General features: G+C 70.9%; 80 protein-coding genes and 4 pseudogenes. 42 read left to right on the top strand and 42 right to left on the bottom strand.

The annotated features are described in order from the left end of the window. Positions 1 to 126: 126 nt before the first annotated feature. Positions 127 to 2,568 (bottom strand): SpoIIE family protein phosphatase, encoded by a 2,442-nt coding sequence (locus tag ACZ45T_RS31255; RefSeq protein WP_468447226.1) that lies wholly within the window; start codon positions 2,566 to 2,568, stop codon positions 127 to 129. Between the two features lie 150 nt (positions 2,569 to 2,718). Between ACZ45T_RS31255 and ACZ45T_RS31260 the strand changes: the two genes are divergently transcribed. The 3 genes from ACZ45T_RS31260 (at position 2,719) to ACZ45T_RS31270 (ending at position 5,374) form a co-directional block, all read left to right on the top strand. Further along, positions 2,719 to 3,558: a class II glutamine amidotransferase gene (locus tag ACZ45T_RS31260; RefSeq protein ID WP_468447228.1), complete on the top strand. Its 840-nt coding sequence runs from the start codon at positions 2,719 to 2,721 to the stop codon at positions 3,556 to 3,558. A gap of 136 nt (positions 3,559 to 3,694) precedes the next feature. Beyond that, positions 3,695 to 4,885, top strand: a complete 1,191-nt coding sequence (locus tag ACZ45T_RS31265; protein WP_468447230.1) for a carboxylate-amine ligase — start codon at positions 3,695 to 3,697, stop codon at positions 4,883 to 4,885. Positions 4,886 to 5,194: 309 nt separating this feature from the next. Further along, complete coding sequence (locus tag ACZ45T_RS31270; RefSeq protein WP_468447232.1) at positions 5,195 to 5,374, top strand: CsbD family protein; 180 nt, start codon at positions 5,195 to 5,197, stop codon at positions 5,372 to 5,374. Positions 5,375 to 5,460: 86 nt separating this feature from the next. Here ACZ45T_RS31270 and ACZ45T_RS31275 read toward each other — a convergent pair whose 3' ends face one another. From ACZ45T_RS31275 to ACZ45T_RS31290, 4 genes are all read right to left on the bottom strand, one after another. Beyond that, on the bottom strand, positions 5,461 to 5,949 hold the full coding sequence (locus tag ACZ45T_RS31275; RefSeq protein WP_468447234.1) for a flavin reductase family protein: 489 nt from the start codon (positions 5,947 to 5,949) through the stop codon (positions 5,461 to 5,463). A 101-nt stretch (positions 5,950 to 6,050) separates the two neighbouring features. Next, positions 6,051 to 6,860: a ribonuclease BN gene (locus ACZ45T_RS31280; RefSeq protein WP_468447236.1), complete on the bottom strand. Its 810-nt coding sequence runs from the start codon at positions 6,858 to 6,860 to the stop codon at positions 6,051 to 6,053. 93 nt (positions 6,861 to 6,953) lie between these two features. Further along, complete coding sequence (locus tag ACZ45T_RS31285; protein ID WP_468447238.1) at positions 6,954 to 7,406, bottom strand: SRPBCC family protein; 453 nt, start codon at positions 7,404 to 7,406, stop codon at positions 6,954 to 6,956. Positions 7,407 to 7,531: 125 nt separating this feature from the next. Then, complete coding sequence (locus tag ACZ45T_RS31290) at positions 7,532 to 8,278, bottom strand: VOC family protein (RefSeq protein WP_468447377.1); 747 nt, start codon at positions 8,276 to 8,278, stop codon at positions 7,532 to 7,534. Positions 8,279 to 8,534: 256 nt separating this feature from the next. On the opposite strand from ACZ45T_RS31290, the gene ACZ45T_RS31295 reads away from it, so the two are divergent. The 8 genes from ACZ45T_RS31295 to ACZ45T_RS31330 all read left to right on the top strand — a co-directional run bounded on the left by ACZ45T_RS31295 (position 8,535) and on the right by ACZ45T_RS31330 (position 13,244). Continuing rightward, on the top strand, positions 8,535 to 9,224 hold the full coding sequence (locus tag ACZ45T_RS31295; RefSeq protein ID WP_468447240.1) for a HemK2/MTQ2 family protein methyltransferase: 690 nt from the start codon (positions 8,535 to 8,537) through the stop codon (positions 9,222 to 9,224). A 43-nt stretch (positions 9,225 to 9,267) separates the two neighbouring features. Continuing rightward, positions 9,268 to 9,465, top strand: coding sequence for a CDGSH iron-sulfur domain-containing protein (locus ACZ45T_RS31300; protein ID WP_468447379.1), 198 nt, complete (start codon positions 9,268 to 9,270; stop codon positions 9,463 to 9,465). Further along, the gene (locus ACZ45T_RS31305) at positions 9,465 to 10,511 is read left to right on the top strand and encodes an iron-containing redox enzyme family protein (RefSeq protein ID WP_468447242.1); all 1,047 of its coding nucleotides are present in this window, start codon (positions 9,465 to 9,467) and stop codon (positions 10,509 to 10,511) included. Before ACZ45T_RS31300 ends, ACZ45T_RS31305 begins: the two co-directional genes overlap by 1 nt. Positions 10,512 to 10,589: 78 nt before the next feature. Then, positions 10,590 to 11,132, top strand: a complete 543-nt coding sequence (locus tag ACZ45T_RS31310; protein WP_468447244.1) for a hypothetical protein — start codon at positions 10,590 to 10,592, stop codon at positions 11,130 to 11,132. A 1-nt stretch (position 11,133) separates the two neighbouring features. Next, positions 11,134 to 11,685 carry a hypothetical protein gene (locus ACZ45T_RS31315; RefSeq protein ID WP_468447246.1) on the top strand — a complete coding sequence of 184 codons (552 nt, stop codon included), beginning with the start codon at positions 11,134 to 11,136 and terminating at the stop codon, positions 11,683 to 11,685. Between the two features lie 52 nt (positions 11,686 to 11,737). Further along, positions 11,738 to 12,121 carry a PRC-barrel domain-containing protein gene (locus ACZ45T_RS31320; RefSeq protein WP_468447248.1) on the top strand — a complete coding sequence of 128 codons (384 nt, stop codon included), beginning with the start codon at positions 11,738 to 11,740 and terminating at the stop codon, positions 12,119 to 12,121. Positions 12,122 to 12,289: 168 nt separating this feature from the next. Then, positions 12,290 to 12,445 (top strand): DUF6131 family protein, encoded by a 156-nt coding sequence (locus ACZ45T_RS31325; RefSeq protein ID WP_468447250.1) that lies wholly within the window; start codon positions 12,290 to 12,292, stop codon positions 12,443 to 12,445. Positions 12,446 to 12,761: 316 nt separating this feature from the next. After that, complete coding sequence (locus tag ACZ45T_RS31330; protein ID WP_468447252.1) at positions 12,762 to 13,244, top strand: ATP-binding protein; 483 nt, start codon at positions 12,762 to 12,764, stop codon at positions 13,242 to 13,244. Between the two features lie 156 nt (positions 13,245 to 13,400). Here ACZ45T_RS31330 and ACZ45T_RS31335 read toward each other — a convergent pair whose 3' ends face one another. Together ACZ45T_RS31335 and ACZ45T_RS31340 are read right to left on the bottom strand one after the other, a co-directional pair. Then, entirely contained in the window at positions 13,401 to 14,219 is an 819-nt protein-coding gene (locus tag ACZ45T_RS31335; RefSeq protein ID WP_468447254.1) for a DUF1206 domain-containing protein, read from the bottom strand. A 5-nt stretch (positions 14,220 to 14,224) separates the two neighbouring features. After that, positions 14,225 to 14,674: an SRPBCC family protein gene (locus ACZ45T_RS31340; protein ID WP_468447256.1), complete on the bottom strand. Its 450-nt coding sequence runs from the start codon at positions 14,672 to 14,674 to the stop codon at positions 14,225 to 14,227. Between the two features lie 197 nt (positions 14,675 to 14,871). On the opposite strand from ACZ45T_RS31340, the gene ACZ45T_RS31345 reads away from it, so the two are divergent. Next, the gene (locus ACZ45T_RS31345) at positions 14,872 to 16,017 is read left to right on the top strand and encodes a mechanosensitive ion channel family protein (RefSeq protein WP_468447258.1); all 1,146 of its coding nucleotides are present in this window, start codon (positions 14,872 to 14,874) and stop codon (positions 16,015 to 16,017) included. A 72-nt stretch (positions 16,018 to 16,089) separates the two neighbouring features. Here the strand turns inward: ACZ45T_RS31345 and ACZ45T_RS31350 are convergent, their stop codons facing one another. The 4 genes from ACZ45T_RS31350 to ACZ45T_RS31365 form a co-directional block, all read right to left on the bottom strand. Then, positions 16,090 to 16,545, bottom strand: a complete 456-nt coding sequence (locus ACZ45T_RS31350) for an ATP-binding protein (RefSeq protein WP_468447260.1) — start codon at positions 16,543 to 16,545, stop codon at positions 16,090 to 16,092. Positions 16,546 to 16,626: 81 nt separating this feature from the next. Continuing rightward, the gene (locus tag ACZ45T_RS31355) at positions 16,627 to 17,583 is read right to left on the bottom strand and encodes an anti-sigma factor RsbA family regulatory protein (protein WP_468447262.1); all 957 of its coding nucleotides are present in this window, start codon (positions 17,581 to 17,583) and stop codon (positions 16,627 to 16,629) included. Further along, positions 17,580 to 18,062 carry an STAS domain-containing protein gene (locus ACZ45T_RS31360; RefSeq protein WP_468447264.1) on the bottom strand — a complete coding sequence of 161 codons (483 nt, stop codon included), beginning with the start codon at positions 18,060 to 18,062 and terminating at the stop codon, positions 17,580 to 17,582. The genes ACZ45T_RS31355 and ACZ45T_RS31360 overlap by 4 nt, the downstream gene beginning before the upstream one ends. Before the next feature lie 9 nt (positions 18,063 to 18,071). Continuing rightward, positions 18,072 to 18,998: a SigB/SigF/SigG family RNA polymerase sigma factor gene (locus ACZ45T_RS31365; RefSeq protein ID WP_468447266.1), complete on the bottom strand. Its 927-nt coding sequence runs from the start codon at positions 18,996 to 18,998 to the stop codon at positions 18,072 to 18,074. Between the two features lie 213 nt (positions 18,999 to 19,211). Here ACZ45T_RS31365 and ACZ45T_RS31370 point away from each other — a divergent pair, with 213 nt between their 5' ends. The 4 genes from ACZ45T_RS31370 (at position 19,212) to budA (ending at position 27,052) form a co-directional block, all read left to right on the top strand. Then, a complete protein-coding gene (locus ACZ45T_RS31370; protein ID WP_468447268.1) occupies positions 19,212 to 19,556 on the top strand; it encodes an STAS domain-containing protein in 345 nt (114 codons plus the stop codon). 42 nt (positions 19,557 to 19,598) lie between these two features. After that, positions 19,599 to 23,618, top strand: a complete 4,020-nt coding sequence (locus ACZ45T_RS31375; protein ID WP_468447270.1) for a HAMP domain-containing protein — start codon at positions 19,599 to 19,601, stop codon at positions 23,616 to 23,618. Continuing rightward, positions 23,615 to 26,038, top strand: coding sequence for a GAF domain-containing SpoIIE family protein phosphatase (locus ACZ45T_RS31380; RefSeq protein WP_468447272.1), 2,424 nt, complete (start codon positions 23,615 to 23,617; stop codon positions 26,036 to 26,038). Before ACZ45T_RS31375 ends, ACZ45T_RS31380 begins: the two co-directional genes overlap by 4 nt. 231 nt (positions 26,039 to 26,269) lie before the next feature. Next, positions 26,270 to 27,052 carry an acetolactate decarboxylase gene (gene budA, locus ACZ45T_RS31385; RefSeq protein ID WP_468447274.1) on the top strand — a complete coding sequence of 261 codons (783 nt, stop codon included), beginning with the start codon at positions 26,270 to 26,272 and terminating at the stop codon, positions 27,050 to 27,052. 34 nt (positions 27,053 to 27,086) lie between these two features. On the opposite strand, the gene ACZ45T_RS31390 is transcribed toward budA, so the two are convergent. After that, the gene (locus ACZ45T_RS31390) at positions 27,087 to 27,695 is read right to left on the bottom strand and encodes a CGNR zinc finger domain-containing protein (RefSeq protein ID WP_468447277.1); all 609 of its coding nucleotides are present in this window, start codon (positions 27,693 to 27,695) and stop codon (positions 27,087 to 27,089) included. Positions 27,696 to 27,784: 89 nt separating this feature from the next. Between ACZ45T_RS31390 and ACZ45T_RS31395 the strand changes: the two genes are divergently transcribed. The 4 genes from ACZ45T_RS31395 to ACZ45T_RS31410 all read left to right on the top strand — a co-directional run bounded on the left by ACZ45T_RS31395 (position 27,785) and on the right by ACZ45T_RS31410 (position 31,860). Next, on the top strand, positions 27,785 to 28,576 hold the full coding sequence (locus ACZ45T_RS31395; protein ID WP_468447279.1) for an MBL fold metallo-hydrolase: 792 nt from the start codon (positions 27,785 to 27,787) through the stop codon (positions 28,574 to 28,576). Between the two features lie 180 nt (positions 28,577 to 28,756). Beyond that, complete coding sequence (locus ACZ45T_RS31400; protein WP_468447281.1) at positions 28,757 to 29,215, top strand: GNAT family N-acetyltransferase; 459 nt, start codon at positions 28,757 to 28,759, stop codon at positions 29,213 to 29,215. 843 nt (positions 29,216 to 30,058) lie between these two features. Next, complete coding sequence (locus tag ACZ45T_RS31405; protein ID WP_468447283.1) at positions 30,059 to 30,910, top strand: papain-like cysteine protease family protein; 852 nt, start codon at positions 30,059 to 30,061, stop codon at positions 30,908 to 30,910. A gap of 14 nt (positions 30,911 to 30,924) precedes the next feature. Next, positions 30,925 to 31,860: a hypothetical protein gene (locus ACZ45T_RS31410; protein WP_468447285.1), complete on the top strand. Its 936-nt coding sequence runs from the start codon at positions 30,925 to 30,927 to the stop codon at positions 31,858 to 31,860. Positions 31,861 to 32,080: 220 nt separating this feature from the next. Here ACZ45T_RS31410 and ACZ45T_RS31415 read toward each other — a convergent pair whose 3' ends face one another. Then, entirely contained in the window at positions 32,081 to 33,241 is a 1,161-nt protein-coding gene (locus tag ACZ45T_RS31415) for an alpha/beta hydrolase (protein ID WP_468447287.1), read from the bottom strand. A gap of 60 nt (positions 33,242 to 33,301) precedes the next feature. Between ACZ45T_RS31415 and ACZ45T_RS31420 the strand changes: the two genes are divergently transcribed. Further along, positions 33,302 to 33,874 carry a TetR/AcrR family transcriptional regulator gene (locus ACZ45T_RS31420; protein ID WP_468447288.1) on the top strand — a complete coding sequence of 191 codons (573 nt, stop codon included), beginning with the start codon at positions 33,302 to 33,304 and terminating at the stop codon, positions 33,872 to 33,874. 48 nt (positions 33,875 to 33,922) lie between these two features. Here ACZ45T_RS31420 and ACZ45T_RS31425 read toward each other — a convergent pair whose 3' ends face one another. Next, the gene (locus ACZ45T_RS31425; RefSeq protein ID WP_468447290.1) at positions 33,923 to 34,405 is read right to left on the bottom strand and encodes a hypothetical protein; all 483 of its coding nucleotides are present in this window, start codon (positions 34,403 to 34,405) and stop codon (positions 33,923 to 33,925) included. Positions 34,406 to 34,815: 410 nt separating this feature from the next. On the opposite strand from ACZ45T_RS31425, the gene ACZ45T_RS31430 reads away from it, so the two are divergent. Next, positions 34,816 to 35,553: an SAM-dependent methyltransferase gene (locus ACZ45T_RS31430; RefSeq protein WP_468447292.1), complete on the top strand. Its 738-nt coding sequence runs from the start codon at positions 34,816 to 34,818 to the stop codon at positions 35,551 to 35,553. 236 nt (positions 35,554 to 35,789) lie between these two features. Here ACZ45T_RS31430 and ACZ45T_RS31435 read toward each other — a convergent pair whose 3' ends face one another. Beyond that, positions 35,790 to 36,242 carry a hypothetical protein gene (locus ACZ45T_RS31435; RefSeq protein WP_468447294.1) on the bottom strand — a complete coding sequence of 151 codons (453 nt, stop codon included), beginning with the start codon at positions 36,240 to 36,242 and terminating at the stop codon, positions 35,790 to 35,792. Between the two features lie 72 nt (positions 36,243 to 36,314). On the opposite strand from ACZ45T_RS31435, the gene ACZ45T_RS31440 reads away from it, so the two are divergent. Next, positions 36,315 to 36,824, top strand: a complete 510-nt coding sequence (locus ACZ45T_RS31440; RefSeq protein ID WP_468447296.1) for a hypothetical protein — start codon at positions 36,315 to 36,317, stop codon at positions 36,822 to 36,824. A gap of 243 nt (positions 36,825 to 37,067) precedes the next feature. On the opposite strand, the gene ACZ45T_RS31445 is transcribed toward ACZ45T_RS31440, so the two are convergent. Then, entirely contained in the window at positions 37,068 to 38,012 is a 945-nt protein-coding gene (locus tag ACZ45T_RS31445) for a YwqG family protein (RefSeq protein ID WP_468447297.1), read from the bottom strand. 399 nt (positions 38,013 to 38,411) lie between these two features. Between ACZ45T_RS31445 and ACZ45T_RS31450 the strand changes: the two are divergent. Continuing rightward, positions 38,412 to 38,513: pseudogene (locus tag ACZ45T_RS31450) on the top strand (hypothetical protein); the annotation flags it as partial. 107 nt (positions 38,514 to 38,620) lie between these two features. Here ACZ45T_RS31450 and ACZ45T_RS31455 read toward each other — a convergent pair. After that, positions 38,621 to 39,472, bottom strand: a complete 852-nt coding sequence (locus ACZ45T_RS31455; protein WP_468447299.1) for an alpha/beta fold hydrolase — start codon at positions 39,470 to 39,472, stop codon at positions 38,621 to 38,623. After that, positions 39,469 to 39,945, bottom strand: a complete 477-nt coding sequence (locus ACZ45T_RS31460) for a MarR family winged helix-turn-helix transcriptional regulator (protein ID WP_468447301.1) — start codon at positions 39,943 to 39,945, stop codon at positions 39,469 to 39,471. Before ACZ45T_RS31460 ends, ACZ45T_RS31455 begins: the two co-directional genes overlap by 4 nt. A gap of 196 nt (positions 39,946 to 40,141) precedes the next feature. Here ACZ45T_RS31460 and ACZ45T_RS31465 point away from each other — a divergent pair. Together ACZ45T_RS31465 and ACZ45T_RS31470 are read left to right on the top strand one after the other, a co-directional pair. After that, a pseudogene (locus ACZ45T_RS31465) lies at positions 40,142 to 40,483 on the top strand (transposase); the annotation flags it as partial. Between the two features lie 65 nt (positions 40,484 to 40,548). Next, positions 40,549 to 41,265, top strand: a complete 717-nt coding sequence (locus ACZ45T_RS31470; RefSeq protein WP_468447303.1) for a leucine-rich repeat domain-containing protein — start codon at positions 40,549 to 40,551, stop codon at positions 41,263 to 41,265. A 95-nt stretch (positions 41,266 to 41,360) separates the two neighbouring features. On the opposite strand, the gene ACZ45T_RS31475 is transcribed toward ACZ45T_RS31470, so the two are convergent. The 3 genes from ACZ45T_RS31475 to ACZ45T_RS31485 form a co-directional block, all read right to left on the bottom strand. Next, positions 41,361 to 42,029 (bottom strand): class I SAM-dependent methyltransferase, encoded by a 669-nt coding sequence (locus ACZ45T_RS31475; protein WP_468447305.1) that lies wholly within the window; start codon positions 42,027 to 42,029, stop codon positions 41,361 to 41,363. Positions 42,030 to 42,171: 142 nt separating this feature from the next. Next, positions 42,172 to 44,310, bottom strand: a complete 2,139-nt coding sequence (locus tag ACZ45T_RS31480; protein ID WP_468447307.1) for an NB-ARC domain-containing protein — start codon at positions 44,308 to 44,310, stop codon at positions 42,172 to 42,174. A 146-nt stretch (positions 44,311 to 44,456) separates the two neighbouring features. Beyond that, positions 44,457 to 44,930: a hypothetical protein gene (locus ACZ45T_RS31485; protein ID WP_468447309.1), complete on the bottom strand. Its 474-nt coding sequence runs from the start codon at positions 44,928 to 44,930 to the stop codon at positions 44,457 to 44,459. A 185-nt stretch (positions 44,931 to 45,115) separates the two neighbouring features. Here ACZ45T_RS31485 and ACZ45T_RS31490 point away from each other — a divergent pair. Further along, a pseudogene (locus ACZ45T_RS31490) lies at positions 45,116 to 45,618 on the top strand (transposase); the annotation flags it as partial. 8 nt (positions 45,619 to 45,626) lie between these two features. Here ACZ45T_RS31490 and ACZ45T_RS31495 read toward each other — a convergent pair. Both ACZ45T_RS31495 and ACZ45T_RS31500 read right to left on the bottom strand, forming a co-directional pair. Beyond that, entirely contained in the window at positions 45,627 to 46,397 is a 771-nt protein-coding gene (locus ACZ45T_RS31495) for an MBL fold metallo-hydrolase (RefSeq protein WP_468447381.1), read from the bottom strand. A 514-nt stretch (positions 46,398 to 46,911) separates the two neighbouring features. Then, on the bottom strand, positions 46,912 to 47,421 hold the full coding sequence (locus tag ACZ45T_RS31500; RefSeq protein ID WP_468447311.1) for a GNAT family N-acetyltransferase: 510 nt from the start codon (positions 47,419 to 47,421) through the stop codon (positions 46,912 to 46,914). Positions 47,422 to 48,119: 698 nt separating this feature from the next. Here ACZ45T_RS31500 and ACZ45T_RS31505 point away from each other — a divergent pair. Then, positions 48,120 to 50,600 (top strand): SpoIIE family protein phosphatase, encoded by a 2,481-nt coding sequence (locus tag ACZ45T_RS31505; RefSeq protein ID WP_468447313.1) that lies wholly within the window; start codon positions 48,120 to 48,122, stop codon positions 50,598 to 50,600. A gap of 45 nt (positions 50,601 to 50,645) precedes the next feature. On the opposite strand, the gene ACZ45T_RS31510 is transcribed toward ACZ45T_RS31505, so the two are convergent. The 5 genes from ACZ45T_RS31510 to ACZ45T_RS31530 form a co-directional block, all read right to left on the bottom strand. Continuing rightward, positions 50,646 to 52,154, bottom strand: coding sequence for an SDR family NAD(P)-dependent oxidoreductase (locus ACZ45T_RS31510; protein WP_468447315.1), 1,509 nt, complete (start codon positions 52,152 to 52,154; stop codon positions 50,646 to 50,648). Between the two features lie 259 nt (positions 52,155 to 52,413). Then, entirely contained in the window at positions 52,414 to 53,121 is a 708-nt protein-coding gene (locus ACZ45T_RS31515; protein WP_468447317.1) for a hypothetical protein, read from the bottom strand. A 248-nt stretch (positions 53,122 to 53,369) separates the two neighbouring features. Continuing rightward, entirely contained in the window at positions 53,370 to 53,978 is a 609-nt protein-coding gene (locus ACZ45T_RS31520) for a hypothetical protein (protein ID WP_468447319.1), read from the bottom strand. A gap of 204 nt (positions 53,979 to 54,182) precedes the next feature. After that, positions 54,183 to 55,793 carry an alpha/beta hydrolase gene (locus ACZ45T_RS31525; protein ID WP_468447321.1) on the bottom strand — a complete coding sequence of 537 codons (1,611 nt, stop codon included), beginning with the start codon at positions 55,791 to 55,793 and terminating at the stop codon, positions 54,183 to 54,185. Between the two features lie 662 nt (positions 55,794 to 56,455). Beyond that, on the bottom strand, positions 56,456 to 57,076 hold the full coding sequence (locus ACZ45T_RS31530) for a hypothetical protein (protein WP_468447323.1): 621 nt from the start codon (positions 57,074 to 57,076) through the stop codon (positions 56,456 to 56,458). A 286-nt stretch (positions 57,077 to 57,362) separates the two neighbouring features. Between ACZ45T_RS31530 and ACZ45T_RS31535 the strand changes: the two genes are divergently transcribed. Together ACZ45T_RS31535 and ACZ45T_RS31540 are read left to right on the top strand one after the other, a co-directional pair. Continuing rightward, positions 57,363 to 57,506, top strand: coding sequence for a hypothetical protein (locus ACZ45T_RS31535; protein ID WP_468447325.1), 144 nt, complete (start codon positions 57,363 to 57,365; stop codon positions 57,504 to 57,506). A 202-nt stretch (positions 57,507 to 57,708) separates the two neighbouring features. Beyond that, positions 57,709 to 57,861, top strand: coding sequence for a hypothetical protein (locus ACZ45T_RS31540; protein ID WP_468447327.1), 153 nt, complete (start codon positions 57,709 to 57,711; stop codon positions 57,859 to 57,861). A gap of 218 nt (positions 57,862 to 58,079) precedes the next feature. Here the strand turns inward: ACZ45T_RS31540 and ACZ45T_RS31545 are convergent, their stop codons facing one another. Continuing rightward, the gene (locus ACZ45T_RS31545; protein WP_468447329.1) at positions 58,080 to 58,763 is read right to left on the bottom strand and encodes a TetR/AcrR family transcriptional regulator C-terminal domain-containing protein; all 684 of its coding nucleotides are present in this window, start codon (positions 58,761 to 58,763) and stop codon (positions 58,080 to 58,082) included. A gap of 119 nt (positions 58,764 to 58,882) precedes the next feature. Between ACZ45T_RS31545 and ACZ45T_RS31550 the strand changes: the two genes are divergently transcribed. Then, positions 58,883 to 59,587 (top strand): DUF4386 domain-containing protein, encoded by a 705-nt coding sequence (locus ACZ45T_RS31550; RefSeq protein WP_468447331.1) that lies wholly within the window; start codon positions 58,883 to 58,885, stop codon positions 59,585 to 59,587. A gap of 328 nt (positions 59,588 to 59,915) precedes the next feature. On the opposite strand, the gene ACZ45T_RS31555 is transcribed toward ACZ45T_RS31550, so the two are convergent. Continuing rightward, on the bottom strand, positions 59,916 to 61,058 hold the full coding sequence (locus ACZ45T_RS31555) for an FAD-dependent monooxygenase (RefSeq protein WP_468447333.1): 1,143 nt from the start codon (positions 61,056 to 61,058) through the stop codon (positions 59,916 to 59,918). Positions 61,059 to 61,093: 35 nt separating this feature from the next. Between ACZ45T_RS31555 and ACZ45T_RS31560 the strand changes: the two are divergent. Next, positions 61,094 to 61,434, top strand: a pseudogene (locus tag ACZ45T_RS31560) (TetR family transcriptional regulator C-terminal domain-containing protein). A gap of 39 nt (positions 61,435 to 61,473) precedes the next feature. On the opposite strand, the gene ACZ45T_RS31565 reads toward ACZ45T_RS31560, so the two are convergent. Continuing rightward, positions 61,474 to 62,430: a helix-turn-helix domain-containing protein gene (locus ACZ45T_RS31565; protein ID WP_468447335.1), complete on the bottom strand. Its 957-nt coding sequence runs from the start codon at positions 62,428 to 62,430 to the stop codon at positions 61,474 to 61,476. A 466-nt stretch (positions 62,431 to 62,896) separates the two neighbouring features. On the opposite strand from ACZ45T_RS31565, the gene ACZ45T_RS31570 reads away from it, so the two are divergent. The 3 genes from ACZ45T_RS31570 (at position 62,897) to ACZ45T_RS31580 (ending at position 67,069) form a co-directional block, all read left to right on the top strand. Next, positions 62,897 to 64,288 carry an MFS transporter gene (locus tag ACZ45T_RS31570; protein WP_468447337.1) on the top strand — a complete coding sequence of 464 codons (1,392 nt, stop codon included), beginning with the start codon at positions 62,897 to 62,899 and terminating at the stop codon, positions 64,286 to 64,288. A gap of 83 nt (positions 64,289 to 64,371) precedes the next feature. Continuing rightward, positions 64,372 to 66,288: a helix-turn-helix domain-containing protein gene (locus ACZ45T_RS31575; RefSeq protein ID WP_468447339.1), complete on the top strand. Its 1,917-nt coding sequence runs from the start codon at positions 64,372 to 64,374 to the stop codon at positions 66,286 to 66,288. A gap of 37 nt (positions 66,289 to 66,325) precedes the next feature. Continuing rightward, entirely contained in the window at positions 66,326 to 67,069 is a 744-nt protein-coding gene (locus ACZ45T_RS31580; RefSeq protein ID WP_468447341.1) for an SOS response-associated peptidase, read from the top strand. A gap of 9 nt (positions 67,070 to 67,078) precedes the next feature. On the opposite strand, the gene ACZ45T_RS31585 is transcribed toward ACZ45T_RS31580, so the two are convergent. After that, positions 67,079 to 67,987 (bottom strand): oxidoreductase, encoded by a 909-nt coding sequence (locus ACZ45T_RS31585; protein ID WP_468447343.1) that lies wholly within the window; start codon positions 67,985 to 67,987, stop codon positions 67,079 to 67,081. A 112-nt stretch (positions 67,988 to 68,099) separates the two neighbouring features. Between ACZ45T_RS31585 and ACZ45T_RS31590 the strand changes: the two genes are divergently transcribed. From ACZ45T_RS31590 to ACZ45T_RS31605, 4 genes are all read left to right on the top strand, one after another. Next, positions 68,100 to 69,041 (top strand): ArsR/SmtB family transcription factor, encoded by a 942-nt coding sequence (locus tag ACZ45T_RS31590; protein ID WP_468447383.1) that lies wholly within the window; start codon positions 68,100 to 68,102, stop codon positions 69,039 to 69,041. A 162-nt stretch (positions 69,042 to 69,203) separates the two neighbouring features. Further along, positions 69,204 to 69,632 (top strand): hypothetical protein, encoded by a 429-nt coding sequence (locus tag ACZ45T_RS31595; RefSeq protein WP_468447345.1) that lies wholly within the window; start codon positions 69,204 to 69,206, stop codon positions 69,630 to 69,632. Continuing rightward, positions 69,626 to 69,859 carry a helix-turn-helix transcriptional regulator gene (locus tag ACZ45T_RS31600; RefSeq protein ID WP_468447347.1) on the top strand — a complete coding sequence of 78 codons (234 nt, stop codon included), beginning with the start codon at positions 69,626 to 69,628 and terminating at the stop codon, positions 69,857 to 69,859. The genes ACZ45T_RS31595 and ACZ45T_RS31600 overlap by 7 nt, the downstream gene beginning before the upstream one ends. Next, positions 69,856 to 70,845: an NAD(P)-dependent alcohol dehydrogenase gene (locus ACZ45T_RS31605; protein WP_468447349.1), complete on the top strand. Its 990-nt coding sequence runs from the start codon at positions 69,856 to 69,858 to the stop codon at positions 70,843 to 70,845. Before ACZ45T_RS31600 ends, ACZ45T_RS31605 begins: the two co-directional genes overlap by 4 nt. On the opposite strand, the gene ACZ45T_RS31610 is transcribed toward ACZ45T_RS31605, so the two are convergent. From ACZ45T_RS31610 to ACZ45T_RS31625, 4 genes are all read right to left on the bottom strand, one after another. Then, positions 70,842 to 71,861 (bottom strand): endonuclease/exonuclease/phosphatase family protein, encoded by a 1,020-nt coding sequence (locus ACZ45T_RS31610; protein ID WP_468447351.1) that lies wholly within the window; start codon positions 71,859 to 71,861, stop codon positions 70,842 to 70,844. The two genes, ACZ45T_RS31605 and ACZ45T_RS31610, sit on opposite strands and share 4 nt — an antisense overlap. A gap of 74 nt (positions 71,862 to 71,935) precedes the next feature. Beyond that, positions 71,936 to 72,544 (bottom strand): hypothetical protein, encoded by a 609-nt coding sequence (locus ACZ45T_RS31615; RefSeq protein WP_468447353.1) that lies wholly within the window; start codon positions 72,542 to 72,544, stop codon positions 71,936 to 71,938. A gap of 147 nt (positions 72,545 to 72,691) precedes the next feature. After that, on the bottom strand, positions 72,692 to 74,746 hold the full coding sequence (locus ACZ45T_RS31620; protein WP_468447355.1) for an RICIN domain-containing protein: 2,055 nt from the start codon (positions 74,744 to 74,746) through the stop codon (positions 72,692 to 72,694). A gap of 309 nt (positions 74,747 to 75,055) precedes the next feature. Continuing rightward, positions 75,056 to 75,991, bottom strand: coding sequence for an aldo/keto reductase (locus ACZ45T_RS31625; RefSeq protein WP_468447357.1), 936 nt, complete (start codon positions 75,989 to 75,991; stop codon positions 75,056 to 75,058). An 88-nt stretch (positions 75,992 to 76,079) separates the two neighbouring features. On the opposite strand from ACZ45T_RS31625, the gene ACZ45T_RS31630 reads away from it, so the two are divergent. Next, a complete protein-coding gene (locus ACZ45T_RS31630; protein ID WP_468447359.1) occupies positions 76,080 to 76,514 on the top strand; it encodes a MerR family transcriptional regulator in 435 nt (144 codons plus the stop codon). 84 nt (positions 76,515 to 76,598) lie between these two features. Here ACZ45T_RS31630 and ACZ45T_RS31635 read toward each other — a convergent pair whose 3' ends face one another. The 5 genes from ACZ45T_RS31635 to ACZ45T_RS31655 all read right to left on the bottom strand — a co-directional run bounded on the left by ACZ45T_RS31635 (position 76,599) and on the right by ACZ45T_RS31655 (position 81,552). Next, a complete protein-coding gene (locus ACZ45T_RS31635) occupies positions 76,599 to 77,492 on the bottom strand; it encodes a sigma-70 family RNA polymerase sigma factor (protein ID WP_468447361.1) in 894 nt (297 codons plus the stop codon). Between the two features lie 228 nt (positions 77,493 to 77,720). Further along, complete coding sequence (locus ACZ45T_RS31640; protein ID WP_468447363.1) at positions 77,721 to 78,425, bottom strand: DsbA family protein; 705 nt, start codon at positions 78,423 to 78,425, stop codon at positions 77,721 to 77,723. A gap of 82 nt (positions 78,426 to 78,507) precedes the next feature. Next, positions 78,508 to 79,275 (bottom strand): polysaccharide deacetylase family protein, encoded by a 768-nt coding sequence (locus tag ACZ45T_RS31645; protein ID WP_468447365.1) that lies wholly within the window; start codon positions 79,273 to 79,275, stop codon positions 78,508 to 78,510. 154 nt (positions 79,276 to 79,429) lie between these two features. Further along, complete coding sequence (locus ACZ45T_RS31650) at positions 79,430 to 80,830, bottom strand: sensor histidine kinase (RefSeq protein ID WP_468447367.1); 1,401 nt, start codon at positions 80,828 to 80,830, stop codon at positions 79,430 to 79,432. Between the two features lie 5 nt (positions 80,831 to 80,835). Further along, positions 80,836 to 81,552: a response regulator transcription factor gene (locus tag ACZ45T_RS31655; protein ID WP_468447369.1), complete on the bottom strand. Its 717-nt coding sequence runs from the start codon at positions 81,550 to 81,552 to the stop codon at positions 80,836 to 80,838. A gap of 314 nt (positions 81,553 to 81,866) precedes the next feature. Between ACZ45T_RS31655 and ACZ45T_RS31660 the strand changes: the two genes are divergently transcribed. Continuing rightward, positions 81,867 to 82,022 (top strand): hypothetical protein, encoded by a 156-nt coding sequence (locus tag ACZ45T_RS31660; protein ID WP_468447371.1) that lies wholly within the window; start codon positions 81,867 to 81,869, stop codon positions 82,020 to 82,022. A 2-nt stretch (positions 82,023 to 82,024) separates the two neighbouring features. Continuing rightward, a complete protein-coding gene (locus ACZ45T_RS31665) occupies positions 82,025 to 82,516 on the top strand; it encodes an SRPBCC family protein (protein WP_468447373.1) in 492 nt (163 codons plus the stop codon). Here ACZ45T_RS31665 and ACZ45T_RS31670 read toward each other — a convergent pair. Next, positions 82,485 to 83,027, bottom strand: a complete 543-nt coding sequence (locus ACZ45T_RS31670) for a heme-binding beta-barrel domain-containing protein (RefSeq protein ID WP_468447375.1) — start codon at positions 83,025 to 83,027, stop codon at positions 82,485 to 82,487. The genes ACZ45T_RS31665 and ACZ45T_RS31670 overlap by 32 nt on opposite strands. Positions 83,028 to 83,352: the final 325 nt, after the last annotated feature.

Here is an 83,352-nt window from a genome sequence, read left to right on the forward strand (position 1 = left end):
GGGGGGGTTTTTGGGTGTGGATGGCCCCCCCCCTTCCTTGTTTCTTCAGATCGGGCGGGGGGGGATGGGGACAACCACCCCCTCCCCCCCCCCCCCTCCCCCCCCTCCCCCCCCCCCCGCGCCGGATCACGGGTCGACCGGGACGTGGATGTCCAGAACGCAGATGTCGTCGCGGTTGCCCGGACACATCGCGGCGAGCTTCCGGGCGAGGGCGTCGCCGTGGCCCTCCCGGAGGAGTCGCAGGGTGGCCGCGGCGAGGCGGTCGAGTCCGACGTCGAGGTCCTCGCCCGGTTCCTCCACGAGTCCGTCGGTGTAGAGCAGCAGGCGGTCGCCGGGCAGCAGGTCGATGACGGCCTGCCCGTAGGAGGCGTCGAAGCTGGCGCCGAGGAGGGCGCCCGGCGGCTGCTCGAGGAAGCTCGCCCGGTCGCCCCGGACCAGCAAGGGGGGCAGGTGCCCTGCCCGTACCCAGATCAGGCGCCGGTCCCAGGGCTGGTAGCGGCCCATGACCATGGTGGCGGTGGCGCCGCCGGACGGGTCCGAAGCGGTATGGAGCAGCAGGGTGTTGAGCCGGCGCAGGACGTCGGGCAGGGGCGAGCCGGTGATCGTCATGCCCTTCGTGGTGAACCGCAGCTGGGCCATGGTGCCGACGGCGGCCAGACCGTGGCCCGCCACGTCCCCGACGACGAACAGGGCGCTGGCATCCGGGAGTTCGATGGCGCTGTACCAGTCGCCTCCGACGTTGACCCCCCGGTCGGCGGGGAAGTAGGCGACGTCGATGCACAGGCCGGCCAGTTCCAGGGACTGCTCGGGGATCGGCAGCAGGGTGTCCTGGAGGCGTGCGGCGAGCGCCCGTTCGGCCTGGAGCATGCCGCGCTGGAGGAGGACGGCGCGCTCGCTCTCACGCAGTGCGAGCTCGACGCCGCGCTGCGCGCTGAGGTCCTGGAAGAAGCCGTGCACCTCGACGGGGGTGCCCTCCACGTCCGTCTGGGCCTCGGCGACGATCCGCAGGTGCCGCACGCCGTCGGCGGTGGTGATCCGGAACGGCTGGTCGATGTCCTCCCCGTTGCTCAGCAGCCGCCGGACGGCCGCGCTCAGCTTCGGCAGGTCGTCGGGGAGGATGTGCCGCGGCAGTTCCTCGAGCGTCATCGGCCCCTTTCGGGGGTCCCGGTCGAAGATGGCGTAGACCTGATCGGACCAGGTGATGGTGTCCGTCGCCAGGTTCCAGCCCGCCCAGCCGAGGTTGCCCAGCCGTTGCATGTCGGCCAGTCGCCGTGCCTCCCGCTCGCTGGTGTCGTGGCGGATCCAGGTCACGACCAGGCGGTCTCCCAGCCTGGAGGCCCGTGCCGAGTAGACGGACCGCCGCGGGACGCCTGCGACCACCTCTTCGTAGGTGAAGGGCTCGCCCTCGTACCCGGTGCCCGTGGTGAGCGTATCCAGGTACCCGTCCCACAGCGGGGTGCCCGCCACGGTCGGGTACGTTTCCAGGATCCGGCGGCCGATGAGCTCCTTGCCGCGCCGCCCGGCGACGTCCACCGACTCGGGCGCCGCCGCGTCGATGCGGTAGTCCTCCACCTCGCCGGTCTCCGAGCGCAGGGGGGTGAGCAGGGTCGCGGGTCCGGCCAGCGCGTCCAGGATCCGCTGGACGGCCGCCACGTCGACGTCCGCTCCCTCGCCGTCGCCGTCGCGGGGCCGCTCCGGCATCCCCAGCGGCCCCGCACACAATCGGGCCGCCCGGCGCAGCAGCGCCCTGGTGTCGGCCGCGAAGGGGCCCGGCTGCGTCCGCAGGAAACCGATGGCCGCCTTCGGGGGCCCGTCGTGGGGTACGGGGAGCCAGGCGCGCGAGGGCCACCGGTCCGGCGGGTCCCCGATGAGCAGGTAGCGGCGGGCGTCCTGCACCGGGTCCTCCAGCCACAGGGCCCGCCGCCCGGCGATCGCCTCGTGGGCGGCGATGCCGGTGAGCGGGGGGACGTGGCGCCATTGCTCGGCCAGCGCCTCGTCGACGCCGGCGCGGCCGGTCAGCTCCAGGCTTCCGGCGGACATCAGGGAGTAGATCATCACCGCGTCCACGCCGGCGGCCCCGCCGAGCACGGTCCGCAGCAGCTCCGCGATGTCGTCACCGCAGTGGGCCGCCGCCAGGCCGTCGGCGAGCCGGGCCAGGGCCGGGCGCGGTGCGGACCCACCGGCGCGAGGGCCCGCGGGACGGCGCCCTGCGCCGAAGGCCGAGGCGGCCGGTTTCCTCCCCGCGGGGGCGGCTGTGGGCGCGGCGGGCGGGGCCGGGGGCGAGGTTCCGGGCGGCGGGTGCGGGCGGATCTGCCCCAGCGTGATCCAGCACTCCTCCAGGAGGGTGCCGCCCCGCTCGCGAGCCCGGTCGAGGAGCATCTCGTAGGCCGTGTCGGCGGATACTCCTGCCCGGGCCATCAGGACGCCCCTGGCCCGCTCCACGACGGCCTCGGTCGCGGCGACGCCTTCCAGGTCCGCGACTTTCGATCGCAGCCTGGCCACCACCTTGGCGAGCGCCAGTACCTCGGGTCCGGCGCCCTCACCCGTAGGCGCGGCATCGCCCTTCACCCCTTGAGCATGGCACGGCCGTCCTCAGGGCGCGCCCAGGTGTGGGGGCCCGGCCCGGGCGGCCCGGCGCGCGCGCCCTGAAGCAGCGGAGGTGCGGGGTTACGCTCGGAGCAGGCCGCGAAGGGAGCGGTGCGGAAGGGGATGGTGTGCATGTGCCGCTGGCTCGCCTACTCGGGCTCGCCCATGCTCCTCGACGCCGTGCTCTACCGCCCCGAGCACTCGCTGATCAACCAGAGCCTCCACGCCCGGATGGGGGTGGAGTCGACCAATGGGGACGGCTTCGGCCTCGGCTGGTACAGCGCGGACGGCGATGGCACGCCCGCGGTCTTCCGCGACATCGGACCGGCCTGGAACAACCGCAACCTGCGCGAGCTCGCGGCGCACGTCCGCTCCACCCTGTTCTTCGCGCACGTGCGTGCCTCGACGGGCTCGGCCGTGCAGCAGACCAACTGCCACCCCTTCCGCCACGGCCGCTGGCTGTGGATGCACAACGGAGCCATCGCGGATTTCCCCCGGTTGCAGCGTGACCTCTGCATGGCCGTCGACCCGGCGCTCTTCCCGTCCATCGAAGGGTCCACCGACTCCGAGGTCATGTTCTACCTGGCGGTCACCCTCGGCCTCGACCAGGACGTCCCGGGCGCGGTGGCCCGTATGGCGGGCCTGGTGGAGTATCTCGGCAAGCAACACGGCGTGCCGGATCCGCTCCAGATGACGGTGGCGGTCAGCGACGGCGAGCGGGTCTGGGCCTTCCGCTACTCCAGCCAGGGGCACTCCCGGTCGCTCTTCTACAGCAGCCGCGCAGAGACCGTCCGCCACCTCCACCCGGAGGTGCAGTACCTCCAGGAGATCTCCGATGAATCCCGCATCGTGGTCTCCGAACCGCTGGGGGACCTGCCCGGTGTGTGGAACGAGCTTCCCGAGGCCAGCTACGCGGTGATCCCGTCCGGCCGGGACACGGACTACCTCCCCTTTGTCCTGGAGCCGCCCTGAAGGCAGACCGCTGCCGACCCCGCGTGAGCGCCGGTCTGAGGGGTATGCGCTGCTTGAGCCGAATGCGTGATCGATTACCCGGCCCATGATGTGCCCGGCCCGGGCCATCGGCCTCGATCGACGGAGGCGCCTTGCGATGACACTGACCGTACCCACCCCGGCTGCCGCCGGCCGCGAAGGAGCGACCGGCGCGTCCACCGTGCCGCAGGAGCACCTCCCCGGCGGGGCCGCGACCCTGACCATGGGAGTCGAAGAGGAGTTCCTGCTCGTCGACCGCAGCACCCGTGCACCGGTGGGCCGAGGACCACGCGTCATCGAAGCCGCCTCGCGCACGCTCGGCCCCCTGGTGCAGCCGGAGTTCTTCACCGCCCAGGTGGAGGTGTGCACCAGCCCCACGGCGAGCCCCGCCGAGCTCAGGGCCCAGCTGGCCTGGCTGCGGGGCGAGGTGGTCCGCGCCGCGGCCGCCGAGGATTGCCTGGTGCTGGCTACCGGTACGACCGTCACCGCCCCGGAGCATCCCCTGACCGTCACCTGCGACGAGCGCTATCGAAGGATGGCTTCGCGCTTCGCCCCGGTCCTCGGGAACTACGACTGGGCGGTGTGCGGATGTCACGTCCACATCGGGGTGAACGGCAGGGCGGAGGCCCTCGACCTCGCCAACCGGATGCGCCCGTGGCTGCCCTCGCTCCAGGCGCTCGCCGCCAACTCCCCCTTCGACCGGGGCCGGGACACCGGATACGCCAGTTGGCGGGCGGTGGAGCACGCCCAGTGGCCCACCGTGGGGCCCGCCCCGGTCCTCGACGAGGCGTCGTACGAAAGGGTCGCCGACGCGCTCGTACGGAGCGGTACGGTGATGGACCGGCGGATGATCTACTGGTACGCCCGCCCCTCCGAGCACGTCCCGACCCTCGAGATCCGTGTCGCCGACGTGAACGCCCGCATAGACACCGTCGTACTCCTGGCGGTCCTCGTACGGGGACTCGCCGCCACCCTGCTCACGGAGGCGGCCGAGGGCGTTCCCGTCCCGGCCCTGGAGCCCGCGAGGCTGCGCGAAGCCCACCGGCGCGCGGCCGCGCACGGCCTGGACGGCTACGGCCTCGATCCGGTCAGCGGGGCCTTGATACCGACCTGGGCCCTGCTCGCCCGGCTGCGCGAGCGGGCCGCGCCGGGTCTCGCCGACGCCGGCGACCTGCCCCTGGTGGACGCCCTCCTCGACCGCGTACGGGTCGAAGGCAACGGTTCGGCTCAGCAGCGGGTCGCCCACCGCCGGCGCGGACGGCTGAGCGATGTGGTGGACAGCCTGGCCGAAGCCGTGGCCGCCGCCTGACGTAGGAGCCGTTTGCCGCGGAACGGTCCGGGCAGACGCCGGAACATGCCGGAACGCAGAGAGCCGAAGCAAAGGAGCTCCGTGAACCCCATGGAGTCGACCACCACGCCGGAACCCGAAGGCCCCGGGCCCACTCCGGGGAGGCCGGATCCGGTACCCCGCGAACCGGTACCACCGAGTCCCGGTCCCAAGCCCCGTGACCCCCGTCCGGCCCCTGACCGGCCCCCGCCCGGCGATCCGCCCGCAGTACCGGAACCGCCCGACTGAACGAGCGAACCCCCCGGCACCCTTCCAGGAAGGAACCCCGTCATGAGCAAGGCAAAGGCAAAGGCCAAGCAGGTCAAGGGCAAGATCAAGGAGAGCACGGGCGACGCCATCGACGACAAGCGCATGCAGGCGGAGGGCGGCGCCGAGCAGATGAGCGGCAAGGCCGAGGAGATGGCGTCGAAGACGTCGGACAAGATCAAGAAGTCCACCCGCAGGTCCTGACCGCGTCCCGACCCGACCCACGAAGTGCCCCGCCGGGCAGTGACCCGGCGGGGCACTTGCGTACAGGCGGGCGGCCGCGCCGGGGCTCAGGCCGGGTGCCCCGGTGTGAGGTCCTGGACGTCGCTGAGGAGCAGCAGGGGCGGCCGCAGAGGGCCGGGAGGGCCGTGCTCGACGGGCGAGAGCAGGAATCCGACGTGGTCTCCGCCGTCGACCTGCCCTTCGATCCGGCCGAGGAACCAGGCGCACGCGTCATCCAGGACCGGCGCGGCCCCGTGGGACGGCCGCCGCCAGGCGATGTGCTCGAATTTGTCGATCTCGTCGCCGGTCCGGCTCCCGAAGAGCTCCGCCGTCCGCTTCTGATCGTTCCGTAGGGCGTGCACCGCGAGGTGGGACGCGTTGCGAGCGATCCGGTATGTGCGGTTGGCGACGGAGAGCCACACCATGAAGCGCGGCGGATCGATCGAGCACTGGGAGGCGAAGCCCACCAGGCAACCGGCTCGCTCGTCCCCGGCCGCCGCCGTGACCACGTACATCGGATAGTCGAGTACGCCGGTGAACGCATCCAGCTTTCCCACGATCAGGCTCCTGCCTCCACACCGCTCCGGTGCACCGCCACGGCGTCAGGCCAACGCTATCCCGCGTGCGCGCGTGACCAGGGAGCGACGCGAAAGACCTGTCACCGGCCGAGGTCCGCCGGGGGCGTCCGGCGCAGCAGCTCGTCGTGGAGCAGCCGGCCGACGAGGGCGCCCCCGAACACGACGACGCCGACACCGACGAGCCAGGTCTGGATGACGAGGACGGTGCCGAAGGGGCCGTATGTGACGGCATTGGACGCGATCAGCGGTGAGAAGACGAGCCGGGAGAAGATCCGCAGCCCGAGCAGTCCGAGCATGGTGGCCACCGCCCCGGGTAGGAGGGCGGTCCACGAGACCCGGTCGCCGAGCAGCAGCCGCTGGGACCACCAGAAGAAGAGGGTTCCGATCGCCACCGTGACGTAGCCGCGGGCCGGCGACTCGCGCCACGGCGGCGTGATCACCGAGAGGTAGAGGACGCCGACCAGCACGCCCAGCCACACCACGTGACGCCATCTGGCCCACCAGCGGGCCGGGGGCAGGTCCCAGACCCTCTCGTAGCCACTCTGCATCACCGTGCCGAAGGACAAGCCGAATACGGCGAGCAGCGCGAGCCCGAACGCCGTCGTGGTCCGCCAGGCCTGGCCGGGCAGGGCGAAGAGCCGCTCGATCTCCGCCTTGGCGGCCGGCGAAACACCGAGCCCGTCTCCCAGCCATTCTGCGAACCCCTGCCCGCTGCGCGTATCCGCCGCGGACACGACGATCAGGAGGGGTACCAGCGTCAGAAACCCGAGTGCGGCGAAGCCCAGGGCACGTTGCCACAGCTCCAGGTCCCGGACGCGGGCCCAGCGGCGTCCGGCCCGCGCACGGCGGATCGTGCTCGGTATCCGCCCGAAGGGTGACGTGACGCGCATGGCCGCTCCCGCTGCTTTTCCCACGGTAGGACCCCCGGATCCGGGAATCCACCGCGGCCGGGGTGGGCGGCCGCAGCGGCGAGGACCACCGCGTCAGGTACGGCGGGCCCCCGTGCGGTTCTGCTCCACGACCCGGGCCAGGCGGGCCAGCATGCCGCGGTGCCGGAGCTGGAGCAGCACTTCGATCGCGGGGTTGTGGAGGGCACCGCCGATGCCGCGCAGGGGGTGCTCGTCGCAGACGACGAGGGTCTCCTCGCCCCACGGCCGGAGCTGTAGGAAGATCCTCGCGGTGCCCAGCGCATGGAACGAGGCCTCCAGCTCCAGCTCCCTGCCGGGCACCCCGTGGCGCACGGTCGTCACCCCCTCGGCCGACCAAGGACCCAGCCGCACGGTGTAGCGCAGCCGCGAGCCGACCTCGGGCCAGGCCTGGTCGAGCGGCGTGGACTCGGACGGGCCCACCACCCACTCCCCGTACATGGTCGGATCGGCCAGCACCGCCCACACCGCCTGCGTGGGACGGCGGATCAACCGATGACGGACGGCCATGAGTGGAGTCCTCCTGCCGGGCGGACCGAGTTCGCTTCGCCGACGGTGGTGTCAAGGTCATGGTGCGCGCACCCGAACCACCGTGCATCTCGTGTCCGCCGGGATGGAGGGGACGTCCGGCCGGGTCAGGGCGGCGGGTCCTGGGGTGCGACCACGGTGAAGAGGGCCCCCTCGGGATCGGCGAGAACGACCCACCGGCTGGAGCTGGACGTCTGTACGGGTGAGGCGGTCCTGCCCCCCAGCCGGACAGCGGCTCCGACCGCCGTCTCCAGGTCGGGCACGCGGAAGTGGACGTGCCAGCGGGGGCGGACCTCGGGGTCCGGGGCCGCTTCGAGCGCGCCGCCGCTGATGCGGGAGACGGTGTCGTGGCCGTGGCGCAGGACGACGTGGTCGTGCTCGTAGGAGATGGTGCAGCAGCCGAGACGCTCGCCGCCCCAGTCGAGGACCTCACCGTAGAAGATGGCTGCGGCGAACGCGTCGCGGGTTCGCAGTTCCAGCCAGGCCGGGGCGCTCCCGTGGCCCACCGACCAGTCGGGGACGACCTCGCCCTGCCAGAAACCGAAGACGGCCCCGGCGGGGTCCGCCGCCAGGGCGGCCCTCCCGGCGCCGAACGCCAGGGGGCCCACCGCCATGGTGGCGCCGCGTTCACGGATCCGTGCGGCGGTCACGTCGGCGTCCTCGACGGCGAAGTACGGCGTCCACACCACCGGTACGCCGGCACTTCCCGCGAGTGCGCCGATGCCCGCGACGGGGGCCCCGTCGCGGAAGGCGACCATATTGCCGTCGCCGGGATCGCCGGGATCGGCGGGACGGAAGTCCCAGCCGAGGACCGCACCGTAGAACCGCTGGGCGGCATCAAGATCCCGGGCCAGCAGGCTGACCCAGCACGGGGCACCGAAGATCTCGTGGCTCGATGTCGACACAGCTGCCAGCCTCATCTGCCGCTCGCGGGGGAGGGAACGCTTCCACCGTAGACCGGGCGACGGCGCCGGGCCGTGAGGCGATTCCGTCTGTTCCTCTGAAGATCGGCGGAATTCCGGCTGAGGTGCTTCGGTCGGGGCAGCCGCACGGTGTCGTCAATTTCCGCGGCCCGTCCCAGAGGGCCGCATTCGATCCCGGAGGTACGCGGTGTCCAGTACAGCGGTTTCGACCTCGGGCACGCTGCCTGCCGACCTGATCGCGCTGCCGGGTGTCTATCGGCCCCAGGCCGATACCCGCTTCCTCGCCGAGGCGCTCGCCCATGAGGACGTCGGCCTGCGGACTCACGCGCTGGAGATCGGCACGGGCACCGGGGCACTGGCCCTGCAGGCCGCCGGCAGAGGAGCCCGCGTCACCGCGGTCGACGTCTCCTGGCCCGCCGTGGCCACGGCGCGCCTGAACGCACTGCGTCAGCGACTGCCCCTGCGCGTCCTGCACGGCGACTTCGCCACACGCACCGCCGGGCGCCGCTTCGACCTCGTCGTCGCCAATCCGCCGTACGTCCCGGCCCCGGGGGCCCGGCTCCCGTCGCACGGGCCGGAGCAGGCCTGGGACGCCGGTCCCGACGGGCGCTGGGTCATCGACCGGATCTGTACGAGTGCCCGGGCACTGCTGCGTTCCGGCGGGGTCCTGCTCATGGTGCATTCGGGCATGTGCGGGCCCGAGGAGACCGTGGCCCGGCTGACCGGGGTGGGGCTGGCCGCGGGGGTCACGGCGAGGACTTCCGTGCCGTGGGGCCCGGTCCTGCGTTCGCGACGGGCCTGGCTGGAGCGTCAGGGCCTGGCGGGCGAAGGCGACGAGTGGGAAGAGCTGGTGATCATCCGTGCCCAGTGCCTCTGACAGTGCCCCGTCGCGGGCCTCCGTACGGGCGGACGCCCGCCGGATGTCCGTGGATCCGCAGGGCCCGGTCCTGATCGAGGGACCGGTCGAGATCGTCCTGGACGACGGAACGGTCGCCCGGTCCGACCGCTTCATGGTCGCGGTGTGCACCTGCCGCCGCAGCCGTACCTACCCCTGGTGCGACACCAGCCACCGCCGTCGTGAGCGAGCCGACGCGCCGCCCGAGGAGAGGAACCCGTGATGACCGCTCCGAGCGCGAGCCCGAGCACGAGCCCGAGCACGACGGCGACCGTCACCGGCCCCCGCCTCGTCGAGGAGCGGGGCGAGCTGTCCGGAGCCGTGACCCAGGCCCTGCGCTCGGGCGGCCCGCCGGTGTACGCCCCCGGATCCGTACTGAAGGCCGACCCGTGGGGGGAAGACCTCCAGCTCGCGCTGTACCTGCTGTACGAGTTGCACTACCGCGGCTTCCACGGCGTGGACGACGAGCGGGAATGGGACCCGGACCTGCTGGGGCTGCGCCAGTCGTTGGAAACCCGCTTCCTGCACGCCCTGCGCGCCGAGCTGACCGGCGCCTCCCGCTCGGTCGAGGAGGCCTTCGCCCCGCTGCTCGTCGAGCCCGTGGACCTCTCCGGCAGCCTCAGCCACCACCTCGAAACCGAGGGCGCGCTCTGGCAGTTGCGGGAGTACGCGGCCCTGCGCTCCCTCTACCACCTCAAGGAGGCGGACCCGCACGCCTGGGTCATCCCCCGGCTCACCGGCCGCGCCAAGGCCGCCATGGTGGCCATCGAGTACGACGAGTTCGGCGCCGGCCGCGCCGACCGCATCCACGCACGGCTCTTCGCGGACCTCATGGCCGACCTGGAGCTTGATACCGCGTACGGCCGGTACCTGGACCACGCCCCGGCGCCGCTGCTCGCGACCGTGAACCTGATGTCCCTCTTCGGGCTCCACCGCGCCATGCGCGGCGCTCTCGTCGGCCACTTCGCGTGCGTCGAGGTCACCTCGTCGCCCGGGTCCAGGCGCCTGGCCAAGGCGATGCGGCGCTGCGGGGCCGGACCTGCCGCCGAGCACTTCTACGCCGAGCACGTCGAGGCCGACGCCGTCCACGAACAGGTCGTACGCCACGAGGTGATCGGAGGCCTGCTGGCCGACGAACCGGACCTGGAGGCCGACATCGCCTTCGGGTGCGCGGCGACGGTCCTGCTGGAGGACCGTCTCGCGCACCACATCCGAGAGGCCTGGGACCAGGGGCGCAGCGCGTTGCGTTCGCCCCTGCCCGAGGCGTGACGGCAGATGGGTTTGGCCGGCGGCGGGGTGGGCAGCCGCGCCAATGCATACGGAAAGGCCCCAGAACGGAGGCCGCACATGTCAACAACCACGCTGATAGTCATCATCGTCGGCGCTGCACTCGTGGTGATCGCGCTCACCGTGGTGCTGGCCATGCTGGCGCGACGACGACGCCTGCGCAGCCGGTTCGGACCCGAGTACGAGCGCGCGGTCGAGGAAGAGGGCGGCAAGCTGGCCGCCGAGCGCGACCTGCGTGCCCGCGAGGAACGGCACGACAAGCTCGACATCAAGGAGCTGCCCCCCGAGCGGCGACGCCAGTACGCCGAGGAGTGGAGCGGGGTCCAGGAGCACTTCGTGGACCGGCCCGAAGGCTCGGTGTCCGAGGCCGACGCGCTGGTGTCGCGGCTGATGACGGAGCGCGGCTACCCCACTGAGGGGTACAGCGGTGCCGTCCGCGACCTGTCGGTCGAGCACGGACGCACGCTGGAGCACTACCGGGCCGCGCACGGCGTCAAGGAACGCAGCGGAAGCGGGCAGGCGACGACGGAAGAGCTTCGCGGGGCCATGGTCCATTACCGGGCTCTGTTCGAGGAACTGCTCGCCGACCAGAGGAGCGGGTGACATGCAGATCTACGGTGACAAGGAGGGGCGGGCCACCGAGCCCGGCCTGACCACGGAGGACCTCGCACATCCGGGTGCGGGAGGCGGACGCGAGGCACCGGCCTATCCGGGTGAGGCAACTCGCGGCGACGACGAGGAGTTCCGGGACGAGGAAACCCGGGACGAGGAAACCCGGGACGAGGAGATCCGGGATGAGGAGACCGGGGCCGATGAGACCCCAGTAGAGGAGAGCCCGGCCGAGGAGACCGGGGCCGAGCAGGGGGTCGAACCGGCCGCCGGTGAGACCGGGCCGCTTCTCGGCACCGACGAGGCGGAGGAGTACCGCAGGGCATGGAGCGAGATCCAGGGCCGGTTCGTCGACGACCCGCAGGCCGCGGTCAGGTCGGCGGACACCTTGGTGGCCGAGGTCATGCAGACCCTGGCCGGCACGTTCTCCGCGCACAAGCAGGGGCTGGAGGGTCAGTGGGACCGTGGCGAGCAGGTGGCGACGGAGGACCTGCGGCTGGCTCTGCAGCACTACCGCTCGTTCTTCAACCGCCTCCTCAATACCTGAGGGCGGCGGTGCGACCACCCTGCCACAGTCCTACCGGAGGAGATGTTTTCGCGTGACTGAGCATGTGTGGAGCTACCCGCAGTCATCGGGCCACCTGGCGGGGGCCGACCTCACCGGGTACAAGGTCGAGGCGACCGACGGCGAAATCGGCAAGGTGGACAAGCACTCCTACGAGGTCGGTGACGCCTACCTGGTCGTCGACACCGGTGTGTGGATCTTCGGCAAGGAGGTCCTCCTCCCGGCGAGCACGGTGTCCCAGATCGACTTGCAGGAGGAGAAGGTCTACGTGAACCGCACGAAGGACCAGATCAAGGGCGCCCCCGAGTTCCACCGGGACAAGCACCTGGGTGACGCCGCCTACCGGCAGGAACTGGGCACCTACTACGGCATCGGAGGCCTGCCCGGTGACGGCCCGGTCGGCAGTCACCGCGCGTGAGGCGGGCTCCTGCGGTGCCGAGGTCTGAGCGGTGCGTTTCTTGCCGCTCAGCAGAGGATGAGGTGACACAGCACTGATAAGGGCGGAATTCGAGGGTAAGCGCCATGTGAGGTGCCACGGCGGATCCAACTGTTCCGCCGAATTCCCAACGTGAGAACGAGGGGCATCATGATTCTCGTCGGAGTTGTTCTTCTGATCGTCGGTTTCCTGACCGGAATTTCCATCCTGTGGACCATCGGCATCATCCTGCTCGTGGTGGGTGCTGTGCTGTGGATCCTGGGCTCGGTCGGGCACGCGGTCGGCGGCCGGCGCCATTACTGGTAGCCGGTGGGCCCACGCCGGACACGGGAGGCCCCCGGCGACGCGGCGCGGGACGACCGGCCGTACTCGCAGGAGCCGGCAGGCTGGGGCGGGACCGCTGATACAGCGGTCCCGCCCCAGCCTGTCGGCTCCTGTCTGTTGTACAGGTGAGTTCGGTGGCCCCGTACTCCGTTGGCGGTGTTCACGTGTCCGGGCGACGAGGGCGGGCATACGCGACATCGGGGACGACGGACGCAGGTCGGCCGGTCTGGGCGGCTCGCAGACGGAGCCCCCTCCCTCCATCCAACACAGCAGCGTCAACGGTCGGGGTGAGACCACAGTGGACACGACAGGAACAGCCGCCGGCGATCCTCGGCGTGCGGGAGTGCCGGTCGCGGGCCAGTCCCGCCGACTCGCCCTGCGCAGTGTCCGGGGCGCGGTCGCCAAGGGACGTGCCTTCACCCGCCAGACCTTGCGGGACTGGGGATGGGACCGTCACGAGAGCGCCGAGGACGCCGTGCTCGTCGTCTCCGAGCTGGTGACCAATGCGGCTTTGCACGCGAGTGGCTGCCACGAGCTCGTACTGACCGCCGGTGAGGCTCTGCGCATCGATGTGCTCGACGGCGCGAGGGTGCTGCCACGGCCGCGGGCCGTGCCCCGGCCGGGCGTCCCAGGCGGCCACGGCCTGCACATCGTGCAGCGGCTGTCCGACCGGTGGGGCTCCTACGCCCACGCCACCGGCAAGGTCGTCTGGGCGGAGATCGAGGCCTCCCGGCTGGCCACCGGGCGCCGGGACCACAAGGCCCCGCCCCCCGGAGGCTGAGCCTGCGGGGGGCGGGGCGGGACGTCCGGCTCCCGGGCGCCGCGCGGGAGATCGAAGTCGGGCAGGGAAGTCGGGCAGGGTGGTTACGGCGATGCCGTCGGTGTTCTTGCCCGCCGGTGCTCCGGCCGGGCCGCCGTCGAGGAACGCCGACGGGGATCAGACCTCGCGCCACCGGGCCATCGCCCAGGAGAACACCCCGAAGAGCACCAGCCCCACGGCGACCGTGACCAGGAGCCACGGCCCCGCCCCGGTGTGGGCGAACGACCTCAGGGTGTCGTCGATCCCCTTCGCCCGCGCGGGGTCGTACTGCACCGCCGCGTACACGACGAAGCCGCCGACCGCCGCGAACAAGATCCCCCGGGCCACGCCGCCGGTCACCCCGAGGAAGTCGACGACCTTGCGCCACCGTGCCGAGACCCCGCCCATGTCGAGGTGCTTGCGGAAGGTGAGTCGCGCCGCCTGCACCGCGATGACCACCCCCGCGACGCCGATCGCGAGCCCGGCGGCGCCCACCAGCCACTGGCCGGCGGGCAGATCCAGCGCCTTCGCCGTCACATCGCGCGACTGTTCGTCTCCGGAGCGTCCGCCGCCCGCCGAGAACGTGAACACGGAGAAGGCGACCACGGCGTAGAAGACGCACCGGCCCGCCGAGGACAGCCGCTTCGTGAGCTTGTCGCCCTCCGGTCCGGCCGCGCCGAACACCGCCTCCGACAGACGCCACAGCATCATGCCCACGAGCCCGATGCCCACGGCCCAGATGAGGACACCGCCGAAGGGCTTTCCCGCGAGCTCCTGGAGGGCGCCCTGACGGTCGGCTTCCGTGCCGCCGCCGCCGAAGGCGATGCGTACGGCCAGGATCCCGATCAGCACGTACAGCACCCCGCGCGCCACCAGCCCGCAGCGCGCCGTGACCTCCCGGAATCCGCCGCCCCGCGATGCGGCTCGGGCCCCCTTGTCCGCGGTACGGCTTCTCACCGCGATCAGACCTCGCCGCGCCAGGCGCCCGTCTCGACCCCGCGGGACTCGATGAACAGCTTGAACCGCTTCAGATCACCCACCACCTGACGCCTGACGAAGCCGAGCTTGTCGGCGGCCGCCTCGGCCAGACCGTCGGGCACCCAGTTCATGTGCAGGACGACCTTGGTGGTGGTCGCGTCGATCGGCTCGAAGGTGACGAGCCCGGCCTGGCGGGCCTCGCCGTCGACCGTCATCCACGCGACACGCCGGTCCGGGAGCTGCTCGGTGATCTGCGCGTCGAACTCGCGCTGCACACCGTTCACATTCGTCACCCAGTGGGTGAGCGTGTCCGTGCGCTGGTCGATGCGTTCGACCCCCTCCATGAAGGCGGGGAACTCCTCGAACTGCGTCCACTGGTTGTAGGCGGTGCGTACGGGGACGTTGACCTCGACATACTCCTCGACGTGCGACATGTGCATCCTTCCGTGTCGTCGGCAGCCCGCACCCTGAGGTGCGGGTCGTCCGTCAGGACGTCTCGCGGCGCGGCTACCCGCCCCTGACGGGCCCATGCACGGGCCCGAGAGCCCGGCGGTGCGTGCGCCCTTGTGTCAGCTCCCTCCCGTGGGGCAGGCGCGTGCGGGTCCATGCCGCCTACATCCGCCGAGGACATATGAACAGCGCTCTTCTCTTGCCGACCGTCCTGGGGGGCTCGATCCTGGTCACCGTCGTGGCCGGATGGGCCGTCGACCTGGTGTTGCGCCGAGTCGACGCACGACACCCCGAAACGCCCCTGTGGAACCTGTTGCGGCGCTGCCGCCGCGCCCTGCAGATCGTGCTGCTCGCCGCGCTGCTCACGGGCAGCTACCGGCAGATCGCATGGCCGCCGCTGCACGACAACGCGGCCACCGTCGGTCGGATCCTCTCGCTCGCCCTGATCGGTGCGGGAGCCTGGCTGATCGTGGCGGTGGCCTCCGCCGTCGTCGAGTCGGGGTACGCCCGCTACGCCACCGGTACCCGCGACCCGGCCCGGGTGCGCCGCGTCCGCACCCAGGTGACGCTGATCATGCGGGTCGTGACGGTCGTCGTGGCCGTCGTCGCCGCCGCCGCGATGCTCCTCGCCTTCCCGAGCTTCCGCACGCTCGGCACCTCCCTGCTCGCCTCCGCCGGGATCATCGGCATCGTGGCCGGCGTCGCGGCCCAGTCCACCCTCGGAAACCTCTTCGCCGGCTTCCAGATCGCGTTCGGCGACATGGTGCGCATCGGCGACACGGTCGTGGTCGCGGGCGAGTGGGGGGTGGTCGAGGACATCACCCTCACGTTCCTCGCCGTACGCACCTGGGACGAACGCCGGATCACCATGCCCGTCTCGTACTTCACCACCCGCCCCTTCGAGAACTGGTCCCGCGGCGGCGTCCAGATGACCGGCACCGTCTTCCTCCACTGCGACCACAGCGCGCCCGTCGACCTCATGCGCGACAAGGTCCACGAGATCCTGGGCACCTGCCGGGAGTGGGACGGCCGCGGCTGGGACCTCGCCGTCACGGAGACGACGCCCTCCACCATCGTGGTGCGCGCCATCGTCACGGCCAAGGACGCCGACGACCTGTGGACGGTGCGCTGTGCCGTACGGGAGCAGCTGATCGGCTGGCTCGCGGAGAAGCACCCGGACGCCCTGCCGCGCATCCGCGTGCGCACGGCGCTACCGGTGCCGGGCCAGGGTGTGTACGAGGACGATCAGCGCGAAGGCGATGACGAGCAGGTGCACCCAGGCGGGGCCGGGCGCCGGGGCCAGGGACAGAGCGGTGAGCTGATGTGAGTTCATGATGCGCGCTTGCCCGCGGCGGCCGGATTGACGCTTCCTGCCAAGGACGCCAGGAGCGGCGGCCGTTCATCGCCCCGCGGGCCTGCCGGACACCAGCCGGGACGCCTCGACCTCGGCCCAGACCGTCTTGCCCTGTTCATGCGTCTGCGCGCCCCAGCGATCGGACAGGCGCTCCACGATGTAGAGACCGTGGCCGCCCGGGATGCCGCGCTGCGGGGCCGGGTGGCGGCGGGGCAGCGTCGTCGTGCCGTCGCGCACCTCGATGCGCAGGCAATCCCCGGCCGTGAGCACGAGTTCGTGACAACCGTCCGCGTGCAGTGACGCGTTGGTCAGCAGCTCGGACACGAGGAGCAGGGTGTCCTCGGCGGTCTCCGTCCCGTCCCAGCCCCAGTCCCGCAGGGCCTGACGCGTGAAGTCGCGGCCCTTGGCCACGATGCCGCGGACGCCCGCCAGGGCGAGCCGACGGCGCTGTCCCCCGGCGGGAAGGCCGGCACTCACGGGATCGCCGGTTTCCGGACCCATGGTCTCCACTGTGGTCTCTCACCCCCACGTTGCACTGGTCTTTGCTCTCGTACCCCGTGACAGTCTAGGGGGCGGCCGGTCTCAGGGCGTTGCCAAGTGGAGTCGCAGCGTGAAGCCGCTCTCCGTGGCGCGGACCTCGACCAGATCACAGAGTTGGTGGATCATCCACAGACCACGGCCGCCCCGGACCGATGCCAGGGACGGGCGGCGGCGCCCCGCCAGGGGGTCGGCCAGGCGGCCGGTGTCGCGGATCTCGGCGACGACTCCCGCCCCGGGGCCGGCGGTGGTCCACAGCCGGAGGGTGCCCTTCCCGCCCCCGTGGGAGAGGGAGTTGGCCGCTGCCTCGCTGATGGCCAGGATGAGGTCGCCACGCCGCGCCGGGGTCAGGGCCGTGGTGCGTGCCCAGCCCTCGGCGTGCTCGCGCACCTCGGCCAGCCCTCCGTGGGAGTAATCGAGCCGGGACACCTCGCCGCCGTGTTCGGGCAGGGGGAGATTGCAGTCCGCGGAGACCCACGAGGCGTCGGTGTAAGCCGGGCTCAGCAGGTTTCGGCCCTTCTCGATCAGCGTGGGGTGCGTGCGCCGGGCGTCGGTCACCACCGCGGGCGCCAGCCCCCGTACGTCGTACGGGCACAGGATGGTCGCCGGCCGGCCGGCGAAGGCCGTGTTGATGAGGGCCTCGTGACGGGTGGCCTCCAGCACCTCGGCGGGGGAGCGGCCGGGCCAGATCGGCTCGCCGACGATCCGGGCCGCGCGGCCCGCGTGCCGGTCGGCGAAGTCCTGCAAGGCGGCCAGAATGCGGCCGGGGTTGCGGCCCAGCTCCGTCATGTCCGTCCAGACGATTTCCGCCGCGCTCTCGCCGAGGCTCTCGCGCAGGGCGTCCAGGTGCGGGCCCGGCACGGCGACGAGGACCGGTTCGTCGGCCGACAGGGCGCCACGTACGAAGGCACCGACCCCGGCCAGGTACTCGGCCAGATCCCGGTAGAAGAGGGCGGGATGGACGAAGGCCCCGGGCCCGGCGGGCGCAGGAACAGTGATCATGCTGCGACCTCCAGCGCGGCGCATTCGTCCGGGAACATCTCCACTACCTTGCGGAGCGAGTACGGCGGGTCGTGGAGCAGCAGGCGCCGCCCCTGCCCGCTGAGGGCGGCGGAAGCCCGTACCAGGGCGGCGACTGCTGCCATGTCGAGAAAGGCCACGGCGGAAAGATCGAGATGGACGACGGGGCCGGGAATCCCGGTCACGACGCCGAGCGCGGCGGCCAGGGCATGCCTGGTGTCGAGGTCGCAGCTGCCGCTCAGGCGTGCGCCGGGGCGGTCCTGCAACGGCAGGGCGGTCAGCCGCGTCGTTGCGCCCGCTCCCGTGCCCGTGCCCGTGCCGGTGCCCGTTCCCGTGCCCGATCCTGTTCCCGTCCGCGTCTCCGCGCACCGCGCGACTGCGTCCGCCCCCACCCCGTCGTGCTGGTTCGCTTGCGAGCCGACGGGGGAGGCGGAGCGGTCGTTTCGGTGGAGGGACGTCATGGCCCGGGCCTACACCGTGAGCATGCCGTCGCGCAACCGGGCCAGGGTCCGGGACAGGATGCGGGAGACCTGCATCTGGGAGATGCCCAGTTCGGCGCCGACCTCGGCCTGGGTCTTCTCCTCGCCGAAGCGCATTTGCAGGATGAGCCGGTCGCGCTCGTCCAGTTGCTCCAGCAGGGGTGCGAGGGTGTGGAACTCCTCGAAGAGTTCCATGGCGGGGTCGACGTCGCCGAGGCGTTCCGCCAGCGGTCGGGTCCTCGGGGCCGTCGTGGACGGCGCGTCGCTCTCCGCGCCTGCGGCGTCGAGAGAACCGCTCGTGTAGCCGTTCGCGGCCACCAGCCCGTCGATGACCTCGTCCTCGGACAGTTCCAGGTGCCGGGCGACCTCCTTGACCGTCGGCGCCCTGCCCAGGACGTCGGTCAGGGCCTCCTGGGCCTTGGCGAGCTCCACGCGCAGTTCCTGGAGGCGCCGCGGGACGTGCACGGCCCAGGTGGTGTCGCGGAAGTAGCGCTTGATCTCGCCGGTGATGTAGGGGAGGGCGAGGGTGGAGAACTCGACCTCGCGCTCGAGGTCGTAGCGGTCGATGGCCTTGATGAGGCCGATGGTTCCCACCTGGATGATGTCGTCCATGTCGAGACCGCCACCGGCCGTCCGGGAGCGGAAACGTCGCGCGGCGAACTGCACGAGGGAGAGATTCATCTCGATCAGGGTGTTGCGCGTGTACTGGTACTCGCGCGTCCCCTCTTCCAGGGTGCGCAGCCTCCCGAAGAAGAGCCGCGACAATGCGCGTGCGTCGCCGGGCGCCATCTCACGGGCGTTCTCCACCCGGAACAGGTCCTCGTCCTGCGTTGGCGCTCCCGCGGTGCCTCGGTCACATGCAGGGACGTGCGCGTCTGTTGCACGAATGGGCCCTATGGTGCTGGCCGAGCGAGACATGGTGGCCGCTCCCTCCCGATTGACTGACGGCTGCCGGGGCCCTTCTGCCCCGACTTCGCGGTTCTACACACCATCGTGACATCGGTCTCCTCGTCGAGCCGTGCCGTGCGGCCGAAGGGGCGGGCGCCCAGCCGGGGGGCGGCCGCACCGGCGGAACGAGCAGGCATACTCCCTTGAGGAGGACGTACAGGTGGCGAATCCGGGGAGGCGGACATGACTGGAGCAAGGGACGCACACCCGCGAGGTGTGGTCGGGGACGGCTACCAGGCGGGGGCAGGGTGGGTGGTGTCGGCCCACGGAGAGCTCGACCAGGACACGCTGGCTCCCCTTGAGGAGGCTCTCATCTCCGCCGCCGGCCGGCACCCGCTGGTGGTTCTGGACGCCGGCTCCATCACCTTCGGTGATTCCTCCTTCCTGAACCTGCTTCTGCGGCTGCACCACCTCACCGTCCTGCGTATCGCCGCCCCCGGAGAGCAGCTGCGACGGCTCTTCGCCGTGACCGGTGCCGATACGGTCCTCTCTCTGCACGTGAGTGTCGAGGACGCCCTCGGGGCGTGAACTCGCGCGGGGAGCGGTTGCTATCGAGAGTGAGGTTGGCGGATGGCCGAGCGGTCGGGAACGGATTCACTGAGCGGGGTGCCACCGTTGCCGGGTGAGAGAGGCATCGGCGAGTCGGAGCTGCGCCAGTTGCTGGCCGGGCTGACCGCCGTACGCGACGGCGATTTCCGCACCCGGCTGCCCGATGCGGCGGACGGGCTGCTCGGGGAGATCGCCACCGTCTTCAACGGGATGGTCAACCAGCTGTCGCTGTTCACCTCCGAGGTGACCCGGGTGGCCCGCGAGGTGGGCACCGAGGGCGCGCTGGGCGGTCAGGCCGACGTACCGGGAGTCGGGGGCGCCTGGCTGGACCTCACGGATTCGGTCAACTTCATGGCCGGAAACCTCACGGCCCAGGTGCGTTCCATCGCCCAGGTCGCGACCGCCGTGGCCAAGGGCGACCTCTCGCAGAAGATCACCGTCACCGCCCGCGGGGAGATCCTGGAGCTGAAGGAGACCATCAACACGATGGTCGACCAGCTCTCCGGGTTCGCCGGGGAGGTCACGCGGGTGGCCCGTGAGGTCGGAACCGAGGGCCGGCTCGGAGGTCAGGCGGACGTCAAGGGCGTCTCCGGTACGTGGAAGGACCTGACGGAATCGGTCAACGTCATGGCCGACAACCTGACCGCTCAGGTGCGCTCGATCGCCGAGGTCACCACCGCCGTGGCCCAGGGCGATCTGACGCAGAAGATCCGGGTGGACGCGCGGGGGGAGATCCTGGAGCTGAAGGAGACCATCAACACGATGGTCGACCAGCTCTCCGCGTTCGCCGACGAGGTGACGCGGGTGGCCCGCGAGGTCGGAACCGAGGGCAACCTGGGCGGCCAGGCCACGGTCCGGGGGGTCTCCGGCACCTGGAAGGACCTCACCGACAACGTCAACGTCATGGCGTCCAACCTGACCGGTCAGGTGCGGTCGATCGCCCAGGTGGCCACCGCCGTCGCCCGCGGCGACCTCTCGCAGAAGATCGTGGTGGAGGCGAAGGGCGAGGTCGCCGCGCTGGCCGGGGTCATCAACACGATGGTCGACACGCTGTCCGCCTTCGCCGACGAGGTGACCCGGGTGGCCCGTGAGGTGGGCACCGAGGGCCGGCTCGGCGGCCAGGCACAGGTTCCCCATGTGGCCGGCACCTGGAGGGACCTCACCGACAACGTCAACTCCATGGCGAACAACCTCACGGGCCAGGTCCGCAACATCGCCCTCGTCACGACGGCCGTCGCCAACGGCGATCTGTCCAAGAAGATCGACGTGGACGCCCGCGGGGAGATCCTGGAGCTGAAGACCACCATCAACACGATGGTCGACCAGCTCTCCGCCTTCGCCGCCGAGGTCACCCGGGTCGCCCGCGAGGTCGGCAGCGAGGGCCGGCTCGGCGGCCAGGCCGAGGTCGAGGGCGTCTCCGGCACCTGGAAGCGCCTGACCGAGAACGTCAACGAGCTCGCCGGCAACCTGACCCGCCAGGTCCGGGCCATCGCCGAGGTCGCCAGCGCGGTCGCCGAGGGCGACCTGACCCGCTCGATCACGGTCGACGCCTCGGGCGAGGTCGCCGAGCTCAAGGACAACATCAACGCGATGGTCGGTTCGCTGCGGGAGACCACCCTGGCCAACCAGGAGCAGGACTGGCTCAAGTCCAACCTGGCCCGCATCTCCGGCCTGATGCAGGGCCACCGGGGCCTCGCCGCCGTCGCCGAACTCGTCATGGACGAGCTGACTCCGCTCGTCGCCGCCCAGTACGGCGCCTTCTACCTCGCCGAGGACGGCCCGGGCGGCACCGTGCTCACCCTCGTGGGCTCCTACGGCCGTCCCGCCAACGCCAAGGAGGGCACCGGGTTCGCCCTGGGCGAGTCCCTCGTCGGGCAGGCGGCCCGCAGCCACCGGATCATCGCCACCAACCAGGTCCCGGGCGACTACGTCATCTCCTCCGGGCTGGGCCACACCACCCCGGGCAGCCTGATCATCCTCCCGATCGTGGTGGACGACCAGGTCCTCGGAGTGATCGAACTCGCCTCCTTCACCGCCTTCACCCCCGTACACCGCGACTTCCTCACCCAGTTGATGGAGACCATCGGCGCCAACGTCAACACGATCGTCGCCAATGCCCGGACCGACGAGCTCCTCGGCGAGTCCCAGCGGCTGACCGGCGAACTCCAGGCCCGCTCGGAGGAACTCCAGGTCCAGCAGGAGGAACTCCAGCGCTCCAACGCGGAGCTGGAGGAGAAGGCCGCCCTCCTCGCCAGCCAGAACAGCGACATCGAGGCCAAGAACCTGGAGATCGAGCAGGCCCGGCAGGAACTGGAGACCCGCGCACAGCAGTTGTCGCTGGCTTCCACCTACAAGTCCGAGTTCCTGGCCAACATGAGCCACGAGCTGCGGACACCGCTCAACAGCCTGCTCATCCTGGCCCAGTTGCTCGCGCAGAACCCCACCCGCAACCTCAGCCCCAAGCAGGTCGAGTACGCGGGCATCATCCACTCGGCCGGCTCGGACCTGCTCCAACTGATCAACGACATCCTCGACCTGTCGAAGGTCGAGGCCGGGAAGATGGACATCAATCCGGAGCGGGTGGACCTGCCTCAGCTGCTCGACTACGTGGACGCCACCTTCCGGCCGATGACCGCCCAAAAGAGCCTCGACTTCACCGTCACCACCGCCCCCGGCGCCCCCGACGACCTGCTCACCGACGACTCGCGGCTGCGCCAGATCCTGCGCAACCTGCTGTCCAACGCCGTCAAGTTCACCGAGCGCGGCGGCGTCGAGCTCCGCATCGAACGGGCCACGGCCCCCGAGATCCCCGCCGGGCTTCGCCGGCGCGGGCCCATGCTGGCCTTCCGCGTACGGGACACTGGCATCGGCATCCCCGAGCAGCAGTTGGAGTCCGTCTTCGGAGCCTTCCAGCAGGCCGACGGCACCACCAGCCGCAAGTACGGCGGCACCGGCCTCGGGCTCTCCATCAGCCGCGAGATCGCCCAGCTCCTCGGCGGGGCCGTCACCGCGGAAAGCACACCCGGCCAGGGCAGCACCTTCACCCTCTACCTGCCGGTCAGGCGCGAGGACTACGAGGGCGCCCCGCACACCGACGCCCCTGTGACGCGTTCGTCCGGCCACACGTCCGGGGCGGCCGACCCGGGCCGTCCGGACATGCCCGTGCTCCCCGCGCAGCGGCGGGCCCGCCGCCTGCTGGTGATCGAGGAACGGCCGAACGGCCTGCTCTCCCTCGTCGCCGAGAGCGCCGGCCGGGACATCGCCCGAGGCCACCAGCCGGCGGGGGAGCGCGGCGCCGTCCAAGTGGTCAATGCCACCAGCTCGCGGGAGGCCGCAGCCGCCCTGGCATCCGACTCCTTCCACTGCGTCGTCCTGGAGCTGGACATGCCCGACGGCGAAGCGCTGCGCTTCCTCGGCGCGCTCGACGGAGACCCGGCCCTCTCCTCGCTCCCCGTCCTCGCCCACAACAACCCCCAAAGCAGGAACGGTCAGGAGGGTGCCCTGCGGGAGCGGTCCGCATCACGCCACGTGGAACTGCTGTCCAGCCTGGACGAGCTGCGGGAACGCATCGCGGTCCACTTGTCCGCCGAGCAGCCGGGGGACGTACTGCCCCTCGTACCGGGCGACACGCAGCGGCAGCAGGCCGCCCACGTGCTCGACGGAGACCTGGCCGGACGCACCGTCCTCGTCGTCGACGACGACGCACGCAACCTCTTCGCCCTCAGCGGGGTCCTGGAGCTGCACGGCATGCGCGTGCTCCACGCCGAGGACGGCCGCAAGGGCATCGACACCCTCACCCACAACGCCGGTGTCGACCTCATCCTGATGGACGTGATGATGCCCGAACTGGACGGCTACGCCGCCACCGCCGAGATCCGGCGGATGCCGGCGTACGCGGACCTGCCCATCATCGCCGTCACCGCCAAGGCGATGCCCGGGGACCGGGAGAAGAGCCTCGCCGCGGGGGCCAGCGACTACGTGACCAAGCCGCTGGACGCCGACGACCTCATCGCCCGCGTTCGGCACTGGCTCACCCGATGACCGGGCACACAGCACGGCACGACGATGCGCACCCGCGGGGAACGGCGGTCGGCGACCGGGCCGCGAGCGCCATCCCGCACCAGGCCCCGACCCCGTTGGGGCGCCTCGTCGCCACCGTCGAACGGCTGCGCCGGGAGGTGCTGGAGGCGCAAGCGGCCGCCGACGGCCGGGCCTTGGTCGAACTGGCCAAGGGCATCTTGATCGGGCAGCTGAACTGCACCCCGGCCGCGGCGGCACGGCAGCTCGACGTGCTGTGCCGCGACAGCGGGATGTCCCCCCTCGAACTCGCCGCCGACATCGTCAACCAGGCCTCCCGCGACCACGTCAGCGAGATCGCCGCCGCCTTCGTCGAGCGCACCGGTACGGCTGACGACCCGGCCGAGCAGCAGTCCACGGTGTCGGTCCGGCTGCGCACCGCCGAGAGCGGCATGCTGGCCGCCGAAGCCGACACCCAAGCAGTGGCCGAGTCCCTCCTGACGAACGCGCTGGGCCCCCTGGGAGCGGTCGCCGTCGCCGTGTGGACCGCGGTGCCCGACGGCTCGCTGGCCCTCTCCGGACACGCCGGTTTCCCGCCCGGGGAGGCCGCCCGCTGGCGCCACGTACCCCCGGGCGTCTCCACCGTCGGCCGCCTCGCACTGCGGGAGCGCCGACTGGTCACCCTCGCCCGCCTCAAACGCGAAGGGCTGCCCTCGATCGGCCACCTCCAGTGGCCCGACGGCGGCCGGATGGCCGTACCGACGGGGACGGGCGGACGGATCCTCGGCGTCCTCGAAATCTGCTGGCCGCAGCCCCTGGCGCCACAGACACCGCAGATCGAACGCCAAGTCGAGGCCCTCGCCGAGCTGTGCGCCCGCACCATGGACGCCGCGCCCCCGCGCGACCTCACGGCCACCGAGGCGGTGCTCCCGGACGTGGCGGAGCTCATCGACCTCGCCGAGGGACTACAGGATCCGGCCGTGGTGCTCACTCCGGTCCTCGACCCCGAGGGCCGGCTCAGCGACTTCCGGATCCGTCACGCCGGCAGCCGGTTCGTCGACCCGGTGGGACGGCCGCGCGGTGATGTCAACGGTGCGCTGCTGCTCGAGGCCTATCCGATGGCCGCCGGCGAGAGCGGGCTGTTCGACATCATCGAGCGCGTGCACGCGACGGGCGAGCCGTTCAGGGCCGAACGCATGAGCCTGACCGGGCTCGTCGACCAGATCCCGCTCACGTCGGTCGCGGACATCAGCGTCAGCCGTCACGGCGCCGCCGTCCTGCTGATCTGGCGGATCGAGGACGAGACGGCCCGGCTGGCCAACCTCCTCCAGCATGCCCAGCGCCTGGGCCGCATCGGCGGTTTCGAGGAGAACCTCGCCACCGGAGAGACCACCTGGAACGCGCAGCTCTACGCGCTTCACGGACTCCCGGCCACCGCGCCCCCCGTACGGCTGCGGGAACTGCCCGACCACGCCCATCCGGACGACTCCGGCGCCCTGGGCAGCTTCCTGCGGGCGGTGCTCCGCTACCGTCGCCCCGCCTCCGTCAATTTCCGCCTCCGCAGGCCCGACGGAATCACCCGCCACATCCGGGTCGTCGCCGAGCCCGTCCTCGACGCGGAGCAGCGGCTGCACGCCGTGCGCGGCGCGTACCAGGACATCTCCGCCCAGCACTGGACCGAGGTCGCGCTGGCCGCGACCAGGGACCAGCTCGCCCACACCGAGGCCGAGTCCGCCGAACGCAACCGGCTGGCCCTCCAGCTCCAGCACGCCATCATGCCGCCCACGCCACCGGCCATCGAGGCCCCGGGCCTGCGGGTCGCCGTCCGCTACCGGCCGGCGGAGACCGAGTCGCTCGTCGGCGGCGACTGGTACGACACCGTGGTCCTGCCCTCCGGGCTGATCATGCTGTCCGTGGGTGACGTCGCCGGTCACGGCATCGAGGCGGCCACCGGCATGGTCGTGCTGCGCAACGCCCTGCGGGGCCTCGCCGTCACGGGCGCGGGCCCCGCCCAGTTGCTGTCCTGGCTCAACACGGTCACCCACAACCTGGCCAAGCACGTGACGGCCACCGCCGTCTGCGGCCTCTTCGATCCGAGCACCAGGGTGATGCGCTGGGCGCGTGCGGGGCACCTGCCGCCCGTACTCGTCCGCGGGGGCGAGGCCGACGCCTTCCCGCTCATCGAGGGCCTGCTCCTCGGAGCTCTGCCCGATGTCACGTACGTCGAGCGCGAGGTGCAGCTCGAACGGGACGACACCCTACTGATGTTCACGGACGGGTTGGTCGAACGGCGGGACTCCTCGGTTCAGGACTCGCTCGGTCATCTCGTGAACGCGGCGGCCACCGGGGCCGGGGATCTGGACGGGCAGTTGGACCGCCTCCTCGCCGAGAGCCGGTCCGACACGGATGACGACACGTGCCTGATCGGCATCCAGGTCGGCTGAAGCCCGGGCGATCGTTGGGAGGCCCGACGGTGGTGGGGGCGCGACGGTGGTAAAGGCGCGACGGGGTGTCGCACGGGCGCGGGTCCGGTGCACTGCCGTGTGCCAACGCGCGACCACGTGCGCGCCGTTGTGACGGCCCCGCCGGTTTCCTTAGCGTGCTGGACGCAGGTCCGGTGGGGGAGCGTGGAGTCGCTGCCGGACCCTCGTACTCACGGGGACTCAGGGGGACACATGCCGGAACCGGACTCGACCGGGCATGACACACCGGAGCAGCAGGGGGCGCGCACTCGGCCCAGGGGGCGGATCTTCCAGACCTCGACCATGACGGCCATGCTGGAAGGTGTCTACGAAGGCACGACAACCGTCGCCGAGCTCCGCCGCAACGGAGACTTCGGGATCGGAACCTTCGACCGGCTCGACGGCGAGATGATCGTCCTCGACGGCCGGTGCTACCGTTTGCGCGCCGACGGGACCGCCGGTGAGGCCGACCTGGCCACGCGAACGCCCCTCGCGGCGGTCACCTACTTCCACGGCGAGTACGACTGGCGGATGACGGAGCCGGTGGACGCCGCAGGGCTGCGCGCGGTGATCGACGACTGGCTCCCGAGCCCCAACCTGTTCTACGCGGTCCGCGTGGACGGACACTTCGACCACATGGTCACCCGGATGCTCCCCGAGCAGCACCGCCCCTTCCCCCGGCTCATCGACGCGGTGGCGGGACAGATCATTTCCACCCACACCGACCTCAGCGGGACGATCGTCGGTTTCCGCAGCCCCACCCACATGCTCGGGGTCGCCGCCGCCGGCTACCACCTGCACTTCCTCTCCAACTGCCGCACGCGCGGGGGACACGCCTACGACTTCGTGCTCCGCTCCGGGCGGGTGCGCGTCGACGTGGGGTACGAACTGTTCCTGCGGATGCCGCGCACCGAGGACTTCCGCAGCGCTCGGCTCGGCCGGGGCGACATCGCGGGTGAGATCGAGGCGGTACTCCAGGGCGGCCCGAGGCCGTAGCCCGGGATCAGCCCGGTTCCTTCCGGTCACAGCACTAGGTGTGGGGAGAAGCCTCGGCCTGGGTGCGTCGGGCGTAGGCGCGGGCGGCTCGGGCGCGGTCGCCGCAGCGGATCGAGCACCAGTGGCGGCGGCCGTGGCGCAGCAGGTAGCGGTTGCAGGGGGTGGAGCCGCAGGCGGTGAGGCGTTCGGCGTCAGGGCCGGTGAGCAGGTCGGCGGCGTCGTCGGCGAGGACGGCGAGGGCGTGTTCGACGATCTGGGTGGTGGGGTGGGAGGCGGCTCGGTACGGGCCGTGGGTGAGGTCCCAGTGCAGCAGGGAGGCCGCGGGGGCACGGGTGAGCGCGTCGTTGACGGCGGCGATGGCCCCGTGCAGGGCGGGGTGGCCCCCGACCTGGGAGGCGAACAGTGATCTGACCTGTTCGCGCAGCGACCGCAGCTGTGCGGCGCACATCTCCTGCAATTCCACGTCGGCCGGGGCGAGGCCCCGTTCGATCAGCCACTGGTTGGCGGCGGCGGGGGTGCCGAGGAGATCGGTGAACTGGCCGCCGGGCAGGGCCACGGCGCTGTTGGCGAAGTCGAGCGCCGGGTGCTGCTCCGCGCCGGGTGCGGGTGGCAGGACAGGCTCGGCGGTCACGTTCTCCTTCATGACTCTCATGTTACGGGTTGCGCCCATCCGTGAGAAGCCGCTAGCGTCCATCACGGATAAACCGCTTCCCATCCGTGAGGTGCATTTTCATGGTCAACTCCAGCCCGACCAGTGAGCAGATCGCCGTCCGCGTCTTCGGTGGCCCGACCGCCCTCTTCGAGTACGGCGGGCTGCGGTTCCTGACCGACCCCACCTTCGACGCTCCCGGCGACTACCCGGCGCCGGGCGCCCCGCTCCTGGCCAAGACCGCGCCTTCCTCCGGCAGGCCGGCCGACCTCGGCCACATCGACGTGGTCCTGCTCTCGCACGACGAGCACGCCGACAACCTCGACCACTCCGGCCGGGCACTCCTCGCCGATGTGCCCCTCACCCTCACCACCCCCGGCGGCGGGCAGCGCCTGGGAGGCACCGCCAGGGGACTGGCCGACTGGGAGGCGATCGAGCTCGACCGTCCCGGCGGCGGCACGATCACCGTGACGGGCGTGCCCGCCATACACGGCCCCGGGAAGCGCGAAGAGGTCGAACCGGTCACCGGCCAGGTAGTCGGCTTCGTCCTGACCGGGGACGGCCTGCCGACGCTCTACGTCAGCGGCGACAACGCCTCGCTCGATGTGGTCCAGCAGGTCGCCGGGCGCTTCGGCCCGGTGGACACCGCCATCCTCTTCGCCGGAGCCCCTCGCTTCCCCGTCGTCTTCGACGGCGCGCTCATCGTCCTCGACAGCGCCCAGGCCGCCGAAGCCGCCGAGATCCTCGGCGCCCGCCGGGTGGTTCCCGTCCACTACGACAGCTGGGCCCACTTCACCGAAGGTCGTGACGACCTGGTGACCGCTTTCACGGCCGCCGGACTGGCCGACCGCCTGGACCTGGGCGACCAGGGCTGACCGGACGGGCCGTGCGCCGGCCGGTACCCGGGCCGAATCCGTCGGCCCGGGTACCGGTTCGCCGTACCGGTTCGCTGTAACGGTCCGCCGTAACGGGCCGGCGCACGGCGTTCTGGCAGGGTGGCCGCACCGGGCTCGCAGCGGCACGGTACGCCGGGGGCGAGAGCGAGAGTGACGTACGTGAACATAGCCGTGGACGACCTGTCGGGCCCCGAGATCGCCGCCTTCCTCCGGGCGCACGTCGCGCAGATGCGGGAGATCACGCCGCCGGAGAGCAAGCACGCCCTCGACCTCGACGGGCTGCGACGGCCCGAGGTCACCTTCTGGACCGCGACCGAGGGCGGGGCCGTGGTCGGCTGCGGGGCGGTCAAGCGCCTGGACGCCGGGCACGCCGAGCTCAAGTCCATGCGCACCGACCCCACGCTGACCCGGCGCGGCATCGCCTCCGGGTTGCTGGCCCACATCGTCGACGAGGCCCGGGCGATGGGGTACCGGCGGCTGAGCCTGGAGACCGGTGCCGCGGAGTTCTTCGCGCCGGCCCGCGCGCTGTACGAGAAGTTCGGGTTCGCGTATGGCGCCCCCTTCGCCGACTACAAAGAGGACCCCAGCAGTGTCTTCATGACACGCCTCCTCATGTAGGGCCTGGACGCGCATCACTTGGCTCGGCGGCCCTATCCGTGCAAAACCTGGGGCCGATTTCCCTTTTGAAATGATGGAGAGTCACGCGGCGTACACTCTGGGCGATTTCACTACTTGACGTAGCGTCCAATAAAGGGCCGCGATGTTTCAAGTTTACGTAAAGTCACGGGTCGTCAGATTATGGATAATGGCCTGGACCAACGGTTGTGAGATCTCCAACTGGGGCCAGATGCAGTCTTATTGACGACTCGTCACAATGCCCCTCGCCGGTGATTGAATAGGCGACATCTTCGCGCGTAGATCAACGGCGTTCATATCCCTCCATCTCTCTGGCAGGATTCCCGGCACCCAATCCATTCAAGGAAAGAGGTGTGGTTGTGCCCGGTCCTATGGGATCTGAACCTCAGCTTCTCCGTCAGCGCAGGGCCGTCGAGCTGTCCGGATGTGACACTCGGTCAGTCGGCGCCGCCCGGCTGTAGCCGTCTGGGGCGGCAAGACGGCCGGCAGCGCCGTACCGACCGATTGTTCCCGGCCGCTGACACAACGACCTCGGTGGTCGACCACGTGCGGACTCGGTCCGCGTGTCCGGCAACTGCCTCCAGCTTGACCTCGCGGCAGCGGTGGCTCGCGTCCTCGACGGCTGGCCGGCCCCACCGCGAAATCCGACCCACCCATCTCACCGCTGCCCGCATCACCGAGGCCCATCGCCTCTGATGCCCATACCGCGGCTCCGGCAAGCGGCCGGCCGCCCACTCCGAGCGCCGCACCTCGCAAGGGTGGCGTGCCTCGCCGCAATCGCTGGGCAGCGGTGTCCGTCACGGCCGCATTCTCAGATCAAGGAGCATGATGCACAAACGTCGCGCGTCGCGCCGCAAGAAATCGCTGATAGCCGCGATCACCGCCGCACTCTCCGGCGGTCTGCTGTTCGGCTTCGGCACCCTCGCCCAGGCCGATGTGGTCAGCGGCACGGTCATCGGCGGGCGGGGCAACTACAGCACCGTCAACCACCGGGCCAAGCCGTCCCTCTCGGCCCAGGTGAACGGCTCCTCGAAGGTGGGCGACAGGATCCAGATGTCCTGCCGGACCACCGGCGATACCGTCGAGAACAACCCTCGGTGGATCTTCACCGGCTCGTACTACATCGCCGACGCCTTCATCAACGAGAACACCACCGCCCTGCCGGTCTGCGGTTCGAACCCGAAACCCACCCCCACGACCGCGAAGACGCTCAAGATCGACATGCAGAAGCAGGTCAGGACCCAGTGGTGCTGGGACGCCTCCGGCGTGACCATCGCCAAGCACTGGGGCCGCTCCGTCAGCCAGGAGCAGTTCTGCCAACTCGCCGCCCAGGGGACCTGGGTGGACTGCAACAACCAGCCCGCGACCCTGGAGGACATGGCCAACGGCCTGGCCAGGCTGGGGCTGAGGAACAGCGGCCGCAGCCTGTACCGCAACGCCTCGTTCGGTGAGTCCGTCGCCGAGATCGACGCGGGCCGGCCGTTCGCCGTCCGGTTCGGCTGGCGCACCGGCGGCGGTCACATGAACGTCATCTACGGCTATGACAGCGCCACCAACATGATCGCGGTCGGCGACCCGTGGCAGACCACCCAGACCTACACCTGGTGGAACCACTCCACTTACGCGAGCAACAACTCGTTCCAGTGGACCCACTCCCGCATCGGCATCCAGGGCTGAGGAGCAGACCGACCATGCAGACCATGCGACACGCCAGGCACTCGGCACTCCGGGCCGCCGTCCTCGCCACGGCCGCGCTCGCCGCCGCCCTGTGCGGAATCGTTCCCGCGCACGCTGCGGAGGGCGACGGCATCGCGGGCTACGACTCCGCCCAGCAGGCCATCCAGAGCAACCAACTCCGCGATACTGTCTCCCGCTTCCTGGTCTCGGCCCGACAGCCCGGCGCTGGCCCCGCCGCGGACGGCGGCGCCGTCGGCGCCCCCGGGAACGCACCCGCCGCGGTCGCCGCGCCGCCCGGGTTCGATCTCAAGAAGGACCCGGTGCCGATGTTCGAGATCAGCCCCGAGTTCGTGACCGGCAAGACCCAGGCGAACCCGCAGACCGCGCTCCGGCTCTCCTACCTGGCCTCCCGGGTGACCGCCGCCGACGGCAAACACGCCGCCGTACTGCTCGCGCCCAAGGGGAACCCCGCCACGACGGGAAGCGGCGGGCAGAACGTCGGTGCCGAGGGCTGGCAGCTGGCCGGCATCCGGGACGGGGACGCCGAGGTCGGCTTTGCCGAGCGCGGCACCCCGCAGGCCCGTACCTTCACCGAGCCGCAGATCCACGCCTGGTACCGGCTCACCGCCGAAGGCATGGTCGAGCCGCTCAACGAGGAGGCGACGACCGGCCTCGGTGGAAAGCGCGGCATCTCCCTCGCGGCCTACCAGAAGCTGGTCACCGCCCGCTACGGCGACAAGATGCCCGGCTCGGAATACGACCGCAAGGGCCTGGCCGGTGGGTACGCCGACCTCGTGGACGACCAGCCGGAGCAGGCCACTGCTGCGTCCGGGACACCGGCGGCCGAGGCGTCCTGGCAGCCGATCTCCGTCACCGGGACCGCGGCCGTGCTGGCGATCGGCGGCGCGGTGGTGTACGCGCGCCGCCGACGGACAGCCACCACCCGCTGACCTGACTCCGCGAGGCCGGGCCCCTTCTCCGTGCTCAGCCCGACGACTTCCCTCGTCGGATACGCACGAGCTCGGGAAGGAGGCCCGGCTCGGCTCCCTCTGGCTGTCCAGGTCGCAGCGCGTCCAGGTCGGCCTCGTACGACGGGGTGGAGAAGCGTAAGCGTCTGATCAGGTGTGTCCTGTGAGCCACCGCCCCGCGCCCGCACCTTCGACGGTGGAATCAGCAAGGGCTGTCCCGTGATCGCACCGAGGCGGTGAAGGACTCGATCGCGTCGATGACCGCTTCGAAGCGCAGGGAGTGGAACAGGTCGAATGCGTGGTGCCCGCCACGCAACTCGGCGTAGACAACGGGGGCGGCCGAGGTTTGGCGCAGCCGGTCGGCGAAGTGCCGGGCGTCCGTCACGGGCGCCAGGGTGTCATGGTCGCCGTGTGCCAGGAAGAACGGCGGTGCGTCGGCCGTGATGTGGGCGAGCGGCGAGGACCCGGGGTCTTGGTCGGAGTAGGTGCCGTAGTAGGCGTTCAGGCAGATGGCGGCGGTGACTGAGGTGTCCGCGTCCTCGAACCCCGGCTGGAGGGCGGGTTCGCCCTGGGTGAGCGCGGCCAGCGCCGCCATGTGCCCGCCCGCCGAACTGCCCGCGACGAACAGCGTCGCCGGGTCGGCTCCGTACTCGCGGGCGTGCTCGCGTACCCAGGCGATCACCTTCTTGAGGTCGATCAAGTGGTCCGGGTGTTGGGCCTGTGGCTGCAGTCGGTAGTTCGCGCTGATGCACACCCAACCCTGGCCGGCGAACCGGTAGAGCAGCGGAAGCGACTGCGTGTTCTTGCGGCCCCGGGAGTAGCCGCCTCCGTGCATGTGGATCAGTACGGGCGCGCCCGCAGGCCGTGAGCGGTGGTGGTAGAGGTCGAGCAGGTTCCGTCGGCCCGCGTCGCCATAGCGGATGTCTGCCACACGCCGGACATCCCGGCGGCGCCGGAGAAATGGCAGTAACACGACGCGGGCCAGCGGGAGTTGGCGGCGCAGCCGCGCCGCGAGGCCGGCGTCGAGGGCGGCGCGCCACCCGCTGCCCAGCCCTTCGGCCACCGCGCGCTCGACCCTCGCTCGGTCGCGCAGCCCGCGATAGGCGACGATCGCGAGTCCGGCCGTCGTCACGGCGGCCAGAGCGAACGTTGCCCGACCGCCCGGCGTGTCGATGTCCCCCTGGGCGAATGCCAGCGACGTCGAGATCAGCAGCCAGAAGAAGGCAGCGAACGGCAGCTCGTTGACGACCAGGCCGAGGAAGTAGCTCAGGTCGGCGAGCGGCCGCGGCCGCCGCACGGGTGCCCATGCGAACAACGTGCCGATCGCGACGAAGGCCACGGTCATCAGATAGCCGACAGGCATGCGAGCTCCAGGGGTCGAGTACCACAACTGTGGTACCACACCTGGGGTAGTGTAGGCGAGGTGAATGAGGATCGACGAGACCGGCTGCGGGACGCGGCCATCGAGGTGCTGGCGGAGGCCGGCGGGCGCGGACTGACCCACCGGGCCGTGGACACCGGCGCGGACGTGCCGCCCGGCACCACCAAGAACTACTTCCCGACCAGGGACGCCTTGTTGCGGGCGGTCGCCGAACGATGTGTCGAGCTGTACCACCAGGTCCCCACGCAGCAGCCGAGCGATCGGGAGAGCCTGGCGGCCATGCTGTGCGCCCTCCTGGAGAACGTCGCAGGGCCCGGCCGGCATCGCATGCTGGCGTTCTCGGAGCTCCAGTCCGAGGCGGCCCGCAAGCCGTGGCTGGCGACCATCCTCGACGAGGTCACGGCCGCCGACTTCGCCGCCTTCGAGCAGGCCCAGCGCGCCGCCGGGCTACCGGTCACCCCGCACCGCGCCGCCGCCGTCACGCTCGCTCTGCATGCCGCCATTCCCCACTTGTTCGCCGGCGGCCGCGACACCCTCACCGCCACCGGCCTGAACGACCTCAACAAGTTCGTCCACGATCTCCTCGACACCATCTACGCCGCCCCATCCGCGTGATCGAACTCCTCATCCGATGGCGCCAGGGCGATCGCGGTCGACGTCCTGTCAGTACACGAGCTTGTAGGTCACGTCCTTCGGGACCGGGGACGGTGCGGTGTCCGTGTAGAGGAGTCGGATCATGGTGAAGCGCTGGAGGTCGGGGTGGGCAGGCCAGGGCTCCGGACTGCTCAGGGTCACCCTCACCGGGTAGGGCCGGAAGCGGCCCGCCGCGCAGTAGGGCTTGCAGTCGTTCACCATGTCGGTGCCAGTGGCCGTCGCGGTCTGCGGCCCCCAGGTGTCCCAGCGGAGTCCGACCAGACGGTTGTTGCCGTCCCCACAGGCCAGCAGGTACTCCTCCGGGCGTACCTGGGCCTCCGAGAAGCAGTCGACGACCACGACCGGATCCGGCGCCGGAGCCGATACGGCCCGGGTCTGCGCGGAGACCGGGACGACGGTTGCCGCAAGAGCCGCCGCCGCACACAGCAGGGTGGCCGTCCGGCCCCCGGACCGGGGTGCACGAACGAGCCGCCCGTCTCCTGATGCGTCCACGAGGCCCTCCTCGCCCGTCCGTCCTGCCATCGGCGCTGCGGCCATGCCCAGCTTCCCCCATCCGGGCGCGCCGCGCACTCGCAGGGGCAGGGGGCGCCCTCAGCGTGGGGTCTGAAACTCACGACAGACGACGCTTACGGCAGCAGGCGGAAGGGGCAGCAGGCGGAAGGGGCAGCCGGCGAGCGGGGGCCATGGTGCGTTCGATGGTCCAGCAGTGGCGTCCGGGCCGCTGTGAGGCCTCGATGCCCTTGCGAGCCATGCGGTGCTTGATCCACGTCCGCGCCACCGTCGTCGCAGGCGGGCGTAGCCGTAGCCGTAGCCGGCAGCGGATCGACGGATGCCTGACAGACGCCCGGTCCGGAGAGGAAAAGGAGGTGCGTGTGACCTCCGGGCGCTGTCAAGCTGCGCCGGTGAATCGTGAACAGATCTCCAGGCTCGCCCACGCCAACCACCCGATCAAGTCCCCGCTCGACGACGACTCGGTGCGACTCCTGCTGGAACATGGTGTTCCACGTGGTGATGAGCGGGTACTCGACCTGGGTTGCGGCCCCGGGGAATGGCTTCTGCGCGCCCTGACCGCGCACCCGCGACTGCACGCCGAGGGCGTCGACATTTCCGAGGACGCCCTTGGGCAGGCGCGCGAGGCCGCGAGCCGTATCGGCGTCCAAGAGCGCCTTGCACTGCACCACCAGGAGGCCGCGGACTTCCGTTCCGCGCACTCGTTCGACTTGGTGGTCAGCGTCGGGGCCGCGCATGCCTTCGGCGGCCTGCTGCCCACCCTCGCGGCGGCGCGTAAGCACCTGGCTCCGGGCGGACGCGTCCTGATCGGTGAGGGCTTTTGGGAACGAGAGCCGTCACAGGAGGCCGTCGAGATGCTCGGGGACTTCACCGACCTGGCGACCACCGTGGACCGCGTCGTTGCCGACGGATGGACTCCCGTCCATGGGCATGTCAGCACGCGCCGTGAACTGGACGACTACGAGTGGGCCTGCTGGGGGTCGCTGGCCTCGTGGGCCCTGGACCACCCCGCCGACCCGGACAGCGCGCAGGTCCTTGAGACAGCCACGGCCCGCCGCACCGAATGGTTGCGCGTCTACCGGGACACTTGGGGCTTCGTCAGTCTGGTCCTGCGTCAGACCTCCGACTGACCCTGGACAAGCCCCGGCGCCCGGCCCTCCCGACAGATCGTCCAGGCACTCCCGGGCCCGGGGCGCATCGGCCTCCTGTTTCGCGGAGGGTGGGGAAGGCCCCACGCAGGGCCTTCCATCATCCGGGGGAGCCATCCCCGACCGCCAGCGGCGGGGCGCGCACGCCCCGCCGCGCACAGTCGGGCGGCAGACCGGCCCGTGCCTCAGAGGACTCACCAGAACGGCGGCTTGCGGCCTCACAGGCCCGGGCGCCACCGGAACCAGTAGTCGACCCCCTCGACCCTGTAGCGGGGGCCGGCATCGAACCGCAGCTCGCCCATGAGCCGCCGCGCATCGTCCGGCGCCTGGCGATGGGGCGCCAGCAGCGAAGCCAGTTCGTCGTAGCGGGCGTTGATCCCCCTGTGCCCCGGATGGCTCTCCGGCCCGACCGTCCCGGCTTCACGGCGCTGGTTCCAGGTGGCGAAGATCGCCCACTGCTCTCGCTCCAGAGCCACCGCAGCCCCACTCGCGGGCCACACGCCGTACTCGTCGGCCTCCTCGGCGTGGTCGTAGTCATGGCCCTGGAAGTAATGGGGCTCGCCACCGACATCAGCCAGCCCTGCGCGAGGCCCGTCGTACCACTCCAACTCGACGTGCACACGCTCGAAGCCGTCCGCAGTCAGCTGCTGTTCATCCCAGGTCTCAGCCACGCCGGCAGGCTACCCGCGAGCAGCCTGCACATCCATGATCACGAGCTACGGCAGGAGTATGAGAGTGGCGGAATGCCCCTTCCTGTCGACCGGCCCCTCCTGGACCTGCTCGATGCCCACCTGGAGGCTCTGTGGGACGGGGTGGACCAGCCGCTCCCGCAGGGTTCGCTCGGCCTTGCCGCGGACGGGCCGGGCGAACTCGTCCACTGGGCTCTCGACCGGCTGCGGCGCATCCCGCGCGACCCCGAGGACGTCTTCAGACGCGAAGTCGGCGGCCTGCTGGTGGAGTTCCGCAGCCGCTGCTGCCCCTGGAACGCCGCGGCACTGCGGCTGCTCGACGACGTCTACACCTTCGTGGCAACCGGACCCCGCCGCCACGAGGACTGGGCGTACGACGTCCTCGCCATTCTGGACCGGACGGTCCGCGACCCCCGCGGCTGGGTCCGGCTCGACTGGGGCCGCCGGAACACCGTGCGCCACACGATGCTTGCGTACCCCTTCGCCCCCCGGCCGCATCGCAGTTGCCCGACCGTCTGTACCCCGTGGAGCCCCAGGCGGCGGTCGCCGCGCTCGCTGTCATGACTGAGGAGTGGCAGTCGGAACGAGCCCCCGTCCGCGTACCTGAACGGCCTCGACCTCTTCGACGACTTGGGCCTGATCGCGGTCAACGACGACGAGGTCGGAGTCTTCTGGTCGTTCGGCGCGTACTGACGGAGGTTCTGCCCTGGCATGTTCCTTGGAATGCCCAGTGAGCGGTAGGGCGGTTCGGCTGCGGGCTTGCGGTGCTGCGTTGTGCGTGGCGCTGCGCAGGACTTCAGCGATGGCTCACTGGATCAGGTCGGTGTGCGGATGCTCCGGGGACTCCGGGCAGACGTAGAGCTGCAGATGGTTGCCCCTGGAGACCTGGACCTTGGGCGGGTTTGCCGCGCCGGCCCCGGGGAGCGCGGCGAGGGCCTGGTCCTCGTACGGGATCCAACCGTGGTTGTTGCTGCTCCATTCGCTCGAGGCGATGGTCAGCAGCGGGACCATGCCGGCGTCACAGGTGGCGCAGAACCGGGCGACGGGATCGGTGAGGCCCCACGGGGGCCAGCCGCCGACCTTCCAGCCGGGGGCGAGAGACAGCACGTCCCCGTAGAACGACTCCGGGTGAGGAGCGTAGTGGCTGTCCACACCGGAATCGGCTGCCTGCCACCTGCTCCAGTCCCCCAACTGCTGTCGCAACTCGTTGCTCAAATCCATGGGGTTGGGGTACTCGGTGATCCGCTCCGGCGCGAGCACGGACGGTCGCGGCACGTAGCCGTCGTACTCCACCGCGAACGGGCCGGGCGGCGCGGCGAGGATGTCGGTGACCTCAGCGGAGGATCGCCAGAACAGCGCGGTCGGAGGCTTGTAGTCCGGCTCGTGCTCGAAGGGACACCACAGCACCTGGAGCAGATCGGCCTGACCGGGCGGTCGCAGCAGGGGTATGTCGCGCACGTACAGCTGGGCGACGGGCACCATGGGGTTCGGACCTTCGTGCCACTCGTCGACCTCACTGGCGTACACCTCGTACGCCTCGAACAGCTCGCACGCCGCGTCGTGCGACTCGTCGCAGTACGGCCACGGCTCGTCAGCAGGCCACAGCAGCGGCCCGCCGACCGAACTGTCGTGCGGCGACGGAGACCCGGGGCGGGGATGCAACCGGATCGCCGGGCGTGCCAGCGGGGCCAGTTGAGGAAATGCCGCGGTGACGTCGACCGGCCGCGGCGGGGTGGTACGGATGACGTTCATAGCGGCGATGCTGCCAGCAGCCTCTGACAACGGGCGCACCGATCCACCTACAGCTGACACCGGGCAGCTTCCCTGGGTCAGAACGCGGACCAGAGGAAGATGGCCGCGATGTGGAGTCCGGCCAGGTAGATGGTCGCGGATCGCGCGGGAGGAATGCGCCTTGTCGGCGAAGACCAAATGTTCACGACATTCGGTTCTGGCTCAACTTCTGTGACGCGGCCACGCTGAGTGACGGCTGAGCTCTCCGGGCAGTAGGTGAAGTTGCCCGAAAATGAGCCGTGGTCACGGCGGTTGGGATGACAGTTCGGGGCCGTGGAAGAGATCGTGCTCCGGTTGAAGGAGCCATTGTTCCCGTCGATCACGGACGTCGCGGTGCTGTCGGTGGACGTGAGCATTGCGATGGTACGCGTCGACGCGGAAGGCACTGCGACCCGTGCCGCTTGCCCGGGGTGCGAGGTCTGGTCACACCGGGTTCATGGTTCCTACCTGCGGTTTCCCGCTGATGTGCCGAGCGCCGGACGAAGCGTTGTTCTCCGGCTGAGGGTCCGCCGGTTCGCCTGCTGTCGGCGTACCCCCGAATGTGCTCACGCCGGTACAGGTGAGCGTGCTCAATTGAGGTCAGTCGTGGACACGAGGAAGGATTTGACCGCGAGGTTGAAGAGTGCCGTGCTCTCGAGGTTGACCATGTGGGCTGCCGAGGCGAACCGTTGGTGCCTGGCGTCGGGAACGATTTGGGCGATGGCCTGAGCGTTTGACGAGATGTCACTGCTGTCGAGTTCTCCGTCGAGAACCAGGGTGGGCACGCTGATGGAGGCCAGCCGGTCCGCTGCACCGATTTCTCTCGGTATCCCCGCCCCGAGCCCGCGGGCGTGCCGCGCGACATTGGCGGACGCCGACGCATGCATCCGCTCGCGCAGTTTGCGGTTGACCTGGGCCGGTTCACGGTACGGCCCGTCCACCCACATCCGGAGAAAGTGCTCCACGAACCGCTGCGCTCCGCCGTCCGGGTCGCCCATCGCGGCCATCTGACGTGCGGTGTGGTGCGCGACGTAGGGGTCGGTGAAGGGCCGGCCGCTCACCCCGGGCGAGGTAAGGACCAGTGCCGACACAGACTCAGGATGAGCTATCGCCATATCGACGGCGGTCCGCGCCCCGAGGGAAAGCCCTACGAGCGTGGCGCACGGGACATCGAGGTGGGTGAGCAGGGCGTGCAGATCGTCATGGTTGGCGTAGTCCCCAGCCACGGTGGAGGAACGCCCGTGGCCGCGGGCGTCATAGCGGATGACGCGGTACCCCAGGCCCGCGAGCCACGAGAACTGCTCGTCCCACATGCTCAGGTCGAGCATGCCGCCGTGGAGCAGTACGACGGAGGGTCCTTCGCCGGCCGACTCGTAAAAGAGCTCGCCCGCCTCGACAGGTACGGTGGCGGCTGTGACCGCGTGTGTCCGCGCATGCGTCATCGTGGGCCGTCTCCTCGATCCGTGGGGTGTGGCAGGGCATCTTGTGCGAGGTCCTTGAACTCCTCGCCAAGGCGACGGAGTACGTGCAGTGCCGTCGTGACGTCACCGGCGGTGAGATCGGACAGCCGGCGCCGCAGTTCGGTTTCCTCGGCTTCCTGGATGCCCCTGATGGCGGCTTCCCCTTTCGGGGTGAGCCGGATCAGGCGCGAGCGCCGGTGCTCCGGGTTCGGGGCGCTCTCAGCCAGTCCCAGGGCTGTCGCGTCGTTCACCAGACGCTGGACCGGCTGCCGGTCCAGGCCCAGCAGGCGGGCCAGTTGAGGAACCGTTCGGGGGCCGCCCGTGCGCAGTTCGTCCATCACCGCATGCTGACCAGCCGTCATCCCCGTGCCCATCAGCTCCCGCTCCACGGCACGCACGACCGTGCGGTGCAGCGGCCACAGGCTGCGGATCACTTCGTACAGCAGAGGCCCCAACGGGGGCTCATCCTTCGTACGCTCAGCGACACTCATGGTGTCATCATGACACCTTTAGTGTCTATGTGGCCACAGGTTCAGAGCGGCGGAGCCTGAGCACGTTCACTCGTACGCGACTGGGCAGATTGAGTCGTACGCCGACACCTGCGAGAACTCGGGGTGCGCGCGCCGCACCTTCGTCGAGCAGATACCCAGCCTCACCGAGACCGAGCAACTCCAGCTCAAAGCCGTCCGGACGCACTGCCCCGAACTCGACGCCCTTACCAGGCACGTCCGCTTCTTGGCCACCATGCTCACCGAGCGCCAGGGCGAGCACCTGCCCGACTGGCTCGACGCCGTCCGGCAGGACGACCTGCCCAGCCTGCACATCCTCGCCGCAGGCATCGACCGCGACCGCGACGCCGTCATCGCCGGCCTCACCCTGCCCTGGAACTCCGGCGTTGTCGAAGGTCACGTCAACCGCATCAAGATGCTCAAGCGTCAGATGTTCGGACGGGCTGGCTTCCGCCTCCTCCGGAAGCGTGTCCTCCTCGCGTGACGATGTCAGCACCGGCCATAGGCTGCAGGGCAGCGAGTCCCATCAAGTCTTGGAGGCAAGTCGGCGTGACAGCGACACTGAGTCTGTGGAAGCGTCAACTCGGGGTGTTACCAGAGGCGCTGTGGCAGCGGACCGAACTGCACGTGCTGATCCTCGCGGACAACGCGCTGACGCAGATCTCACCCAAGATCGCACAATTGAGGCAGCTGCACACCCTGGATCTGGGCCACAACAGACTCGCCTCGATCCCCGATGAGCTGACTGAACTACCTCTCACTCAGTACCTGTACCTGCATGACAACCGGCTCACAGAGCTTCCCCGATCGCTAGGTCGACTCAAGGCGCTCCGATACCTCAACGTCGGCGACAACCAACTCACCCGTTTGCCAGCGACCATCGGCACGATGACGGAGCTGGTGGAACTTCGAGCCGAGCGCAATCAACTGACCGCACTCCCCGAATCGATCGGCTGCCTCGACAAGCTCCGCGAGCTATGGCTACGAGGCAACATGCTCACCCGCCTACCAGAATCTTTCACCGACCTGACCGATCTACGCCACCTTGACCTGCGGGAGAACGTGCTGACAGACCTCCCGGAGGTCCTGGCGGAACTCCCACGGCTCCGCCACCTCGACCTACGGAGCAACAGACTCCGCACATTGCCGGACTGGCTGCCCAGACTCTCCTCACTCGAAAAGTTGGATTTGCGCTGGAACACCATCGAGCCGGCGCAGCGCCTACTCGATCTCCTCGCGCAGCGGGGATGCGTCGTCTGGACGTAAAGCGCACGCGCTCGCATCGACTACGTAGCGTTACCGCAGCCCAGAAGTTGAGCCAGAACCCGACATGCGACAGCACCTCGCGCCGGGCACCTTGTTCACGCGGGCACGGTCTGGGTGACGCGCCACAGCCTGCGCGGGAGGCCGCCCTCCTCGAAGGCGTGGACCTCGTCAAGGCTCCAGCCCTCGGCCAGGGCGTCGACCAGGTCGCGGGGGAAGAAGTGGACGGCGAAACCGCCGTGCTCCCAGATGTCATCCCCGTGTCCGGTACCGGCCCGGCAGTGGGCGTCTCCAGTGTGGCGGACGGTGTAGACGAAGGAGCCGCCCGGTCGCAGCACGCGGCGGACTTCTGCGACCAGTGCGTGGATCTCCTCGGTGGACAGAGCCATGCACAGCAGCATGTGCGCGAAGACCGCGTCCACCGAGGCGTCCGCGAGCGGAAGCGGCTCGCGCACGTCGTGGATCGCCGTGGTGACCCGCTCAGCGACCTCTTGCGCGGCGGCGGCCTCGCGCAGCTGCTCCAGCCCCACCGGGCTGAAGTCGGTGGCCAGCACGGAGAAACCCTCACGGGCGAAATACAGTGCGTCGCGGCCGTGCCCGGCGCCCAGCTCCAGCACCTCGCGTGCACCGGAGGCCCGGAACACCGCAGCGGCATGGACCGCCGGCGCGGACGGCTCCTCGCCGTACATGCCGGGATGCTCGCGGTAGGTCTGCTGCCAGTGCGCACGCTGCGCCTCGGCCAGCTCCTCCTGCCCGTCTTCCGGCATGCTGACGCCCTTCTCCCCGTCTGACCAGGTATGAGACCAGCCTAGATCGACACGCAGCGCCGAAGCCGTCGACGAAGCCGGCCAGGCCCCCGCCGGGAGTGGTGGTGTCGAGTGCCTCGTGGAGCGAGGCCAAGCCGATGCGTCAGGCAGGGAGTGTCCGCTCCAAGTCGATCAGCAGTTCGGCGGACGATGTGGCTGTGGATGGGTCCTCAACGGCCTTTCGCCAATGGGCGAGGTGCCTCAGGGCCGCCTGCGTATGGGAGTGGCTCTGTCCCAGGGCTTGCTCCCGCTTGGCGAGGACCTCGGTGAGTTCGGCTACGGCTCCGACCGCGTCTCCGGCCACGCCCCGCCAATGGGCCCGGTGATGCCGGAGGGTGAGGCCTTCGAGGTGATCGTCGTGGCCCGGGGCCTGCCACCGCGTGGTCAGGATCTCGGTGAGTTCGGCTACGGCTCCGGCCGCGTCCCCGGCCACGCCCCGCCAATGGGCCAGGTGGATTCGGGGAATGCGTACGAGGTGATCGCGGCGGCCCCGGTACGTACGTTCAACGTGGGCCAAGAGCTCGGTGAGCTCAGCTACAGCCCCTGCCGGGTCCCCTGCGGCTCCCTTCCAACTGCTGAGGCGTCGGCGGAGCGTGAAGTGCTCGTTGATGGCTGTGTGGGTCAACGTTCGGAGAGGCCCCTGAGTGTGGGCGGCGAGGATCTTGTCTAGCGTGGCTGCAGCTCCTGCCGGGTCCCCGGCCCGTCCCTGCCAATGCGCAAGATGACTCCCGGCCGTGCGAACGTCCATGTGGCCTGGTTGGACCCGCTCCCGATCGGCCAGGATCTCGGCGAGCGAGGCTGCAGCCCCGGCCGGGTCTCCCGCCTCTCCCTGCCAATGGGCGTGCTGGCTCCTGGCTTCGAGTGTTTCGAGGTGGTCCGGGCCCACGTGAAGGTGCGCTGCGGTGGCCAGGCGCTGACAGCGACGAGCGGCTTCTGCGAACAGGCCGAGCTCGCCCAGTGTGCTTATTCTGCGGAAGAGCACCCGATGCGCATCGCTCCGCCACAGGACGTCTTCGGCCTCCCGCACGGCGTTTGGGGCGTGTGCCGTGAGGGCGTCGCTGTTGGAGATCAGGATCTGGGCGATGGCGGCCCCGGGGTTGGGGGGCCAGCTCTCCTCAAGGGCGCGGGCGGCAGTGAGAGCGAGCGAGTCGTGCCGGCTGGGGCTGAGGGGGTCCCGGGCGGCGCGTTGGACGAGCTGGTGGATGCGCACGGCCTGGTTCGGGGTGTCGGGGGTGTGGTCGATCAGGCTGAGCCGGTGCAGGGCCCGCAGCGCGAGCATGGCGTCCTCGGCCGAGACCCGGGTCGACCGGTGAGTACCGCCCGTGCCGGTGGGAGTGCGGTGCTCGGTGAGGTGCGCGAGGACGGGCTGACTGGTGAAGACCGTAGCGGGTATGCCGTTGGGGTCGAGCATCGCGGCCAGCTGGAACATGGGGCGGGCAAGACCCGCCGGGCGCATCTGGTTGGCGCGTTCGATGGAGAGGGACCAGGTGGCGGCCACGGTGACGGTCTGGTCGTCGGGCAACGCGCCGGGCTCCGGCAGCAAGTCGGCCAGTTTCCGGATTCGGTCGGCCAGCATGTCTCGGTAGGAAGTACAGGTCAGGTTCGCGTCGACGATGTAGGCGGCGGCCTGGGCCAAGGCGAGGGGTAGGTATCCCAGGTCGGCGGCCAGGTCGTTGATCTGATTGGCCGGCTCGCAGCGGTCGTGCGCAGCGAGTACGGCGGTGAAGTAGGAGACGGCTTCCTGGGGGGTGAACAGGCCCACGGCCACACGGTGCCGGCCTGCTCCGGTCAGGGCGGCTTCGCGGCGGCGCGTGGTGACCAGGGCACGGCCGTGGCGGCTGGTGGGCGGCCACCAGCCGCGCACATCGGCAGGATCCATGACGTCGTCCAGTACGACCAGCCACCGGCACGGCTTCTGTTCGGCTTTGGGCTCCAGCCAGGCCAGGAACGCCCGCGCGGCCTGCTCCGGGTCGCCGGGGTCGGCAGCAAGGACTTCCACGCCGGCCTGCGCGTAGCCGGCCGTGATTGCCGAGCGGCTGCTCGCGCTGATCCACACCAGTACGTCGACCTCGCCGCCGTGCCAGGCGGTGCGGGCGTAGTCGGCAGCCAGCTGGGTCTTGCCCACCCCGCCGGTCCCGGTCAGCACCGGGGTGAGCACCGCGGTACCCCCGTTGCCGATCGCCGCCCGCAACCGGTCGACTTCGGAACGGTGTTGGAAGGACAAGGCGCGGGGCGGGATCACGCCGACTTGGTACGGCCAGGCGGCCGGTGTGCGGGACGGAGCGTGGTGGTGGACTTGCTCGGCGTAGCCGACGGCAATGCTGCCGTGGTCGGCGAAAATGCCGCTGATGCGGTGAGTCGGCGCGGCCGAGGCGGCTCCGGGTACGCTCAGTCCTGGTGCGGACCCGGCTGGGGAGGGTTGTGCAGCGTCACGTTCCCCATGGTCACAGCAGCGGCGGACCCGTGGTCGGCACGGACGTTCACGCTCCCGCCAATCGCCAGGCCGCCCTGGTCGGCCGACACACTGCTCTGAGAGGCCTGTTGGGCCAGCAGTGTGCGCAACTCATCGGCGACCCGGGCCCGTTCGACGTCCTCCAGACCTTCCAGCAGGACCTCGATCCGGGCCTGCCACGCCGCCTCCTGACGGATGCGCACCCGCTCGACCTCAGCCGGCCGGGCCGTCTCCAGCTCGTCTGCGGTCTGGTCGAGGCGCTCCAGCTCGGCGTTCTCGCGCTGCGGATTGCCCCGGCCGAACCAGCGGGCCACCTGCTGGCGGAACCCTGTCCATGCGTCTGTGCTCGCGGCCTGCACTACCGCAGCGCCTCCCGCCGCAGCCAGCGCGGTCATTGCCTCCGACAGCATCCTCGCCCTTCCTCCTGAGAGATCAGATCCGGACCGGGGTACGCGCCACACCGGTGCCTCCACCAGGTCACTCCATCAGATGTGCGCTGCCGTTGTCCCTGGTTCCGTTGAGAAGGCTGTCGTGCGGGGTCTGACCGCGTCATCGAGTAGGCCGACGTTGCATCGTCGGTCGGGAAGGCACGGCCGTGCTGAGCGTAGTGAACACCGATGGAACGACCGAGACCGGCTCCCTGATCGACGACATCGTCCGCGAGGGCGCCCGCCGGATGCCGGCCGCTGCCCTGGAGCCAGAAGTCAACTGCTGCATAGCCGAGTTGGCCGATCAGCGCGACGAGAACGGGCGCCGCCTGGTGGTCCGCAACGGCTATCACCAGCCCAGGGAGGTCACGACCGCGGCCGGGGTGATCGAGGTGAAGGCCCGCGGGTGAATGACAAGCGCATCGACGAGGCCACCGGCGAGTGCAAGCGGTTCTCCTCGGCGATCCTGCCGCCGTGGTGCCGCAAGTCCCCGAAGATCAGCGAGGTGCTGCCGCTCCTCTACCTCCACGGGCTGTCCAGCGGGGATTTCGTGCCCGCGCTGGAGCAGTTCCTCGGCTCCTCGGCCGGCCTGTCCCCGGCGACCGTGACGCGGCTGACCGCCCAGTGGCAGGCCGACCACAAGGCGTTCAGCGAGCGCGACCCCCAGGGTGTTGCGGCCTAGCCGATCGAGAAGGTGACGCCGGGCGCGGCATAGTCGACGGGACCGTTGAACCGGGCCGAGGCGCGTGCCACCGCCTGTTGCGGAGTGAGGAAACGGCTGACGTGGGTGACGATCAACCGGCCTGTCCGGGCCGCGCTGGCCGTGTCGCCGGTGTCTTCGGGTGTGTGGTGCACCTGGTCGCCCTCGGCCGGCGCCTGGGTGCTCTCGGCCTCGCACAGCAGCACATCGCACCCGTGGGCCAACTGCGTGAGGTTCGCACACGGTGCTGTGTCCCCGGAGTAGACCAGCGATTGGCCCTCGGCCTCGATGCGCACCGCGAAGGCCGGGATGCCGTGCTCTACTGCACGGCTGGTCAAAGTGAGGGCTCCGACGCGCGCTTGGTGCCCGTCATGCAGCTCATGGACGGCAAAGGCGGACTCGACCGGGCTGCGCGTCGAGCTGTTGGTCAGGAAGTGGGCCAGCCGGTCAGCGATGCCCGGCGGCCCGTACAGGGGGATGGGCGCGGCAAGCTGAATGTCCGCGAAGAGCGCCGCGTAATAGGCGGTGAGCAGGTCCGCGCTGTGATCGGCATGCAGGTGCGAGATCCAGATCGCGTCTACCTCATCAAGGCGCACATGCCGCTGCAGCTGCGCCAACGTCCCGCTGCCCGCGTCCACCCAGACCCGAGTCTCGCCGCTGGACACCAGATAGCCGGAGCACGGGTTGTCCACGCTCGCATAGGGCGTCGCAGACCCCAGGACGGTGAGGCAGAGAAGATCGCTGGTCATCCGGCGAGTGTTGCCGAGGGAACTGTGTTGCGCGAGTCCGGCCGGAGCAGCCGCGCGCCCCGATGCCTCACGTGTCAACTCCGCCAACTTTGACCTGAGTTCGACAGCCGGTTCGCCGAGCGCAATGGTGCTGATCACTAGCTCCAATACCAGACAGTCATAGCCCGCCACATTTCCGTGAAGGCCCCCGCGGCCCGATTCGACGACGGCTGAGGCGATCCGCCGGCCACCGCCCTCGACGGGTGCGAACGTCGCTTCAAAGACGCCGAAGCCGGTCCAGCTCCGGTGCAGGAACACGACATCGTCCTCGGCGACGACGACCCATTTCTCATTCATGTCCTGGGACCAGTAGCCGAGCCGGATGCGCTCCCACTCCTCATCCGACCAGATCCGGTCCGGCAGGACACCGATCGCCATGGGAACCGTAATCGGCTGGAGGGGATCGGGAAGCGAGGACCGGGTCACGCGTTCGTCGGGAGGCATGCCGAGATCCTATGGACAGGGCAAAACACCTTCACGTGAGGGCGGTGCGAGGATCGATGGCCCAGTGGTTGGTTGACAGAACTCGGTCCGCGAACGTCACCTTGCGTTCGGCGATGAACCGGAAGCCGAGAGATCGGCAGATGCCGTTCGAAGCGCCGTTGCTCGTTGCGGGAAATGCGTGCACGAGTCCCCAACGGTCCTCGTCCCGTGCCTGTTCAAGCAGGGTGCGGACGGCCAGCTTGCCCAGTCCGCGTCCCTGGAATTCCGGCAGGACCATCCATCCGATTTCCGACATGGGCCCGTCCTCGGCGTCGTGGGACCATATGGTCACTGTTCCCGCCACCACTTCAGGCATGGCTGGGTCAGGGATGATCATCTTGGTCCAGTCGAGATCGGCCGCCGCCTTGTGGACGTCTCGTCGGACCTTGTCCTCCATGCCTTCGCGTGGCAGCGGTCCGCCGAGGTCGGCCATCATGACGGGATCGCACCGCATCCTGACGTAAGCATCGACGTCGACAAGCTCGACGTTGCGCAACTGCACCGGCTACTCCTTGGCTCGTTGGACTCCTCACATGATCCGACATCATGATCGCAGCGGGCCGGCGAGGCCGAGGTGTGCTTGATGTAGCTGGCGGCATCGGGCATCGGGCATCGGGCATCGGAGCTCGGCTCGGCCAGGTAGGCGGGGGGATGGGTACGAGGACCGGTCGACCCTGAGTATGCGAGCGGAGGCGACACCCCACGCTGGCCGGGGCGGGCCGCTGGGCGGGATGGGTCGCGCCGGTCCCGCCGACGGTCACGATCCTGCTGGCCCTTGGTCTGTAGACGGGACGGGCACCGCACCGACGCCGCGCCCTCTACCCCTCCGGTGTGCCAGCGCCGGTGGCCGTACCTGAGCCTCTCGGCAGTGGTTCACCACCGTGGTGCGGCCGCTCGCGGAGGGGACAGCCCGCCTGCGCGCGACCGCCGGCTCACCGGGCCCCGGCGGGTGGGGCTCGCCGAGCTTGGGGGAGGGGGAGCGGGAGCGGGAGCGGGAGCGGGAGTGGGGGTGGGGGTGGGGGTGGGGGTAGCGCCTCCTCCATCAGGCTTCGCACAGCGGACGGCCCTCTGCCGACGTGCAGCGGCGCGGCGATACTGAACCTAAGTCGACCGTTCAATCCTGGGACTCTGGTCGCCCTGGGTAGTCACTGCGGGAACACCCGCTGAGCGTTTCGTTCGGCAGGCCGAAGGGCGGTAGCGATGGACGCACCAGCGCCGGGATTCGGCGAGGGGCCCGAGGACCCGTTCGCGCTGCCCAACTCGGCCTCGGCGGTACTGGACGACCACGGCAAGGTCGTCGGCTGGAGCGAGCGCGCGCAGGAGCACCTCGGATACCCGCCCGAGGAGGTGCTGGGCCGGACAGCCATCGAATTCCTGTTCGACGCCCGCGACCGTGAGACGGTCTTGGACGCAGTCGCCGCGTGCGAGCGCGACCGGGGCTGGGCCGGTGTCCTGCCCGTCCTGCACCGCAGCGGGCGGCGGGTGGAGCTGGGCTTCCGCGCCCGCGCTGTCATCCGCGCCGGCTCGGCCCGCGAATGGTTCCTCGTCGTCGCCCCGGCGGAGGAGGTGCTCCAGTGGGAGACGGATCGGTCCGTCCTGGACGGTCTGTTCCGGCGCTCCCCGATCGGTCTGTCCGTCCACGCCCCTGACCTGAGCGTCCTGCGGATCAACCGGGCGCTGGCCCGGTTCACTCAACTTCCCGCAGCCGAGATCCGGGGCCGACGCATCGGCGACTTCCTCATCGGTCCCGACCTGGAGACCATCGAGACTCGGCTGCGACGGGTGCTGGAGACGGGTGAACCCCTGATCTTCACCGAGCAGCCCTGTCGCCTGAGGAGTGACCCCGGCCACGAGCGGGTGGTGTCGGTGTCGGCATTCCGGATGGAGGACCCCTCCGGCGGGATTCTCGGAGTCACCCAACTGGTGGAGGACGTCACCGACCGCTACCGGGCCCGGCGACGGCTCGCCCTGCTCAACCGGGCGAGCGCCCGCATCGGGACCACACTGGACCTCGGCCAGACGACCTGGGAGCTGGCCGACGTCGCCGTACCCGACCTCGCCGACGCCGTCTCGGTGGATCTGCTGGAGCCGGTGGCCCGCGGCGAAGAGACCGCCGAGGAGACGAGCGGACCGGTCCGCAGGATGGCCGTCCACTCGGTCATGGCTGAGGCACTGCAGGTGATGTACTCCGCCGGAGAGGTCTTCCACTTCGACCCTCGTACCCCGCAGGCCAGGTGCCTCACCGAACAGCAGCCCATCCTCGAACCAGTGCTCCAGAGCAGCCCCGGCTGGTACTTCCAGGATCCGGAGCGCACACAGCGCGCCTTCGGCCTGGGCGCTCACTCACTGATCGTCGTACCGCTGACGGCCCGCGGTCTGCTCCTCGGCCTGCTCAGCCTGTGGCGGGCCAGGCGGCCCGAACCGTTCGAGGAGGACGACCTCACGCTCGCAGAGGAGTTCGCCGCGCGCGCCGCCCTGTGCATCGACAACGCCCGCCGCTACACCCAGCAGCATCAAGCTGCGCTGACATTGCAGCGCAGCCTGCTGCCGCGGGAGTTGCCCGAGTACAGCGCGGTCGAGGTCGCGCACCGCTATCTGCCGGCCGATCCCGCCACCGGCGTCGGCGGCGATTGGTTCGATGTCATCCCCCTCTCCGGAGCCCGCGTCGCCCTCGTCGTCGGCGATGTCGTCGGCCATGGTCTGCACGCTGCGGCCACCATGGGCCGCCTGCGCACAGCCGTGCACACCCTGGCCAGCCTCGACTACGCTCCGGACGAGGTCCTCTCCCACCTGGATGACCTGGTCAACCGCCTGGCAGATGAGCAGGAGCCTGCTGACGGACGCTCGCAGGGCCAGCAGATCGTCGGCGCGACGTGCCTCTACGCGGTCTACGATCCCACCTCCCGGCGCTGCACCCTGGCCCGAGCGGGCCACCTGCCCCCCGCCGTGGTGACCTCCGACGGCACGGTGAGCCTGCCCGACCTTCCCGAGGGGCCGCCGCTGGGCCTGGGCGGACTCCCGTTCGAGTCCGTCGAGCTGGAACTCGCCGAGGGAAGCCTGCTGGCGCTGTACACGGACGGCCTGGTCGAGGCCCGCGGCCTCGACCTCGACGAGGGACTTGAGCGGCTGCGAGAAGCCCTGTCCCGGCCCGGCCGCTCGCTGGAGGAGACCTGCACGGCGGTGCAGGACGCCCTGTTGCCGGATCACCCACGGGATGACGTCGCACTGCTCCTCGCCCGCACCCGCGTGTTGGCGCCGGAGCGGGTCGCCTCCTGGGAGCTGCCCGCAGAGCCGACCGCCGCCGCCCGGGCACGGCACCTGACGGAGGCCACACTGGCCGGGTGGGGCCTGGAAGACATGGCCTTCACCGCCGAACTGGTCGTCAGCGAACTGGTCACCAACGCCTACCGGTACGGCGGCGGCACGCCGGTGACCCTGCGGCTCATCCGCGACCGCAGCCTGATCTGCGAGGTCTCCGACAGCAGCAGTACCGCTCCGCACCTACGGCGGGCGCGCACCACCGATGAGGGCGGGCGCGGTCTCTTCCTGGTGGCCCAGCTCACCGAACGGTGGGGCACCCGCTACACCCGGGACGGCAAGACCGTCTGGACGGAGCTCCCCCTGGTCACAGCAGCGGAGGGACACTCCGCGGCTGCGGCGAATCTTGCGTTCAACTGGTGACGCGAACCGATTGTCGTCGGAGCCCCACCGCGGATGCTGGAGGGATCACCACGGGACCTGCTGGTAGTCCTTGAGGAGGATGCCGTGGATGGGTGCGCCGGCCTGTCCTTGCACGATGGGGTGGTAGATGCGGGCGGCGCCGTCGACGATGTCCAGTGGCGGGCGCCAACCGGTGGCGGCGTGCCGTTTCTGGGCGGGGAGGGGCTTCTCGTCGGTGACCCAGCCGGTGTCGACACTGCAGGTGTGGATGCCACGGGTGGCCAGGTCGGCGGCACTGGTGCGGGTGAGCATGTTCAGGGCGGCTTTGGCCATGTTGGTGTGCGGGTGGTCGCTGGTCTTGTTGCGCACGGTGAACTGGCCTTCGACGGCCGAGACGTTGATGAGGTAGCGGTGCGGGTGCGGGGAGACATCGAGAAGGGGTAGCAGGCGGTCGGCGAGCAGGAACGGTGCGACGGCATTGACCAGCTGGACTTCCAGCAGCTCACTCGGGTCGATCTGTCCCAGACGCAGGGTCCAGGAGTTGGTTGCCGTTGTCTCGGGCAGCAGGCCCGCCTCGTCGACGGCCCCCTGCGGCAGTGGAACGGCTGCTGAGGCGTCAGCCGTGTTCGCGGTACCAGCCAGGGCGTAGGGCGCTCGGAGCCGTGGGGCGAGTTCCGCTGTCCACGGCAGGGGTGTCGTGCGTGGGCCGGGTACGGAGAATCCCGGAGCGGTCCAGATCTGCGGCGCGGTGAGTGACGCAGGGGTTGAGGTGGTTTCGGAGGCGGCCAGCGCGGTGTACGCCTGCGGAGAGCGGCGCAGGGTTTGGGCCGCGTTGTTGATCAGGACATCCAGGGGCAGACCCTGGGAGAGCATGTGGTCGGTGAAAGCGAGGACCTGCCGGGGGTCGCGCAGGTCCAGGGCGGCGATCTGCAGCCGGTGCCACCAATCCGCGGCGTCGGGGGCCGCGGCGAACCGGCGCACCGTGTCCTGGGGGAAGCGGCTGGTCACAGTGAGCTCGGCTCCGTCCCGAAGGAGCATCAGCGCGACCTGGTAGCCGATCTTGACGCGTCCGCCGGTCAGCAGTGCGCGCCGGCCGGTGAGGTCGGTGCGAGCCGTGCGGTGGGCAAGATTCTCGCCGGCGCATTTGGGACACAGCAGGTGGTAGAAGTCATGGACTTGCCGGTAGTGGTTCTTGCAGACATAACAGCGTTGGGGGCGGTTCAGCAGCCGTGACTGCCCGTCACTGTCCGGCGTACGGTCGGGCAGCTGTCGCGCCGCAGACGGCCCGGGGCGAAGCTGAACGTATTCGCGGACCGTCAGGCCTCGTTCGGTCGGGGTTCGGGCGGACAGAGCGGCGTCCATGACGCGGTCGGAGGCGCCCATCGCGGTGGTGGTGAGCAGCTTCGCGTCGGCCGCCGCCCGTTCCGCGCGTGCCTCGGCACGGCGCCGATGCCGGCCGTCGCGGACGAGTTCGCCGGCAGCCCGTTCCAGCAGGCGGCGCTGAGCATCGTCCACGGGTAGCTGCCGTGCCTGGTCCAGCAGGTCCAGGCAGGTCTGTATGCGCTCACTATCCATGGGGTGCCTTACGTGTGAGGGGTCGTTCGCGGATCTCTCTCCCCCCGCCTGGTGGCGTTCATCGCACGTGGAAGACCGGGCCACGCGGAGTGAAGTGCACGCGGGCGCCGGTGGGGGTGAGGAAGGCATGCTCACGGCGGACGCGTAGCACGTCGCTGCATCCGTCGGTGATGATCAGAATAGGTCGTCGTCGGCAGGAAAGTCAGGTGCCTTTTCCAGCCCTGGACCCCGCTCCCGGTGAACTGCCGCCGTGGGCGGTTCAGATAGCCGCGGCCGCGTAGTGGTCGAGGTACTTCTGGAGGTGGGGGGCCAACGTGACGTCCGGGTTGGTGGTGTTCAGGTGCATCCACAGCTCGTTCTCCACCATGAAGCGGTAGGCGAACTCCTCGAAGGTCGAGGCGCACCGCACGAGTGAGCCCGCCGCTGCGGCACGGAACTGGGCCGCCTCCGCCTCGTTCAGCTCCTGCCCGGCGAGCTCCAGGTCCAGGTGCGAGCAGATCACGGACGTCTCCCCGGAGGGGCGCAGGTACAGGTACCAGATGACGCAGTCCTGCTGGTCCCGCAGGAACCGTACGAGGCGGGCGCCGTCCTCGGCCGGGCTCTGGAGCGGTCCGGACAGATCGCTCCAGCAGGCCGTCACCGACACCTCGTCGAACGCGCGGCAGAGGCTGCCGCTGCTGTAGAAGGTGCGGAAGTCGGCGGGAAGGTGGAGGCCGAGGGGCGCCAAGTCTGCCTCCACGGTCGCGAGGTGCTCCACGTGACCCGACCGCGGCCCGTCCTGTGCACCCGGCCCGCCCAGCCACCCGAAGGCGCCGTCGAGGCCGCTGGCGTCCAGGGAGGGCAGGCTCTCCAACGGGTAGACCTCGTAGGTGAACTCGCACGGCCGGTAGGAGCCCAGGTCGGTGGCACACCATCCGGTGGGGAGGTGGAAGGGCGCGGGGGCGGGTACGAGTGCGGGTGCGGACATGGCGATTTCCTTGGATGTTGCCGGTTCAGCGGTACGGTCACATCCTCGTACCCGTCACTGACAACGGACCCTGCCGCTCTTGCCACTCACTCGCCCTTCACCCGCTGTCAGACGGAACGAGCTAGCGAGATCAACGACACCACGTTCACCTGCATCAGCGTCCAGACCCGCTGACACCCCCGGGACTGGCGGCAGCGGTCGGCGCCACCGGCGTCCGACTGCAGCCGGCCCTTCGGGGGCTCTCCACGTCAGTCCAGAGTGAGCTGGAAGTACGCGGTTTCCCGGAAGCCCGCGGCCGGCGGGTCGACTTCCACGGTGACCGGGATCCCCTTCCTGCTCGGCTTGACGCGGACCGGAACGGTGCGCTTCTTGTCCGTGCCCAGTGGTGGCATGAGGGCGGCTGTCGACTCTCGCCGGTTCAGCCAGGTCAGGCTGTACCCCGAGGCGTAGTCGTCGAGCGACTGGCCCGCGCGGACGACCAGGGGTGCGGAGCCGTATTCCGACACGCCGGCGTCGAACGACTCCCCGCCGGGGCGGAGCTCTTCGTCGGTGTCGTTCTCGTAGGTCACGGTGAGGCTGTAGGTGCCGTCGGACTCCGGGCGCGGTCGGCTGACGGTTACCTTGAGGCCGTCCTCGTACCGGGCGGTCGTGCCGGAGCCGAGGGGGTCTGCCACGGATCCGGAAGGACCGCTCTGTTCCAGCTGACCGTAGCCGTCGAGGCCCTTCTCGAACTCGGCCAGTGCCCAAGCTCCCAGAACGGCCAGGACGGTGAGGACGCCGATGGCGATCGCGCAGCCTTTGAACCACCGCGGGTTGTCCGCAGTCGGGGTGTCGGTGGGGGTCGGGTCCGTGTCCATACAGGTCACGGTAGGAGCGGCCGGCGCGCGGATCATGAGCAGGCGTACTCAAAGACCGCCTGAGTAGCCTCGTACGTCAGCTCCTGCGCGCTGCCGCGACTCAGCGCCGCCAGTGCCCCGCCGCCGGCGCGTCGGGCGGACCCTCGGGCCGCAGCCGATGGTCGGCTGCGGCCCGACTCGGCGGCCGGCGCTCTGGCCAGGTGCTCAGTGGAGGGCGGGGATCACATCGCGCGTCTCGTCGACCTCGATGCCCGCAGCGGTGAGGCGGCCGAGCGGTCCCGGGGGCGTCTCGTCCGCGCAGACGGTACCCCGTGCGGGCAGCGCCAGGGTGGCGAGGTAGTCCGTGACCAGCGCGCTGACGCAGGCGCTCCGGTTGTACGCGGTGTGTCCTTCACCGGCGAAGGTCAGCAGCCGTCCGTTGTCCAGCGTCCCGGCGAGGGCCACGGCGTCCTGGTACGGGGTGTCCGGGTCCCCGGTCGTGCCGAGGACCAGGATCGGGGCGGAACCGGCCGCCCGGTAGGAGCCCTCGAAGCGGCTCGGGCGCTCCGCCGGCCACTGGGCGCAGGTGGGCGCGTGGTTGTGGTCGTAAGTGGGCGGCCCGAGGCCGATGGGGGGTCCCAGCAGCGGAGCGGCGGCCACGTGGGCGCTGACCAGCGCGCCCAGGAGCAGGGGACTGGTCGGGTAGACCCGGTCGGCGCACTCGACCGCCATGTTGACGTTGAGGAAGTCGAAGGACGCCGGTGAGGGCGGGTTCAGCAGGAACGAACTTTGGCGTGCCTGGGCCGCGTGCAGGGCCTGTCCCAGGTACGGCCAGATCTCCTTGCCCGAGTTGATGTTGAACATCAGACGGTAGGCGAGGGTGTAGCCGGTGGCCGGGCGCCCGCTCGCGGTGATGACGGGGTCGGCGTCCAGTGCCCGCTTGAGCTGTTCGAACGCCTGCCGCGGCCGGCCCTCGCCGAACCCGCAGGCGGTGGCGTTCTGCGCGCACCAGTCCAGGAACCGGCCGACCGCCGCGTCCAGGGCGACGAACTGCGCGGCGTCGTAGGCGTACGGCACATCGGCGTAGCGCTTCGGATCGTAGGCCCCGTCCAGGACCATGGCGCGGACGCGACGGGGGAACTGCGCGGCATAGACGGTGCCGACGTAGCTGCCGAAGGAACGGCCGTAGAAGGAGAGCATCTCCTCGCCGAGGGCTTGGCGGAGCAGGTCGATGTCCTTGGCGTTCGAGGCGGTGCCGATGAACGGCACGAGGTCACCGGACCGTTGCTGACAGGCGGTGGCGAAGTCGAGGCCCTGCCGGATGGCGCCGTGCAGGGCGCCCGGGCCGGGTACGCCGCGTGCGGCGTCGACGGCGGCGGAATACTCCACGTCGTTCCAGCACTCCGCTTGTCCGCTGCGCGCCACGCCGCGCATGTCGTACCCGACGACGTCGAAGGCGTCACGGAGGGAGGCGGGCAGCGCGTCGTAGCTGTTACGGGCGAAGTTCACACCGGAGTTGCCGGGTCCGCCGGGGTGCAGCAGCAGGACACCGGTCCGGTGGGCCCGGTCGGTCGCGACCCGCCGGGTGACCGCCAGCGGGATCGTACGCCCGGTGGGTTGGCGGTAGTCCAGCGGTACTTGGGCGGTCGCGCACTCGAAACCGTCCCCCGGGTCGGCGCAGGGACCCCAGGACAGGACGGGCACGGGCGGGGCGGCGGGGGTCGTCGCCGTGGCGGCCCCGGGCGCCGTCCCGAGGAGCGCGGTGACCGCGATCAGGGCGAGGGTCATCCCCCACACCACTCGCCTGCGCGGTTCATCAGCCGAACGGGTCTGCATGCGGCGATCCTCCGTCGTGGGTGTTGCGGGAGGGCGACAACGTAGCCGCCGGCCGACGCCCGTGTCGGCCCACCAGGAGTTGATTTCTCCGTACCACGAGGAGGTGACCCGCCTTCCCCCTGGGGGAGAGTCCGGCTACAACCAGAGTTGTATGCGTGCGAGCAACTGGAGCGAATCCGCACGAGCCTGGAGAGATGCAGCGACGAGGGGATCACCCCCTTGGAGCGTCTGCTGACGGCATTGCGCACCGGAGCGGAACCCCACCGCACCGCTGGACGCGCTCCACGAGGCGCTACTGGTGCCCGGCGAGGCCGCGGGGATTTACGGTCGGGCGCCAGGCTTCGGCTTGAACCTGCGCGGGGCCAGCCGCACCCCCCCAACAAGTGGGCGCCGCTGTGCCCGACCGGCCAGTGCTCGCGCCACGATCGGCCCAAAGGACGGGCACGCCGAGCTGCCGGGTCAGCGGCTTGCCCCTGCGCAGAGAGCGACTTTGGAAGTGGGTTGATTCCTCAACACGCTGGGGCAGAAGCGCGCGCTCGTGTCCGGCACCTTCCGAGAGTTGGTGCCAAGCGATCCGCAGTCCTGGCTGCCTGCGGGTCTGTTGGCGCAGTGGTGCTCCGGGCTGGGTTCCGTGTCCTGTGCGGTGGGGCCTGCGGGGTGAGTTACGGCTGGGGCTGGGTCTGGTCGGTGTTCGGGTCTGCGGGGGTGGAGCCGGCGGGGGTGTAGTAGACGGATCGGCCTTGCTTGGAACGCTCGAGGAGGCCGCGGGCGACGCCCTGCTCGAGGGTGTTGCGGATGACCGCCGCCTGGACCGTGCGTTCGGGGTGGGCGGTGCTGATGGTGGCGGTTACCTCGGCGGCGGACCTGGGTTCTGTCTGGCCGGCCATGGCAGCCGTGATGAGTTCGAGCCAGGAGGGGCCGCTCGTTTCCTTCTTCGCCTCGGTCTCGCTCGCGGCCTCAGGGACGCTCGGGGCCGTGGCGGCTGCGGCCTTGGGCTCCGCAGGCTTCCTCGCGCCCCGAGTGGCGCTGCGCGCGGGAGGCACTACGGCCCGCTTCGCGCCGCGCCTGGTGGCCTGCGCGGATGCGGGCTTCGACGGGATACCCAAGGCGTCCTGCATCTTCAGAAGGACCTTCTCGCCTTCCTGAAGCTCCTCGAGTTCCTGTTGCAGCCGCTGCAGTTCGGTTCGCCTCTGCTCTTGTGCCGCCTGGTTTGCCGAGAGGTCGCCGGCGATCTGCTGGGCGTAGTCGTCCTTGACGCGAGTGACGTTGGTGGTGGTGGTCATGGGTTCCTCGATGTCTGTTGTGAGGGGACGTTGTGCGCGATGGTACGCGCCATGTGTACCCGTGACGCCGGATCACGTACCAGGCTGAGTGCGGTGAACTACCAGCGGCAGGCCCAATCGGCAAACCTGGGAGGGGAAGCGGGCAAGTGAGCGATTCCAAGGGGACGACACTCGGCGGGGCTACGGAGACGAAGCCGACCGGGACCGTCCCCGTGGCCGCACAAGACTCACCGACTGGAACACCTGCCCGCAGTGTGACCGGTGGGCGCTCGGCGAGGACGTCCGCGTGCGCAGCGACCCGGAGAAGCCGGTCTACTTCTGCTTCGCCTGCGCGATCGGATTCGCCACCGTGGTGGCGTGCGATCGATGCAGCCGTCCTGTCGACGGCGCGGGCAACACGGGCACCGTGGTCCTGTGTGGGCTCTGTTGAACGAACGAGGAGGACGAGGCTCGGTACGGCCCGTCGCATGAAGGCCCCGAGGACTACGGATACGACGAGGAAGGGGACGGAGCACGGTGACCACCGAACTCGAGCTGACCGCCCCGGCAGTCGCCGAGCGCCGGGACCTCATCGAGCGGTGGGCCGCGCGCTCGGCCTGGCGGGCGCCGAGCCGGCGGAGCTTGCGGCGCACGTGATCGCCGTACCTCGCGGCCAGGCCGGCGGCGTGGGCGGCTTCCGACCGCGCGGCGACGATGGCCTCGTCCGGCTTGAGGCCGCGGAGCACGGAGCGGACGCCCTCGTTGCCGAGCAAGGGGCGCAAGGCCAGTTCCTCGGCAGGATCTGAATCAGCTCAGGATCGGTGAGGTAGCAGCCGAGGTTGTGGACCCAGTTGCGAGCAGATTCGTCCACAGCGATGTGGTCGCCCTCGATCGCTGCGTTGCGCGCAGCAAGCACGGCCAGCAACCCCTCCCGTTCCACGGCTGCGTGGTGGTCAGGTGCTGGACTCGAGCTCCCGTCAGCGATTCGCCGATCAGCGTCGCGGCCCCGCCCCCCCCGCACCCGCTACGCCTTCCGCGCGGACGTCCAGCCCTGGCGGCGGAGGTTTTCGAAGCCGTCCAGGAGGAGGTCCAGGGCGAATTCGAACTCGAACTGGTCGTCGCAGCCGCCACCGACCGTGGAGCCCCCGTCGTGTGCGGCCGTCGCGGCCAGTTCCGCGATGTGCGGGTAGCGCGCCGCCAGCCCGGGGTCCGGCGGGCCGGAGGGGCCCGAGGTGTCGAACAGTTCCTGGCTGAAGCCGAGCAGGCGGCTGCCCATCGCGTGCATGACGTGGTGCGTGAGGTCGGCGGAGAGGCCGCCGTCCCGGAAGCTCCCGGCCATCGAGTCCAGGTACGCCAGCACGGCCGGGGTGGGGCCGGTCCGCGACTCGATCACCCGGGCCGCCCAGGGGTGGCGCAGCAGGACCCGCCGGGCCGAGAGGATCCGCGCGCGGACCACGCGCTGCCAGTCGGGGCCCGCGGCCGGCGGGTCGATCTCGCCGACGACGGCGTCGGCCATGCCGTCGAGCAACTCCTCCTTGTTGGCCACGTGCTTGTAGAGGGCCATCGGTACGACGTCCAGCTCCTGCGCGAGCCTGCGCATGCTGAGCGCGTCGATGCCGGTGGCGTCGGCGAGCGCGACGGCTGCGCGCAGGACGCGGTCCCTGTTCAGCGGGATCCGTTGCGTTTGCGTGGCTTCCTGCCGGGTCATTCCGGTTCGGCCCCTTCCCTCCTCGACAGCACCCTCTCCTTGACGAGTGTACGACGTACACCTATGGTTGCTGCCAGGTGTACGGCGTACACCGCTATCGAGCGAGGGGTACCAAGAAGATGAGTCCGGACCGGAGAACCGCGGTGGCCGCCGGGTCGCTGTTCCTGCTGACCGAGGCCGCCGCGATAGCCGGGGCGGTTCTGTACCGCCCCCTGCTGGGCGCGGCGGACGGCCGGCTCACGCAGGGCGCCGACACGCGGGCGCTGCTCGGGGCGCTCTGCGAGGTGGCGCTGGTGGTGGCGGTGGCCGGTACCGGGGCGGCTCTGTTCCCCGTCCTGCGGCGCCACGGCGAGGGGCTCGCGCTCGGGTACGCCTTCGGGCGGCTGCTGGAGGCGGCCGTCATCGCCTTCGGGATCGTCTCCGTCCTGGCGCTCGTCACCCTGCGGCGGGACGCGGGGGCGGCGGACGGCGCCGACGTCGCGCTGGCGGCCGTGCACGACTGGACGTTCCTGCTCGGGCCCAACATCGCCCTCGGCCTGAACACCGTCCTGCTTGCGTACCTGGCGTACCGCGCACGGCTCGTGCCGCGCTTCATCGCCGTGCTCGGGCTGGTCGGCGGGCCGCTGATCTGTGCCTCGGGCGTCGCCGTGATGTTCGGGGCCTACGCGCAGCTCTCCGTGGCGGGGTCGGCCGCCGCGCTCCCGGTGTTCGCCTGGGAGCTGGGGCTGGCCGGGTGGCTGATCGTCAGGGGGTTCGGGCCCGGCTCGGGCGCCGCGGCCCGGGCCGACGGAGAAGTGGCTGATCCGGCAGGTGCCCGTCGGTGAGGCCGACCCGAGCTTGACGGCGGTGCCGTCCGGGGCGGCGCGTCGGCGCTGCCGCGGACGGCACCGTGTGGCCGCGAGCGGCGAATCGATCCGCCGCGGGCCGTTGGCATGGCGCCTCCTCTGGGTGACGCGCGTCGGGCGATCACGGATTTGATGCCGTGCTTCCGTAGCAGGCGGCGGTATTTGTCGAAGTCCTAGCCGCAGCGGCGCTACCCGCTCCCGCAGGTCGTCCGGAACACGATCAGTACGCACCCCGCCAGCGGCAAGACCCGCAGCTCGGCTTTGTCCCGGAAGGTGCCTCGTGGTGAGTGGGCGGGCGCGAATCGGATCAGTTCAGCCGTGGTGGGGCCCAGGCGTGGTGCCGAAGGATCATGCGCGTTGCGGCCCGGGAGGGAGTCAGTCGCATCGCCGTGTTCCGCAGGGCGACGGCCAGTGGGTGGGAGAGCTGCTGGCCCATCCTCCCGGCCTGCCGGGCGGCCCGCGCGATGGCCTGGCTGCGCGGTCGGCGCTCGGCGTCGTAGCGGGCGAGGGTGGCCTCAACGGTGGGCTCGGTGGCCAGCGCGGCGGCCAGGGTGACCGCGTCCTCCAGCGCCTGGCAAGCGCCCTGTCCGAGGTTGGGGGTCATCGCGTGTGCCGCGTCGCCGAGCAGCGCGGTCCGGCCGACCGTGTACGAGGGGAGCGGTGTGCGGAGTTCGTTGACGTCGTGGTGCAGCACGGCGGCGGGCCGGGTCGCGTCGAGCAGGGCGGGGATCGGGCTGTGCCAGGTGTGGAATCGTCCGCGCAGTTCGGCCAGTGGGTCGGCGAACCGCGTCCCGGCGGGGACGTTGAGGACGGCGTGCCACTCGGCCCGCCCGTCGTGGAGGGCGATGTGCCCGAACTCGGCTCCGTGCCCCCAGGTCAGCTCGAAGTCGGTGCGCAGGTCGACCGGCTTCTCGGTGATGGCGCGCAGCACCGTCGAGCCGCTGTAGACCGGGCCGGGGTGGAGTGGAAAGAGATGCTTGCGCACTGTGCTGCCGATGCCGTCGGCCGCCACCACGAGATCGGCGACGAGGACCGTGTCGCCGTAGCCGACTCGAACCGTTCCGGGGTCGATCTGCTCGACCGAGGCTGCCTCGGAGCCGATCAGCAGTGCCTCGGCGGGCAGGGAGTTGCGAAGCAGCCCGTGCAAGGTGGACCGGGGGATGCCCATGATCGGCGTACCCACCGCCTTCTCCAGCGCGGAGCCGTCCATCCGGGCCAGCCAACCGCCCTGTGGCGTGCGAGTGCCGCCGCTGTACTGGCCTCGCGAGGCGTCCCGTACCGCCTCGCCGACGCCGAGCTCGTCCAGTGCCCGCATGCCGTTGGCGGCCAGTGAGATGCCCGCCCCCGCGTCCTCAAGCATGGACGCGCGCTCGACGATCGTCACTTCCCATCCGATGCGGCGCAGGCCGATCGCGGCGGCCAGCCCGCCGATGCCCCCTCCGACCACCATGCCTGACCCACCGGGCAGTCGACCGCAAAGCGACCATGCCGCCCGGCACCACGTCGGCCTACTTCCGCACCCGAGCCGCGCTGCTCACCGCACTTGTCACACGCCTGGTCCAACTCGACCAGGCGGAACTACAAAGGACGCCTGTGCCGTCGAGAGCGTGCGTGACCCTGAGCTGCGCGAGATCCTCGTACCCCGCGAGAACGCCGGCCGCGAGGCCGTCCGGCTGTTCCTCACCGCGCACGGCGTGACGGACGTCGAGAATCGCACTCACACCCTGCTGACCTGCATCGACGGACTGATCTTCGACCAGCTGGTGAGCGGCGGCGAAGTACCGCGCGAGGCCCTCGAAGGCCTGGTCGCCGCCGCCCTGCGCTAGGCCCCCGTGGCCTCCACGGGCCTCCACGGGCCGCCCGGTTCACACGTGGCGCGTGCTGGACTGCCACTCCCGGGGCGACATCCCGTACGCGGTGCGAAAGGCCCGACTGAAGTGGGACGGGTTCACGAAGCCCCAGCGCTGGGCCACCGCAGAGACGGCGGGTGCGCTCCTCGACTGGCTGGACAGCTCCCGTCGGCACCTCTCCAGGCGCTCGCGATGGATCCAACGGCTCACCGTGGTCCCGTCCGACTGGAAGAGCTTGTGGAGATACCGGACGGACATGTGGTGCGCGTACGCGATCATCTCCGGAGAGAGACCTGGATCGGCCAGGTGCCGCAGGATGTACTCCTTGATGCGGGCCAGCATCCCGCGGGCCAGTTCCGACGCGTGGGGGTTCAGCAGCCCCTGCCGCTCGCGCACCAGCACCATCAGCAGATCGACGGCGGTCATGGCGAGTTGCCGGCCTGTGTACGGGTCGAATCCGGCCGCCCGGTCCGCCAGACGCTGAAGGTGGCCGGCTACCACTCCGGACGTGCCGCAGTGGCTGTCGAAGACGGTCCCGGTGATCGCCCGCAGTTCGGTGTCCGTCACGGCCAGCACCTCCTTCGGCATCCGGATCGACGTGAATCGGAAGTTCTCCGGCTGTTCCCTGCCGTAGGGCCGACCGGCGTCGGAGCAGGTGAAAGTGCCCGGGCGGACCAGGGCCTGGCGCCCGTCCTGGGTGAGCCGCCCGGTTCCCTGGTGCTGGAGCGTGACGGTCAGGTACTCCCCTCCGCCCCTGGAGATCAGGGAGTCGTTGCGCGACACGCTTGCCGGGCCGCCCTCGATCACCGAGATCTGGAGGGGGCCGAGTGCGTCGACGGTGATCGTCCCCACGCCGGGCTCGCGCTCGCGCAGCGTGACGTCCATGGGAACCAACGTGTCGGAGACAATGCTCTGCCAGTAGTCGGCCCGCTCGGACGGGGGGAGCGGCAGGATGGAGAGTACGACGGACATCATGACCCCTCGTCATGGTCGTGCGGACGCTCCCTGGAGAGCGTCGGAACAGCAGGAAACCAGTCTTGAACCATATGCTGTCGTCGCCGTCAGTCACCCGACCGGTGCTGTGTTCCGTATCCCGGCGCATGCCCGAAGCGCGGCCGTACTCGCACGTAGCGGGCCGCGATCGACTCGTCCCGCTGCCGGGGATCGATCGCGTACGCCCGCCAGTAGGACCGTGCGGCCTACCGCGTGAGTTGATGTCCCGTGGCGAAGAGCCGTTGTGAGCAGGCCGAACGCGTGTTTCCGGCAAGGGCCTGTCGGGGGCCTCCGGGCGCGCTCGCCGCGGCCGTGCCGGCCGTGTGGTGGTCGGGCACACAGGACGGTGCCTGAATGTGATGGTCCGCCACATACGCGGCTGACCTGGGGGCTTCTACGGTGTGGCGACACAGAACGTCTCCGCGACCACCTGGAAGTGGTGCACATGGTCTCCCCCGCAACGGCTGCGCCGGCCCGGTCCGGCATCGCGCGAATCATCAGCGCCAGCCTCATCGGCACCACCATCGAGTGGTACGACTTCTTCCTCTACGGCTCGGCCGCCGCACTGGTCTTCAACGAGCTGTTCTTCCCCGGCAGCGAACCACTGGTCGGTACCCTCCTCGCCTTCCTCACCTACGCGATCGGCTTCGCGGCCCGCCCCCTCGGCGGCCTGGTCTTCGGCCACTACGGGGACAAGATCGGCCGCAAGAAGCTCCTCGTCCTCAGCCTGCTGCTCATGGGCGGCGCGACCTTCGCCATGGGCCTGCTCCCCACCCACGCGAGCGTCGGCGTACAAGCTCCGATCCTCCTCACCCTGCTGCGCCTGGTCCAGGGATTCGCGCTCGGCGGCGAGTGGGGCGGAGCGGTGCTGCTCGTCTCCGAGCACGGTGACGACAAGAACCGCGGCTTCTGGGCCTCCTGGCCCCAGGCGGGCGCACCCGGCGGCAATCTGCTGGCCACCGGCGTACTCGCCCTCCTGGCGGCCGTCCAGTCCGACGCGACCTTCCTCGCCTGGGGCTGGCGGATACCCTTCCTGCTCTCCGGCGTGCTGGTGATGATCGGCCTGTGGATCCGGGTGTCGGTCTCCGAGTCCCCGGTCTTCCTGGAGGCGCAGGCCAAGGCCGCGGCAGAGGCCGCCGCCGGCGTCAGGGCGAGACCGCCTGTGGCCGAGGTGTTCCGTACGAACTGGCGCGGAGTCCTGACCGCGATCGGCACCCGCCTCGGCGAGAACATCTCGTACTACGTCATCACCGCCTTCCTCCTCGTCTACGTCACCACCCACCTCGGGCTGCCCAAGAGCGACGGTCTGAACGCCGTCCTGATCGGCTCCGCCGTCCACTTCGTCACCATCCCGGCATGGGGCGCGCTGTCCGACCGCATCGGCCGCCGCATCGTCACCCTCATCGGCTCGGTGGGCATGATCGGTTGGGCGTTCGCGTTCTTCGCGATGCTGGACTCCAAGTCCTTCCCGGTGATCGCCGCGGCCGTCACCGTCGGACTGCTCCTGCACGGAGCGATGTACGGACCGCAGGCGGCCTTCATCTCCGAGATGTTCGACACCAAGGTCCGTTACTCCGGGGCCTCGATGGGCTCCCAGCTCGCCTCCATCATCGGCGGCGCGCTCGCCCCGATCATCGCCGTGGCCCTGCTCCGCGACTACGGCTCGTCCCTGCCCGTCTCGGTCTATCTCGCCGCAGCCGCAGCCGTCACCACGCTGACCGTCCTGCTGGCCAAGGAGACCCGCGGGCGTAGCCTGGCCCGGGAGCACACCCCGGTCCGCGCCGCGGTTCCCGCCCGCAGCCAGGCCGGGCACGACCCGGTGTCAGCCGACAACTGACCCCGCCCGCCCGCCACACCGCCGCCGGACGCGCGGTGCGGCGGGCGCCGCCACGTCCGCGTCCAGCACCACGGAGAGCGCCGATGCCCACCACCGGAAAGACGGCCCGGACCGCCCTGAGCCACCTGCGGGACCTGCTCGATCTGCTGGATCAGGGCGCGCCGGCCGAGCGGTTCGCGCCACCGGCCGAGGCGGCCCGCGGCGGGGAGCTCTCCGAGCCGGAGGCGGCGGCCGTCGCGGAAGCCACGCAGGTCGCGCTCCGCATCCACCGCACGCTCAGCCAGCACCGCCGGCGCGAGGCCGAACTCGCCGCCCTCTTCGACACCGCCGGAGACCTCGCCCGCCTCAGGGACCTGGACGCCGTGCTGAAGGCGATCGTCCACCGGGCCAAGCTGCTCCTCGGCACGGACGTGACGTACCTGTCCCTCAACGACGACGAGGCCGGCGACACCTACATGCGGGTGACCGACGGCTCCGTCTCGGCCGCTTTCCAACAGGTGCGCCTGGGCATGGGGGAGGGCCTGGGCGGACTGGTCGCGGAGACGGCCCGCCCGTACTCCACCGGCGACTACCGCGACGACCAGCGCTTCAGGCACACCACGACGATCGACAGCGCCGTCATGGAGGAGGGACTGCGGGCCATCCTCGGCGTACCGCTGCGCCTGGGCACCCGGGTGATCGGCGTCCTCTACGCCGCGGACCGCACCGCCCGCACCTTCACGCCGGACGAGGTCGCACTGCTCTCCTCCCTGGCCGACCACGCCGCCATCGCCATCGACAGCGCCCGCATGCTGGACGAGACGCGCAGCGCGCTGGTCGACCTCAACGAGGCGTCGCGGACCATCGCGGCGCACAGCGACGCCATGCGCCGAGCCGAGGACGCCCACGACCGGCTGACCGACCTGGTCCTGCGCGGAGCCGACATCACCGACGTCGCGACCGCCATCGGCACCGTCCTGCAGGGCGGCACCCTCATCCACGACGCGGAGGGAGCCGAACTCGCCCGAGCGGGCACCGACTCCCGGCCCCCCTCCGCCGAGGCCGTCGCCGCCTCCGTCGCGGCCTCCCGGGCCGACGGCCGCGCCGTGTCCGTCCACGGGACATGGGTGTGCGCCGTCCTCGCCGGACCCGAACTGCTCGGCAGCATCGCCCTGACCGGCCGCGCCGACCTCGACGACGCCGACCGCCGCCTCTTCGAGCGTGCCAGCGTGGTCACCGCCCTGCTCCTGCTGCTGCGCCGCTCGGTCGCCGAAACCGAGGACCGCGTACGGGGCGAGCTGCTGGGGGACCTCCTCACCGGGGCCGCCGACCCGGCCAGCCTGCCGGCGCGCGCCCGCCGGCTCGGCGTGAACCTGAACCAGCCCCACGCGGTGTTCGTCCTCCACACCGAAGCCGCCCCCCGGCCCCGGCTGCTGGCCGCGGCCGCCCGCATCGCCCAGGCCCGCAGGGGACTGGCCGGGCTGCACCACGACGACGTGGTCCTCGTCCTCCCCTCCGATGCCCCCAGCGCCGCCGCCACGAGCCTCGCGAGCGAGCTGAGCCATGCCCTCGCCGGTCCCGTCACGGTCGGAGCCGCGGGGCCGGCCACCGGTCCCGCGCAATGCGCCGACGCCTACGCGGAAGCCCGCCGCTGCCGGACCGCACTGCGCGCGCTGAGCCGCGAGGGGACCGGGGCGGCCCTGCGCGACCTGGGCTTCCTCGGCGTGCTGCTCGGCGACCGGACGGACCTGGGCGGCTACGTGCGTCAGACCCTCGGCCCGCTGCTCGACTACGACGCGAAGCGCGGCACGGACCTCGTGCACAGCCTCCAGGTGTACTTCGACACCGCCACGAGCCAGTCCAGGACCGCCGAAGCCCTGCACGTACACGTCAACACCGTGGTGCAGCGCCTGGACCGCATAGGCCGGCTCCTCGGCCGCGACTGGCAGCGCCCGGAGCGCACGCTGGAGCTCCAACTCGCCCTGCGCATCCACCAGGTGAACCGCCAGGGCGGTGCGTAACCGGCGGGAAGCACGATCAGGTGGCAAGCTGGACGGCATGTGCGGCCGTTACGTCTCCACGCGCAGTCCCGAGGACCTGTCCGGGCTCTTCCAGACCACGCCCCCGGATCCGGGGCACGCCCTGGAGCCGAGCTGGAACGTCGCCCCCACCGACGCGGTGTGGGCGGTGCTGGAGCGCGCCGACCGCGAGAGCGGGGTGCTGGAGCGACAGCTGCGCCCCTTGCGGTGGGGACTCGTGCCGTCGTGGTCGAAGAGCCCGTCCGGCGGCGCGAAGATGATCAACGCGCGGGTGGAGACGGTGCACGAGAAGCCGGCCTACCGGCGTGCGTTCGCCCAACGCCGGTGCCTGCTGCCCGCGGACGGGTTCTACGAATGGCAGTCCGTCCCCGCCACCGGCACGGCCAAGGCGTACAAGCAGCCGTACTTCATCTCGCCCGAAGACAGTGCCGTGATGGCGATGGCCGGGCTGTACGAGTTCTGGCGCGACCCCGAGATCGCCGACGGCGACGATCCGGCGGCGTGGTGGGCGACCTGCACCATCATCACCACCGAGGCCACCGACACGGCCGGACGCGTCCACCCCCGCACGCCGCTCGCCCTGGCCCCGGCCGATTACGAGGCCTGGCTCGACCCGACCCACCAGGACCCGCACGAACTCCGCGCCCTGCTCGCCGCTCCCGCAGGCGGCCGACTGGACGTCCGCCCCGTGTCGACCGCCGTCAACAGCGTCCGCAACAACGGCCCCGAGCTGCTCGAAGACGCCCCCGCCCCGGGCCGCTGACGCCCTGTCCTATTCCCCGCCCCGGTGGAGGGCGTCCAGGACGGCCAGTCCGTCCTCGGACAGCCGCAGCGCGCCCGCGGCCACATTGGCGGCCAGGTGATCGGGGTCGCCGGTGCCGGGGATGGCCAGCACATGCGCGCCGCGGTGCAGAGTCCACGCCAGCCGTACCTGCGCCGCGCTCGCCCCGTGGGCCCGCGCGACGGCCAGCACCTCCGTGCGCTCGGCGCCGCTCGCGCCCGCCTGACGACCCGTGCCGGCGATCGAGTAGAACGGCACGAACGCGATGCCCCGTTCGCCGCAGGTGCGCACGAACGCGTCGTAGTCGGGCCTGATGCCGATGCCGTACTGGTTCTGTACGCAGACCACCGGAGCGATGGCCAGGGCCTCGGCCAGGTGGTGGGGGTGGATGTTGGAGAGGCCCAGGTGGCGGATGAGGCCGGCCTCCCGCAGTTCGGCGAGGGCGCCGAAGCGTTCGGCGATCGAGTCGGCGCCGACGATGCGCAGGTTCACCACGTCGAGGTGGTCGCGGCCGAGCTGGCGCAGGTTCTCCTCGACCTGGCCGCGCAGCTGTTCGGGGGTGGCGTGGGGCAGCCACTCACCCGAGGGGTCGCGCCCCGGGCCGACCTTGGTGGTGAGGACGAGATCGTCCGGGTAGGGGGCCAGGGCCCGGCTGATCAGTTCGTTGGCGGAGCGCAGGGGGGAGAAGTAGAACGCGGCGGTGTCGATGTGGTTCACGCCGAGCTCGACGGCGCGGCGCAGCACGCCGATCGCCGCGTCCCGGTCGCGCGGCACGGCGTCCTCCCCGAACGCCTCGCCGGTCTGCGGCAGGCGCATGGCGCCGAAGCCCATCCGGTTGATCTTCAAGTCGCCGAGCGTCCACGTGCCCGATGCCGCTGCGGTGATCGTCTCTGAGGTCATGTCAGGGATGCTGTCCCTCCCGTAGGCTGGGCACAATCGATTCGGACATGTGTGAATCCTCGGGGTGGCCGTGCTGGCGGAGCTGGCGTTCTCGACGAGCGACCTGGCGCAGATGCGGTTCGCCGTCTCGCCGATGTGGGAAGTCGGGCCCAGCTTCCGGCTCCTGGCCTCCGGCGCCGCACACCCCGTTCACCAGCCCTGGATCGAGCAGGTACGGCCGCGGGTGGCGGATGCCGGGCTGGACCGGGGCCTGCTCGCCGAGCTGATTCCGCCCTCGGGCTACGTGCCCGACTTCCTCAACCCGGCGCCTCCCGGACCCGCCCCCACGCTGGCGGAGGAGCTGGCCGGGATCCTGGCCGCCCCCGCCGCCCGGGTACGCCGGGACCTCGACCGCCTGGGGCGCGAGCAGGGCCGTCTCGGTCCCCGTTTGCGAGCCCTGTACGCAGAGCCGCCGGCCCGCCTGGACCGGGTCGCGGAGGAGATCGGGACCTACTGGGAACTGGCGCTCGCGCCCTACTGGGCGCGGCTGCGCGCCGTGCTCGACGCCGACGTCTTCCACCGGGCCCGCCAGGCCGCCGAACAGGGCCCGGGTCACCTCTTGGGCGGGCTGCACCCCTCGGTGAGCTGGGACGACAACGCGCTCCGGCTGGACCGCCGGCACCGGATGCTGTCCCGGACAGCGGCGGGCGCGGGGCTGGTGCTGATTCCCTCGGTCTTCACCGGGCCGGTCCCCTTCACCCGGGTGACGCCGCCGCAGCCGCCGCAACTGGCCTACCCGGCACGCGGTATCGGGGCGCTGTGGCAACCCCGTACCGCCACCAGGGCCGACGCCCTCGCCGCCGTGCTCGGCCGCTCCCGCACCCGGCTGCTGGCCGAGCTGGACAGCCCCGCCTCCACCACCGAACTGGCCCGGCGTACGGGGCTCTCCCCGTCCGGGGTGTCCCAGTACCTGACCGCCCTGCGCGACGCGGGCCTGGTCAGCGCCCACCGGGCCGGCCGCTCCGTGCTCTACGCCCGCACCACCGTCGCGGAATCCCTCCTCGCCGGGCAGTGAGACGGGCTTTCCTCCGCCCCGGCTCCTCCCCCCCGTCCCATTCCCTGGCCCTTCCCGCCCCGACCTCACTCTCGATGTATAGAAATCTTGACACCGTGTCCTGGTTGCTTGACACTCCAGGTGTCGGGTTTTCTTTACATCGAGGGTGAGAGCGGAGCGGCAGTGGCAATCGAGGAGAAACGTGCCTGGATCATGATCGTGGTCGCGATCGTGTCGTACGCCGCCTATCTGGTCGTCGTCCTCGGGCGCGCCGGGGACGCGCCCCTGGCTGAACAGCCGTATGCGGCCGCACTGTTGTGGACGGTCGGTGCGGCCATCGTCACCTCGATCGTGCTCCACATCACCGTGGCGGCGCTGTCGCCCGAGGAGGGGAAGACCAAGGATCAGCGCGACCGGGAGATCCACCACTTCGGCGAGTACATCGGCCAGTCGTTCGTCGTGATCGGCGGCGTGGCCGGGCTCGTCCTGGCGATGGCCGAGGTGGACCAGTTCTGGATCGCCAACGCGATCTACCTGGCGTTCGTCCTGTCGGCGATCGTCGGGTCCACGGCGAAGATCGTCGCCTACCGGTCGGGGTTCCAGCCGTGGTGAGGCCGACGAAGGTCACCAACGCGATCCGGGCCCTGCGCTTCGCCAACGGGGAGATGACGCAGGCCGAGCTCGCCCGCCGCATCGGCGTCACCCGGCAGACCGTCATCGCCATCGAACAGGGCCGCTATTCGCCCTCCCTGGAGAAGGCGTTCGAGATCGCCCGAGTATTCGCGGTACCGCTCGACCAAGTGTTCCAGTACACCGTGACCGAAGGAGACGACTCATGAAGGCCATCGTCCAGGACATCTACGGACCGCCCGCGGTCCTGCGGCTCGACGAGATAGACCGGCCGGTTCCGGGCAAGGGCGAGGTGCTCGTACGGGTCCACGCGGCCGCCGTCGACCAGGGCGTCTGGCACCTCGTGGCGGGCCTGCCGTACGCGATCCGCGCCGCGGGCTTCGGCCTCCGCAAGCCCAAGTCGCGCGTCCCCGGCCTGGACCTCGCGGGGCGGGTGGAGTCCGTCGGCCCGGACGTCACACGCTTCCGGCCGGGCGACGAGGTGTACGGCAGCGGCACCGGTTCGTTCGCCGAGTACGCCATCGCCAAGGAGGACAGGCTCGCGCCCAAGCCGGCGAACCTCGGCTTCGAGGCGGCCGCCGCCGTGCCCGTGTCCGCGTGCACCGCCCTCAAGGCCCTGCGGGACGGCGGCCGGGTCGAGGCCGGGCAACGCGTCCTGATCCTCGGCGCGTCCGGAGGCGTGGGCAGCTACGCCGTGCAACTGGCCAAGGCCTTCGGGGCGCACGTCACCGGAGTCTGCAGCGCCGCCAAGGCGGACCTGGTCCGCTCCCTCGGCGCCGACGAGGTCGTCGACTACGCAGCCGAGGACCCCACCGACGGCCGCCACCGCTACGACCTCATCCTCGACATCGCGGGCAACCGCCCGGTCTCCCGGCTCCGCCGCGCCCTCACCGCCCGCGGAACCCTCGTCATCGTCGGCGGCGAAGAAGGCGACCGCTGGATCGGCGGCAACCAACGGCAGTTGGGCGCGCTCCTGCTGTCCCCCTTCGTCGGCCACAACCTGCGCGGGCTCGCCTCCGTGGAACACCACAGCGACCTGGCGGTCCTCAACGAACTCATCGAGGCCGGCTCGGTGACCCCCGCCGTCGACCGGACCTACCCGCTGGCCGAGGCACCCGATGCCATCCGCCACCTCAGAGAGGGACAGGTGCGCGGCAAGCTCGTGATCCGCGTGGGCGGCCCGGACAAGGGCTAGGAAGGTCCCAGCGTGATGCGGGCGGCGATCGGCAGGTGGTCGCTGCCGGTGGCGGGCAGGGTCCAGACGTCGGTGGCCGTCGCCGAGCGGGTCAGGATCTGGTCGATCCGGGCGACGGGGACGCCCGCGGGCCAGCTGAAGGCGAGCCCCCGCCGCGGCGGACCCATGCGCGCGGTGACCGGGGCGAGCCCGCGGTCGTCCACCGTGCTGTTGAGGTCGCCCAGCAGGATCACGCGGTCCACGTTCTCGGCGGCGAGGGCCGCGCCCAGCAGTCGCGCGCTCTCGTCGCGCAGGCCGGAAGCGAAGCCGTTCGACCGGATGCGGATCGAGGGCAGGTGGGCGACGTACACGGCGATCTCGCCCTGCGGCGTGCGCACGCCGGTCCGCAGGCCACGGCTCCACTCCTCGCCGATCCCCGCCGGCTTGATGTCCAGCCGCCGGACGTCCGTCAGCGGATGCTTCGACCAGAGCCCGACCGTGCCCTCGACCGCGTGGTACGGGTAGTGCGGCCCCAGGGTCGCCTCGTAGACCGGCAGTGCGGCGGGAGTCAGCTCCTCCAGCGCGACGAGATCCGGCGCGCCCTCGATCAGGGCCCGTGCGGTGCCCGCCGGGTCGGGGTTCTCGTCACTGACGTTGTGCTGGACCGCCGTGATGTGGGGTGCGCCGTGGTGCGGGGCAGCGGGGAGGAGCAGCCCGCCGAAGAGGTGTGCCCATACGGCCGCGGGCAGCAGCAAGGCCACCAGCGCGGTGGCGGAGCGGCGTACGAGGGCCGGCGCCAGCAGGACCGGAACGGCCAGGCCGAGCCAGGGCAGGAAGGCCTCCAGCAGACTCCCGAGGCGGCCCACGCCATTGGGCACCGCGGAGTGGAACGCCAGCAGGGCGGCGGTCAGTACGGCGAGCGACGCGAGGACGCGCCCGCGCGACCAGGTCGAGCGGCCTTTCGCGTCCCTGCCCCAACGCCACCGGTCGACGCGGTGCGCACCGCTGTCCGCAGCGCTGTCCGCCCGCTCCGCCAAAGTCCCACCCCTCATGTGCTCCGGACTCGTACGACGCAAGATCCAGCGGCGGGGTTCCCGCCCGTTCCAGCCGGCTACTCGAGCCGGCCGCGACGCATCCGCCGACGGCGCAGCAGGAGACCGACGGCCGCTCCGGCCAGGGCGGTCACCGCCACGCCCGCCGTCGTCCACCACACGGCGTCACCCTCGGTGTCGCTCTCGGCGTCGGCATCCGGCACCTGCGCCGTGGACGCGGACGGGGCCGCGGCCGACGGAGCCGCAGGGGAAGGCGTGAGCGGAGCCGGGGCCGAGGCTGTCGGGGTGCCCGTGGCCGGGGTGCCGGTGGTCGGCGCCGGGTCCACCACGGGTACGCCGACTTCGAGTTCGCCGTGTCCGAGCGCCGGGAACCCCACGTCCACGCTGACCTTCCAGGAACCCGGTGGCAAGGTCTCGGCCGTGGTCCAGCCGGCGGGTGCCGCGGCGGGGTCGCGGACCAGCCGCCAGGGCCCCAGCGTGCGGGAGCCGTCGCCGCTGACCGCGTTCACGGTGGCGGCGACCGCCTCGTCGACGGCGTCCCCGTCGTTCTCCCAGGTGACGTCGGCGGTGACATGGCCCTGCCGCTGCCCGGTCACCACCACCTTCACGGTGTCGCCGTGGGCGTGGGCCGTGGCGGGGATCAGGAACATGAGGCCGAGTGCGGCCAAGGCGGCAGGGAAAGCGGTTCGTATGCGCATCGTCGGGGTGCTCCGGTCGAGGTGAGGGGGCCCGGCGGACGGCCGCGCGGGGCGGCCGTCCGCCGGGTGGGGTTCACTGCGTCAGGACGTCAGCAGTTCACGGCGGCGCGGTGGCGCTCAGCCGGCCTTCTGCACGGTCCAGACCTGCGCCGCGCGGCCGTCCGCACGCTGGAGGTCGAGCAGCCAGTACCCGTAGTAGGGGCGGTTGCTCACGGTGAGGGCGAAGGCGCCGCTGGGATCCGTGACGGTCACCGCGCCCCCGCGGGACGACAGCTTCCAGGCCTGCGCGCCGTTACTGCCGCAGGGCTGCTGCGCGATCCACATGCCCTCCGCGGGCGCGCCGCCCGGCTGCAGGCACTTGCCGGAGACCGCGGACCGGATGCGGACCTGGCCGCTGCCCGCGTCGTCGAAGAACCACTGCTGCTGGGCGTACCCGTTGGCGCGGCCCCCGACGAGCACCGTGCCGTCGGCGGTGCGCCCGCCCCACACCTCGGCGGCCATGCCGGTACTGCCGTTGCCGAGCGTGTACCGGGTGTTCGGGGTGGTCGCGCCACCGCCCGCCCCCGCCGTACGGAAGGTCGCGGCCTTGCCGGGTCCGCTGTCACGGCCGGCGCTGTCGCGCACCGAGACGGTGACCGTGTACGAGGTGTTGGGCTGGAGGTTGTAGATGCGGAGCATCTGGGACTGCACCCAGGTCAGGTGCTTGCCGTTGAGCAGGACCTGGTACCAGGCGGCGCCGTCGACCTTGGGCCAGCTCACCACGACGGAGTCCGACCGGATCTCGCCGGCCGTCGCGGCCGGGCCTCCCGTGGGCTTCTTCGTCGGGGTCGGCGTGGGCTTCTGCGTCGGGGTCGGGGTGGGGTTCGGGTTCGGACCGGGGTCGGTGCCGCCCTTCGTCTTCATCAGGAACTGGTTGTCGGCGATGTTCCAGTGCGTGGCCAGGTAACTTCCGGCCTTGGGACTGGTGTGGAAGTAGTCGTCGTGGTTGCAGTCCAGGATGTTCTCCGACGCCTGGTTGGTGCAGACGTTGCGCATCTGGGGGTAGTACGGGGTGTCCGAGTAGCACATGACGTCGAACTCGTCGGTGCAGTGGGCGCCGCGGCTGGTGTTCGGGGCGCTGTTGTTGACCGCCCCGAGGTTGTGGCCGAGCTCGTGTGCGGCGGTGTGGCCGCCCCAGCAGCCGGAGTCCGTACGGCCGTAGGACGGGCCGAAGTTGCTCTGGTTGGCCTGGCCGGGCCGCTCGTCGCCCGCGAAGGTCCCGATGCCGCAGTAGACCTGGGTGTCCGCGAAGATCATGTACTTGCGGTCGCGGCGGTCGAGGCCCTTGCCGGCGAGCGCGTTGTTGGTCGCGCTGAACTCGGCCAGCGCCGAGGCCGGGAGCTCGATGTTGAGCACCGTGGGGGTGCAGTCCGCTGCCGTCACGTAGCGGATGTGGCGGATCCCGCCGGTCTCCTGGGCGCTCGCCGCGTAGATGAGGTCGGCATCGGCCGCCCACTTGCGGAAGGAGGCGACGTACTCGGAGTAGCGGTCGCGGCCGGGAGCGTGGACGTACACGACCTGGACGCGGTTGCCGGTGCTGCCGTCGCCGTCGCACTGGACGGTCTGGCCCGCGGGGCCGGCGGCGACGCCCTGGCCGGCGGAGGCGGCGGCGGGCTCGGGCGCGGTGGCCTTGGTGGCCCCGGCGTCGGCGGCGGGCGCGTCCTGAGGACGCCCGCCGCCTTCCTTGGTGGCCGGGTCGTCGCTCGCGGGGCGGGCCGGATCGGCCGCCGGAGCGCTCTCCTTGACGGCGGGTGCGATCTCCTTGGTGATGTCGACGCCCTTGGGCGGGGCGTCGGGACCGTGGGTGCACAGCCCGGCGTCGGTGCGGTAGACGCCGACGCACTTGTCGCCCTTGGGCGCGACCGCGAGGCCGTCGTAGACCATGCCGCGCGCGCTCTCGTTGGCGGGCGCGGCCGCGATGGGCTCCGGCTCCTGGTCCCGGGCCGGCGCGGCGGCCGGGGCGGCGGCGTCCGCGGCCTGCGCGGGCGCCAACGCCTGGGCGCCGTCGCCGAGTCCGGAGTAGGCGATGCCTGCAGCGATCACCGCCGCCGTTGCCGTGGCGGCGGTGAGGAGTATCAACCGCCGGGGTCTGCGGCGGTGGTCGGTGGTACGCCGCCTGCGTCGTCCTGTCATGGGCACCTCAAATCCTTGTTGGATGACTGGGTGCGCGGAAGCCTGCCAGACGAATGCGGCGGAAAATTCGGACAAAGGGGGGCGCGCGACGAGAAATCATTCCGTTACCCGTTCACCTGATTTGACGAACACTCAATTCTCAATAAAACAAGGGCAGTTACGCGCGTTGCGCATCAATGGTCCAGGCCTTTTCGAGAGGGTTGTTATCAAATCGAGATATAGCGCGCAGGCTTATTGACGGGAATTCAGTCAGGAATTCACCTAATTACTACCTGCCGAATTGCCTCCGTCACGACCGGTGAGGATCCGTCAGGGCGAGTCCAGGATTTCCCGCTGTTCGGCCGTCAGCACCAGGTCCAGGGCATCGAGCGACTCGTCCAACTGGGCGACCGAACTCGCCCCGACGATCGGCGTCACGGCCCGCGCCCCGCCCAGCAGCCAGGCGAGTACGGCCTGCCCGGTGGTCGCGCCCGTCTGCGCCGACACCTCCCGCAGCGCCGCGAGTTGGGACGCTGTGCCGGGGTGGTCGAACTGCGCCGGAACCGGCTTGGCCGGATCGGTGTAGGCGCCCCCCAGGAGCGGACTGTAGGCGAGCAGTTCCAGGCCCGGCTCCTGGGCCACGTAGTCCAAGAGCTCGTCCGAGGCGTGCTCGCCGGCGCGGAAGTCGGCCCCCGGCCGCGGCCGGAGGTACGTGTACTGCTGCTGGACCCTGGTGTACCCGGCCAGCCCCAGCCGCTCGGCCAGCCGGCGGGCCCGCTCGATCCGCCAGGTGACCTGGTTGCTGACCCCGAGCTCCCCGACGGTGCCCTCCGCGACCAGCTCGCCGAGCGCGGTGACGGTCTCCTCGAGCGGCACCGACCGGTCCTCGATGTGCGCGTAGTAGAGGTCGATCCGGTCGGTGCCCAGCCGGTGCAGGCTGCCCTCGACGCCGGCCCGGACCGCCTTGGCCGACAAACCCTCGGCGCTGCCCGGCCATTCGCCGGGACCGGCCGGGCGGGCGCCGACCTTGGTGGCCAGTACGATCTCGTCCCGGTTGCCCCGGGCGGCCATCCAGCGGCCGATCAGCAGCTCGCTCTCGTCGCCGGTTGCGCCGTCCATCCAGAAGCTGTAGCAGTTGGCCGTGTCGAGGAAGCGGCCACCGCGTTCGTGGTAGCGGTCCAGCACGGCGAAGGCGGTGGACTCCGCGACCCTGGTCCCGAACAGCATGGTGCCCAGGCAGATTTCACGCGTGGTGGGGTTGGACATGGTTCCTCCCGAGGGGTTGTGACGATGTCGTCGCAAGGGAGAGATTTCCGTCTGGAGCGCGGTCCAGGTCAAGGGGATCATGGTGGTCATGACGACTGCCGACCACTTGACCCCCACCCGGCTACAGCCCCAGGCCCAGCTCCAGACCCTGACTCCCGCCCAGGCCGTGGCGGAGTCCGGCTTCAGCCTGGACACACTGCGCTACTACGAACGCGTCGGCCTGCTGAGCGGAGTCGAGCGCGCCGGAAGCGGCCACCGCCGCTACACCCGCGCGGACATGGAATGGCTCGGCGTGCTGCGCTGTCTGCGCGACACCGGCATGCCCATCGCCGACATGCGGCGCTTCGCCGAGCTCGTACGGGCCGGCGACCACACCTTCGCGGCCCGGCTGACCGCGCTGGAGACCCACGACGAGCAGCTGGAGGAGCACATCGCCGACCTGAGGCAACGCCAGCGGACCATCCGGGCCAAGATCGACTTCTATCGGGCCGCGCTCGACCGCCCGGCTCCCGCGCCGCAGTAGGGCGGGAGCCGGCCGGAGTGCGGATGGCGGTCGGAGTGCGGGTGGCTGCCGGAGCGTGGGCGGCTGCCGGAGCGCGGGCGGGGCTCAGCCCTCGACGGAGCTCAGGCCGAGACGCGCGAGGCGCTCCGGGTCGGTCAGGATGTCGAGTGCGGTGATCCTGCCGTCCTGGACGGTGAACGCCATGACGGACACGGCCCGGCCCTCCGCCATCGCCACCACCCCCGGGATCCCGTTGACCAGTACCGGACGCGCGGCTTCGGCGATCCGGGCGAAGGTGATCGCCTGGGAGGCGACGGCGGCCGCGCCGCGGCGGATCAAGCTCGGGCGCAGCGTGCCCCCGTCGGAGCGTGCCACGACCTCGGGGTCGAGGATGGAGACGAGCGCGTCGAAGTCCCCGCTGCGCGAGGCCGCGAGGAAGGCGTCGACCACCGTACGCAGGCGGGCCCGGTCGGCGTCCGGAGCGGGCGCCGCGCCCTGGACGCGGCGCCGGGCGCGGCTGGCGAGCTGCCGGGTCGTTGCGGCGCTGCGCCCGAGGGCGGGGGCGATCTCCTCGAAGGGCACGGCGAACAGGTCGTGCAGGACGAAGGCCAGGCGCTCGGCGGGGGAGAGGGTCTCCAGGACGACCATCAGGGCGAGACCGACCGAGTCGGCCAGGAGCGTCTGCTGCTCGGGGTCCAGACCGTCCGCGCGGCTGACGACCGGATCGGGAAGGCGGACCTGCCCGTCCTCGTCGTGCAGCGGATCCTCGCGCCGCGTGGTGCGCGAGCGCAGCATGTCCAGGCAGACCCGGCCGACCACGGTGGTCAGCCAGCCGCCCAGGTTCTCCACCGCGGCGGCATCGGAGCGGCTCAGCTTGAGCCAGGCCTCCTGTACGGCGTCCTCCGACTCGCTGAGCGATCCCAGCATCCGGTAGGCCACCGCCCGCAGATGGGGACGGTGCTCCTCGAAACGCCCGGCCAACAGCTCTGTCCCGCTCACCTGTCGCATCCCCCTGTCCTGATCGTCAGTCCAGAAACGGACGATAGTCGACACCCGGCGTAACGACCCGCATCCCGACAGGAGTTGGACCGGGTACGCCTGATCCCCGGCCGAGTCGGCCGGGGATCAGGGAGGCGTCGGGGCTCAGAGGCCCAGGTCGGTGAAGAACCGGCGTGTTCATGGTGGCGCGTGCGGTCGGACTCTGCCCGGGCCGCCCGCGCCGGGGTCTCACTCCGTCGACTGGGCCGTCTTCCTGAGGTGCCGGTAGAGGCGGCTGCGGTCGGTGTAGAGGCCTTGGCTGCTCGTCGGCACCACGGTTCCGTTGATCGCCATGGTGGGGGTGCCCTTGACGGCTGAGCGGCTGAGCGCCTCGTCGGACGCCTCGACGAACTCCCGGTGCTTCGTCTCCAGCACGGCCGCGTCGAACTCCGGGCCGCGCAGGCCCTCGATCAGGACGGCCAGGGCCAGCAGCCGGTCCCGCGTGAAGCCGCCGCCCTTCCGCGCGCTCGCCTGATGGCGGTAGAGCACGTCGTGGTACTCGGCGAACCTGCCCCGGTCCAGGGCGGCGCGCAGCGCGTTCACGGCGTGCTTCGACCCCGGGCCGAGGAAGGACCCCAGGGTGAACTGCAGCTGCAGTGCGCCGTTGCGGGCCGCCCGCTTCAGGTACGGGCCGGTGCCCTCCCTCTCGAACTCCTCACAGGCCGGGCAGCTCGGGTCCTCGTACAGGCGGACCGCGAGCGCGGCGCTCGGGTCGCCGAGGACGATCGTGGTGCCGTCGGAGGCCAGTGACTCCGGGGCCGCCGGCAGGTCGGCGCTCGCCGACACGTCGAGCGGGTCGCCCTTCCCGTCCCGCCCCGTGCACGCGCTGACGGACGACGCGGCGGTGATGGCCGCGGCCGCGACCAGGAAGCCGCGTCTGGATCTGACCTGCATGGATGTCCCCTCCCACATGACGAACAGGGAGACAGTACGCGGGTCGCGAGGCGCGGCACGCACGGGGAGGGGAGGCCGGCCGTCACCGCCGTGCGGGTGCTCCCGTGAGGAACCGGCGCAGGTCGATGATCTCGTACTCCTCCGCCAGGGCGGCGTCGATGATCAGGGGGAGGGCCTCGGCGTCGAGGACGATGCCGTCGCCGGTGCTGCCGACGTGCATCTGGAGGATCGCTCCGGGGGTGAGGGCGTCGACGGCCCGCTCGACCGCCTTCTCCACGCTCATGCCGCCCTCCGGGCCGACGTACCCCTTGGTGTCGGCGGTGAACTCGATCGCCGCGTAGCCCAGGTCGTTGATGTCGGCGACGGACCCCGTGCTGGTGGAGCTGTAGGGGAAGCGGAAGAACGGCAGGGGCTCGGCCCCGGACGCCGTACGGATCGCCGCGTCGGCCCGCCGTACCTCCTCCGCCCGCTCCGCGGTGCTGAGGTCGTCGAAGTAGGGGTGGCTGTACGAGTGGTTGCCGAGGCCGTGCGAGGCGGCCATGGCGCGCACCGCGGAAGGGTGGGCTTCGGCGAACTCGCCGGTCGGGAAGAAGGTGGCGGACAGCTTCCGCCGGCGCAGTTCGGCCAGCACGGTGTCGATCCCGGCCTCGTCCCAGGCGGCGTTGAAGGTGAGCGCCACGACGCGCCGGGACGTGGGCAGCCGCCGGATCTCAGTGCCCAGGAGCGAGGCCGGCGGCCGCGGGCCGGCCTGCGCGCTACCTCGCCGCGGCGCCGCCGCCGCGCCGGAGCAGGGCACGAGCCCCGCGGCCACCAGCGCCGCCAGGGCAGCGCGCCGTCCCACATCCACCATCGTCACTCCCTCGGGCAGGGCGCCGCCGTTGCGGGCCTGCCACGACTATGCGGGGGCGGGGGACCGGAGCACCCGCAGCACCTGCCGGGCAGCCGGGTGATGTCACCCCGCGCACCCCGTACGCGCGGACCCGGCCCGACCGACAAGACACCCCCTACGGCGTGAACCGCGGTATGCCGACCGGCTCTTGGGGCAGCGTCCGCTCGGCGGGAATGTCCGCGGAGGCGATCAGACCGTGCGGAACGGCGTCGGCCAGCGTCAGCCGCCCCCCGCCGGCCTCCAGCAGCGCGGTGGCGATCGCCAGCCCCAGGCCCGAGCCCTCCCGGTCGGCGGGCTGGGCGCCCCGCCAGTACCTGTGCCGGGCGTTGTCCCGGTCCTGCGGCGGAAGGCCGGGGCCCTCGTCCTCCACCGCTATGCGGACCCAGCCGTCGTCCGACGAGGTACGGATCACGATCCGGCCCTCGGCCGGGGAGAATCCCAGCGCGTTGTCGAGGAGTACGTCCAGTACCTGGTCCAGGGCGCCGGGCAGGGCCCGGCCCACCACCCGGTCGCCGGTGACCGCGAGCGTCACGTCCTTCTCCTCGGCCGCGTGGGACCAGGCGCGGGCGCGCTGCTCCACCACGTCGCGCACGTTGACGGCGATGGTGCCCGACGCCGATTCCGCCCCCTGGGCCAGCTGGAGGAGCTCGTCGAGGATGCGCCCCAGCCGGGCCGTCTCCTCCAGTGCCAGCGCCATGGCGCGTTGGCCGTCGGCGGGGACGACCGCCTCGAGTGCCTGCACCCGCAGGCTCAACGCGGCGAGCGGATTGCGTATCTGGTGGGAGACGTTGGCGACGAAACCGCGCTGGGCCTCCAGCAGGGCCACCAGGCGCTGGGTCATCTCGTTGATGCCCTCGGCCAACTCCCGTACCTCCGCGGGCCCGTCGTCGGTGGCCGCGCGGACGCCGTACCGGCCCTTGGTGATCTGCCGGACGGCCGCGTGCAGCCGCAGCACCGGCAGGACGCTCCAGCGGGCCAGCGGGATCGCGGCCAGCGCGCTGGCTGCCAGTCCGGCGACCGCGATCCCGAGCAGGAGGGCGGCCTGGGCGGCCATCCGGTCGCGCAGCGAACCCATGGGGGCCACCACGGCGACCGCGCCGAGCCGCTCGGGGCCGTGCGTCAGGGGCGCGGCGACCATGAGGGGTTCGCCGGTGGTGTTGAACGGATAGTCCAGCGGCGCGGTGCGTTCGCCGGCCAGGGCCCGGTCGAGGGCGTCCTGCCAGTCTCCGGCCGGGTGCAGTTCCTTGGCGCCCGCGTAGACCCGGCGCCCCGAGGCGTCGAAGACCCAGACGGCCGCATCGGGATGGGAGGCCTCGTACGCGGACACCGGTTGCTGCCAGGACAGGGCCGCCGTGTCACCGGAGATCCGGGCGGCGAGGACCTCGGCCTCGTCGGTCTGCGCGAAGACGGCGTGGTGGAACTCGTTCATCGCCAGGTTGAAGCCGAGCGGGATCTCCAGCACCACCAGCAGTACGGCGGTCAGGGTGAGGTAGGTGACCAGCAGTCTGCGGCGCATCCGCGCTACCCCTGTTCGGCGGGCGGGCAGAGCCGGAAGCCGACCCCGCGGATGTTCTCGATCCAGCCGTGCGCGCCGAGTTTGCGCCGGAGGGTGCCGACATGGACGTCAAGGGTGCGGGTGGAGCCGAACCAGTTCTCGTCCCACACCCGCGCCACGATCGCTTCCCTCGTGTGGACGGCCTGGGTGTCCTCCACGAGCATGGCCAGCAGGTCGAACTCCTTGCGGGTCAGCTGCAGATCGCGGCCGTGCAGTGCGGCGGCCCGTTGTTTGCGGTCGATCCGCAGCGGACCGGCCTCGGTCGCCACGCCGGCCCTGGCCGTCTCTCCGTGGCAGGCGGGATCGTGCCCGTCGGGCGCCATGTGGCAGCGGCAGGTGCGGCGGGAGACCGCCTCGATCCGGGCGATCAGCTCGTGCAGCGAGTACGGCTTGACGACGTAGTCGTCCGCGCCCATGTGCAGGCCCATGACCCGGTCGATCTCCTCCGACCGGGCGGTCACCGCGATGATCGGCACCGCCGAGCGCTCCCGGATCCGCTTGCAGACCTGGAGTCCGTCCAGGTCCGGTAACCCCAGGTCCAGCAGGATGAATTCGGCCTCCTCGGCCCGGGTCAGGGCCTGTCTGCCGTCCGCGGCCTCGAGTACCTCATGACCGCGCTGGCGCAGTGCGGTCCCCAGGGCATCGCGGACGTGTGCGTCGTCCTCGACCACCAGAATGCGCATTGGTCCCCCCATGTGACTGACGTCTCCGGGCCACCCTAGTGCTGTGGCCGGAAAGGTTCACCGGGTCACGGCCCCCGGCACGGCACCTCGCCGCGTTGTCGGACCGCGCTGGTACGTCCAGTACGAGCTACGGTCCTCCGCCTTGCGAGGTACCGCACCGGACGCCGTGCCCCGGCAAACCTTTCCGGCCACAGCACTAGCGGTCACGGCAACCCATGTTTCCGGAACCCCCGGGGGGTATCAATCCAACTCTTGCAGTCCACTTGAACATCACCTGCCGGTCTGCTGAACACTCCGTTTCTAGCGTCGAAGACGTGCTTCGAGCCTCTCTTTCCACCGAGCCGCCACGTCCGGCCGAGGGACACCCCCGTGGCGTCCTGCCGTCCCTCGGCCGGGCGCTGGCCCACCAGCGCCCTCCCGTCCTGCCGGCGGACGAGATCCACGCCGAGCCGGGCACGAAGGAGGGTTAGCCGTGCGGGAGGAAACCGTGGTGGTCAGTACGGAGATCGCCGCCACCCCGAGCACCGTCTACCGGCTGATCACGGACTTCGGTCGCTGGCCGCAGTTCATCGCCGAGACCAGGGCCCCCGCCGTCGCGCCGGGGACCGCGGACCGCGGCGCGACGTTCCGGGCCTGGAACCGCAACGGCCCGCTGATCTGGCGCACCACGTCCCGGATCCTCGTCGCCGAGCCCGCACGCTGCTTCGCCTTCAAGGTCACCCTGTTCGGCCGGCCCATGGCGGTCTGGCGCTACGACATCACCGCCACGCCCCACGGCTGCCGCGTCACCGAATCCACCCGCGACCAGCGCGAGCGCGTGCTGCGTACGCTGACCCCGCTCACCACCGGAGTCTGGGACCGCCAGGCCCACAACCGGCGCAACATGGAAGCCACCCTGACCCGGCTCCGCGCGCTCGCCGAGGGCGACGCCTTCAGGACGGGCGCAGCCGCAGACGGGTCGTGAGGTGGTGCTGCAGGGGCTGTCCCACCGCCGCCATGTCGTGAACGACCGTCATCTCCCCGGCCCTGACGGTGTAGTGGCGCCGGGTGCCGGTGACCTCCTTGGCCAGCGGGGTCAGCGACACGTCCTTGGTCTCGATCTCGAAATCCGTACCGGACACCCGCCCGACGTACGTCTCGACGATGCCGGTGGGGTGGGCGAGCACGACCTCCAGCGAGGCGTCGGGAGTGACCCGCCACCACCCGGCCTCACGGCTCGCCGGCCGCAGCGGGGCCCCGGACTCGTCGATCAGCCACGCCCGTGCCTCGTAACGGAGGAAGGGGCGGCCGTCGTGGCTGAAGGTGAGCTCCTGCTCGTACCGGAAGTCCTTCTCCAGCGTCGGGTACTGGCCCTGGCCCCGACCGTGCCAGCGCCCCAGCAGGGGCAGCACGGGCCCCAGCAGCGGGTGCGGTTCGGGACCTTCGCCCAGGACGTGGCTGTCGGGGTAGGGATTTTCCTGCACGGACTCGAACATCTACACCCTGCCTGTCTGCGTACCCACGGGGTCCGCAGTCTAGGGGGTGTCTTGTCGATCAGGCCGGGCTCGCGACGCCTGCCACGCACGCTCGCCGCGTTGTCGTCACTCGCCGACGCTCCGCGTCGACTCCTCCCCCTGCCTTCGGCGGGGGGACCCCCACCTCCGCCTTGCGAGCGCACGCGTCAGACGCCGCTCCCTGACCCGGCCTGATCGACAAGACACCCCCCTACTGATCTTTTCGTAAGTTCAGTGGGTGTGGTGGGTGGATGGTCAGGCCGGTGTGGGCGAGGAAGGACCATGGCAGTTGTGGGTTGTGGTTGAT

It is taken from the genome of Streptomyces sp. NPDC030995, assembly GCF_055571215.1.

What these genes read in the sequence shown, in the direction of transcription:
- ACZ45T_RS31565 (WP_468447335.1), bottom strand. Translation starts at nt 62,430, where the DNA reads ATGTCCGTCGTACTCTCCATCCTGCCGCTCCCCCCGTCCGAGCGGGCC.
- ACZ45T_RS31570 (WP_468447337.1), top strand. Translation starts at nt 62,897, where the DNA reads ATGGTCTCCCCCGCAACGGCTGCGCCGGCCCGGTCCGGCATCGCGCGA.
- ACZ45T_RS31405 (WP_468447283.1), top strand. Translation starts at nt 30,059, where the DNA reads ATGATGCACAAACGTCGCGCGTCGCGCCGCAAGAAATCGCTGATAGCC.
- ACZ45T_RS31455 (WP_468447299.1), bottom strand. Translation starts at nt 39,472, where the DNA reads ATGACGCATGCGCGGACACACGCGGTCACAGCCGCCACCGTACCTGTC.
- ACZ45T_RS31590 (WP_468447383.1), top strand. Translation starts at nt 68,100, where the DNA reads ATGCGGTTCGCCGTCTCGCCGATGTGGGAAGTCGGGCCCAGCTTCCGG.
- ACZ45T_RS31305 (WP_468447242.1), top strand. Translation starts at nt 9,465, where the DNA reads ATGACCGCTCCGAGCGCGAGCCCGAGCACGAGCCCGAGCACGACGGCG.
- ACZ45T_RS31350 (WP_468447260.1), bottom strand. Translation starts at nt 16,545, where the DNA reads ATGGGTCCGGAAACCGGCGATCCCGTGAGTGCCGGCCTTCCCGCCGGG.
- ACZ45T_RS31655 (WP_468447369.1), bottom strand. Translation starts at nt 81,552, where the DNA reads ATGCGCATTCTGGTGGTCGAGGACGACGCACACGTCCGCGATGCCCTG.
- ACZ45T_RS31415 (WP_468447287.1), bottom strand. Translation starts at nt 33,241, where the DNA reads ATGCCTGTCGGCTATCTGATGACCGTGGCCTTCGTCGCGATCGGCACG.
- ACZ45T_RS31355 (WP_468447262.1), bottom strand. Translation starts at nt 17,583, where the DNA reads ATGATCACTGTTCCTGCGCCCGCCGGGCCCGGGGCCTTCGTCCATCCC.
- ACZ45T_RS31580 (WP_468447341.1), top strand. Translation starts at nt 66,326, where the DNA reads ATGTGCGGCCGTTACGTCTCCACGCGCAGTCCCGAGGACCTGTCCGGG.
- ACZ45T_RS31510 (WP_468447315.1), bottom strand. Translation starts at nt 52,154, where the DNA reads ATGGATAGTGAGCGCATACAGACCTGCCTGGACCTGCTGGACCAGGCA.
- ACZ45T_RS31530 (WP_468447323.1), bottom strand. Translation starts at nt 57,076, where the DNA reads ATGACCACCACCACCAACGTCACTCGCGTCAAGGACGACTACGCCCAG.
- ACZ45T_RS31575 (WP_468447339.1), top strand. Translation starts at nt 64,372, where the DNA reads ATGCCCACCACCGGAAAGACGGCCCGGACCGCCCTGAGCCACCTGCGG.
- ACZ45T_RS31505 (WP_468447313.1), top strand. Translation starts at nt 48,120, where the DNA reads ATGGACGCACCAGCGCCGGGATTCGGCGAGGGGCCCGAGGACCCGTTC.
- ACZ45T_RS31265 (WP_468447230.1), top strand. Translation starts at nt 3,695, where the DNA reads ATGACACTGACCGTACCCACCCCGGCTGCCGCCGGCCGCGAAGGAGCG.
- ACZ45T_RS31365 (WP_468447266.1), bottom strand. Translation starts at nt 18,998, where the DNA reads ATGTCTCGCTCGGCCAGCACCATAGGGCCCATTCGTGCAACAGACGCG.
- ACZ45T_RS31670 (WP_468447375.1), bottom strand. Translation starts at nt 83,027, where the DNA reads ATGTTCGAGTCCGTGCAGGAAAATCCCTACCCCGACAGCCACGTCCTG.
- ACZ45T_RS31550 (WP_468447331.1), top strand. Translation starts at nt 58,883, where the DNA reads ATGAGTCCGGACCGGAGAACCGCGGTGGCCGCCGGGTCGCTGTTCCTG.
- ACZ45T_RS31280 (WP_468447236.1), bottom strand. Translation starts at nt 6,860, where the DNA reads ATGCGCGTCACGTCACCCTTCGGGCGGATACCGAGCACGATCCGCCGT.
- ACZ45T_RS31360 (WP_468447264.1), bottom strand. Translation starts at nt 18,062, where the DNA reads ATGACGTCCCTCCACCGAAACGACCGCTCCGCCTCCCCCGTCGGCTCG.
- ACZ45T_RS31440 (WP_468447296.1), top strand. Translation starts at nt 36,315, where the DNA reads ATGCCCCTTCCTGTCGACCGGCCCCTCCTGGACCTGCTCGATGCCCAC.
- ACZ45T_RS31340 (WP_468447256.1), bottom strand. Translation starts at nt 14,674, where the DNA reads ATGTCGCACGTCGAGGAGTATGTCGAGGTCAACGTCCCCGTACGCACC.
- ACZ45T_RS31300 (WP_468447379.1), top strand. Translation starts at nt 9,268, where the DNA reads ATGTCCGTGGATCCGCAGGGCCCGGTCCTGATCGAGGGACCGGTCGAG.
- ACZ45T_RS31410 (WP_468447285.1), top strand. Translation starts at nt 30,925, where the DNA reads ATGCAGACCATGCGACACGCCAGGCACTCGGCACTCCGGGCCGCCGTC.
- ACZ45T_RS31375 (WP_468447270.1), top strand. Translation starts at nt 19,599, where the DNA reads ATGGCCGAGCGGTCGGGAACGGATTCACTGAGCGGGGTGCCACCGTTG.
- ACZ45T_RS31650 (WP_468447367.1), bottom strand. Translation starts at nt 80,830, where the DNA reads ATGCGCCGCAGACTGCTGGTCACCTACCTCACCCTGACCGCCGTACTG.
- ACZ45T_RS31325 (WP_468447250.1), top strand. Translation starts at nt 12,290, where the DNA reads ATGATTCTCGTCGGAGTTGTTCTTCTGATCGTCGGTTTCCTGACCGGA.
- budA (WP_468447274.1), top strand. Translation starts at nt 26,270, where the DNA reads ATGCCGGAACCGGACTCGACCGGGCATGACACACCGGAGCAGCAGGGG.
- ACZ45T_RS31495 (WP_468447381.1), bottom strand. Translation starts at nt 46,397, where the DNA reads ATGACCAGCGATCTTCTCTGCCTCACCGTCCTGGGGTCTGCGACGCCC.
- ACZ45T_RS31370 (WP_468447268.1), top strand. Translation starts at nt 19,212, where the DNA reads ATGACTGGAGCAAGGGACGCACACCCGCGAGGTGTGGTCGGGGACGGC.
- ACZ45T_RS31520 (WP_468447319.1), bottom strand. Translation starts at nt 53,978, where the DNA reads ATGGACACGGACCCGACCCCCACCGACACCCCGACTGCGGACAACCCG.
- ACZ45T_RS31515 (WP_468447317.1), bottom strand. Translation starts at nt 53,121, where the DNA reads ATGTCCGCACCCGCACTCGTACCCGCCCCCGCGCCCTTCCACCTCCCC.
- ACZ45T_RS31620 (WP_468447355.1), bottom strand. Translation starts at nt 74,746, where the DNA reads ATGACAGGACGACGCAGGCGGCGTACCACCGACCACCGCCGCAGACCC.
- ACZ45T_RS31380 (WP_468447272.1), top strand. Translation starts at nt 23,615, where the DNA reads ATGACCGGGCACACAGCACGGCACGACGATGCGCACCCGCGGGGAACG.
- ACZ45T_RS31315 (WP_468447246.1), top strand. Translation starts at nt 11,134, where the DNA reads ATGCAGATCTACGGTGACAAGGAGGGGCGGGCCACCGAGCCCGGCCTG.
- ACZ45T_RS31260 (WP_468447228.1), top strand. Translation starts at nt 2,719, where the DNA reads ATGTGCCGCTGGCTCGCCTACTCGGGCTCGCCCATGCTCCTCGACGCC.
- ACZ45T_RS31395 (WP_468447279.1), top strand. Translation starts at nt 27,785, where the DNA reads ATGGTCAACTCCAGCCCGACCAGTGAGCAGATCGCCGTCCGCGTCTTC.
- ACZ45T_RS31390 (WP_468447277.1), bottom strand. Translation starts at nt 27,695, where the DNA reads ATGAAGGAGAACGTGACCGCCGAGCCTGTCCTGCCACCCGCACCCGGC.
- ACZ45T_RS31485 (WP_468447309.1), bottom strand. Translation starts at nt 44,930, where the DNA reads ATGCTGTCGGAGGCAATGACCGCGCTGGCTGCGGCGGGAGGCGCTGCG.
- ACZ45T_RS31270 (WP_468447232.1), top strand. Translation starts at nt 5,195, where the DNA reads ATGAGCAAGGCAAAGGCAAAGGCCAAGCAGGTCAAGGGCAAGATCAAG.
- ACZ45T_RS31625 (WP_468447357.1), bottom strand. Translation starts at nt 75,991, where the DNA reads ATGTCCAACCCCACCACGCGTGAAATCTGCCTGGGCACCATGCTGTTC.
- ACZ45T_RS31445 (WP_468447297.1), bottom strand. Translation starts at nt 38,012, where the DNA reads ATGAACGTCATCCGTACCACCCCGCCGCGGCCGGTCGACGTCACCGCG.
- ACZ45T_RS31525 (WP_468447321.1), bottom strand. Translation starts at nt 55,793, where the DNA reads ATGCAGACCCGTTCGGCTGATGAACCGCGCAGGCGAGTGGTGTGGGGG.
- ACZ45T_RS31310 (WP_468447244.1), top strand. Translation starts at nt 10,590, where the DNA reads ATGTCAACAACCACGCTGATAGTCATCATCGTCGGCGCTGCACTCGTG.
- ACZ45T_RS31345 (WP_468447258.1), top strand. Translation starts at nt 14,872, where the DNA reads ATGAACAGCGCTCTTCTCTTGCCGACCGTCCTGGGGGGCTCGATCCTG.
- ACZ45T_RS31640 (WP_468447363.1), bottom strand. Translation starts at nt 78,425, where the DNA reads ATGCAGGTCAGATCCAGACGCGGCTTCCTGGTCGCGGCCGCGGCCATC.
- ACZ45T_RS31475 (WP_468447305.1), bottom strand. Translation starts at nt 42,029, where the DNA reads ATGCCGGAAGACGGGCAGGAGGAGCTGGCCGAGGCGCAGCGTGCGCAC.
- ACZ45T_RS31555 (WP_468447333.1), bottom strand. Translation starts at nt 61,058, where the DNA reads ATGGTGGTCGGAGGGGGCATCGGCGGGCTGGCCGCCGCGATCGGCCTG.
- ACZ45T_RS31585 (WP_468447343.1), bottom strand. Translation starts at nt 67,987, where the DNA reads ATGACCTCAGAGACGATCACCGCAGCGGCATCGGGCACGTGGACGCTC.
- ACZ45T_RS31285 (WP_468447238.1), bottom strand. Translation starts at nt 7,406, where the DNA reads ATGGCCGTCCGTCATCGGTTGATCCGCCGTCCCACGCAGGCGGTGTGG.
- ACZ45T_RS31605 (WP_468447349.1), top strand. Translation starts at nt 69,856, where the DNA reads ATGAAGGCCATCGTCCAGGACATCTACGGACCGCCCGCGGTCCTGCGG.
- ACZ45T_RS31645 (WP_468447365.1), bottom strand. Translation starts at nt 79,275, where the DNA reads ATGGTGGATGTGGGACGGCGCGCTGCCCTGGCGGCGCTGGTGGCCGCG.
- ACZ45T_RS31545 (WP_468447329.1), bottom strand. Translation starts at nt 58,763, where the DNA reads ATGACCCGGCAGGAAGCCACGCAAACGCAACGGATCCCGCTGAACAGG.
- ACZ45T_RS31630 (WP_468447359.1), top strand. Translation starts at nt 76,080, where the DNA reads ATGACGACTGCCGACCACTTGACCCCCACCCGGCTACAGCCCCAGGCC.